Annotated in this window: 96 protein-coding genes and 3 pseudogenes (1 of these 99 only partly in view); 44 read left to right on the forward strand and 55 right to left on the reverse strand. The window is 62.3% G+C overall.

What is annotated here, in order from left to right; all coding sequences use genetic code 11:
* Nucleotides 1-51 precede the first annotated feature (51 nt).
* Together ppnN and ACF8R3_RS15045 are read right to left on the reverse strand one after the other, a co-directional pair.
* The gene (ppnN, locus tag ACF8R3_RS15040; protein ID WP_058638370.1) at nt 52-1,425 is read right to left on the reverse strand and encodes a nucleotide 5'-monophosphate nucleosidase PpnN; all 1,374 of its coding nucleotides are present in this window, start codon (nt 1,423-1,425) and stop codon (nt 52-54) included.
* A gap of 132 nt (nt 1,426-1,557) precedes the next feature.
* Nucleotides 1,558-2,619, reverse strand: a complete 1,062-nt coding sequence (locus ACF8R3_RS15045; protein WP_145255874.1) for a YeiH family protein — start codon at nt 2,617-2,619, stop codon at nt 1,558-1,560.
* 110 nt (nt 2,620-2,729) lie between these two features.
* Between ACF8R3_RS15045 and ACF8R3_RS15050 the strand changes: the two genes are divergently transcribed.
* Nucleotides 2,730-3,653 (forward strand): LysR family transcriptional regulator, encoded by a 924-nt coding sequence (locus tag ACF8R3_RS15050; RefSeq protein ID WP_145255877.1) that lies wholly within the window; start codon nt 2,730-2,732, stop codon nt 3,651-3,653.
* 85 nt (nt 3,654-3,738) lie between these two features.
* Here ACF8R3_RS15050 and trbK read toward each other — a convergent pair whose 3' ends face one another.
* The 3 genes from trbK to ACF8R3_RS15065 all read right to left on the reverse strand — a co-directional run bounded on the left by trbK (nt 3,739) and on the right by ACF8R3_RS15065 (nt 5,930).
* Entirely contained in the window at nt 3,739-3,984 is a 246-nt protein-coding gene (gene trbK, locus ACF8R3_RS15055) for an entry exclusion lipoprotein TrbK (protein ID WP_078478507.1), read from the reverse strand.
* A gap of 96 nt (nt 3,985-4,080) precedes the next feature.
* Nucleotides 4,081-5,283, reverse strand: coding sequence for a nicotinate phosphoribosyltransferase (gene pncB / locus ACF8R3_RS15060; protein WP_058605906.1), 1,203 nt, complete (start codon nt 5,281-5,283; stop codon nt 4,081-4,083).
* Nucleotides 5,280-5,930: an isochorismatase family protein gene (locus tag ACF8R3_RS15065; RefSeq protein WP_196185444.1), complete on the reverse strand. Its 651-nt coding sequence runs from the start codon at nt 5,928-5,930 to the stop codon at nt 5,280-5,282. The genes pncB and ACF8R3_RS15065 overlap by 4 nt, the downstream gene beginning before the upstream one ends.
* Before the next feature lie 137 nt (nt 5,931-6,067).
* Here ACF8R3_RS15065 and ACF8R3_RS15070 point away from each other — a divergent pair, with 137 nt between their 5' ends.
* Nucleotides 6,068-6,772 carry an NUDIX domain-containing protein gene (locus ACF8R3_RS15070; RefSeq protein ID WP_182140403.1) on the forward strand — a complete coding sequence of 235 codons (705 nt, stop codon included), beginning with the start codon at nt 6,068-6,070 and terminating at the stop codon, nt 6,770-6,772.
* A 134-nt stretch (nt 6,773-6,906) separates the two neighbouring features.
* Complete coding sequence (locus tag ACF8R3_RS15075; protein WP_196121664.1) at nt 6,907-9,090, forward strand: response regulator; 2,184 nt, start codon at nt 6,907-6,909, stop codon at nt 9,088-9,090.
* A gap of 10 nt (nt 9,091-9,100) precedes the next feature.
* On the opposite strand, the gene ACF8R3_RS15080 is transcribed toward ACF8R3_RS15075, so the two are convergent.
* From ACF8R3_RS15080 to ACF8R3_RS15125, 10 genes are all read right to left on the reverse strand, one after another.
* Entirely contained in the window at nt 9,101-10,918 is a 1,818-nt protein-coding gene (locus tag ACF8R3_RS15080) for an ATP-binding protein (RefSeq protein WP_392515823.1), read from the reverse strand.
* An 83-nt stretch (nt 10,919-11,001) separates the two neighbouring features.
* Nucleotides 11,002-11,565, reverse strand: coding sequence for an NUDIX hydrolase (locus ACF8R3_RS15085; RefSeq protein ID WP_058638363.1), 564 nt, complete (start codon nt 11,563-11,565; stop codon nt 11,002-11,004).
* A gap of 2 nt (nt 11,566-11,567) precedes the next feature.
* On the reverse strand, nt 11,568-12,320 hold the full coding sequence (locus tag ACF8R3_RS15090; protein ID WP_058605900.1) for a GntR family transcriptional regulator: 753 nt from the start codon (nt 12,318-12,320) through the stop codon (nt 11,568-11,570).
* A gap of 91 nt (nt 12,321-12,411) precedes the next feature.
* Nucleotides 12,412-12,801, reverse strand: coding sequence for a carboxymuconolactone decarboxylase family protein (locus ACF8R3_RS15095; RefSeq protein ID WP_058638362.1), 390 nt, complete (start codon nt 12,799-12,801; stop codon nt 12,412-12,414).
* 73 nt (nt 12,802-12,874) lie between these two features.
* Complete coding sequence (locus tag ACF8R3_RS15100; RefSeq protein WP_058605899.1) at nt 12,875-13,360, reverse strand: flavin reductase family protein; 486 nt, start codon at nt 13,358-13,360, stop codon at nt 12,875-12,877.
* Nucleotides 13,361-13,372: 12 nt separating this feature from the next.
* On the reverse strand, nt 13,373-14,854 hold the full coding sequence (locus ACF8R3_RS15105; protein WP_392515824.1) for an aldehyde dehydrogenase: 1,482 nt from the start codon (nt 14,852-14,854) through the stop codon (nt 13,373-13,375).
* Entirely contained in the window at nt 14,851-15,684 is an 834-nt protein-coding gene (locus ACF8R3_RS15110; protein ID WP_196141775.1) for an alpha/beta fold hydrolase, read from the reverse strand. Before ACF8R3_RS15110 ends, ACF8R3_RS15105 begins: the two co-directional genes overlap by 4 nt.
* 67 nt (nt 15,685-15,751) lie before the next feature.
* The gene (locus ACF8R3_RS15115; RefSeq protein WP_058605896.1) at nt 15,752-16,348 is read right to left on the reverse strand and encodes an amino acid synthesis family protein; all 597 of its coding nucleotides are present in this window, start codon (nt 16,346-16,348) and stop codon (nt 15,752-15,754) included.
* A 250-nt stretch (nt 16,349-16,598) separates the two neighbouring features.
* Complete coding sequence (locus tag ACF8R3_RS15120) at nt 16,599-17,639, reverse strand: LLM class flavin-dependent oxidoreductase (protein WP_058605895.1); 1,041 nt, start codon at nt 17,637-17,639, stop codon at nt 16,599-16,601.
* Nucleotides 17,640-17,739: 100 nt separating this feature from the next.
* On the reverse strand, nt 17,740-18,225 hold the full coding sequence (locus ACF8R3_RS15125) for a flavin reductase family protein (RefSeq protein ID WP_023535123.1): 486 nt from the start codon (nt 18,223-18,225) through the stop codon (nt 17,740-17,742).
* A 317-nt stretch (nt 18,226-18,542) separates the two neighbouring features.
* Here ACF8R3_RS15125 and ACF8R3_RS15130 point away from each other — a divergent pair, with 317 nt between their 5' ends.
* A complete protein-coding gene (locus ACF8R3_RS15130) occupies nt 18,543-19,949 on the forward strand; it encodes a purine-cytosine permease family protein (protein ID WP_392515825.1) in 1,407 nt (468 codons plus the stop codon).
* A 48-nt stretch (nt 19,950-19,997) separates the two neighbouring features.
* On the opposite strand, the gene ACF8R3_RS15135 is transcribed toward ACF8R3_RS15130, so the two are convergent.
* Both ACF8R3_RS15135 and ACF8R3_RS15140 read right to left on the reverse strand, forming a co-directional pair.
* On the reverse strand, nt 19,998-21,623 hold the full coding sequence (locus ACF8R3_RS15135; protein ID WP_392515826.1) for a methyl-accepting chemotaxis protein: 1,626 nt from the start codon (nt 21,621-21,623) through the stop codon (nt 19,998-20,000).
* A gap of 214 nt (nt 21,624-21,837) precedes the next feature.
* Entirely contained in the window at nt 21,838-22,749 is a 912-nt protein-coding gene (locus tag ACF8R3_RS15140; protein WP_058638357.1) for an AraC family transcriptional regulator, read from the reverse strand.
* 102 nt (nt 22,750-22,851) lie between these two features.
* Between ACF8R3_RS15140 and ACF8R3_RS15145 the strand changes: the two genes are divergently transcribed.
* The 5 genes from ACF8R3_RS15145 (at nt 22,852) to ACF8R3_RS15165 (ending at nt 27,344) form a co-directional block, all read left to right on the forward strand.
* A complete protein-coding gene (locus ACF8R3_RS15145; RefSeq protein WP_023535132.1) occupies nt 22,852-23,415 on the forward strand; it encodes a carboxymuconolactone decarboxylase family protein in 564 nt (187 codons plus the stop codon).
* A gap of 99 nt (nt 23,416-23,514) precedes the next feature.
* Nucleotides 23,515-24,579 (forward strand): acyl-CoA dehydrogenase family protein, encoded by a 1,065-nt coding sequence (locus ACF8R3_RS15150; protein ID WP_058638356.1) that lies wholly within the window; start codon nt 23,515-23,517, stop codon nt 24,577-24,579.
* Nucleotides 24,576-25,397 carry an ABC transporter ATP-binding protein gene (locus ACF8R3_RS15155; protein WP_058605890.1) on the forward strand — a complete coding sequence of 274 codons (822 nt, stop codon included), beginning with the start codon at nt 24,576-24,578 and terminating at the stop codon, nt 25,395-25,397. Before ACF8R3_RS15150 ends, ACF8R3_RS15155 begins: the two co-directional genes overlap by 4 nt.
* Nucleotides 25,384-26,589 carry an ABC transporter substrate-binding protein gene (locus tag ACF8R3_RS15160; protein ID WP_392515827.1) on the forward strand — a complete coding sequence of 402 codons (1,206 nt, stop codon included), beginning with the start codon at nt 25,384-25,386 and terminating at the stop codon, nt 26,587-26,589. The genes ACF8R3_RS15155 and ACF8R3_RS15160 overlap by 14 nt, the downstream gene beginning before the upstream one ends.
* Nucleotides 26,589-27,344, forward strand: coding sequence for an ABC transporter permease (locus tag ACF8R3_RS15165; protein WP_058638355.1), 756 nt, complete (start codon nt 26,589-26,591; stop codon nt 27,342-27,344). Before ACF8R3_RS15160 ends, ACF8R3_RS15165 begins: the two co-directional genes overlap by 1 nt.
* A 44-nt stretch (nt 27,345-27,388) precedes the next feature.
* On the opposite strand, the gene ACF8R3_RS15170 is transcribed toward ACF8R3_RS15165, so the two are convergent.
* Together ACF8R3_RS15170 and argC are read right to left on the reverse strand one after the other, a co-directional pair.
* Complete coding sequence (locus tag ACF8R3_RS15170) at nt 27,389-28,075, reverse strand: GNAT family N-acetyltransferase (RefSeq protein WP_058638354.1); 687 nt, start codon at nt 28,073-28,075, stop codon at nt 27,389-27,391.
* A gap of 61 nt (nt 28,076-28,136) precedes the next feature.
* Nucleotides 28,137-29,096 carry an N-acetyl-gamma-glutamyl-phosphate reductase gene (argC, locus tag ACF8R3_RS15175; protein ID WP_392515828.1) on the reverse strand — a complete coding sequence of 320 codons (960 nt, stop codon included), beginning with the start codon at nt 29,094-29,096 and terminating at the stop codon, nt 28,137-28,139.
* Nucleotides 29,097-29,229: 133 nt separating this feature from the next.
* Here argC and ACF8R3_RS15180 point away from each other — a divergent pair, with 133 nt between their 5' ends.
* The gene (locus ACF8R3_RS15180) at nt 29,230-30,111 is read left to right on the forward strand and encodes a LysR family transcriptional regulator (protein WP_392515829.1); all 882 of its coding nucleotides are present in this window, start codon (nt 29,230-29,232) and stop codon (nt 30,109-30,111) included.
* A gap of 179 nt (nt 30,112-30,290) precedes the next feature.
* On the opposite strand, the gene ACF8R3_RS15185 is transcribed toward ACF8R3_RS15180, so the two are convergent.
* The 3 genes from ACF8R3_RS15185 to ACF8R3_RS15195 form a co-directional block, all read right to left on the reverse strand.
* Entirely contained in the window at nt 30,291-30,941 is a 651-nt protein-coding gene (locus ACF8R3_RS15185; protein WP_196127555.1) for a TIGR04211 family SH3 domain-containing protein, read from the reverse strand.
* A 175-nt stretch (nt 30,942-31,116) separates the two neighbouring features.
* Complete coding sequence (locus ACF8R3_RS15190; RefSeq protein WP_196125825.1) at nt 31,117-31,374, reverse strand: hypothetical protein; 258 nt, start codon at nt 31,372-31,374, stop codon at nt 31,117-31,119.
* Nucleotides 31,375-31,492: 118 nt separating this feature from the next.
* Nucleotides 31,493-33,238, reverse strand: a complete 1,746-nt coding sequence (locus ACF8R3_RS15195; protein WP_392515830.1) for a BCCT family transporter — start codon at nt 33,236-33,238, stop codon at nt 31,493-31,495.
* A gap of 311 nt (nt 33,239-33,549) precedes the next feature.
* Here ACF8R3_RS15195 and ACF8R3_RS15200 point away from each other — a divergent pair, with 311 nt between their 5' ends.
* Together ACF8R3_RS15200 and ACF8R3_RS15205 are read left to right on the forward strand one after the other, a co-directional pair.
* Nucleotides 33,550-33,867 carry a hypothetical protein gene (locus ACF8R3_RS15200; protein WP_058605375.1) on the forward strand — a complete coding sequence of 106 codons (318 nt, stop codon included), beginning with the start codon at nt 33,550-33,552 and terminating at the stop codon, nt 33,865-33,867.
* 68 nt (nt 33,868-33,935) lie between these two features.
* Entirely contained in the window at nt 33,936-34,712 is a 777-nt protein-coding gene (locus ACF8R3_RS15205; RefSeq protein ID WP_197844042.1) for an ABC transporter substrate-binding protein, read from the forward strand.
* Between the two features lie 31 nt (nt 34,713-34,743).
* Here the strand turns inward: ACF8R3_RS15205 and ACF8R3_RS15210 are convergent, their stop codons facing one another.
* From ACF8R3_RS15210 to ACF8R3_RS15220, 3 genes are read right to left on the reverse strand one after another with little or no spacing between them, the layout of a single operon-like run.
* Complete coding sequence (locus ACF8R3_RS15210) at nt 34,744-36,090, reverse strand: cytochrome c (RefSeq protein WP_078478521.1); 1,347 nt, start codon at nt 36,088-36,090, stop codon at nt 34,744-34,746.
* A 17-nt stretch (nt 36,091-36,107) separates the two neighbouring features.
* Complete coding sequence (locus tag ACF8R3_RS15215) at nt 36,108-38,348, reverse strand: molybdopterin cofactor-binding domain-containing protein (protein ID WP_392515831.1); 2,241 nt, start codon at nt 38,346-38,348, stop codon at nt 36,108-36,110.
* Nucleotides 38,348-38,803 carry a (2Fe-2S)-binding protein gene (locus ACF8R3_RS15220; protein WP_058638345.1) on the reverse strand — a complete coding sequence of 152 codons (456 nt, stop codon included), beginning with the start codon at nt 38,801-38,803 and terminating at the stop codon, nt 38,348-38,350. Before ACF8R3_RS15220 ends, ACF8R3_RS15215 begins: the two co-directional genes overlap by 1 nt.
* Before the next feature lie 261 nt (nt 38,804-39,064).
* Here ACF8R3_RS15220 and ACF8R3_RS15225 point away from each other — a divergent pair, with 261 nt between their 5' ends.
* The 4 genes from ACF8R3_RS15225 (at nt 39,065) to ACF8R3_RS15240 (ending at nt 43,883) form a co-directional block, all read left to right on the forward strand.
* Nucleotides 39,065-41,251, forward strand: coding sequence for an OsmC domain/YcaO domain-containing protein (locus ACF8R3_RS15225; protein WP_058638344.1), 2,187 nt, complete (start codon nt 39,065-39,067; stop codon nt 41,249-41,251).
* A gap of 194 nt (nt 41,252-41,445) precedes the next feature.
* Nucleotides 41,446-41,874 (forward strand): DUF2231 domain-containing protein, encoded by a 429-nt coding sequence (locus ACF8R3_RS15230; RefSeq protein ID WP_058638343.1) that lies wholly within the window; start codon nt 41,446-41,448, stop codon nt 41,872-41,874.
* Nucleotides 41,871-43,160 (forward strand): PQQ-dependent sugar dehydrogenase, encoded by a 1,290-nt coding sequence (locus ACF8R3_RS15235; protein WP_392515832.1) that lies wholly within the window; start codon nt 41,871-41,873, stop codon nt 43,158-43,160. Before ACF8R3_RS15230 ends, ACF8R3_RS15235 begins: the two co-directional genes overlap by 4 nt.
* 189 nt (nt 43,161-43,349) lie before the next feature.
* Nucleotides 43,350-43,883, forward strand: a complete 534-nt coding sequence (locus tag ACF8R3_RS15240) for a DMT family transporter (protein WP_145255928.1) — start codon at nt 43,350-43,352, stop codon at nt 43,881-43,883.
* On the opposite strand, the gene ACF8R3_RS15245 is transcribed toward ACF8R3_RS15240, so the two are convergent.
* Complete coding sequence (locus ACF8R3_RS15245; protein ID WP_392515833.1) at nt 43,868-44,776, reverse strand: LysR family transcriptional regulator; 909 nt, start codon at nt 44,774-44,776, stop codon at nt 43,868-43,870. The two genes, ACF8R3_RS15240 and ACF8R3_RS15245, sit on opposite strands and share 16 nt — an antisense overlap.
* 136 nt (nt 44,777-44,912) lie before the next feature.
* Between ACF8R3_RS15245 and ACF8R3_RS15250 the strand changes: the two genes are divergently transcribed.
* Nucleotides 44,913-46,127, forward strand: coding sequence for a YeeE/YedE family protein (locus ACF8R3_RS15250; RefSeq protein ID WP_392515834.1), 1,215 nt, complete (start codon nt 44,913-44,915; stop codon nt 46,125-46,127).
* A gap of 135 nt (nt 46,128-46,262) precedes the next feature.
* On the opposite strand, the gene ACF8R3_RS15255 is transcribed toward ACF8R3_RS15250, so the two are convergent.
* Both ACF8R3_RS15255 and ACF8R3_RS15260 read right to left on the reverse strand, forming a co-directional pair.
* Nucleotides 46,263-46,592 carry a hypothetical protein gene (locus ACF8R3_RS15255; protein WP_058638339.1) on the reverse strand — a complete coding sequence of 110 codons (330 nt, stop codon included), beginning with the start codon at nt 46,590-46,592 and terminating at the stop codon, nt 46,263-46,265.
* Nucleotides 46,593-46,666: 74 nt separating this feature from the next.
* Nucleotides 46,667-47,317: a DUF998 domain-containing protein gene (locus ACF8R3_RS15260; protein WP_197844045.1), complete on the reverse strand. Its 651-nt coding sequence runs from the start codon at nt 47,315-47,317 to the stop codon at nt 46,667-46,669.
* Between the two features lie 140 nt (nt 47,318-47,457).
* Here ACF8R3_RS15260 and ACF8R3_RS15265 point away from each other — a divergent pair, with 140 nt between their 5' ends.
* Nucleotides 47,458-48,207 carry a FadR/GntR family transcriptional regulator gene (locus tag ACF8R3_RS15265; RefSeq protein WP_058638384.1) on the forward strand — a complete coding sequence of 250 codons (750 nt, stop codon included), beginning with the start codon at nt 47,458-47,460 and terminating at the stop codon, nt 48,205-48,207.
* A gap of 45 nt (nt 48,208-48,252) precedes the next feature.
* On the opposite strand, the gene ACF8R3_RS15270 is transcribed toward ACF8R3_RS15265, so the two are convergent.
* The 5 genes from ACF8R3_RS15270 to ACF8R3_RS15290 form a co-directional block, all read right to left on the reverse strand.
* Nucleotides 48,253-49,845, reverse strand: a complete 1,593-nt coding sequence (locus tag ACF8R3_RS15270) for an aldehyde dehydrogenase (NADP(+)) (protein WP_392515835.1) — start codon at nt 49,843-49,845, stop codon at nt 48,253-48,255.
* Nucleotides 49,846-49,869: 24 nt separating this feature from the next.
* Nucleotides 49,870-51,423, reverse strand: a complete 1,554-nt coding sequence (gene garD, locus ACF8R3_RS15275; protein WP_182140446.1) for a galactarate dehydratase — start codon at nt 51,421-51,423, stop codon at nt 49,870-49,872.
* Between the two features lie 76 nt (nt 51,424-51,499).
* Nucleotides 51,500-52,864 carry an MFS transporter gene (locus tag ACF8R3_RS15280; protein ID WP_058638335.1) on the reverse strand — a complete coding sequence of 455 codons (1,365 nt, stop codon included), beginning with the start codon at nt 52,862-52,864 and terminating at the stop codon, nt 51,500-51,502.
* Between the two features lie 102 nt (nt 52,865-52,966).
* Nucleotides 52,967-53,878 (reverse strand): 5-dehydro-4-deoxyglucarate dehydratase, encoded by a 912-nt coding sequence (kdgD, locus tag ACF8R3_RS15285; protein ID WP_078478530.1) that lies wholly within the window; start codon nt 53,876-53,878, stop codon nt 52,967-52,969.
* A 287-nt stretch (nt 53,879-54,165) separates the two neighbouring features.
* Entirely contained in the window at nt 54,166-54,975 is an 810-nt protein-coding gene (locus ACF8R3_RS15290) for a gamma-glutamyl-gamma-aminobutyrate hydrolase family protein (protein WP_058605392.1), read from the reverse strand.
* A 428-nt stretch (nt 54,976-55,403) separates the two neighbouring features.
* Here ACF8R3_RS15290 and ACF8R3_RS15295 point away from each other — a divergent pair, with 428 nt between their 5' ends.
* The 9 genes and pseudogenes from ACF8R3_RS15295 to ACF8R3_RS15335 all read left to right on the forward strand — a co-directional run bounded on the left by ACF8R3_RS15295 (nt 55,404) and on the right by ACF8R3_RS15335 (nt 71,442).
* Nucleotides 55,404-56,429 (forward strand): Ldh family oxidoreductase, encoded by a 1,026-nt coding sequence (locus tag ACF8R3_RS15295; RefSeq protein ID WP_392515836.1) that lies wholly within the window; start codon nt 55,404-55,406, stop codon nt 56,427-56,429.
* Between the two features lie 148 nt (nt 56,430-56,577).
* Nucleotides 56,578-57,774 (forward strand): amino acid aminotransferase, encoded by a 1,197-nt coding sequence (locus ACF8R3_RS15300; protein WP_078478532.1) that lies wholly within the window; start codon nt 56,578-56,580, stop codon nt 57,772-57,774.
* Nucleotides 57,775-58,087: 313 nt separating this feature from the next.
* The gene (locus ACF8R3_RS15305) at nt 58,088-59,368 is read left to right on the forward strand and encodes a serine/threonine transporter (RefSeq protein ID WP_078478533.1); all 1,281 of its coding nucleotides are present in this window, start codon (nt 58,088-58,090) and stop codon (nt 59,366-59,368) included.
* A gap of 150 nt (nt 59,369-59,518) precedes the next feature.
* Nucleotides 59,519-60,019 (forward strand): thiol peroxidase, encoded by a 501-nt coding sequence (gene tpx / locus ACF8R3_RS15310; protein WP_058638331.1) that lies wholly within the window; start codon nt 59,519-59,521, stop codon nt 60,017-60,019.
* Nucleotides 60,020-60,237: 218 nt separating this feature from the next.
* The gene (locus tag ACF8R3_RS15315; RefSeq protein WP_392515837.1) at nt 60,238-61,512 is read left to right on the forward strand and encodes an MdtA/MuxA family multidrug efflux RND transporter periplasmic adaptor subunit; all 1,275 of its coding nucleotides are present in this window, start codon (nt 60,238-60,240) and stop codon (nt 61,510-61,512) included.
* Entirely contained in the window at nt 61,509-64,604 is a 3,096-nt protein-coding gene (locus tag ACF8R3_RS15320) for an MdtB/MuxB family multidrug efflux RND transporter permease subunit (protein WP_392515838.1), read from the forward strand. Before ACF8R3_RS15315 ends, ACF8R3_RS15320 begins: the two co-directional genes overlap by 4 nt.
* A 31-nt stretch (nt 64,605-64,635) precedes the next feature.
* On the forward strand, nt 64,636-67,743 hold the full coding sequence (locus ACF8R3_RS15325) for an efflux RND transporter permease subunit (RefSeq protein WP_392515839.1): 3,108 nt from the start codon (nt 64,636-64,638) through the stop codon (nt 67,741-67,743).
* The gene (locus ACF8R3_RS15330) at nt 67,740-69,227 is read left to right on the forward strand and encodes an efflux transporter outer membrane subunit (RefSeq protein ID WP_392515840.1); all 1,488 of its coding nucleotides are present in this window, start codon (nt 67,740-67,742) and stop codon (nt 69,225-69,227) included. Before ACF8R3_RS15325 ends, ACF8R3_RS15330 begins: the two co-directional genes overlap by 4 nt.
* Nucleotides 69,228-69,371: 144 nt before the next feature.
* Nucleotides 69,372-71,442 (forward strand): annotated as a pseudogene (locus ACF8R3_RS15335) (putative bifunctional diguanylate cyclase/phosphodiesterase).
* Here ACF8R3_RS15335 and ACF8R3_RS15340 read toward each other — a convergent pair.
* Together ACF8R3_RS15340 and ACF8R3_RS15345 are read right to left on the reverse strand one after the other, a co-directional pair.
* On the reverse strand, nt 71,439-71,699 hold the full coding sequence (locus ACF8R3_RS15340) for a DUF1652 domain-containing protein (protein WP_058605402.1): 261 nt from the start codon (nt 71,697-71,699) through the stop codon (nt 71,439-71,441). The pseudogene ACF8R3_RS15335 and the gene ACF8R3_RS15340 overlap by 4 nt on opposite strands.
* A gap of 307 nt (nt 71,700-72,006) precedes the next feature.
* Nucleotides 72,007-72,654, reverse strand: a complete 648-nt coding sequence (locus tag ACF8R3_RS15345) for a DUF1345 domain-containing protein (RefSeq protein ID WP_196185468.1) — start codon at nt 72,652-72,654, stop codon at nt 72,007-72,009.
* 230 nt (nt 72,655-72,884) lie between these two features.
* Here ACF8R3_RS15345 and pgm point away from each other — a divergent pair, with 230 nt between their 5' ends.
* From pgm to ACF8R3_RS15365, 4 genes are all read left to right on the forward strand, one after another.
* Nucleotides 72,885-74,522, forward strand: a complete 1,638-nt coding sequence (gene pgm, locus ACF8R3_RS15350; RefSeq protein ID WP_392515841.1) for a phosphoglucomutase (alpha-D-glucose-1,6-bisphosphate-dependent) — start codon at nt 72,885-72,887, stop codon at nt 74,520-74,522.
* A 78-nt stretch (nt 74,523-74,600) separates the two neighbouring features.
* Nucleotides 74,601-75,113: a sigma-70 family RNA polymerase sigma factor gene (locus ACF8R3_RS15355; RefSeq protein ID WP_058605405.1), complete on the forward strand. Its 513-nt coding sequence runs from the start codon at nt 74,601-74,603 to the stop codon at nt 75,111-75,113.
* The gene (locus ACF8R3_RS15360) at nt 75,110-76,066 is read left to right on the forward strand and encodes a FecR domain-containing protein (protein ID WP_392515842.1); all 957 of its coding nucleotides are present in this window, start codon (nt 75,110-75,112) and stop codon (nt 76,064-76,066) included. Before ACF8R3_RS15355 ends, ACF8R3_RS15360 begins: the two co-directional genes overlap by 4 nt.
* A gap of 117 nt (nt 76,067-76,183) precedes the next feature.
* Complete coding sequence (locus ACF8R3_RS15365) at nt 76,184-78,589, forward strand: TonB-dependent siderophore receptor (RefSeq protein ID WP_392515843.1); 2,406 nt, start codon at nt 76,184-76,186, stop codon at nt 78,587-78,589.
* Between the two features lie 64 nt (nt 78,590-78,653).
* Here ACF8R3_RS15365 and ACF8R3_RS15370 read toward each other — a convergent pair whose 3' ends face one another.
* From ACF8R3_RS15370 to ACF8R3_RS15395, 6 genes and pseudogenes are all read right to left on the reverse strand, one after another.
* Nucleotides 78,654-79,505 carry a CAP domain-containing protein gene (locus tag ACF8R3_RS15370; RefSeq protein WP_196185472.1) on the reverse strand — a complete coding sequence of 284 codons (852 nt, stop codon included), beginning with the start codon at nt 79,503-79,505 and terminating at the stop codon, nt 78,654-78,656.
* Between the two features lie 248 nt (nt 79,506-79,753).
* Nucleotides 79,754-80,671, reverse strand: coding sequence for an AEC family transporter (locus ACF8R3_RS15375; RefSeq protein ID WP_058638321.1), 918 nt, complete (start codon nt 80,669-80,671; stop codon nt 79,754-79,756).
* A 90-nt stretch (nt 80,672-80,761) separates the two neighbouring features.
* Nucleotides 80,762-81,610 (reverse strand): proline/glycine betaine ABC transporter permease, encoded by an 849-nt coding sequence (locus ACF8R3_RS15380; protein ID WP_058638320.1) that lies wholly within the window; start codon nt 81,608-81,610, stop codon nt 80,762-80,764.
* Nucleotides 81,607-82,623, reverse strand: coding sequence for an ABC transporter substrate-binding protein (locus tag ACF8R3_RS15385; protein WP_196185474.1), 1,017 nt, complete (start codon nt 82,621-82,623; stop codon nt 81,607-81,609). The genes ACF8R3_RS15380 and ACF8R3_RS15385 overlap by 4 nt, the downstream gene beginning before the upstream one ends.
* A gap of 69 nt (nt 82,624-82,692) precedes the next feature.
* The gene (locus tag ACF8R3_RS15390; protein ID WP_371259672.1) at nt 82,693-83,448 is read right to left on the reverse strand and encodes a methyl-accepting chemotaxis protein; all 756 of its coding nucleotides are present in this window, start codon (nt 83,446-83,448) and stop codon (nt 82,693-82,695) included.
* A 102-nt stretch (nt 83,449-83,550) separates the two neighbouring features.
* A pseudogene (locus ACF8R3_RS15395) lies at nt 83,551-84,837 on the reverse strand (HAMP domain-containing protein); the annotation flags it as partial.
* A 216-nt stretch (nt 84,838-85,053) separates the two neighbouring features.
* Between ACF8R3_RS15395 and ACF8R3_RS15400 the strand changes: the two are divergent.
* Nucleotides 85,054-86,373: a Na+/H+ antiporter family protein gene (locus ACF8R3_RS15400; protein ID WP_058638317.1), complete on the forward strand. Its 1,320-nt coding sequence runs from the start codon at nt 85,054-85,056 to the stop codon at nt 86,371-86,373.
* Between the two features lie 10 nt (nt 86,374-86,383).
* Here the strand turns inward: ACF8R3_RS15400 and ACF8R3_RS15405 are convergent, their stop codons facing one another.
* Nucleotides 86,384-87,382, reverse strand: coding sequence for a FecR family protein (locus ACF8R3_RS15405; RefSeq protein WP_058638316.1), 999 nt, complete (start codon nt 87,380-87,382; stop codon nt 86,384-86,386).
* Between the two features lie 238 nt (nt 87,383-87,620).
* Between ACF8R3_RS15405 and ACF8R3_RS15410 the strand changes: the two genes are divergently transcribed.
* From ACF8R3_RS15410 to ACF8R3_RS15425, 4 genes are all read left to right on the forward strand, one after another.
* A complete protein-coding gene (locus ACF8R3_RS15410; RefSeq protein WP_058638315.1) occupies nt 87,621-88,094 on the forward strand; it encodes a MarR family winged helix-turn-helix transcriptional regulator in 474 nt (157 codons plus the stop codon).
* Nucleotides 88,095-88,124: 30 nt separating this feature from the next.
* Nucleotides 88,125-89,318: an efflux RND transporter periplasmic adaptor subunit gene (locus tag ACF8R3_RS15415; RefSeq protein WP_392515844.1), complete on the forward strand. Its 1,194-nt coding sequence runs from the start codon at nt 88,125-88,127 to the stop codon at nt 89,316-89,318.
* A complete protein-coding gene (locus ACF8R3_RS15420) occupies nt 89,315-90,847 on the forward strand; it encodes a DHA2 family efflux MFS transporter permease subunit (RefSeq protein WP_058638313.1) in 1,533 nt (510 codons plus the stop codon). Before ACF8R3_RS15415 ends, ACF8R3_RS15420 begins: the two co-directional genes overlap by 4 nt.
* A gap of 678 nt (nt 90,848-91,525) precedes the next feature.
* A complete protein-coding gene (locus ACF8R3_RS15425; RefSeq protein WP_058638312.1) occupies nt 91,526-92,272 on the forward strand; it encodes an SDR family oxidoreductase in 747 nt (248 codons plus the stop codon).
* 16 nt (nt 92,273-92,288) lie between these two features.
* On the opposite strand, the gene ACF8R3_RS15430 is transcribed toward ACF8R3_RS15425, so the two are convergent.
* The 4 genes from ACF8R3_RS15430 to ACF8R3_RS15445 form a co-directional block, all read right to left on the reverse strand.
* The gene (locus tag ACF8R3_RS15430) at nt 92,289-93,932 is read right to left on the reverse strand and encodes an ATP-binding protein (RefSeq protein WP_392515869.1); all 1,644 of its coding nucleotides are present in this window, start codon (nt 93,930-93,932) and stop codon (nt 92,289-92,291) included.
* 484 nt (nt 93,933-94,416) lie between these two features.
* Entirely contained in the window at nt 94,417-95,826 is a 1,410-nt protein-coding gene (gene mapR / locus ACF8R3_RS15435; protein WP_058605418.1) for a GntR family transcriptional regulator MpaR, read from the reverse strand.
* Nucleotides 95,827-95,875: 49 nt separating this feature from the next.
* On the reverse strand, nt 95,876-97,279 hold the full coding sequence (gene ccoG, locus ACF8R3_RS15440; protein WP_392515845.1) for a cytochrome c oxidase accessory protein CcoG: 1,404 nt from the start codon (nt 97,277-97,279) through the stop codon (nt 95,876-95,878).
* A gap of 120 nt (nt 97,280-97,399) precedes the next feature.
* Nucleotides 97,400-97,639 (reverse strand): DUF3203 family protein, encoded by a 240-nt coding sequence (locus ACF8R3_RS15445; protein ID WP_392515846.1) that lies wholly within the window; start codon nt 97,637-97,639, stop codon nt 97,400-97,402.
* A 277-nt stretch (nt 97,640-97,916) separates the two neighbouring features.
* Between ACF8R3_RS15445 and ACF8R3_RS15450 the strand changes: the two genes are divergently transcribed.
* Nucleotides 97,917-98,423: an MgtC/SapB family protein gene (locus ACF8R3_RS15450; protein ID WP_058638309.1), complete on the forward strand. Its 507-nt coding sequence runs from the start codon at nt 97,917-97,919 to the stop codon at nt 98,421-98,423.
* Nucleotides 98,424-98,957: 534 nt separating this feature from the next.
* On the opposite strand, the gene ACF8R3_RS15455 is transcribed toward ACF8R3_RS15450, so the two are convergent.
* Nucleotides 98,958-99,857: a hydroxymethylglutaryl-CoA lyase gene (locus tag ACF8R3_RS15455; protein ID WP_058638308.1), complete on the reverse strand. Its 900-nt coding sequence runs from the start codon at nt 99,855-99,857 to the stop codon at nt 98,958-98,960.
* Nucleotides 99,858-99,876: 19 nt separating this feature from the next.
* Complete coding sequence (locus tag ACF8R3_RS15460; RefSeq protein WP_028687491.1) at nt 99,877-100,275, reverse strand: MerR family DNA-binding transcriptional regulator; 399 nt, start codon at nt 100,273-100,275, stop codon at nt 99,877-99,879.
* 225 nt (nt 100,276-100,500) lie between these two features.
* Between ACF8R3_RS15460 and ggt the strand changes: the two genes are divergently transcribed.
* The 3 genes from ggt (at nt 100,501) to sodC (ending at nt 103,857) form a co-directional block, all read left to right on the forward strand.
* Entirely contained in the window at nt 100,501-102,291 is a 1,791-nt protein-coding gene (gene ggt / locus ACF8R3_RS15465; protein ID WP_326383719.1) for a gamma-glutamyltransferase, read from the forward strand.
* Nucleotides 102,292-102,360: 69 nt separating this feature from the next.
* Nucleotides 102,361-103,242 carry a LysR substrate-binding domain-containing protein gene (locus ACF8R3_RS15470; RefSeq protein WP_058638306.1) on the forward strand — a complete coding sequence of 294 codons (882 nt, stop codon included), beginning with the start codon at nt 102,361-102,363 and terminating at the stop codon, nt 103,240-103,242.
* A 99-nt stretch (nt 103,243-103,341) separates the two neighbouring features.
* Nucleotides 103,342-103,857 (forward strand): superoxide dismutase family protein, encoded by a 516-nt coding sequence (sodC, locus tag ACF8R3_RS15475; RefSeq protein ID WP_078478550.1) that lies wholly within the window; start codon nt 103,342-103,344, stop codon nt 103,855-103,857.
* Nucleotides 103,858-103,916: 59 nt separating this feature from the next.
* Here the strand turns inward: sodC and ACF8R3_RS15480 are convergent, their stop codons facing one another.
* The 3 genes and pseudogenes from ACF8R3_RS15480 to ACF8R3_RS15490 all read right to left on the reverse strand — a co-directional run bounded on the left by ACF8R3_RS15480 (nt 103,917) and on the right by ACF8R3_RS15490 (nt 107,244).
* Complete coding sequence (locus ACF8R3_RS15480; RefSeq protein ID WP_058605425.1) at nt 103,917-104,753, reverse strand: bifunctional allantoicase/(S)-ureidoglycine aminohydrolase; 837 nt, start codon at nt 104,751-104,753, stop codon at nt 103,917-103,919.
* Between the two features lie 106 nt (nt 104,754-104,859).
* Nucleotides 104,860-106,251 carry an LLM class flavin-dependent oxidoreductase gene (locus ACF8R3_RS15485; RefSeq protein ID WP_058638305.1) on the reverse strand — a complete coding sequence of 464 codons (1,392 nt, stop codon included), beginning with the start codon at nt 106,249-106,251 and terminating at the stop codon, nt 104,860-104,862.
* Nucleotides 106,252-106,263: 12 nt separating this feature from the next.
* A pseudogene (locus ACF8R3_RS15490) lies at nt 106,264-107,244 on the reverse strand (aliphatic sulfonate ABC transporter substrate-binding protein).
* Between the two features lie 195 nt (nt 107,245-107,439).
* On the opposite strand from ACF8R3_RS15490, the gene ACF8R3_RS15495 reads away from it, so the two are divergent.
* On the forward strand, nt 107,440-108,324 hold the full coding sequence (locus ACF8R3_RS15495) for a hypothetical protein (protein ID WP_392515847.1): 885 nt from the start codon (nt 107,440-107,442) through the stop codon (nt 108,322-108,324).
* 22 nt (nt 108,325-108,346) lie between these two features.
* Here ACF8R3_RS15495 and ACF8R3_RS15500 read toward each other — a convergent pair whose 3' ends face one another.
* Nucleotides 108,347-109,354 (reverse strand): GlxA family transcriptional regulator, encoded by a 1,008-nt coding sequence (locus tag ACF8R3_RS15500; RefSeq protein ID WP_196185482.1) that lies wholly within the window; start codon nt 109,352-109,354, stop codon nt 108,347-108,349.
* Between the two features lie 220 nt (nt 109,355-109,574).
* Between ACF8R3_RS15500 and ACF8R3_RS15505 the strand changes: the two genes are divergently transcribed.
* The 3 genes from ACF8R3_RS15505 (at nt 109,575) to ACF8R3_RS15515 (ending at nt 111,342) form a co-directional block, all read left to right on the forward strand.
* Entirely contained in the window at nt 109,575-109,787 is a 213-nt protein-coding gene (locus ACF8R3_RS15505; RefSeq protein ID WP_023535666.1) for a PLDc N-terminal domain-containing protein, read from the forward strand.
* Between the two features lie 144 nt (nt 109,788-109,931).
* The gene (locus ACF8R3_RS15510) at nt 109,932-110,360 is read left to right on the forward strand and encodes a RidA family protein (RefSeq protein ID WP_392515848.1); all 429 of its coding nucleotides are present in this window, start codon (nt 109,932-109,934) and stop codon (nt 110,358-110,360) included.
* A gap of 88 nt (nt 110,361-110,448) precedes the next feature.
* Nucleotides 110,449-111,342 (forward strand): DMT family transporter, encoded by an 894-nt coding sequence (locus tag ACF8R3_RS15515; protein WP_058638300.1) that lies wholly within the window; start codon nt 110,449-110,451, stop codon nt 111,340-111,342.
* A gap of 41 nt (nt 111,343-111,383) precedes the next feature.
* On the opposite strand, the gene ACF8R3_RS15520 is transcribed toward ACF8R3_RS15515, so the two are convergent.
* The 3 genes from ACF8R3_RS15520 to ACF8R3_RS15530 all read right to left on the reverse strand — a co-directional run.
* Nucleotides 111,384-112,103, reverse strand: a complete 720-nt coding sequence (locus tag ACF8R3_RS15520; RefSeq protein ID WP_392515849.1) for a TorF family putative porin — start codon at nt 112,101-112,103, stop codon at nt 111,384-111,386.
* Nucleotides 112,104-112,266: 163 nt separating this feature from the next.
* On the reverse strand, nt 112,267-113,307 hold the full coding sequence (locus ACF8R3_RS15525) for a branched-chain amino acid aminotransferase (RefSeq protein WP_256674249.1): 1,041 nt from the start codon (nt 113,305-113,307) through the stop codon (nt 112,267-112,269).
* Between the two features lie 74 nt (nt 113,308-113,381).
* Nucleotides 113,382-114,855: the 3' portion of an ATP-binding cassette domain-containing protein gene (locus tag ACF8R3_RS15530; RefSeq protein WP_392515850.1), read on the reverse strand. 125 nt of this gene lie beyond the right edge of the window; the window shows 1,474 of its 1,599 coding nt (coding positions 126-1,599); the start codon falls outside the window, past its right edge; the stop codon is at nt 113,382-113,384.

A 114,855-nucleotide genomic window follows, 5' to 3' on the forward strand; every position in this document is an offset into this window, starting at 1 on the left:
GGGGCCGCTGCGCCATCCATTGCAGCGACCCTTTTATCCGTCAAGCGTGAATCAAGTCACAACCTGATAGCAAGGCACATAAGCCGCCCCACCCGGCAACTTCATCCGATGCTGGTCAACGAATGCCTGCAGCAAACGCCCCAGCGGATCCAATACAGCGCTGTCACCGCGAATCTGGTAGGGCCCGTGCTCTTCAATCAGGCGAATGCCCTTGTCCTTAACGTTACCCGCCACAATCCCGGAAAACGCTCGGCGCAAATTGGCCGCCAGTTCGTGAGGTGGCAACTCGCGGCGCAGATCCAGGTCAGCCATGGCCTGGTGAGTGGGGTCGAAGGGTCGCTGGAAGCTCTCTTCGATCCGCAGCAACCAGTTGAAATGGAACGCATCGTTGCGCTCGCGACGGAACTGTTTGACCTGCTTGAGCCCTTCGACCATGTGGCGCGCCACTTCAGCCGGGTCGTCAATGATGATCTCGTACAACCGATGCGCTGCCTCGCCGAGCGTTGCGCCGACGAAGGCATGCAATTGCTGCAGGTAGGGCTCTGCACTGCGTGGGCCCGTCAGCACGACCGGGAAGGGTACATCCTGGTTATCCGGATGCATCAGGATACCCAGCAGGTACAGGAATTCTTCTGCCGTGCCTGCACCGCCCGGGAAGATAATGATGCCGTGACCGACCCGCACGAACGCCTCCAGGCGCTTCTCGATATCTGGCAGGATCACCAGTTCGTTGACGATCGGGTTGGGCGCCTCGGCGGCAATGATGCCCGGTTCCGTCAGGCCCAGGTAGCGACTGCCCTGCATGCGCTGTTTGGCATGGGCAATGGTGGCACCTTTCATCGGGCCTTTCATGACGCCAGGGCCGCAACCGGTGCACACGTCCAGCTTACGCAGGCCCAGCTCATGGCCCACCTTCTTGGTGTACTGGTATTCCTCGGTGCTGATCGAGTGACCGCCCCAGCACACCACCATCTTCGGCTCGACGCCAGGACGCAGGGTGCGGGCGTTGCGCAGCAAGTGGAACACGTAATCGGTGATGCCCTGGGAGCTTTCCAGATCGATGCGCTGGCTGGCCAGCTCGCTTTCGGTATACACGATATCGCGCAAGGCGCTGAAGAGCATCTCCCGGGTGCTGGCGATCATTTCACCATCGACGAAGGCATCTGCCGGGGCGTTCAGCAGCTCCAGGCGAACGCCTCGGTCCTGCTGATGGATGCGCACTTCGAAATCCTGGTAGGCCTCGAGGATGGTCTTGGCATTGTCGACATGGGCGCCGGTGTTGAGGATGGCCAGGGCGCACTGGCGGAACAGGGTGTAAAGAGTGCCGGAGCCGGCTTCGCTCAGTTGCTGTACTTCACGTTGGGACAGCGTTTCTAGGCTGCCTTTGGGGCTGACGGATGCATTGATGACATGGCGTTGGGGCATCTAAGTCTTTCCTGTGCGGGTAAAACATCCTTCTTTGACCACACCATACCGAGAAATGGAAGCGGCAACGAGAGGCATGCAAAAAAAGCCCGGCACTTCATGGCGGCCTCAGCGGCGCGCGTTGCGAAACAATCACCCCAGCAGCCGCTGCACGGCCAGGGTAATGGCCAAGCCGCCCCCAAACAGCCACACGTTGAGGATTGCCCCCGTTGCCAGCACGCGAGGCCCGGCGTGGCGTATCTGTTCGAAGCGGGTTTCCATGCCCAATGCCGTCATGGCCATGGTCAACGCAAAGGTGTCCAGGCCGTTGACGGCTTCGCGCAGGCTCAAAGGTAGAACCTCCAGCGAATTGACCGCTACCAGTGCCAGAAACCCGAACGCAAACCACGGCACCGTGAGCCGACCCTTGCCTGACGCCAAGCCGGATTTTGGGGTTCGGCTGATCCACAAGCCAACCAGTAACAAGACAGGCACCAGCAGCATCACACGCGTCATTTTCACGATGGTTGCCACATGGCTGGCATCAGGGCCAAGGGTACTGGCAGCGCCGACTACTTGAGCCACTTCATGGAGGGTGCCGCCCAGCCAAAGCCCAGCGGTCTGGGCATCCAGGTGCAGCCAGCCAGCCCGAATCAGAAAGGGATAGAAAAACATCGACGCCGTGCCGAACAGCACCACGCTGCCTACGGCCACTGCACTTTTATGCGGCGCGCTGCGCAGTGCCGATTCAAAGGCCAAAACGGCCGCAGCCCCGCAGATGGCGCTGCCCGCAGCTGTAAGCAGAGCAGTCTCGCGGTCAAGCCCGAGCAGTTTCATGCCACACCACAGTCCTATCGCCAATGTGCTGCTGATCACCAGCAGCGAGATCACCAGGCCAGGCCAGCCAACGTGTGCAATTTCCTGCAAGCTGATCCGCAGGCCGAACAAGGCGACGGCAACCCGGAGCAGGGCCCGGGCGCAGAAGTGTATGCCCTGTGCATAGCAGGCCGGCAGGCGATCTTTCAGCACATTGCCAACGAACGCGCCGGCCACGATGCCGAGGATCAACGGGCTGAGGCCAAGCTGGACGAAAAGGGGTAGGGCAGCCGCTTGGCTGATGCCCAACGCAAGAACGGTAACCAAAAGCACACCCTTGAGCGTTGCGCAGCGGTGCGCGGCAGGTGCGTCAGATGGCGTATAAGGGGCAGGTGTCATGGAATTCTCCAGCAACTGGAATCAATGAGCACCACGGTATGTTGGTTATAAGCTTATGAAAAATCGTAATTAGGGATGAAAAATATCCACTTAGCTGATAGTTTTCCGGGATGACTCCAGAACAGCTTATAACTTTCGCCGTCGTGGCCGAGCACGGCAACATCAGCCATGCCGCAATGGCCCTGCATCTGTCTCAGCCAGCGGTGTCTGGCCAACTTAAACTCCTTCAGGAGGCGTTTGGCGAGCCTCTTTATCATCGGGCAGGGCGCGGGGTGCGCCTGACAGCAGCAGGTGAACAGCTACTGGCGCATGCGACCCGCCTGCGCGATACGTTCGATCAGGCGCGGTCACTTCGCGAAGCGATGCGCGGCCTTCAGCGCGGTACCTTGCGGATCGGTGCCAGCACTACGCCTGCAAGCTACGTGCTGCCGTACCTGATCGCCCAGTTCAAGGCACGCTACCCGGAGGTGGTGATCAGCACCATACAGGGCAACACTGCTGAAATCGTCACCGCCTTGGGTGACGTGGATTTGGCGTTGATCGAAGGGCCGCCGGGGCGAGACCTGCCCGTGGGCACTGGCGTGACCGAGTGGCTGGAGGACGAAATCGTCGCCATTGTCCCGGTTGCACACCCCTTGGCTTGCGCCGAACCTCGCGCCTTGAAGGAGGTGGCCGACTTCCCAATAGTGCTGCGTGAGCAGGGCTCGGGCGTGCGTCAGGTCGTCGAGCAAGCGTTTGCCAACAGTCAACTACAGATGCGGATTGGCCTGGAGATCGCCGGCGTGGAGGGGGTGAAGGAAGCAGTACGCGCCGGTATGGGCGTAGGTTTCGTGTCTGCCATGTCGATTCGTCACGAAGGGATGGTTTTACGCAAGGTCCAGGTGGGGCCGCGTTCACTGGTTCGCCGGTTTTCGATAGTCCTGCCCCACGCAGGCTCACCCTCTCGAGCGGCTGCCCGCTTTCACGAGCTTTGTGTGGCCTTTTCCGGGGCTTCGACCCACGTTTCACGCTCACCCACCACCGGCACTTCATGACACATGCGCCCGTCCCTGCAGACATCGCCGCAAGGCAGCCCGACTGCCACGCGGCACGTGTGCTGTCAGGGCCGCCGCTACCTCATCAGAAGTCGTCTTTCGGGCTCTTCTTGAAGGTCCAGTCGGTATGCTTGCGGGCTTGGAGGAAGCTGTTGCAATTGGCCGTAAAGGTATTGCGATTGGCCTCTTTGGACAAATCCGCCAGAATTTTCTTCTGCATCTGCGGGGTGCAGTTCTCAGCGGTCGGCTCGGGCACCGTTTCTTCACTGCAGCCTGCGAGCAAGGCTGCCAAGCCCATTGCCGTGACCAGCTTTGCCAATTTGATGTCCATATCGCGATCTTTCTCCTGGTGTGCTGAAAGGGCAGGTGATTGTTGAACCGGGCAGCATGATACGTACACGGGCCTAGCAATGCCACCTGCAGAAAGTCACGCGCCTACGTTGAATACGTGCTTCAAATAGGCCACGAAATTTTCATCCCGGCACTGCGTCTTGCCTGGGCTGTCCGAAATCTTGGCCACCGGTGCACCGTTGCAGGCCGTCATCTTGATCACCATGTTCATCGGCTCGACCCCCGGGATGTCGCAGGTCAGGCGCGTCCCGATGCCAAAACTCACGTTGATGCGCTCGTGCAGCGCGCGGTAAAGCCCAAGCGCCTTGGGCATGTCCAGGCCGTCTGAGAAGATCAGGGTCTTGGTCTTCGGGTCGATACCCAGCCGGTGGTAGTGCGCGATGGCTTTCTCCGCCCACGCCAGCGGGTCGCCCGAGTCGTGACGCAGGCCGTCGAAGAGCTTGGCGAAATAGAGGTCGAAGTCCCCAAGGAAGGCATCCATGGTGATGCAGTCGGTCAGCGCGATACCGAGCAGGCCGCGATACTCGCGCACCCAGCACTCCAAGGCTGCAGCCTGGCTGTCCACCAGGCGAGGACCCAGCTGCTGGTGGGCCATGAACCATTCGTGGGCCATGGTACCAATTGGCCGTAGCTCGTATTCCCGGGCCAGGTGCACGTTGCTGGTGCCGACGAAGCGGCCTGGGAAATCGCGCTTGAGGATGTGCACCACCTCTTCCTGCACCCGATAGGAGAAGCGTCGACGAGTGCCGAAATCCGCCAGCTGAAAGCCCGCCAATTCATCACTGCTGGCCTGGGCCTTGAGCCAGTCGAGGTTGCGGTACAACTGTTCGCGTACCTGCTCGATCACCACCTCCCGGTAGCGGTAACGGTTGCGGACTTCGCTGATGATCGCCAGCAACGGGATTTCGTACAGGATGACGTGCAACCAGGGGCCGCGTACGCGTATCGCAAGCTGGCCGGCGTCGTCCAGGCCAACATGCACGTAGCGCAAGTTGAAGCGGAACAGGCTAAGAAAGCGAATGAAGTCAGGCTTGATGAAGGGAATCTTCTCAAGGTAAGCAAGCTGATCCTGGGTGACGGTGACTTCGGCGAGTTGCTCGACCTGGTAGCGGATTTCTGCGAGATACGGGGCCAGGTTCTCACCGTTGCGGCAGCGAAATTCCCACTCCACCTCGGCATTGGGGTAGTTGTGCAGCACCGCCTGCATCATGGTGATCTTGTAGAAGTCGGTGTCCAGCAAGTTCTGAACGATACGGGGGCCAAATACGCTGTCACTCATGCTGCTTGCTCCTGGATCAGGGCCAGTTGATGGTCGAGGGCCGACTCGTCGCCGCATAGCTTCACACCGTCGGCAGCCAGGGCGCCGCAGGCCTCTATCGCACCGGCCTGGCTCAGGGCGCGGCAGGCCGGTAGGTACAGCAGCACCTCGAACCCGGCCTGGCGCAATTGTCGGGCAGTGGTGCGCACGCAGTAGTCCAGTGCGAGCCCGCCAACGATCACAGCACCCACCTGATGCACCTTGAGGTATTCGATGACGCCGGTGGAGCGGCGCTCGGCCAAGTCGTGGTAGCAGGCACCATAGGGATGCAGGTCGGGCTCCACGCCTTTCCACACGAAATAGTCGTACTCGATGGGGGCAGGCAGGCCTGGCAGCAGCTCGAAACCGGGAGTGCCAGGGACGCAATGGCTGACCCAAGTGAGGTCCGCGTTGGCCAGGGTCAGCGGCTGCAGCATCTGCGTGGCTTGGGCCACTACCCACGCGGCATTGGCGGGATGCGCATCCTTGCTGCCCAGTCGCAGGTCGGCCCGCTGTGCCATGACGTTGAGGTCTGGTGCGATTTCATGACCCTCGGGGACTGGGAGTTCCTGGGGCGCATGGCACGTGAAGCCTATTTGTGCGTCGACATCGAAGCTGGCGATTTTCATGGAGGTTCTCCTCGCTGGAATGGCTACATAATCCACCTGGTGTTGTATATGTGTCAAGCATCCATTATCTGGACGTTACGGCCGATTTACTTATTCGCTCTGGTGAACTATAAAAGGCTTCGGTCAAGGAGTTACGAGTGAGTACAGCTGAAGTCCTGGCAAGCGTCGACATCGTCGCGCTGCGCCTGCCGCCCGGCAGCGAGCACCTGCAGGTGCTTTTGCATCGCCGTGAGCGAGAACCGCATCAGGGCCAATGGGCACTGCCTGGGGTGATCATCAATGGGCGCACGCCTGATACCAGCCTCCAGAGCGCAGCCCATCGCGCCTTGAGCGAAAAAGCGCGCGTCCAGCCACACTATCTGGAGCAAGTCGGCACTGAAGGCAATGCCTTTCGGGATCCGCGGGGTTGGTCATTGAGCACCTGCTATTTGGCGCTGTTGCCCGCCCGCCAGGAAGTCGAGGATGAGCAACTAGCCTTTTTCGACCTCGCCGACGTGGCTGATAGCAGGGTGCTGCTGCCATTCGATCACAACTTGTTGGCGCGCCGAGCCTGTGAGCGGCTCGCGGCCAAGTCCGTCTACAGCAGTTTGCCGTTGTACCTGCTCGACACCCGGTTCACCGTGCTCGACGCGCTGGGGGCCATGCAGGCGTGCCTGGGCCAGCCTGTAAATGCAACGTCGCTGCGCAAGCGCCTGGAGCGTTTGCGCGTGCTCGGCTGGGTCAGGGACACAGGCGAAAAGAATCAGCCACCCATGGGGCGTCCGCAGCAACTGTACCAATACATGGCGCAAGGGCAGGGGCCATTCATGTTCGACCGTAGCCTGCTGCCGGAGGGCAGTTAAGCATCCCTCTGGCAGATTGACTGCGCGGGGCGGTCAGCGCTGACATTGAACGACTGATCAATCTCAGTGGAACGAACCGCGAATCAATGCCTCTTATCCAGAGATGGCTGGCCTGTGCCGCGGATTCCCCTGACATGAGATCGCTTCAAACCCCTCTAATCGACGACGCCTCCACACCGCTGAGCTTCCTGCTCAATGGCGGTGAGATTGGCCGTCTGCTCCAAACGATGAACTGGGAGAATTCGCCACTTGGGACGCCGCATGGCTGGTCCCCGCACCTTCAGGCCGCCATGGCCACATTGCTGCCAGCGCAGACCCAGGTCGTGTTGTTCTGGGGCCCGGATTATGTCGCGCTGTACAACGATGCCTATGCGCCCACTATTGGTCATAAGCACCCGCAAGCCCTCGGGCGCCCGGCGCGCGAGCACTGGGCCGAACTGTGGGACGACCTCGAACCGTTGCTGCGCGGTGTGCGTGAAACAGGACAGACGTTTTCGGCCAAGGACCGTCCCTTCTACATTGAGCGCCGAGGGCACGGTGAGACAGTGTATTTCGACGTGTCGTATTCCGCCGTGCGCGAGGCTGATGCAAGCGTCGGCGGGGTCTTGTGCCTGGTCACCGAGACCACGGACCGGGTGCGTTTCCACCAGCGCCAGGCTTTTCTCCTGGAATTGAGCCGTACGTTGCCTGGGCTGGGTGATGCCGCACGTATCGAGTCGTATGCGGTTCAGCGCCTGGCCCAGGAGTTGGGCGCAGCCAGGGTCTGCTTCGGTGAAGACAAAGGCGACGGTGTTGGTTTCAAAGTCAGCCATGATTGGTCCGATGGCGTGGCGTCCTTGACGGGCACCCATTCGTACATGACGTTCGGCGCCGACTTGTATGAGCAATTGAGCGATGGCAGGACCGTTCAGCACAGGTACGAACAGCCTGAGCCTTGTCTGGCGGGCATAAGCACCGCCTTGCATGCCCCTGTGCTACGGGGTGGGCGACTCGAAGCAGTGTTAGGCGTTCATTTCAGCGATGCGCGAGGGTGCTTCGAGGAGGACTGTCAGCTTGTGGAGGAAACCGCCAAGCAAGTGTGGGCTGCAATCCTCCATGCCCGTGCCGAGCAGGCGTTGCACTTGCTGAACCAGAGCCTCGAGGAGCGGGTTGCCACGGCGCTGGCCCAGCGCGAATCAGTCATGATGCAACTGCACGAAGCCCACAAGATGGAGATGATCGGGCAATTGACCGGCGGTATCGCCCACGACCTCAACAACATGCTCACGCCGATCATTGGGTCGTTCGAGCTGCTGCGCCGGCATCCACATGCCGAGCGCGCGCCCCGGCTGATCGACGGGGGCCTGCAGGCAGCAGAACGGGCGCGCAATCTGGTCGCTCGCCTGCTCAGCTTTGCACGCCGTCAGACACTCAAACCGCAACCGGTGTCCTTGGCAGCACTGGTCGAGGACATGCACGAGTTGATGGCGCGTTCGCTCGGACCCACCATTGCCGTGCATGTGAACATCGACCCGTCGTTGCCCTGCGTCGTGGTGGATCCTCACCAACTGGAACTGGCCCTGCTGAATCTGGCGGTCAATGCCCGGGATGCTATCGGCGGCGCCGGCCAGCTGCAAATCATTGCCGGTGATGACACCTACTGCCTGACACCCCCCGAGGACCTTGCGGGCAAACGTCTGGTATGGATTCAGGTCAGGGACAATGGCTGCGGTATGGACGATGAACAGCTCAGGCGGTGCATCGAACCCTTCTTTTCTACCAAGGAGGTGGGCAAGGGGACTGGCCTGGGCTTGCCTATGGTCCAGGGCTTGGCGGTTCAATCCGGCGGAGGGTTCGAGATCCAGTCCACGCCAGGGAAAGGCACCCAGGCGACATTATGGCTGCCGGCCAGCGATGCATTGCCCACCCATCGCGATGCCGAGGCTTGCGATGGACCTGTGGCCGAGCGTCCCAGCCGGGTGTTGTTGGTAGACGATGAAGAGATCGTGCGTCACGCAACGGCTTTGCAATTGCGCGACCTGGGCTATGAGGTGACCGAAGCGCCAAGTGCCGTGGCCGCTTTGCGCTTGGTGGAAAAGGGGTGGCTGCCTGATGTGTTGGTGACCGACCACGTCATGCCGGAGATGACCGGTGTACGCTTTGCCCAGCAAATGCGCCAGCATCACAGCGAGCTGCCGGTGCTGATCATCACGGGCTATGCCAATTTGACGCCGCGCCAGCTAAGCGGTTTCGAAGTGCTGCGCAAGCCTTATCGACGCGCCGAACTCGCCCAGAGCGTGGCGCGCCTGCTGGCCGGAACTACCCTTGACCGAGGCTGAAACGCAAGCTTTAGCCCGCTTGCACGCTGCACGTCCTATCCGTTTCGGACAAGGCCGTCGGAGCCTGTTGCGGCAGGTACAGGGTGAAGGTCGTGCCCTTGCCCTCGACACTGCTGACCTTGATATCCCCCCCGGACTGCTTGGCGAAACCGAATACCTGGGACAACCCCAGCCCAGTGCCTTGCCCAGCAGGTTTGGTGGTGAAAAAAGGGTCGAATATCCGCTCGAACAGCTCCGTGCTGATGCCAACTCCCGTGTCGGTGACGGAAATCGCGGCATACGCGCACGGATCGGGAACCTCATCGCGGCTGACCGGCAGGTGCTGGTGGGCTTGGAGGCGCACGCGCACGGTGCCCACACCGGCCATAGCATCGCGGGCATTGAGCATCAGGTTGATAACCGCCGTTTCCAGTTGGCTGATGTCGGCGCGCACGTGGCACGGCGAAGCAGGCAAGTCCAGCTCGACGTCAATGCTCGCACCTGCTGCGGTATCGAACAGGTCGGCCATGGCTGCCAGCCGAGCCGCTGCGTCGAACACCTGCGGATTCAAGGCCTGGCGCCGTGCGAAGGCCAACAGTTGGCCGGTCAACTTGGAGCCGCGCTCGACCGTCTTGACCATGGTGCGTAGATAGCGCATGCGCCGATCGTCGTCCAGGCCCGGACGCTGCAAGAAATGCAGCGAGGCATGGATGATGGTCAATATGTTGTTGAAATCGTGCGCCACACCCCCTGTAAGCTGGCCGATGGCCTCAAGCTTCTGGGCCTGACGCAGTTCCGCTTCGGTGTGCAGCAGTTGCGTGGTGCGGGTCTGCACACGTTGCTCCAGGCTGGAGTTGAGCGCCTCGAGCGCGAGCAAGGCGGCCTGCGTCTCGCCCGTGGATTGGGCATGCTGGATATGCGCCCAACTGCGTTCGGTCACGTCACCGAGCAAGACCCGCTCGTATTCGGTCCACGCGTGCGCTGACGCGCTGTTGACCGCCATCAAGGCGGTGAGCCTTGCGCCTTTTATCAGCGGCACGCAGCACGTGGCATTGATCCCAAGGGCTGCAAATACAGCCGCCTCGGACTCGGGAAGTGCCTGCCTGCAATCATCGAGCGCCAATGTCAGACCGCTGCGCAGTCGTTCGTTCACCTGCTTGCCAAAAGCTCCCAGGCGATGCTCTCCGATCAACGAGGGGCTCGCGTCGGTCACCGCTTCGCCACAGACCGTGAAGGTGTCATCGTCAGCTTGCATGACCGCATAGATACAGCTTGATAGCCCTAGGTGCTCAGCGAGCAGGCGCGTGGTCGTTGCCAGAATCGCCTCCGGGTCTACCGCTTGTGCCACTGCCCGGCCGAGGGTGTCCAGAAACGCCAGGCGTTGGTTACCCAGCACGGTGGCCGTGGTTTCGGTGACGGTATCGAGCATTCCAAGCACATTGCCATGCAAGTCACGAATTGGGCTGTAGCAGAACGTGAAGTAGGCACGCTCCGGCCCGTTGTTACGGTCGATGACCAAGGGGAAGTCCTGGATGTAGACCGCTTCGCCTTCGAGGGCCCTGTCGGCCATGCAGCGGATATCGTCCCATGCCTCCTGCCAGACCTCTGCAAACGGTACCCCCAGCGCCACCGGCTTGCGCCCTAGAATGGGGAGAAAGGCATCGTTGTGGAAGGTCAGCAGATCGGGCCCCCACAGCACAGCCTGTGGAAAATGCGAGCCCAGGCACAGCGCCAAGGTGGTCTTGAGGGTATCGGGCCAGTTTTCCAGCGGACCCAACGAGGTGCACGTCCAGTCATGCCCAAGAATGCGGTCGGCCATCACGCCGCCGCCTGCTAGCCACTTCGCCATCTGCTCTGCCGGTCATTGAAACAGGGTGCTCTAGGGTGCACCCTGAAGGCACGATTGGCGAGCGTTTTATGGCGCTTGGCCAGTCAGCGAATGAAGTGCACCTTGCCCACGTCATCGTTGCCGGTGTAAATCCCGTAGACACCGGCCTGACGCTCGAGAATGTAACGCTCGAGAATCTGCCGGATGGCGGGGTAGTAGATGTCGTCCCACGGGATCTGCTCTGGTTCGAAAAACCGATAGGCCAGGGTTTCCGGTCCATACTGGCCCGTTTCCTCGGTGACGAAGGCGCGGAAGATGATGTAGACCTCGCTGATCTTCGGCACGCTGAAAATGGAGTAGGGGCAGACGATCTCCGCCCGTACGCCGCTTTCCTCCCACACTTCGCGCAGCGCCGCCTGTTCGGTGGTCTCGCCGGCTTCCATGAAGCCTGCCGGCAGCGTCCAGGTGCCGGGGCGAGGGGGGATGGCGCGTTGGCACAACAGGTATTTGCCGTCGCGCTCAATGATGCAACCGGCAATGATCTTCGGATTGATGTAATGAATGTAGCCGCAGCTGGCGCAGTGCAGCCGTTCATGGGTGTCCCCCGCAGGTGTGCCCTGGGCCAGCGTCGTGGTGCAATGAGGGCAGTAGCGGGGAGCACTGGGCATGATCAGCGACCTATGCGAGGTTCCTTGAGGGCCAGGGGAGCGACGATCTCGCGAACCTTGGCGTTGTCGTCTTGTTTCTGGCGCAGATAGTCCAGTGCAACCTTGGCGGCTGCACGCACGTGATCGACCGAGGCCTGGTGAGCTACCAGGGGGTCGCCGCTTTTGATGGCCTCGACCATTTTTTCCATTTCCAGGTTGCTGGCACCACGGCGGTTGGCCTGGGATACCGATGTGGCACGCAGGTAGCTGATGCGCGCCTGCAACTGACGAAGCTGCTGCGCCGCGACCTGGTTGCCCGAACCCTCGAGCAGCACGTCATAGAACCCTTGCACCGACTCGAGCACCTGCTGCAGCTCACCTTCTTCCAACGCCTCACGGTTGACGTCCAGGGCTCGTTCCAGCGCGCGGATGTCCTTGGCCTTGGCATTGAGCGTGAACAGCTGCACGATCAGGCCTTCGAGTACGCAGCGCAACTCATAGATGTCGCGTGCATCTTCAAGGGTGATGATCGCAACACGCGGGCCTTTGGCGTCGGCGAACTCCACCAGGCCTTCGGACTCCAGGTGGCGCAGGGCTTCACGCACGGACGTGCGGCTGACGCCAAGGCGGTCGCACAGATCGCGCTCCACCAGGCGGTCGCCTGGGAGCAGGTGGAAGTTCATGATCGCGCCCCGCAGTTTGTCGAGCACGATTTCGCGCAGGGTGACGGGGTTGCGATTGACCTTGAAGCTGTCGTCCAGTGGCTGGCGTTTCATCGAGTGCGCTCTGAATGAGGCTGCCCGGCCACGACCGTAACGGGGCACCACGACCCTGGGTGCTCCTTGCGTGGGTACGAACAGCCCGGTGTTAACGGGTGGACTCCGCGTCGGCCTCGGCGAACGCTTCCCGGGCCAGGCGGAAACTGTCCACCGCCGCCGGGACGCCGCAATAAATGCCGACCTGGAGCAGAATCTCGCGTACTTGCTCGCGGCTCAGGCCGTTGCGCAAGGCGCCGCGGATGTGCAGCTTGAGCTCGTGCGGCCGGTTGAGTGCCGAAATCATGGCCAAGTTTATCATGCTGCGCTCTTTGAGCGACAAGCCTTCGCGGCCCCAGACATGGCCCCAGCAGTACTCGGTCACCAGCTCCTGCAGAGGCTGGGTGAATGCGTCGGCATTCTGGATCGACCGGTTAACATAGTCTTCGCCCAGGACCTGTGTGCGAATCTGCAGACCTTTTTCGTACTTTTCATTGCTCATGTACGCTACTCCGGAATAAAACAGGGGCGCTAAGGAGAGTTAGAGGCCAGCGCGCCCCTGAAAAAGTCGCGCCTCAGCCCAGTGGGGGCAGGGCGCCCAGCTTACCCTTGTGGTACACCATGGGCGTCATCGGGTCGGCGGGCAACACCAGGTTTTTAACGGCGCCCACAATGATTGCATGGTCGCCGCCGTCGTACTCTCGCCACAGCTCGCATTCGATGATCGCCGTGGCGTTGTCGAGCAGCGGGTTGCCCAAGGCGCTCAAGTGCCACTGTACGCCTTTGGCCTTGTCCTTGCCTTTGCCCGCGAAGGCGTAGGCTTCGGCCGTCTGGCCTGCCGACAGCAGGTGAATGGCGAACTGCTTGCTGTCGCGCAGGATCGGGTAGGTGTCGGAGGCGTAGTTGGGGCAGAACAGCACCAGCGCCGGGTCGATCGACAGCGCGCTGAAGGCACTGGCAGTGATGCCGACGATGCCACCCTCGGCGTCCAGGGTGGTGACGACCGTCACCCCGGACGGGAAGGAGCCCATCACGTCTTTGTAGATGCCAGGTTCGATCATCGGTGTTACCTCTTAGCGCATCACGAAGGGGTCGGGCATGGGGGCGGTGGACAGGTTGATCCACACGGTTTTCAGCTCGGTGTAGGCCAGCACGGAATCGATGCCGCTTTCGCGTCCGTAGCCGCTGTTCTTGAAGCCGCCGATGGGCGCCATGGCAGATACGGCGCGGTAGGTGTTGACCCAGATGATCCCCGAACGCACGTCGCGCGCCAGGCGGTGGGCTCGACCCAAATCGCGGGTCCAGATACCGGCGGCCAGGCCGAACTGTGAATCGTTGGCAATGGCCAGCGCCTCTTGCTCGGTCTTGAAGCGAATGACGGTCGCCACCGGTCCAAACACCTCTTCCTGCATGATGCTCATCGAGTTGCTGTCGCATTCGAACAGCGTTGGCTCGTAGAACCAGCCCTCGCCGTCGACCTGGGCCCGTTTACCGCCCAGGTGCAGCTTGGCGCCTTCGGCCTTGGCCGCGGCGACCAGTTGTTCGACCACGGCCAACTGCTGTGCAGTGGCCATCGGGCCCATCTCGCTGGCATCGTCCTGGGGGTTGCCAATGCGAATGCGCTGGGCACGCTCGATCAGGCGCTTGACGAACTCGTCGAAGATTTCATCCTGCACCAGCAGGCGCGACCCGGCCACGCAGCTTTGTCCGGACGCTGCATAGATCCCCGCCACGGCACCGTTGATGGCGCTGTCTAGGTCGGCGTCTGCAAAAATGATGTTCGGCGACTTGCCGCCGAGTTCCAGCGACAGCTTGGCGAAGTTCTCGGCGCTGCTGCGCACCACATGGCGAGCGGTGGCCGCACCGCCTGTGAAGGCGATCTTGCGCACCAGCGGGTGACGGGTAAGCGCCGCGCCGGTGCTCGGGCCGTAGCCTGTGACCACGTTGACAACGCCAGCCGGAAACCCTGCTTCCAACGCCAGGCGCGCCAGTTCCAGAATGGTCGCCGAGGCATGCTCGGAGGGCTTGAGCACGATGGTATTGCCAGCGGCCAGGGCCGGCGCCAGTTTGATCGCCGTCAGGTACAGCGGGCTGTTCCACGGGATGATCCCGGCGACCACACCGATAGGCTCGTGCACGGTGTAGGCGAACAGATCCGGCTTGTCCAAGGGCAGTGTGCCGCCTTCGAGCTTATCGGCCAGGCCTGCGGTGTAATGGAAGAACTCTGGCAGGTAACCCACCTGACCGCGGGTTTCGCGGATCAGCTTGCCGTTGTCACGGCTTTCCAGCTGGGCCAGGTGTTCCTTGTTCTCGGCGATCAGGTCCCCGAGACGGCGCAACAGCTTGCCACGGGCTGTAGCGGTTATGCCCCGCCAAGCCTGGCTTTCGAATGCCCGCTGGGCGGCTTGAACCGCCAGTTCCACGTCGGCTTCGCCTGCGTCCGGCAGCTGCGCCCAGGGCTGTGCGGTGGCCGGGTTCAGGCTGTCGAAGGTCTTGGCGCTCTGCGCATCGCACCATTGGCCGTCGATGCACATCTGAAAACGAACGAGGCTCATGCCACAATCCCCTTGGCTGATTCGGTCAGGCTGCGGGCTTTGGCGAGAAAATCCAGCAGCATCTTGTTCACTTCGCGCGGTGCCTCCACCGGCATCATATGCCGCTGCTCGGCCAGCACCACACTGTGCGCACCCGGGATACGGGCGGCGAGCTGGCGGGCCATGGCCGGGGTAGAGCCGGTATCGAGCTCTCCCGTGGCGATCAGCGTCGGCACCTGGATGCTGCCCAGATCACCTGCGCGGTACATGTCCTGGGTGGCAAACAACGAATAGGTGGTGTGATAACCCTGTGGGTCGTTGCTGGCCAGCACGTGACGGATGGCAGCCACCTGGGCGGGGTTCGCCGCCTTGTACTCGCGGCTGAACCAGCGGTCCAGTGCCGCCTCGACATTGGCGTCCGGGCCCAGCTCTGCTGCCTGAGCGGCACGGGCAATAACCCCGGCGCTCTGTTCGGGGCTGCGGTTGAAGACGCTGTTGAGCACCACCAGGGCAGCGATGCGCTGGGGGTAGTGCAGGGCGAAGGCACGTGCGACCAGGCCGCCCATGGAGAAACCGATGACGATGGCTTGGCTCAGTTGCAGGTGATCGAGTACCTCGGCCAACTGGGCGGCATAGCCTTCGAGGCCGACGTCGGCCGGGGGCAAGGCACTCTGGCCGTGGCCGAGCATGTCATAGGCGATGACGCGGTAGTCGTTGGCCAGGCCAACGATCTGACCGCCCCACATTTCCTTGTTCAGGCCCACGCCGTGAATGAGTACCACGGGTTGACCCTGACCGACGGACAGGTAACTGGTGCCGGCGGGGGTGCGTTCAGCGACGGGCTGAATCATGGAGGGCGCTCCTTTGAGGTCGGGCGTGGCGAATTGATCGCCACACCCAGGCCCGGCTTGATTGTTGTTATTGAGCGTTGGCCTTCTCGGCCGCCAGTTCTTCCAGGTCGATGTAGCGGTTGCCAATGCGTGGGTGCAGGCGGCCGCCATCGGCAGCGCCAAGGACCACCACGATTTCATCGGCGCGAGGTGCGTCCTCGATCTGCATTTCCAGGGTGATGTAGTGCGAACGCAGGCCTTCGTCGTCTTTTTGCATCATCGGAATCTGGATGGACGTGCCAGGGCCACCGCGCTTGTTGGTAAAGCTCAGGTAGCTTTTGGCCTGCACGGCTTCGCGGTAGTGGTTGCCGAAGCGCAGGGTATGGATGACGGCCGATGCGTGTTCGATTTCACCGTCAGCGCCCACCACTGCCGCCTTGCCGTAGGCCTCGATCTTGTCGGCACCACCGATGGCGGCGGTCAGTCGCTCGACCATCAGCGCGCCAAGTTCCGAGCAATGCGCGCGGATTTCGGGCTTGAGGTCGTCGACGAAGCCACGGCCAGCCCAAGGGTTCTTGATGACCACCGCCAGGCCCACCATGGTGACCGGCGTGTCAGTGGCTTTGCCACCTTCGATACGGGTCTCTTCGGAGTAGGTGACGATCTTGCGAATTTCAAAACTCATGGGGGGGCTCCTGTACGGTGTGATCAGATCTTGTTGTCTGATGGTATACCATAATATTTGTTCTGCAAGCATTGCGTGGCGTTTTCTCATCCCACCGAGACGAAAGGTGAGCTGATGTGCAGGTCTACATCGCATCTGTATCGAGCGCGCGGGGGCGGTACCTGTATTTGGGCTGAAAAAAACCCGCTCGCGCATGGCCAGACGACCCGCGCGAGCGGGCATGCCCCGCAAAGAATCAGGTAAAGGGAATTCAGGTGAATGCCGGGATCACTTCCTTGATGAACAGCTCCAGCGATTTTTTCTTCTCGGCGTGGGGCAAGCTGTTGTCACACCAGAAGCTGAATTCATCGACGCCCAGTTCCTGGTAGTACTTGATGCGCGCGATGATTTCTTCCGCAGTGCCGATCATGGTGTTCTTGCGGATGTTCTCCAGCTCGAATGCAGGCACTTCGGCGAACTTCGCTTCAGGGCTGGGCTCCAGGAAACCATTGACCGGCGTGGTCTTGTTGCCGAACCAGGCATCAAACGTGCGGTAGAAACGCGAGATGGCGCTGGCGCCCACCTTCCAGCCGTCCGGCTCTTGCGGGCTGTGTACGTGGGTGTGGCGCAATACCATCAATTGTGGGCGCGGCACGTCGGGGTTGTTGTCCAAGGCGGCCTGGAACTTGTTGCGAAGGTCCAGCACTTCCTCGTCGCCCTTCATCAGCGGCGTCACCATCACGTTGCAGCCATTGGCCACGGCGAAGTTATGCGAGTCAGGGTCACGGGCCGCGATCCACATGGGTGGAGTGGCATTGAACGGCTTGGGAACACTGGTGGAGGTCGGGAACTTGTACACCTCGCCTTCATGGGCGTAGTCACCCTCCCACAGCTTGCGTACCACAGGCACCATTTCGCGCAGCGCCTTGCCGCCATCGGTGGCTGGCATGCCATTGGCCATGCGATCGAATTCGAATTGATAGGCGCCACGGGCCAGACCCACCTCCATGCGCCCGTTGCTGATCACATCGAGCAAAGCGCATTCGCCGGCGACGCGGATCGGGTTCCAGAACGGGGCGATGATGGTGCCAGCGCCCAGGCGGATCTTCTCGGTACGCGCCGCCAGATAAGCCAGCAATGGCATGGGGCTTGGCGAAATGGTGTATTCCATGGCGTGATGTTCGCCGATCCACACGGTGCTGAAACCGCCGTCTTCGGCCATCAAGGTCAGTTCGGTGAGGTCTTCGAACAACTGGCGGTGGCTGACCTGTTCATCCCAACGTTCCATGTGCACGAACAACGAAAATTTCATGGGGCATTCCTCGGACTGGGTAGTGTCACCCGGCGTACAGCCGGGTATCGCAGCGGACAGCGCAATGCTTTGCGCCAAGTGCGTTCAGGGGGGGCAGAGGTCAGGCGAGTGCAGGCAGGCTGGCCATCTTCCCGCGGCAGTACACCATCGGCAGCGGCGCTTGCTCCGGCACGATCAGGTTGTGCACCTTGCCCACCATGATTGCGTGATCGCCCCCTTCGTATTCGCGCCACAGCTCGCATTCGATCACGGCGGTAGCACCGGCGAGAATGGGGTTGCCCAGCGCGCTCAACGACCACTCGATGCCGGCGGCCTTGTCCTTGCCCTTCTTGGCGAAGGCGTAGGCCTCGGCCTGCTGATTGCCGGATAACAGATGAATGGCGAAGCGTTTGTGCTTGATCAGCACCGGGTAGGAGTCGGACGTGTAGTTGGGGCAGAACAGCACCAGGGGAGGGTCCATCGACAGGGATGAGAAGGCGCTGGCGGTCAAGCCAACGACCGAGCCGTCGTCGTCCAGGGTGGTGATGACGGTAACGCCGGAGGGGAAGGAACCCAGGACGTTCTTGTAGACGGTTGCGTCGATCATCTGATGTACCTCTTTAAAGCTGCGGTGGGCCGCGGTTTTTATCGTTGATGTGTCTGATGGTATACCGTAATACCTTTTTTGCAAGCACATTTTTAGACTTGGCTAAAACCGCGATGAGTGGTCCAAACCCGCGTATTTAAAGGGTTACAAGCGCTCATGATCACTTTTCGTTAATGGCTGAATCGGATCAGCTGACATTTAGAAATGCGGATCAGTATTGTCAAAAATTTGGAATACCATAATATGGTCTTCAGCTGAGAGGCCGCCTAGATGCGGTTTCCTTACAACGATAAAAACGACCTTTCGAGCTAAAAACCATGTCCCAACCGTCGTCGCAACATCAGTTTGTCGAGAATCACACGGTCGATTACGTTCCACCTGCCGAGCGCCATGGGAAGGCGCGCGACCTGTTTACCCTCTGGTTCAGCACCAACATTGCGCCACTGCCCATCGTCACCGGCGCCATGGTGATCCAGGTGTTCCACCTGAACCTGTTGTGGGGGCTGATCGCCATCGTCATGGGGCACTTGCTGGGAGGCGTGGTGATTGCCCTGGCCTCTGCACAGGGGCCGCAGCTGGGCATCCCGCAGATGGTGCAGAGCCGGGGCCAGTTCGGACGCTACGGCGCGCTGCTGATCGTTTTCTTCACCGCGCTGATCTACGTGGGCTTCTTCATTTCCAACATCGTGCTGGCAGGCAAGACCATCCACGGCATCGCACCCACGGTCCCCATGCCCGGCGCGATCGTGATCGGCGCCTTGAGCGCCACCGCCATCGGCGTCGTGGGCTACCGTTTCATCCACATTCTGAACCGCATCGGCACTTGGGTCATGGGCTCGGCGTTGCTGGCGGGGTTCATCATGATGTTCACCCAAGTACTGCCGGGCGACTTCTTCAGCCGTGGTGCCTTCAACCTGTCCGGGTTCATCGCCACCGTGTCGCTGGGCACGATCTGGCAGATCAGCTTCTCGCCGTACACCTCCGACTATTCGCGCTACTTGCCGCGTGAGGTAGGGATCGCGCGTCCATTCTGGGCGACCTACTTCGGCGCCACCCTGGGCACTATCCTGTGCTTCAGCTTCGGGGCAGTGGCCGTGCTGTGCGTGCCCGAAGGCACCGATGCCATGGATGCCGTCAAACAGGCCACCGGCTGGCTCGGGCCAATCCTGATGGTGCTTTTCCTGCTCAACATCATCAGCCATAACGCCCTGAACCTGTACGGCGCCGTGCTTTCGATCGTGACAGCAATCCAGACGTTCTTCGCCCAGTGGACGCCGAGCATCAAGGTGCGTGTGGCGCTGGCCAGCGTCATCCTCGTGGCCTGCGCACTGGTGGCGCTCAATGCTTCGGCCGACTTCATCGGCCAGTTCATCGGGCTGATCCTGGCGCTTCTGCTGGTGCTGGTACCCTGGGCATCGATCAACCTGGTCGACTTCTACTTGATCAAGAAAGGCCAGTACGACATCGCCTCGATCTTCAGCGCCGATGGCGGCATCTATGGCCGTTTCAACCACCACGCGATCATTGCCTATGCCTGCGGCATCCTGGTGCAATTGCCATTCGCCAACACGGCGCTGTATGTCGGCCCATACTCGAACATCGTCGAAGGGGCCGATCTGTCGTGGCTGTTCGGTTTGTTGGTAACGGTGCCGCTGTACTACTGCCTGGCAACCCGTGGCAAGGCAGCGCAGAACGTGGGGCGGGTGGTCAGCGTCAGCAAGTGAGCCAGTGGCCTCACGTTGAGGGGCCGCTGGTCGGCCCCTCTCTGAGGATTACACCTTGAATTGCGCAACCATGGCATTGAGGTCTACCGCCAGGCGTGACAGATCCTGCGCTGCTGCGCTGGTCTGGTTGGCCCCGGCCGAGGTCTGCATTGACAGATCACGGATGTTGACCAGGTTGCGATCCACTTCTCGGGCCACCTGAGCCTGCTCCTCCGAGGCGCTTGCGATCACCAGGTTACGCTGGTTGATCGAGGCGATGGCTTCGGCGATGACCTCAAGCGCGCGCCCTGCACCTTGGGCCACCTCCAACGTACCGGCCGCCCGACCCTGACTGCTGGACATCGCCGTCACGGCGCGTTCGGTGCCGTTCTGGATGCCTGCGATCATCTGTTCGATTTCCGCAGTCGATTGTTGAGTGCGGTGGGCGAGGGCGCGCACCTCGTCGGCCACCACCGCGAACCCTCGGCCCGCTTCACCTGCCCGCGCCGCTTCGATGGCGGCGTTGAGTGCCAGGAGATTGGTCTGCCCTGCGATAGCGCCGATCACGTCCAGCACCCGGGTAATTTCATTGGCGCTGGTGGCCAGCTGCTGCACCTGCGCCGAAGTGCCGGTAACTTCGGCTACCAACTGCTCGATGGATTGCAATGCCTGGTTGACCTGGTCACGGCCGTCGCGGGTCGTGCGGTCTGCGTCTTTGGAAGCATCGGCCGTGCTCACGGCATTGCTGGCAACTTCTTCCACGGCGACGGTCATCTGGTTGACGGCCGTGGCAGCCTGGTCGATTTCGGCGCTTTGCTGGTGCAGACCACGGCTGGTGTCTTCGGTCACGGTGTGCAGCTCTTCGGACGCCGACGCCAGTTGGTCCGACGAGGCCGCAATGCGGGCAATGGTCTGGCGCAGGTTGGCTTGCATGCGGGCCAAGGCCTTCAGCAGCAAGGCGGGCTCGTCGCGGCCCTCAGCCTGGATGGGCTGGGTCAGGTCACCGGCCGCCACGCGCTCTGCGGCGGTAACGGCTTGGGCTAGCGGCACGATGATGCTGCGTGTGAGCAGGTAGGCGATCATCACCAGTGCCAGCAGGATCACAACCAGTGCCGTGATAATGGCCACCAATGCCTCATCGGCCACGTCGCTGCTCAGTTGGGATGCAGCTTCTGCGCCTTTGGCGTTGAAGGCGATGAGTGTGGACATGGCTTGCATCATCGTTTCGGCACGTGCCGTCAGCGGGCCGTTGATCAGCTGGCGAGCCCTGTCCATGCGCCCGGCCGAAAGCTCGGCCAGGACCGTTTCCTGGAGCTCATGGTAGTGCTGATAGGCGCTGCGAGCGGTTTCGAACAGCCCGCGGTCTTCGTTGGACACGATGGTGGCCACATAGGCCTCGAAGCCTTCATCCAATTCGCGTTCGATACTCTGGATCGTACTCAGGTAGCGGGTGCGCTCGCTGGCATTCTCTTCCAATGCACTGCGCAGGGTGAGGGCGCGAGTACGGCCCAGGTTGCTGTTGATTGCACTGAGCGACATGACGGTGGGCATCCAGGTCAGGCGGATTTCATCCGTGGACTCATCCATCTGCTGTGTTTCATACAGGGCGACCAGTCCCATGGTCAGGATCAGCATGCCCAACAAGGCAAACACGCAGGCTGCGCGAATGCCGATCTTCATGTTCCTGAAAAGCATCGAAAGCTCCTAGGGATGGTGTGCAGGGGGCGAGGCGCGTTGGCGCAAGCCCTTCGGGACGGCGCCAGGCTCTGGAGATGCTAAGGGGCGGGAGGGAGAGTGCGGTGGACTTGAATGCGCGGATGATGACATAAAGCCATTATTGTAGGACAGTCATGCAATGTAACGAGATGAGAGTGCAGATGCCCCTGCACTGGGTTCTTGAAGCGGCCTCTCACCGTCCACTTTGCTGACGCCGATACGCCCCCGGCTGTACGCCCACGGCCTTGGCGAAGGCACGCGTGAACGCCGCTACCGATTGATACCCCGCCTGAGCACCTACCTGTTCGACCGTATGGCCGGCGCGCAGCAACTGGCTGGCATGGCGCATGCGCAGTGCCAACAGCACTTGGCCGGGTGACTGCCCGGCCAGCTCGCTGAAACGCTTGAAGAACGCCGACCGCGACAAACCCGTGCACGCCGCCATGCGTTCCAGCGTCCAGATGGCCCCAGGCGCCTTGATCAACTGTTCGAGCAAGTCCGCAAACACTGGCTGGCGGGCAAGGGCGATCAGCCCACCCAGCGGCTGAGCGCCATGCACCTGTTGGCGCAGGGCATACAGGAACAACAGGTGCGTCAGTCGCTCCAGCAAGACTTGAGAGGGCCCGTTGGCGCGCCGGCATTCTTCCAGAATCAGATCGAACAAGGCGCGGGCAGCGCTACCTGCGGGGTCCTCGGCGCGCAGGATGATCAGATCGGACATTGCGTCGATGATCAGCGCCGAAAGGCCGCTGCTGAAATGGAAGAACCCACAGACCAGGCCCACCCCATCGCTCGCCTCGGCATCAAGGGGCTGCATGGGCTGGCGCGGTTGGGCGCAGGCCTGCGCGGCATCGGCTTCGCTGGCAAGCCGATAGCTCACATCACGCAGCAGGAACACGGCATCGCCGCGCTCCAGGCGCACCGGCTGCTCGAGGGTCTCTGCGTGCAGCCAGCAGCCACCTTGCACGACCAGGTGAAAACTGGCGTGGCCCATGCCGTGGGTGCTGGCGTGCCAGCCTCCACAGTAACGGCCGACATGAAACAGGCTGGCGTCTAGCTCGAGGCTTTCTAATAACCGCTCGACGAGATGGCTGGACGAAATCATCTAAGGCAAACACTCAGGAGCAAGTAAAAACGACTGATGAATATGGAGCGTACTTCTTATAACCAACAGACTGTACTGATACACGGCAAAGGAGAGTACCCCATGTCCTCGCGCATTACCCTACACGACCTGCAGACCGCACCAGAGGCGGCCAAGCCGTTCCTCGAAAACGCCCAGAAGAACTCGGGCTTCATCCCCAACCTGCTGCGTGTCCTGGCCAACGCCCCAGCCGCGCTGGAAACCTATGTCACCGTTTCGGCGTTGAACGGCAAGTCGGAGCTGACCTTGGCCGAGCGCGAAGTGGTGCAGTTGATCGCCGCCACCCAGCACGGTTGCGACTTCTGCGTGGCGGGCCATACGGCAGTGGCCCTGAACAAAGCCAAGCTGCCCCACGAAGTGGTCGACGCCCTGCGCGCGCGCGGCGAGCTTCCCGACGCGCGATACGAAACCCTGGCGGCGTTTGCCCGCGAAGTCATCGCCACCCGCGGCGATGTGAGCCCGGCGACTTACCAGGCTTTTCGCGACGCTGGCTTCACCGAGGGCAATGCGCTGGAAGTGATTCTGGGCGTCAGCCTCGCAACCCTGTGCAACTTTGCTAATGTGTTCGCCCAGACGCCGCTCAACGATGAGCTGGGTAAGTATCGCTGGCAACAGCCGTCTGCTTAGGACGCAGGCAACCCGCCGCACTGCGGTCGGTACTGGAACGGTCATTGGCCGTGAACGGGTCGCCAGGCGCCCGCGGCGTTTCAAAAGGAGCAAGAAAACATGCAAGAGTGCGCATTTCGACAGTGGCTGGATGCCAATGCCGAAGCCATCGACCGTGGCCAGTGCGAGCCGCAACAGGTGCTGTCCCAGATAGCGCAGTCGCAATTGCTGCGCGTTGGCATCGACCCTGCCCTGGGCGGTTCAGGTGGCCAGATCACCGACGCGGTGGAGGCCATCGCAACCATTGCCAGCCGTTCACTGGCCACGGCCTTCGTGTGCTGGGGGCAGCGGGCCTTCATCGAATACCTGCTGCAGAGCCCCAATACCGGGCTGCGCGAACGGCTGCTGCCTGCGCTGTTGAGCGGTGAGCTGGCCGGCGCCACGGGCTTGTCCAACGCCATGAAGTTTCTTTCGGGTATCGAGACGCTACAGGTGCGCGGTCGGCCCCAGGAGGATGGCTGGGATTTGGAAGGGCGGTTGCACTGGGTGACCAACCTGCGCAAGAGCGGCTTCGTTGTAGCCGCTGCCATCGAGGATGACGCCGGTGGCGCCCCCTTCGTGCTGGCCATTCCGTCCGATGCACAAGGTCTTGAGCGCTCTGACGACCTGCAACTGATGGGCTTGCAGTCGAGTAACACCGCTGCGCTGGCCTTCCACCAGGTGCAATTGTCGCGTGACTGGTTGCTGCACGACAACGCCCGCCAATTCCTGCCCCGTGTCCGGCCGGCTTTCCTGGGGCTGCAGTGCGGCATGGCCATCGGCCTGGCGCGCAGGGCGCTGGAAGAAGTCCAGGGTCACCTGCACGGGCGCGCTTCGTTCCTGGATGAAGCCAGGCAGGTACTCAGTGCTCGCCTGGAGAACACCGTGAGTGAGCTCAAGCAAGGGCTGCTCGATGAGCGCTTCAGGGAGCAGCCGGCAGCGCTGTTCAAATTGCGCATCACCCTGGCCGAGTGCGCCGCCGATGCCGTGCAGCTTGAGCTACAGGCCAGCGGCGGCAAAGCTTACCTGTGCGAATATGGCGAAGGCTTCGCGCGGCGCTGGCGTGAGTCAGCCTTCGTGCCCATCGTCACGCCCAGCCTGGTGCAACTGCGCGCTGAACTTCATCGCCAGGCAGCATCGGCATGACCCACGTTGTGCTACAAGCCAAGGACATCAGCCTGGGCTACCCCCGTGCCGAGGGCTGGCAGCAGGTACTGGCCCGGTTCGACCTGCAACTGGCCCCAGGCGAGGTGGTGAGCATCCTGGGCCCCAGCGGTGTCGGCAAGTCCAGCCTGCTGCGCGTGCTTGCGGGCCTTCAGCAACCCCAAGGCGGGCACGTAATGTTGCACGGCCAGCCGCTGCAGGGCCCGCATCCGCGCCTGGCGGTGGCCTTTCAGGACCCAAGCCTGCTGCCTTGGCTGAGCCTGGAGAAGAATGTCGCCTTCGGCCTGGACTTCGCCCGCCAGCCAACGCTTGCCGCAGACGAGCGTCGGGCACGCGTCGACCATGCCATTGCTGCCGTAGGCCTGGACCATGCACGCAACCAGTATCCGGCCCAGCTCTCCGGCGGCATGGCCCAGCGCACGGCATTGGCCCGTTGCCTGGCGCGCCAGCCAGAAGTGCTGCTGCTCGACGAGCCGTTCGGCGCGCTGGACGAGGTGACCCGCGCCGACATGCAGCAACTGCTGCTGCAATTGATCGCCACGCACAACACCGCGGCGGTCCTGATTACACATGACATCGACGAAGCCCTGCTGTTGTCCGACCGCGTATTGCTACTGGGCGACCACCCAGCGCACACGCTCGGGCAATGGCTCGTCGACCTGCCGCAACCCCGGACGCAGCAGGTCGAGGCATTGGGCGCCTTGCGCATCGAGATTCTCAAAACCCTTCGGCGGGCAAGCCGCACAGTCGAACCCCAACCCACCCCCTTGCCCTCGGAGGCTGTCCATGTGCATGGATGACTGCTGCGCCGCTTCTTCGCGTCGCGATTTTCTCAAGATGAGCGCACTGCTGACCGCAGCGGGCGCATTGCCGCTGCTGTCCAGCTTGCAGGCACGCGCCGCCGCCGAACCCGATGCGCCTGTGCGCATCGGTTATCTGCCCATCACCGATGCCACCCCGTTGCTGGTGGCGCACAACAATGGCCTGTTCGAGGCCGAAGGCGTCAAGGCCGAACGGCCGGTCTTGCTGCGCAGTTGGGCACAGGTGATCGAAGCGTTCATTTCCGGGCAGGTCAACGTCATCCATCTGTTGTCCCCGATGACGGTATGGGCGCGTTACGCAAGCAAGGTGCCGGCCAAAGTGGTGGCCTGGAACCATGTGGGCGGCTCGGGGCTGACGGTGGCGCCAGATATTACCGACATGAAACAGCTCGGTGGCAAGACCGTGGCCATTCCGTTCTGGTATTCGATTCATAACGTTGTGCTGCAACAGATGCTCGCGGACAGTGGCCTGACCGCCGTGTCCAAACCCGCCACAGCAGCGCTTGCCGCCAACGAAGTGAACCTGCTGGTGCTGCCTCCCTCGGACATGCCCCCGGCCCTGGCCAGCAAGCGCATCGCCGGCTACATCGTCGCCGAACCGTTCAACGCCTTGGCCGAAAACCTCAAGGTCGGGCGCGTGCAGCGCTTCACCGGGGACGTCTGGCGCAACCACGCCTGCTGCGTGGTGTTCATGCATGAACACGACCTGAACAACCGGCCGAACTGGTCGCAGAAGGTGGTCAACGCCATCGTCAAGGCCCAGCAATGGACCCGCGAGCACCGGGCCGAGGCGGCTGCTTTGCTGTCCAAGGCAGGCCCTAACAAGTACACCCCACACGACCCCGCGGTGTTGACCAGAGTGCTGGCACCTGCTGCCAGCGACCGTGCCGACTACATCGCCACCGGTGCCATACAACACCAGCAGTGGGATGAGAAACGCATCGACTTCCAGCCTTATCCGTACCCCAGCTACACCCAGGAGCTCGTCACACGGCTCAAGCGCACCTTGATCGAAGGCAACAACGCGTTTCTCGCCGACCTGGACCCGGCACACGTGGCCGGTGACCTGGTAGACGACCGTTTTGTGCGCAATGCCATCGCCAGCGTCGGGGGGCCTTCGGTCTTCGGTATTGCCGACACCTTCGAGCGCAGCGAGGAGTTCGCGGTCTGATGCGCAAGCATGTGGTGCATGCCAGCCTGGGGCTGGCCGGGTTGCTGGGGTTGCTGCTGGTCTGGTGGGCAGGGGTGGCAGCCTTCGGCCAGCCCGATGGCCTGTCGGCACGCTTCTCGCCCTCGGCCACCTTTACCAGCCTGATCGAGCTGCTTGGGCAAGGCGAGGTGTACGGACATATCTGGGTCAGCCTCAAACGCATCCTGATCGGTTTGCTGCTGGCGCTGCTGATCGGTGTGCCCCTTGGGCTGCTGGTGGGCAGCTACCGGCACCTGGAGGCGGCGACTACCCCTGCGTTCCAGTTCCTGCGCATGATCTCGCCGCTGTCGTGGATGCCGGTCGTGGTGATGCTGATGGGGGTGGGCGATCAGCCCATCTACTTCCTGCTGGCGTTCGCTGCGCTGTGGCCGATCCTGCTCAATACCGCTGCCGGGGTGCGGCAACTGGACCCGCGCTGGCTGCAGCTCAGCCGAAGCCTGAGCGCCACCCGTTGGGAAACCCTGTGCAAGGTGATTGTCCCCGGCGTGATCGGGCACGTGCTCACAGGGGTACGGCTGGCCATCGGCATTTTGTGGATCGTGCTGGTGCCCTGCGAGATGCTCGGGGTGAGCGCAGGCTTGGGATACTTCATTCTCGATACACGCGACCGCCTGGCCTATTCCGAGCTGATGGCCATGGTGCTGCTGATCGGGGTGCTGGGCTTTGCCCTGGATGCGCTGGCCCGCGGCCTGCATCGACGTTGGGTGCATGCCTGAGTGCGGACGACCTGCGCCTTGTCACGGGCGCAGGAGCAGGGGAATCAATGTACCGTCAGGCGTTGCTGCACGCAGGCCTGGGCCTGAAGGGCTAGCTCATCCAGACGCTCGTCCCGACGCTGTTCGGCCTCAATCATGGCGTCTTCGCCGTGCTGGTTCAGCAGATAGGTGTGGATTTGCATGACTTCGGTCGTCTGGTAGATAGGCGCGATGTCCAAGCGCCCGATCAGGGCATCACCGCCTTGCCCGGTACTGCTCATCAGTACCTGTGGGCCGTTGGCCGAGACCGCTTGCATGCCCATGACTTCGAACCACGGCACCTGGTGGGCAAAGGCATTCAGTTCAATGTAGCGGTACTGAGCCTGCAGGTCGGCCAGCAAGGCGCGCGCGATCCCCTGGCGGCGGTGCGTGGGCGCTACAGCGAGAAATGCCAGGGCACAGGCCTGGTCGTCGTTGTCGGCTGGCAATGCCAGAGCAAAGCCCAGTAACTGGTCCGGGGCATCGGCATCGAGTGCCAGAGTCAGGGCAACGCGCAGCCCGCGGGTACCATCGAGTGCTTGCAGATACTGGTGCACCTCCATGCCTACACCGTACTGGTACAAGGGGTACAACGGGTTATCAGGCGTAATGGCGACACTGCTCAGCTCACCCACTTCGTGGATGACCAGTTCACGGATCTGGTTCTGGAACGACTCGGGTGGCACGCTGGACAGGCGGCTCAGGATGTACATCGGCAAACAGGCTCCGGCGAATGGAATACAGCCCGCAACATGAGTGCGCGGGCTGTACAGTCTACCCGTTTTTGCCGTTATCGCCGTGGGCGCGCATGGCGTCGATCATCAAGTCCAGGTTCTGCACGGCAGCCCCGGCAGCCCCTTTGCCCAGGTTATCGAAGACGGCGGTCAACAGCACTTGGCCTTGCGAGGGGTTGGCGTACAGGGCCAGGCGCAGATCATCGGTCCCGTTGAGCGCCTGCGGGTCGAGGCGCTCGGCTGTGCCCTGGGTTTGCAGCGGCATCACCTTCACGTGGCGGGCGCCTTGGTAGTGCTGCTCCAGACACGCCTGCAACTGCTGCGCGCTGACCTGGCCGGGCAGCAAGCGCAGGTGCAGGGCGATGCTGAGGACGATGCCCTGGCGATAGGCGCCGTAGGCGGGCATGAACATAGGGCGGGCCGATAGACCGGCATGGGCCTGGATCTCGGGCACATGCTTGTGCGCCAGGTCCAGCCCGTACATGAGCCAGGCCGAGGCGGCGCTACCGTCCTGCTGCTCGTGCCGCTGCACCGCTGCGCGCCCGCCGCCGGAATACCCCGAGATGGCATGGATGGCCAGCGGGTAGTCGGCAGGTACCAAGCCTGCCGCGATCAGGGGGCCGAGCAATGCGATCGCGCCCGTCGGGTAGCAGCCAGGGTTACTGACCCGGGTACTTTGGCCGATATGCGCAGCCTGGTCCCGATTCAATTCGGCGAAACCGTAAGTCCAACCTGGCGCGGTGCGGTGGGCGGAGCTGGCATCGATCACCCGTACACCGGGGTTGTGGATCGCGCTCACCGCTTCGCGTGCAGCGTCATCGGGCAGGCAAAGTATGGCGATGTCGGCACGGTTGATGGCCTCGCTGCGGTACCTGAGGTCCTTGCGCTGCGCGTCGGCAAGTGTCAGCAGGCGCAGGTCCGTGCGAGCGTGCAGGCGGGCATGGATTTGCAGCCCGGTGGTGCCTTGATCGCCATCGATGAAAACAAGAGGTAGATGCATGTTCACGTGTCCAGGCGGGTAGGTCGGACACCAGAGTCGCTCAAGCTGGGCATAAAGAAAATTTACATTTCATGACGGGCACGTTCAGTTATTCTGAATCTTCCGACGTTTACCTCAAGGAAGCCGTAGCCCTGTGCGTGAAATCAGCCTTGACCGCCTGCGTACGCTGGTGGTGATCAGCCAGCTTGGGTCTTTTGCGGCGGCAGCCCGTCAGCTCAATCTGGCACCCCCCACCATTAGCCTGCATGTGGCCGAGCTGGAGTCGCGGGTGGGCGCCACGCTGCTGACCCGCACACGCGGCCAGGTTCGACCGACAGTCATCGGCGAAACCCTGCTGGTGCGCGCCAGACGCCTGCTTGCCGATGCCGAAATGGCTCTGGATGAGGTGCGCAATCAAGTGCAAGGCCTGACAGGCCGCGTGCGGCTGGGCGCATCGACCGGGGCCATCGCGCACCTGCTGCCCGAGGCGCTTAAGCACCTTCGCAGTGAACACCCTGGCATCGACGTGCAGGTGCAAGTGCTCACTTCACAAGCGTCCCTGGTGCAGCTGCGTGAAGGGCTGCTGGACATTGGCCTGGTGGCGCTACCACAAGTGGCGGGCAAGGGCCTGGCGGTCACCGCTTGGCGCCGAGACCCCATCCTGGCCTATATGCCGGCTGACTGGCAGCCGCCGGCAGCTGTCACCCCCCAGTGGCTGGCCGAGCGGCCTTTGATTCTCAATGACAGCAGCACGCAGTTGTCGCGGGTCTGCACCGAATGGTTCGCAGCGGCCGGGCTGCACCCACAGCCGCGCATCGAGTTGAACTACAACGACGCGGTCAAGCGCCTGGTTGGCGCCGGGTACGGTGCTACGTTGCTGCCGCAGGAAGGTGAAGCGGTGGAGGCGGACCCGCGTCTGGTCTGTCGACCCTTGCGGCCTGGGTTGTGGCGGCAGTTGGGGATCGCCTGCCGGGACGCCAGGCAGGAGAGGGCTACTACCTTTGTGCTCCAGGCACTAGAGCGGCTTGGTCAGTAGTATGGGAAGGCGCAGTAGCGGTGAATGCTGGGGATGACGGGTTGAGCATCTACCGGAGCAGGGCTGCGCAGCAGCCCCGGATCTATAGCTCGCCCCGGCCAGGCCGACGAGCCGGCAAGTCCGTTTCGAAACTTAAGAATCTGCCGGTCTGTGCAAGACAGGCAATCCTCAACACAGTCCTAGAACCAGCGATCGTTCTTTTTCCGCCCACGGGTCAAGGCCGGCAGGATGAGACCCACCAACAAACCGGCCCCTGCGATGCTGCCGCCATACACCATGTAGCGCATCATCACCTGCTTGTTCTCGTCACCCAGGCGCGCTTGAGCGTCGCGAAGGTTCGATTGGCTCTGGTCCAGCTGCTCGTTCAAGTCCTTGTTGCGCGCCTGGAGTTCATCGACCAGTTGCTTGCGCGAATCCAGGGTTTCCTGCATACCCTGCACCCGGTTTTTCCAGCTGTCATCGATGGTCTTCAATTGCCCTGTCAGCTCGGCCACCTGAGCATCGAGCTGAGGCAGGCGCTCATTCTGACCGGGCACTGATTGCAGGTCACTGGAAAGGATCCACACCACATCACCGTTTTGTCCACGAACCTGACTGTAGTTGCCCTGTGTACCGATTAGCGTCAGTGGCTGCCCGGACTTTAGCGTACCGACGATACGGTGGCCGTCAGTCGGGCCACTGCGTACGTAGGTGCTGAGGCTGTCACTGACCCAGCGTGCATCGCTGGCTGGCGCCTCGGCGTGCGCGGGCGTGACAAGCGCCAGCGCGCTGGTAAGCAGACCGCCGCGCAGGGCAGTGAGGGCAAAGGCAGTTGGGCGGGAGTCGGGCATTTTGGGGTCTTCGCTGAAACTGGACAAATGTAGGCCGGTGGATGGGCCGCGAACCGGTCGGGGAGTGAACCGTCAGCGAAAGACCGTTTTTTTGTAAGCTGGTTCACCGATAGCATCGCGAAAAGTCTTCAACATGTTGCGCAATTGGATGAGCTGCGCAGCAGTGGGCATCAGATCAATCTGGATGATCGTCAGGCACGCCGATCGTCAATTCATCAGGCAGGGGCAGTAAGGGCGAGGCCTGCAGGGCCCACCAGGCATTTTTTCTGTAGACCGGCTCGAATTGGTAAACCTGCCCGCGGCAGGGCGGCGTACCTGGGTCGAGCAGGTGTCGCCCCTGAAGAAGAAAGCCGACGCCGTTGGCTCCCAGAATGCAGCCAAACGCCTGGTCGGTATCGAACCAGGCGACTCTACCTTGCAGGAGGTCATTCATGCGCGCTGCGCTCATTCGGCTGGGAGACGCTGACGATATTGCGTCGGTCGCTGGCAATACGAAACTGGCACTTTTACCAGTTTCGCGGGTAGGTATCAGAGCGACCGATCTGCTGACCTCACGATTCGGTCAGCTCCTTGGTTGCAACCGCTTTCACCGAGGCTTTCTTCTCCTGAACGACGATGTAGAACTCTTCGCCATGCTTGACTGCGCCATACAACACGGCCTTTTCGATCAGCTCGGTTCCGCGAAGATGGCGCAGCATCATGGGGTCCTTGCGCAGGTCGCGATAAAGCGCCAGGCACAGCAGCACCATGACCAGTACGAAGGGCAGGGCCACTACGATGGTCAGGTTCTGCAGCCCGGTCAGGGCTTTGTCTGGCGCGCTGGGGTCACCGATGGCCAGCATGATGGCTGCGACCGTGCCGGTGAGCGCTCCCCAGAAAATCACCGTGCGCCGCGAAGGGGAAGTGGTGCCATGTTCGGACAGCGTCCCCATGACCAGTGACGCCGCGTCGGCACCGGAGACGAAGAAGATACCGACCAGGATCATCACCAGGACCGACGTGGCAGAGGCCAACGGGTAACTGGCGAGCAATTGGTACAGCGCATGGTTGCTGTTGACCGCACCATCCGCCAGTACGAAGGCGCCTTCGCGCAAGGCATCGATGGCCGCCCCGCCGAAGATGGTGAACCACACCAGGCTGACCAGGCTCGGCACCAGCAACACCCCGGTGACGAACTGGCGAATGGTGCGCCCCCGGCTGATACGGGCGATGAACATGCCAACGAAAGGCGTCCAGGAAATCCACCACGCCCAATAGAACACCGTCCAGCCGGCCAGCCAGGCGTTCATGGGTTCGCCGCCGCTTGCATTGGTCCGCGCCATCATTTCCGGCAGCATCTTGATGTAGATGCCGATCGATGTCGGCAGCAGGTTCAGCATCAGCAAGGTAGGCCCGACCAGGAACACGAACACGGCGAGCATCAGTGCGAGCACCATGTTGGTATTGGACAGCCACTGGATACCCTTGCCGATGCCCGATACGGCCGAGGTGACGAAGGCAATGGTCAGCACGGTGATCAGTGCGATGTAGAACAGCTTGCCGGGGTGCTCGATCCAGCCTTTGTATTCGAGGCCGCCTGCAATTTGCAGCGCACCAAGCCCCAACGAGGCGGCCGAGCCGAACAGCGTGGCAAAGATTGCCATCATGTCGATCAGACGGCCGAGCGGGCCATTGGCATGCTTGCCGATCAAGGGCCTGAAGGCTGCGGATATCAGTTGGGAGCGGCCGCGCCTGAAGGTGCCGTAAGCGATGGCGAGCCCGACGATGGCATACATCGCCCAAGGGTGCAGCGTCCAGTGAAACAGGGTGGTGGCCATGGCCACCTGCATCGCTTCGCTCGACTGTCCAGTGGTCGAGCCCGGCGGCGGGGAAACGTAGTGCGACAACGGCTCGGCCACGCCGAAGAACATCAGGCCGATCCCCATGCCGGCACTGAACATCATCGCCACCCACGACACCGTTCGAAACTCAGGTAGTTCTCCATCCCGGCCCAGCGGTACGCGACCATATCGACTGGCAGCCAGCCACAGCACGAACACGACGAACACAGTGGAGGTCAGTACGAAGAACCAGCCGAAGTTGAGAATGACCCACGACTGCGCACTGGACGCGCTACTGGCCAAATTGACTTGGTTGAGGAAACCCCACAGCACGAACGCGATGGCCAACAGGCTGGTCAAGCCGAATACGACCCAGTCGAGCTTGCCCTCCAGGCGCCGGTCCTGTCGGGCTTCGTCGGTTTTGGAGGGGTCGGTAACGCCAAGATCGGGTGTCTCTGCGGAGTGTTCCTTTACCATGAAGTGGGAGCCCTGTGTGGCGTGCCTGCTGAAACAGGCTTGTTGTTGTAGAGGCGAGCGCGTGGTGGCGTTCTCGGCAGGGTGGTTTGCCGGGCGATTATCCTGCGCGTCAAATCCCGCTGCCTGTCCCGGTTGCGCCGTGGGGCTTCCATTGCGCGACCTGCTGGTCACTTTTAGTTCTTGGGCGGATGACCCTTTCTGTGCCGTGTTCTGTTAACCTGATCGACATCACCCGGGCCTGCTTGTCCGAGTAGCGTGGACACGCTGCTGCTCGTGGCCTGCGCCGCATCAGGAAACGGAGATTCGTCAACATGGCCACTGATCGTGTGAGCCTGATTCATTTCGATAAATTGAGCATGAGCCCCGCTGCGGCCGATCGCTTCCAGCAGGCCCTCGACGCCCTGGAAACGCTGAAACTGCAGGATCGTTATGTCTACCTCATCGCGCCTTATCTGGGTGATATCGCCGACGCCTCCGATGCTGAACAATTGGCCACTGCCGTCGAGCAAGGCCTGCGCGTGGTCGACGAGCTGCTGAGCGGCAAGTCGGTCACCAAGGCCAAGGCCGACGAGGTGCGCGAGGTTTTCCAGCGGGCAGGGGCGCGCGCGCGGCTGGAACTGACCGCCTGAAGCAGCTTATTGTCTAGGGCCCAGCACAGGGATCGAGGTATCACAGCGTCGTCTGCCGGAGGTCTCGCATGATCAAGGGTTGGGTTGGCCTGTTGTGCCTTGGGCTACTGCCACTGCTGGCAATGGCTGCCGAGCCGTGTAAACGGCTAACCGCCACTGGAAACCCGGAATATCCCCCCTACCTTTGGCATGACCCCCTGGACCCGCACCATCTGATTGGGGCCAATGCGGATCTGGTCACGCGCCTGGCCAACAGCCTTGGCCTGGAAATCGACGTCCTCTATGTAGGCCCTTGGTCCAGGGCCCAGGAAGAGGTTCGTACCGGCAGGGTCGACCTGATGGCCGGCTACTTCATCACCGACGCCCGCCAGCAGCAAATGGACTTCATCCTGCCGGCGTTTCTCTACACGCCGAGCGTGATCTGGGCCCGTCAGGGGCATGGCTTCGTCTACGGGCAATGGTCGGACCTGCAGGGGCTCAAGGGTGGAACGCTGGTCAATAACAGTCACGGCCAGCCGTTCGATGCTTACGCCAAGCAGCACCTGACGCTCGAAGCGGTGCCCAGCGCCAGGCAAGCTTTCGAAAAGCTGATGCACGGGCGCAGTGACTATGTGATCTATGAGCAGTACCCAGGCCTAGCCCTGGCGCGCACCTTGGGCATCGACCAGCAGGTGCTGGTGCTGCAGCCGCCTGTCTCCAGCGAAGGCCTGTACCTGGCCCTGTCCAAGGCTTCGCCGTGCAATCAGCCGGCGCTGCGCGAAGCCCTGAGCCGGGCGATGCAGCAGCTCAACGCGCAGGAGGTACCGCAGCAGCTGCTCAAACTCAACCTGGAGCGCAGCCGCTAAGGCCTTCCGGTGCTCGAATGCGCGGCATGGGTCAGCGCATCTGCAGGATGATCGGACTAGGGCTGGCAGGATCGGTATCTTTGCGCAGCTTGGCCACTGCCGCGGCTTCGACGGCGTTGCCGTGGTTACCCCAGGCACTTCGGATATAGCTCAGCACCTCTGCTGTTTCCTGATCGCTCAGTTGTGCACGCATGGCGGGCATGCGGTAGGCATCGGGCCTGCCATCGGCCACGGCCCGCTGCGACCCGTTCAGGGTGATGTTGATGGCTGAAGCAGCCTCCTTTGCAAGCAACGAAGTGGCGCCGGCCAAGGGCGGCATCCACTCACCCTGGCCCTTGCCGTCCATGCCGTGGCAGGTAGCACAGCGCGCCATGTACGTGCGTACGCCTGGGCGCTCCAGCTGGGCGAGCGTCGGCTCAGGCTGGTACTGCCAGGGTTTGCCATCTCGGGATGGATCGCCGGGCAGTGCCTTGAGGTAGTGGGCGATGGCCTGTAGATCGCCATCGGTCATGAACTGCGTGGAGTTGTTGAATGCCTCGGTCATCGAGCCGAAGACCACGGCATGTCGATTGCGACCGGTCTTGAGAAACTGCACCACCTCAGCTTCGTTCCAGCGGCCAAGGCCGGTGTTAGGGTCATTGCGCAAACTGGGCGCGTACCAGCCGTCGAGCAAGGCGCCTGCGAGATACGGGGCGCCTGACTCGTCGAAGGCTTTTTCATTGAAAGCCAGGCCTCGGGGGGTATGGCAGCTGCCGCAGTGCCCAGGCCCCTGCACGATGTAGGCGCCGCGATTCCACAGTGCATTCTGGTCGTCCTTCGCCACGTAAGGGCTCGCAGGTGCGAACGCGCCGTTCCACAGGGCGATGGGCCAGCGTAGGTTCAATGGCCAAGGTATGTCGCCAGGCGTGTTCGGCTGTCGTGCAGGCTGAACACTGCGCATGAAGAAGGCGTAAAGCGCACGTATGTCGTCGTCGCTGAGCTTGGCGTAGGAGGGGTACGGCATGGCGGGATAGAGGCGGCGCCCGCCAGGCGCCACACCGTGGCGCACGGCCCGGTCGAAGTCGGCCAGCGAGTAGGCGCCGATGCCTGTCTCCGGGTCGGGTGTGATGTTGGTGGCGTGGATCGTGCCAAGCGGGGTAGCCATCTCGAGCCCCCCGGCCATCGGCGGTTCGCCAGGCAGGCTGTGGCAGGCGACGCAATCGCCCAGCCTTGCGACGTATTCCCCGCGACTGATCAATGCCGGGTCGTCGGTGGCGCGTGCCTGCTCATCAGAGAACGGCGAGGCAGGTTCACGGGTGACGTACCAACCGGCCAGGCCGGCGGCGACCGCGCAGGGCAGCAACAGCCAGCCAAGGGTTCTAGCAGTACGAGGGTGCATGGCGGCGTCCTTGTCGGTCAGCTGAAGGTATGACGGCTCATGGGCAGGCTGCGAACCCGTTGTCCGGTCAGTTGGGCCACGGCATTGGCCACCGCCGGTGCTACCGCGGGCAACGGTGGCTCGCCGATACCGCCCATCTTCGCGCCACTCTCAACGATGCGTACATGTACCCGAGCCATGCGCGCAGGCGGCAGGATCGGGTACAGGTCATAGTTGCGCGCACGCGGCATGCCATCGACGTACACCGCTTCCTCGACCAGCGTCTGCGACAACCCCAAGGCCACCGCGCCATTGACCTGGTGCTCGATGATGGCCGGATTGACGATGCTACCCGGATCGATCGCCTGCCAGATGTCGTGGACCTTCACTTGGCCGTCTTCGATGGAGACCTCGGCGATCACGGCCGCTTCGGACCCGAAAGGGGACGCCATCGCCAAGCCTCGGGCCCGCCGCGTGCCATCCTCGGCAGTGAAAGGCCCTCGTTTCCAGCCCCCTGAAAGCTCGACGACCGCTTGCAACAACTGGGTCAGGCGCGGGTTGTCTCGCAGCAGGTGCCGACGCAGGGCCAGAGGGTCCTGGCCTCCTTTGTCCGCCAGCTCGTCCAGGAAAGACTCATAGAAGAAGTCATTGAGCGAGTTGCCCACCGACCGCCAATAACCGAGCATGGCCGGGCCTTTGACGTACACCTGTGCGATGCGCTTGTTGGCTATGGCATAGGCCTTGCCCGATAGCCCTTCCAGTGCCGTGGGGTCGACCTTGTCACCTTGCTTGCCGGCCAGGGCTTCGGTGGGGCCTTCCGTGGCGCTGACCGCCTCCAGGACTACCGGCAAGCCTTCGGCATCGAGCCCGGCGCGGAACTTGACCGCGGCGACAGGGCGTAGCACATCGCGAAGGAACTCTTCCTCGCGGCTCCAGATCAGCTTGACGGGCTGGCCTACCGCCTTGGCCAGGGCGATGGCCTGCGGGTAAGGGTTGGCGGACTCATACAGGAAGTGTCGACCGAAGAAGCCGCCAAGCAGCGGCGAGTGCAGCGTAATCTGGTCGGGTGACAGCCCGGTACGCTTGGCGATGTCATCGCGGAACATGTCGGGCGCCTGGTTGGGCAGCCAGACCTCCAGTGTGCCGTCGGGGTTGAAGCGGGCCAGGGCAGAAGGGGGCTCGAGCTGGGCATGGTTCAGGTACTGGTTGTGGTAGCTGGCCTCGACAGTGGTCACGGCGTTGTCCAGCGCGCTTGCCACGTCTCCGGCCGTTTCTTCATCACGGGTTGGACCCGTGGCACTGGCCAGGTGCTGGAGCCAGCCGTCGCTGGAAAAATCCGCCGGCATGGCCCGCACGGTGGAATCTGCGGCTGGCTCCAGCCACTGTACTTGCAGTGCCTCGACCGCACGCTTGGCGTGCCACCAACGCGGTGCAACCACCGCTACAGCACCGGGCAGGCGATGCACCGAGTGCACGCCCTTCATGGCAGCCACCTGTGCCTCATTGCGCACCTGGCCCACCGTCATGCCCAGGCGAGGGGCATGCTGCACGGCGGCATGAAGCATATTAGGCACGCTGAGGTCGATGCAGTACATGGCCTTGCCGGTGGACTTGTCGTATGCATCCAGGCGCCGAACTGGCTTGCCAATCCAGCGAAAGTGGGCAGGATCACGAAGCTTGACGGTGGCGGGGTCGGGGACCGGCAGGTCCATGGCGCGTTCGGCCAGTTCGCCGTACCCAAGCGTGCGCCCTGACGTGGTATGTACTACGGTACCCGGCGTCGTGGTGAGCTCGCCCACCGCGACACCCAGTTGCTGCGCAGCGGCCTGCAGCAACATCGCCCGCGCCAGTGCGCCCAGGCGGCGCATGGTGGGGTAGCTCATGCGTACGGACATGCTGCCGCCGGTGATGCGCATGCCGTTTTCCATCACCACATAGGCTTGGCCAGGTGGGGCGCTGTCCACGATGAAGTGAGCAGGATCCACATCCAGCTCCTCGCCAACAATCTGCGCCATGGCGGTGAACGGTCCTTGGCCGCCTTCCATGAACGGACTGAGCAGACGGACCGTGCCATCCGGTCGGATTTCCAGGAACGCCGGTACCTGGGTGCCTCGCTGCACATCGGCAGCAGCTTGCACACGCGCAACGCCCGTCGGCAGGCCGAAGCCCAGGACCAATGCGCCTGCAGCCGTGCCGACGAGGAAGCGGCGACGCGAGAGATTGACGGTTTCGCCAACTTGCAATCTATGCAGTTCAGCAGCGGGATCAGGCGTGCTCATCAGGCTTTGGCTCCCTGCGCCAGGTCATGCATGGCTGCATGAATAGCGTTGTAGGTGCCGCAGCGGCACAGGTTGATCATGGCTGCATCGATCTGCTCGGCGCTGGGTGCCGGGGTATGCTTGAGCAGCGCGGTCGCTGCCATTACCTGACCGGATTGGCAGTACCCGCATTGCGCGACCTGGTGTTCCACCCAAGCCGCTACCACCCGCTTGCCCACAGGGTCCGCCTCGATCGCCTCAATGGTCGACACGTGTCGGCCAACCACGCCGGACACCGGGGTCACGCAGGCGCGCACCACAACGCCGTCCACCAGCACCGAGCAAGCCCCGCACTGGGCCAGGCCGCAGCCATACTTGGTACCGGTCATGCCCAGATCGTCGCGGATCACCCACAAAAGGGGCGTGTCGGCGTCTGCATCGACCTGGTGGGTCGTGCCGTTGATGAGTAGTTCCATGGTTCACCTGCCAGTCATCGGTTAGCGCTGTTCTTGTCATGATCGTGGGGTGCGTCGCCCCGTGTAGAAACGCTAGCACAGCGCTGAACCGGTGCCTGCGCCAGGCTGTGCAGATACAGAGGATCAGGCAAGGATTTCCCCGGAATGCGCAAGCGCGAGGCCGCCATTGACGCGCATGCCGGTCGGGGAGGATTTCCGCTGTGAAAAACCGGATAATGCCGACCATTGTGTTTTGCACGCTTAAAATCACGGTAAACCCGCATGGAAATCAAGGTCAATTTTCTCGACAATCTCCGTCTCGAAGCCAAGTTCGATGACTTCACGGTGATCGCCGATCAACCGATCCGCTACAAGGGCGATGGCTCGGCCCCTGGGCCATTCGACTATTTCCTGGCGTCCTCGGCGCTGTGCGCGGCTTACTTCGTCAAGCTCTACTGCCAGACACGCGGCATTCCCACCGAAAACATACGCCTGTCGCAGAACAACATCGTCGACCCCGAGAACCGCTACAACCAGGTGTTCAAGATCCAGGTGGAGCTGCCGGAAGACATCACCGACAAGGACCGCCAGGGCATCTTGCGTTCGATCGAGCGCTGCACGGTCAAGAAGGTGGTGCAGACCGGTCCGCAATTCGTGATCGAGGTGGTCGACAACCTCGATGCCGATGCCCAGGGTTTGCTCATGCCGGTGGCCGAAACCAGCACCCGTATCCCTGGCAAGGACCTGCCACTGGAACAGACGATTGCCAACATGTCCGGCATCCTGGCCGACCTCGGCATGAAGATCGAAATTGCTTCGTGGCGCAATATCGTGCCCAACGTCTGGTCGTTGCATGTGCGCGATGCGCAGTCGCCCATGTGCTTCACCAATGGCAAGGGCGCTACCAAAGAAGCGGCGCTGGCGTCTGCCCTGGGCGAATTCATCGAGCGGCTGAACTGCAATTTCTTCTACAACGATCAGTTCTGGGGAGAGGAGCTGGCCAATGCGGCGTTCGTGCACTACCCGGACGAACAGTGGTTCAAGCCCGGCCCTCGGGATGCCCTGCCTGACGAAATCCTCGACGCGCATTGCCTGGCCATCTATAACCCCGATGGCGAACTGCGCGGCTCGCACCTGTACGACACCAACTCGGGCAACACCGCCCGGGGCATCTGTTCGCTGCCGTTCGTGCGCCAATCAGACCAGCAGGTGGTGTACTTCCCGTCGAACCTGATCGAGAACCTGTTCCTGAGCAACGGCATGAGCGCGGGCAACACGCTGGCCGAAGCGCAGGTGCAGTGCTTGTCCGAAATCTTCGAGCGTGCGGTCAAGCGTGAAATCCTCGAAGGCGAGCTGTGCCTGCCGGACGTTCCCGCCGAGGTGCTGGCCCGCTATCCGTCCATCGTCGCGGGTATCCAGGGGCTGGAGGAGCAGGGCTTCCCAGTACTGGTCAAGGACGCCTCGCTGGGTGGCGAATTCCCGGTGATGTGCGTCACCCTGATGAACCCGCGCACCGGTGGTGTGTTCGCTTCGTTCGGTGCGCACCCAAGCCTTGAGGTGGCCTTGGAGCGCAGCTTGACCGAACTGCTGCAGGGCCGCAGCTTCGAAGGTTTGAACGACCTGCCACAGCCCACCTTCGAAAGCCACGCCCTGACCGAGCCGAACAATTTCGTCGAGCATTTCATCGACTCCAGCGGTGTTGTGTCGTGGCGCTTCTTCAGCGCCAAGGCTGACTTCGAGTTCGTCGATTGGGATTTCACTGCCCAGGGCGAAGGTGCCAATGCGCAGGAGGCAGCCACCTTGTTCGGCATCCTCGAAGACCTTGGCAAAGAGGTCTACATGGCCGTGTACGACAACCTCGGTGCAATCGCCTGCCGAATCCTGGTACCAGGCTATTCGGAAATCTACCCGGTCGAGGACCTGATCTGGGACAACACTAACCGGGCGCTTTCCTTCCGCGCCGACATCCTCAACCTGCACCGCCTGGACAATCGCTCGCTCAAGCTGCTGCTCAAACGCCTGGACAATTGCGATGTCGATGACTACACCACCATCACCACGCTGATTGGCGTTGAATTCGACGACAACACGGTATGGGGGCAACTGACCATCCTTGAGCTCAAGCTGCTCATCTGCCTAGCCGTGCAGCGCTTCGAGGAGGCCAAAGAGCTGGTCGAGGCGTTTCTTCAGTTCAACGACAACACCGTGGAACGGGGGCTGTTCTACCAGGCGCTTAATGTGGCATTGGAAGTGCAATTGGACGATGAACTGGACATGGCCGACTACGAAGTCAATTTCCGCCGCATGTTCGGCAACCCGCGCATGGATGCGGTGCTGGGCTCGATCGAGGGAAGCGTGCGCTTCCACGGCCTGACCCCGACCAGCATGAAGCTCGAAGGGCTGGATCGCCACCTGCGTCTGATCGACAGCTACAAGAAGCTGCACGCCGCTCGGGCGCGACTGGCCTGACGTCTGGCAGGCATGCGGGCCTGGATAGGCCGCGTATGCCACGAAGGGCAGCGGTTCGGGGTTTTTTGCAGGATATTTCAGCTATGTATGGCTGAACTATCGGCTCGTCAAGGTGCTCATTTGCTAGGCGCACCCTGCGTATCCCCGCGGGCCGTCTCTCGTCGGCCCCGGTCACTGAACGAAAAGGAGGCACCGTGACCGTTTCCGACCCTACCCTGTACCGCTGCAGACCCGGCCCGCTGCATGCATTATTGTTGGCGGGCACCGTGCCACTGTTCCTGGGGGCAATGATTAGTGACATTGCCTACTACAACAGCTACCAGATCCAATGGAGCAACTTTGCCGCCTGGCTGATCGCAGGCGGGTTGGTGTTCTGCGGGCTGGCCCTGCTGTTCGCCCTGGCCAACCTGATCAGCGCTCGACACAAGACCGGGCGGCCAACCCTTTACTTCTTGCTCTTGCTGGTGACGTGGGTGCTGGGGTTGGTCAACGCCTTCGAGCATGCCAAGGACGCCTGGGCTGTGATGCCGTCCGGGCTGGTACTGTCGGTGATCGTGACCGTGCTCGCTGTGGTGACGGCATGGCTTGGCTTGAGCAACCTGCGTTCGGGAGGTGAAGCATGAGAGCGCTGCACGCTGTGAGCTTGTTGTCCCTTTCGCTGTTGCTGGCGGCTTGCGGCGGTGAGGGTGACCCCACCCAGGCCCGTGGGCCTGACCCGAAGCTGCCCGAGCCCCAGCGCGGTCTGCTGCCCAGCATGAAGATCGCCGAGCCGGTGGCCTGGGGGCAGCAAAAGCCGACCGTGCCCGACGGTTTCAGCATCACGGCCATCGCGACCGACTTGAAGATCCCGCGTCAGAGCCTGGTGCTTCCCAATGGCGACATCCTGGTGGCCGAAGGGCGTGGCGGCAGCGCTGCCAAACTCAAGCCCAAGGATGTGATCGCCAGCCAGATCAAGGCCAAGGGCAATACTCAGGTCAAGGGCGGCAACCGCCTGACCCTGTTGCGCGATGCCGATGGTGATGGCAAGTATGAGCTGCAGACCGTTTTTGCCGACAACCTGAATGCGCCCTATGGCCTGGCATTTGCTGATGGCAAGTTGTACGTGGCCAACCAGGACGCACTGGTGCGCTTCGACTACCGCGACGGCCAGACTAAGGCCGACGGCCCACCGGTCAAGCTCACCGACCTGCCGGCCGAGGTCAACCACCACTGGACCAAAGCCCTGACCATCAGCCCGGACGGCCGCTTCCTCTATGTCGGCATCGGTTCGAACAGCAACATCACCGAGCGCGGCCTTGAGGTCGAGATCGACCGTGCGATGGTATGGGAAGTCGATGCCCAGACGGGCGCACATCGGCCCTACGCCACCGGGCTGCGCAACCCCACTGCACTGGCTATCCAGCCGGGTACCGGGCAGCTCTGGACAGTGGTCAACGAGCGCGACGAACTGGGCCCAGACCTGGTCCCCGACTACCTGACGTCCGTGCGTGAGGGCGGCTTTTACGGCTGGCCCTACAGTTACTGGGGGCAGAACGTCGACGACCGGGTGCGGCCGCAGAATCCTGACAAAGTAGCTGCGGCGATCAAGCCCGACTACAGCCTGGGGTCGCATGTCGCGGCGCTGGGTGTCGACTTCTCAACGGCCGCCATGGGCCAAGGCTTTGCCGAGGGGGTGTTCGTGGGCGAGCACGGCAGCTGGAACAGGCCGAACCCGGTTGGCTACAAGGTCATCTTCGTGCCGTTCAGCAACGGCAAGCCGGCAGGCGAACCCATCGATTTCGCCACCGGCTTTCGAGGTGAGGATGGCAAGACGCGTGGGCGTCCAGTGGGTGTGACAGTCGATCCGCGTGGGGCATTGATCATTGCGGACGATCTGGCCAACACCGTATGGCGGGTGACGCGCAACTGATGCGATCGGCTGCAGGGGCGGGACTGTCCGTCCCTGTGGCTTACTCTCTAGGATCATGGCTATTACGCCTTGGCATAGCCACGCAGATTCGCTATTCGCCACACGAATAGTTTCCATCTCAGCTTTCGATTTCCATGCGAGGCGTCAATAGCCTCATGCTGAACCCCGTCCTGTTTAGCGAGAACGGTCATGTTCAGTAAATCCCTGATGATAGTGCTGTTACCCATTGTTTTGGCATTGATTGCAGGCGCGGTTCTGCCGTTTCAAGCGGCGGGCAATGCCGCTGCGGGCAGGGCCCTTGGCCACTGGCTGTGGGGCGCCTTCGCATCGCTTGCCGTCAGCGCCGTGGTTGTCATTGCAGCGCTGCTGGTGTTGCGGGTACCTGCGCCTGACATCGGCAAGGCCATGCAAGGCCCATGGTGGCTCTGGATCGGCGGTGTGCTGGGCGCCCTGTATGTGGCAGGGGCGGCGGCGCTGACGCCCAAGCTTGGCGCGGCAGGCTTTCTGGTGCTGGTGGTGGCAGGGCAGATCGTTACGGCGGTGGTTGCTGATCATTTTGCCATCATGAACCTGCCTGGCAGGCCCTTGGGGCTGGCGCGAATTTTCGGGCTTGTGATGATCCTGGCCGGCGTGTGGTTGGTGCAGGGTCAGTGGGCCACCAGTACCCCCAGCAAAAGCGAGCCCGCGGTGGAGCGCTCAAGCCACGATCATACCTCTGGCTGACAGCATGTCAGCACCGTTTCGCGCAGCCAGCGATGCCCTGCATCACCCTGCTTGCGGCTGTGCCAGGCTTGCCGGTAATCGATGCTGTCCAAAGGCAGCGGGGGGACGAACTCGCACAGCCCCCCATGGGCAGGCAGCGGGGCGAGGGCCCGTCGCGCTACGGTCAGAATCAGGTCGGTATCTTTCACTACTTCTACGGCTGCGCTCCAGTGCGGCAGCGCCAGGGCAATGTGCCGGCGCTGACCTTGGGAGGCCAGTGCACGGTCAATCTCATCGAAGGCGTCGGGGCGCGTAGCCACCAGCACATGGGGGCGCGCCAACCACTGGCTCAAACTCAATTTGCCCGTGGCCGGCAGCGTCTGATGGTCAGCCACGCTTACGAAGCGATCTGCAAACAGTGACTGGGCGGTGATGCCTTGAGGTAATTCCGGAAAGACCCCCAGCGCCAGGTCCAGTTCTCCATCGAGCAATTGAGCCACCATTGCCTCGCGACTGGCCTGGCTGACCGCCAGGTCGATGCCCGGGGCAACGCGCCGCACATGGCGCAGCAGAGGTGGCAGGATGATCCGTGCTGCATAGTCCGACAGCGAGAGACGGAAGCGTCGCCGGGCCTGCGTAGCATCGAATTGGGGCGTGCTCAGCAGCCCCTCCAGATTGGCCAATGCGTCCTCCAGCGGTTGGGCCAACGCCTGAGCCCGCGCGGTGAGCGTCATCGTGCCACCCTGACGTACCAGCAGAGGATCATCGAAATGCTCGCGCAACTGCGCCAGCGCATGGCTGACGGCCGGCTGGCTGCGGTGCAGGCGAATGGCAGCGCGTGTTACATGCCGCTCGGTAAGCAGGGCGTGCAGGGCCAGCAGCAGGTTCAGGTCGATTCGGCGCAATTGATCCATGGTTCGTGGGTCTGATCCGTAAGGGGGCAGGGGCCAAGCCTAACAAATGCGCGCCTGCACCGCTGGCGGCACTACACGACCTCACCGGTGGTTGCCGTTATACTGCGCACCTGTTCGATTTTTTCCGAGTATTTCGATGGGTCTTTCCGCTACCGTTTCACCTGAACCGCGCCGTCTGGGCGCACCCCTTGTCGCGTTGGGTCTACTGATAGCTGGCGCTTGGTTCCTGGATGTCAATGCAGGCTTCAGGCAGGTCCTGCTTCTGCTGCTGGGGGCTGCGCTGGGCCTGACGTTGTATCACGCGGCCTTCGGCTTCACCTCTGCCTGGCGCGTGTTCATCAATGAGCGGCGCGGCGCCGGCTTGCGTGCGCAGATGGTCATGCTGGCGCTGGCTGTACTGCTGTTCTTCCCGGCGCTTGCGGCCGGTAACCTGTTCGGCACCCCCGTGACGGGCCTTGTGGCACCGGCCGGGGTGTCCGTCGTGTTCGGGGCTTTCATCTTCGGCATCGGCATGCAACTGGGGGGCGGCTGCGCGTCGGGCACCTTGTTCACCGTTGGCGGCGGCAATGCCCGCATGCTGGTAACCCTGCTGTTCTTCATCATCGGTTCCGTGACCGCCACGCACCACGCCGACTGGTGGTTTGCCTTGCCATCCTTGCCTGCGACCTCCATCGTGCAGGCATGGGGCCTGGTACCTGCCTTGCTGGTGAGCCTGGGCGTGTTCGGCCTGATCGCCTGGGTCACTGTGCACCTGGAAAAGCGCCGCCATGGCAGGCTTGAACAGCCCGAGCAGCATGACCGGGCAGGTCTGCAACGCTTTGTGCGAGGCCCCTGGCCGTTGCTCTGGGGCGCCGTCGCGTTGGCCGTGCTCAACTATGCCACCCTGGCCTTGGCTGGACGGCCCTGGGGCATCACCTCAGCCTTTGCCTTATGGGGCGCCAAGGTGCTGGACAGCCTGGGTGTTCAGGTGAGCAGCTGGGTGTTCTGGCAGGCGCCGGCAAATGCCAAAGCCTTGGCTTCGCCGGTCTGGCAGGATGTGACCACCGTCATGGACCTGGGCATCGTGCTGGGGGCATTGCTTGCAGCAGGCCTTGCCGGGCGTTTTGCGCCAAGCCTGAAGATCCCGCTGCCGTCATTGATCGCCGCCGTCATCGGCGGCCTGTTGCTGGGCTACGGTTCGCGCCTGGCCTACGGCTGCAATATCGGCGCTTATTTCAGCGGCATCGCTTCAGGGAGCGTGCACGGCTGGCTATGGCTGATCGCCGCCTACCTGGGCAACGTGATCGGGGTGCGGCTGCGCCCTGCGTTCTTTGCAGGGGAGCGTCGCGCGACGACCTTGACCGGCTGTTAAGGCGAAGGGCTGGCCCGTTGATACCCGACTGGGCCATTCAACGCAAGGTTCGAAATGGCTGAACCAAGCATGGCGGGAAGGGTAGTTGCTAATATTTTTTATCAACTATGTTTAGTAACTAATTGATATGTATAGCTATCTGCGTGCCAGCGCATGTTGCACACATTGCTCCTGATAGGTTTTGCTGATGGCAGCAGGTGATAGCCTCGAGCGACTGTTATAGGTCTGCTCGGTAATGCCGAAGGCGGTCATGCGCATCCACGGCTTGGCGAACTTGCGTGCCTGCAGCTTCTTGCGTGCGGTATACAGCGTGACCCCAGACAGCTTGGCCTGCTGAGCCTGGGCTGCAATCTGCGCGCCCCACTTGCAGGCTTGGCGATCGTTCTGAGTCAAAGGTCGGGCGCTGGCGCCGATACCTGCCGTAGCCAGCAGGCAGCCCGTCGTGATTGCTAGAATTACTCGCATGTTCCTGTCCTAAGCTCCTGAAGGAGAAGGAAGTTTGCCTCCTCCTTCCAAAGCCGGGGGCCAGCAGTTTGCCTTCAGGCCAGCGCAGCTTTGGCGCCTGTGCTGGCATGTTCGCGCAGGCTGTACCAGGCAATAGCCGCTACCCACAGCACGCCCACCCCATAATTGAGGCGCTGGTAAAGCCCGAACAATTCGCCGCTCTGCATGGCCTGGCCCATGAACCCGACTGTGACAAGTGCCCCAAGGGTACAGGCCAGGGAGAAGACCGCCAGGGCGCGCGAGTGCGCGATGCGGGCGCCAAGCCAGATCCACAGGGCACTGGCGAGGGTCAAGGACAAGAACATCAACAGCCCGGACAGGTTGTGCAACTGCTGCGACGTGGAAGGCTGTTCAGGCGCGCAGCCTTGGTCGCAGGCGAACCATCCCGTGCCCAAGCTGCCAACGGCGTGCAGCAACAACAGCGCTGCACTGACCATGGCCAGCCGGGAGCCGCGCCAGCGCCGGGCAATGCCCCATGCGAACAAGGCGAACAGTAGCGCTAACGGGAAATTGTTCACCAGCGGGGAAAGATGATGGGTTGGGGCACCGACGGCGCCAAGCTGGCTCATGGCCAATTGCAGATGATCGTAGCCGGGGTAGGCCATGGCGGTCAGCGTAACGCCCAGAGCTAGCCACAATGGAATGAGCAAGCCACAGCTGAGCAGTGATCGATCGAGCAATTTCATGCAGGCATCCTTCCGTGGAAAGCCCGGACCTTAACAAACGGTCTGGTGATAGCGCCAGCACCGATAGCGTTGCAGCCGTATGTGATCGTACAACTGCCTGCGCTATCATGGCGGCTGTCTTTCAAGGTGAAGCCCAGGGCATGTCAGATCTACAACCACCGCCACGGGCCAGGCGCAAGCCGCGCAGCCTGGCCCAGGAACTGGTCACAGTGCTGACCGAACGCATCCGCAGTGGTCAACTCAAGCGCGGTGACAAGCTGCCGACCGAATCGCAGATCATGGCTGAGGAAGGGGTCAGCCGCACGGTCGTGCGTGAGGCGATCTCGCGCTTGCAAGCCGCCGGGCAGGTGGAGACCCGTCACGGTATCGGTACCTTCGTGCTGGACGCTCCGCCGGTCGGGGGGCTGCGCATCGACCCGGCCACGGTGGTGACGCTGCGCGAAGTACTTGCGGTACTGGAGCTGCGCATCGCCCTCGAAATCGAATCGGCCAGCCTGGCGGCTCAGCGACGCAGCGATGAAGAGCTGGCCGGGATGCGTGCAGCCCTCGATGAGCTAAATGAACAAGCAGCCCATGCTACCGACGCAGTGTCCGCGGACTTTCAATTCCACCTGCGCATCGCCCAGGCCAGCGGTAATCACTATTTCGCCGACATCATCAACCACCTGGGCACCAGCATCATCCCTCGAACCCGCCTCAACTCTGCTCGCCTGGCCCACGACGACCAGCCCCACTACATGAGCCGGTTGATGCATGAGCACGAAGCGATCTATGAGGCGATTGCTCGCCAGGACAGTGAAGGGGCGAAGATGGCCATGCGCATGCACCTGAGCAACAGTCGGGAGCGGCTGCGCCAAGCCCATGAGCGGGCGCAGGTGAGCGGGGCGTGACCTAACCGCCCCAGCCTCCGGGTGTCCCTCATCCCGGCTAACGACTCAAGATCTACCTTGGAGCGCTTCTTCACTCCACTGGCCATTGACCAACCGGCGCAACCCCAGCGGATTGCTGTCGCGCAGCGGCTCGGGTAGCAGCGCCTGGGGGTAGTTCTGGTAGCACACCGGCCGCAGGAATCGGTCGATGGCCAACGTGCCGACAGACGTGCCCCGAGCGTCCGAGGTGGCGGGGTACGGGCCGCCGTGGACCATGGCATCGCATACCTCCACACCTGTTGGATAGCCGTTGACCAGGATGCGGCCGACCTTTTCCTCAAGCAGCGGTACCAACCAGGCGAACGCAGCAAAGTCTTCCGGCTCGCCGATCAGCGTCGCGGTCAGTTGGCCTCTCAGGCCCTGCAGGGCGCTGCGCAGTTGTTCCTCGTCGCGCGCTTGCACCGCTACTGTCGTCGGACCGAAGACTTCTTCCTGCAAAAGCGGGTCGGACGCCACTAGCAGGCGGGCCTCGGCTTTGAACAGTTGTGCACGTGCCTGGGGGCCTGTCTGCGGCTGGCCGGCCAGGTGCACGATGCCGTCATGGGCGTGAAGGTGATCCAGCCCACTGACATAGCTTCGCAGGCCACCTGCATTGAGCATGGTCTGGCCGGCCTGTTGGTCCAGATGGGTGCCCAAGTCTTCGAGGAGTTGGCTGAAAGCGGGGGATTGCAGGCCTATCACCAACCCCGGGTTGGTGCAGAACTGCCCAGCCCCCATGCAAACGGAGCCTGCCAGTTCACGCGCAATGGCTTCGCCGCGCTTGGCCAGCGCCCCGGGCAGGACAATCACCGGGTTGATGCTCGACATTTCGGCAAACACCGGGATCGGCTGGGGGCGCTCGGCGGCCATGCGGCACAGGGCATCGCCACCTTTGAGCGAGCCGGTGAAGCCCACTGCCTGGATGGCCGGATGCTTGACCAATGGCTCACCCACGCCTGCCCCGAACACCATGTTGAACACACCTTTGGGCATGCCGGTACGGGCGACCGCGCGTTCGATGGCACAACCGACCAGGTCGGCGGTGGCCATATGGCCGCTGTGCGCCTTGAATACCACCGGGCAACCGGCAGCCAGTGCAGCAGCGGTGTCACCACCGGCGGTAGAGAAGGCCAGGGGGAAGTTGCTCGCGCCGAACACCGCTACAGGACCAACGCCGATGCGCATCTGCCGCAGGTCCACCCGCGGCAGCGGCTTACGGTCTGGTTGGGCCAGGTCGATGCGCGCACCCAGATAGTCGCCTCGGCGCAGCACCTGAGCAAACAGGCGCATCTGACCACTGGTCCTGCCGCGCTCACCCTGGATCCGAGCTGTCGGTAAGGCGGTTTCACGGCACACGATCGCCACGAAGGCATCGTCGAGCGCATCGAGCTCCGCGGCAATGGCGTCCAGAAACTCGGCGCGGCGTGCCGGTGGCAATTGGCGAAACCCTGCGAAGGCGGCCTGTGCGGCCTCGGCCGCCTCGGCCACCTCGCCCTCGGTGGCTTGTGCGAAGCTATAGGGCAGGGGCTCGCCAGTGGTGGCATCCAGGCTTTGCAGGCGCTGCGTGCCGGCTGCGCTGCGCTGGCTGGCGATGAAGTTGTGGCCAAGAATCTCTGGCATCTGGAACTCCTCAAGGACAAGGGATCAGGTAATGGGTGCGGGATTGAACAGGGTGATGTCGTTATGCAGGCGGTGTTGCTCGGCCCAGGTGTGTTTGCGCCCGCTGGCCACGTCCAGGTAGAAGTGGAATAGCTCCCAGCCCAGCTCCTCGATGGTGCTGCGGCCCGTGGCGATGCGCCCGGCGTCGATGTCGATGAGGTCCGGCCAGCGCTGCGCCAGCTCGGTGCGGGTGCACACCTTCACTACCGGCGCCATCGCCAGGCCATAGGGCGTACCGCGGCCGGTAGTGAACACATGCAGGTTCATCCCGGCGGCCAGCTGCAGGGTGCCGCAGACGAAGTCGCTGGCAGGGGTGGCACAGAAGATAAGCCCCTTGCCGCTCACCCGTTCCCCCGGCCCGAGCACACCTTGAATGGCGCCGCTGCCTGACTTGACGATCGACCCCAGTGCTTTTTCGACAATGTTCGACAAGCCGCCTTTCTTGTTGCCTGGCGTGGTATTGGCGCTGCGATCGGCAGCGCCCTGGTGCAGGTAGCGGTCGTACCAGTCCATTTCGCGTACCAGCGCATCGGCCACCTGCCGGTCCTGGGCGCGGGAGGTAAGCATGTAGATGGCGTCGCGCACCTCGGTCACTTCTGAGAACAGCACCGTTGCACCGGCCCGCACGAGCAGGTCTGCCGCGTAGCCAAGTGCCGGGTTGGCGGTGATGCCCGAGAAGGCATCGCTGCCGCCGCACTGCATGCCCAGGATCAACTCACTGGCCGGCACGGTCTCGCGCCTGCGCTTGTCGAGTTTCTTCAGGCGGGTTTCGGCCAGGGCCATGATCTGCTCGATCATCTCAGTGAAGCCCAGGCTTGCGTCCTGCAGGCGATACAGCCAGGGCTCGCTGAGGTCGACCGAGGGGTCGTCGTCGTGCATCACCTGGCTGGCCTGCAGTTTTTCACAACCCAGGCTGATGACCAGCGCTTCGCCACCCAGGTTGGGGTTGCGCGCCAGGTTGCGCACGGTGCGGATGGGGATATAGGCATCGCGGGCATTGATGGCCACGCCGCAGCCGTAGCTGTGGGTGAGGGCGACCACATCGTCCACATTCCTATAGCGCGGCAGCAGCTCGTGGCGGATGCGCTTGACGGCATGCTCCAGCACCCCAGTGACGCATTGCACGGTGGTGGTGATACCCAGGATATTACGAGTGCCAACCGTGCCGTCGGCATTGCGATAGCCTTCGAAGGTATGGCCCTGCAGCGGCGGTTGTGGCTGGGGAACTGCATCGCAGCATGGCAGATTGTCCAGCTCAGGCGGGGCGGGCATGGCCAGCTGCCCCTCCTGCACCCAACTGCCCTGGCGCAGGTCCTCAAGGGCATAACCGATCACCTGGCCATAGCGTCGAACCGCTTGGCCCTTGGGGATAGGCACGGTGGCCACCTTGTGGCTCTGCGGCACGTCTTCTACCAGGGTCAGCCCGTCGACGAACCGGGCCCCTTCGCCCAGGCCGCCGTCATTGACCACCACCACGACATTGTCGTCCTCGTGCAGGCGGATGTAGCGCGGCGATTCGGAATGTTCGATCAGCTGCATGTTCGGGCCCTATTGTTCAGGTTCTCAGGCTTTTGTACGTGCGTGCGCACGGGCTAGTCCGTGCGCACGTGCTCAATCAGTGACGCGGGCTGGCAAGCTGGGCATCCGGCACTGACGCCGGCTTGGACTCAGGCGACTCTTCGCGCAGCTCGATTCGCTTGATGGGGCCGACGATCACCAGGTAGCTCAGTACTGCCACCAGCGCGTTGGCGCCCACATAGACCAGCGCCCACTTGAACGAGCCGGTGGCGCTGATGATGTAGCCAATCACGATAGGCGTTGTGATCGAGGCGATGTTGCCGAAGGTATTGAACAGCCCGCCGGACAGGCCGGCGATCTGCTTGGGGGAGGTGTCGGCCACCACTGCCCAGCCCAACGCACCTATGCCTTTGCCGAAGAAAGCGAGGGTCATGAAGCCCACCACCATCCATTCGGCATCGACGTAGTTGCAGAACACCATGGTGGTGGACAACATCAGGCCGCACACGATGGGCAGTTTGCGCGAGAAGGTCAGCGAATGGCCGCGGCGCAGCAGCCAGTCCGAGATCACGCCGCCCAGTACCCCACCGATGAAGCCACAGATGGCTGGCAGCGAAGCGATGAACCCTGCTTTGAGGATGGTCATGCCCCGTTCCTGAACCAGGTACACCGGGAACCAGGTCAGGAAGAAGTAGGTGATGGCGTTGATGCAGTACTGGCCAAGGTACACACCCAGGAGCATGCGGCTGGTCAGCAATTGCTTGATGTAGCCCCACTTGGGCCCGTCGTTGCCGCGCTTGTGGTCCATGTCCACCAAGCCGCCGTTCTGCTCGATGTGTTCAAGCTCGGCGGGGCTGATACGCGGGTGCTGGCGGGGGTTGTAGATGGTCTTGAGCCATATGATCGAGAAAAGGATGCCCAGCACGCCCATGACCACGAACACATGCTCCCAGCCGAAGCTGAACACGATCCAGCCCATCAGCGGTGCGAACAGGGCAGTGGCAAAATACTGCGCCGAGTTGAAGATCGCCGAGGCCGTGCCGCGCTCCTGGGTCGGAAACCAGGCGGCGACGATGCGGGCGTTGCCGGGGAACGACGGCGCTTCGGCAAAACCGACCAGAAAACGCAGGGTAAACAGAGTGACCACTGCCCAGGCCACCGGCAGGCCGCCGACGAAGCCTTGCAGCAAGGTGAACAGTGACCAGGTGAAGATGCTGAATGCATAGACGTTTTTTGAGCCGAAGCGATCGAGCAACCATCCGCCGGGGATCTGTCCGGCCACATAGGCCCAGCCGAAGGCCGAGAATATGTAGCCCAGGGTGACGGCGTCGATGCCCAGGTCTTTTTGCAGGCTCGACCCTGCAATGGCGATGGTTGCGCGGTCGGCGTAGTTGATCGTGGTCACCACGAACAGCATGAACAGGATCAGGTAGCGCACATGCGTTTTCTTCGTCGCTTGCATGCTGGTAGTACTCCCACTAGTTATTGTTGTGCGGGGTCTTCGATTTATGCCGGAGTAAGACGAGCCCACTCCGGACGCGGCGCTGGCAGGCGCCGCGAGGGTTTACTGCGGCCCCATCTTGTCCATCAGGGCCGCAAGCATTTCGTACTCATCGGGGCTCAGGTCGGTCAGTGGGGCACGAACCGGGCCTGCATCATGGCCGGCAATGCGGGCACCCGCCTTGACGATGCTGACGGCGTAACCGGCCTTGCGGTTACGAATGTCCAGGTAGGGCAGGAAGAAGTCGTCGATCAGCTTGGCCACGGTGGCATGATCGTCCCGGGCAATGGCGTGGTAGAAGTCCATGGCGGTCTTGGGGATGAAGTTGAATACCGCCGATGAATACACCGGCACGCCCAGTGCTTTGTACGCCGCAGCGTAAACCTCGGCAGTCGGTAGCCCGCCCAGGTAGCTGAAACGCTCACCCAGCCGGCGGCGGATCGACACCATCAGTTCAATGTCACCCAGGCCGTCCTTGTAGCCGATCAGGTTCGGGCACCGCTCGGCCAATTGTTCGAGCAAGGTGGCGTTGAGGCGACAGACGTTGCGGTTATAGACCACCACCCCGATGTTGACCGACTGGCACACGGCCTCTACATGGGCGGCGACGCCATCCTGGCTGGCCTCGGTGAGGTAGTGCGGCAGCAACAGCAACCCCTTGGCCCCCAGGCGCTCGGCTTGCTGCGCATACTCGATGGCCTGGCGGGTTGCACCACCAACGCCCGCCAGGATAGGTACCGACGTGGCGCAGGTGTCCACCGCTGTCTTGATGACCTGGCTGTATTCGCTGGCAGCCAGGGAGAAGAATTCGCCCGTACCCCCGGCGGCGAACAGCGCACTCGCGCCGTATGGGGCCAACCATTCCAGGCGTTTGATGTAGCCGGCCTGATTGAAATCGCCCTGCGCATCGAAGTCGGTGACAGGAAACGACAGCAAGCCGTGGGAGAGGATGGATTTCAGTTCTTGTGGGTTCATTGTTATAGGCATCCAGACGCTGGGGTGGGAGTGATGCGGTGTGCGTGAGGTAAGTTATCGTACAACCTCTTTCAAGGCCAGTCCCCTAGGGAGGTTTTTTTGGTCGGGTTGATTTAAGGGTGGCGTCGATGACTGGCCATGGCGGGGTGATAGCGTGCGGCAGGGGCCGTGGACAGCGGGTTCTGCTGTCAGGTCATCGTATCTCTAGGGTTGGGCAGTTGCATCCACTAACGACTGGGGCGGCATTGCGCCGCCCCATGCTTTACTGCTCGGATGCGTTCGAGTGATCAGGCAGCCTGTTGAGGCTTGCCCTGTACCTTGCGCACGTGCGCTCTACACGCATCGCCAAACGCCTGGAAGATCTTGATCGAATCAGGATTCTTGGCAGCTTGCCACTCTGGGTGCCATTGCACGGCAAAGAGGAAGGGCGAAAGGCTCGGGGCATGAATGGCCTCGACGAGCCCGTCTTCGGCGTGGGCAATAGCTTCGATGCCCTTGCCCAGGTTGCGCAGCCCTTGGCCGTGCAGGGAGTTGACGCGAATCTCATCCGTGCCAAGGGTGTCGCGCAGCCAGCTACCGGGCTTGATCTTCACGCTGTGGGCCTGCGCGTACTGCACCTCGACAGGGTCTTCGGGGTTTTCGCGGTGATCATTGAAGCCAGGCTCGGCGTAGACCTTCTGGTAGATGTCCCCGCCCAGCGCCACATTGATTTCCTGCATGCCCCGGCACACGCCGAAGATGGGCAGGCCGCGCTTGATTGCGGCCTTGACCAGCGGAATGTCGAACAGGTCGCGGTTCTTGTCCTGGCCCTTGCCCGGGGTCTCGTTCTCCTGGCCATACAGCGCTGGGTCGATGTTGCTGCCCGCACCCGTCAAGTACACGCCGTCGGCCATGTCCAGGTAGGTCTCCAGTGCCTCGGTGCCACAGCAGGTGGGCACCAGGACCGGGACGCAATCGGCGAAGTCGACCAGCGGGGTGATGTATTTGTGGGTCATGACTTGGTAGTCATGGCCTTTGCGCTCTTGGGTACCCATGGTCATCAGAACGATGGGTTTGCGCAGGGAAGGTTGCTTGTTGCCAATGTTGCTGTTGGACATATGTCACCTTGGGACAGGTTGAACCTGTCGTTGTTGTGCAGGTGCAAGGCGCGCGGCGCTGGTGCAACCTGGGGCCCCGAGCACTGCCGACTCGTCGGCGTCGACGATGTCGGTCGGGACTTGGTGTTAGATTGCCAGAGCCGTTTGATATGTCAAACGGCTGCAGCCGGTCTCTAAGCCCGGATTGCGGGGTCGACCGGGCTATAAGTCAGCGCCGGCGTGGGTTTGGCTGGGGCGAGGGTCAATAATACTTAACGACGCAGTCGACTCATTGCAGCGGCGCAATGATCCACGGGTTTCATGTGCTAGCCGTTGAGGTTGTGAGGTTGATCTGACCGGATCGCGTGGCCCTGCCAGCATGCGTGGGTTAGTCTGCTGAGCTGTTGCGGTGCAGCTCAACCCTCCATGATCAGAAGAAGGATAGTTTGATGGCCATTCCCACCCACGAGCCCGTCGTGCATGTTCCCTTTGCTGAGCTCAAAGCCTTGCTTGAGTCGATCTTCGAACGTCATGGCTGCACACCGGCAGTGGCTCGGGTTCTGGCCGCCAACTGTGCCAGCGCCGAGCGTGATGGCGCCCATAGCCATGGCGTGTTCCGCATGCCCGGCTACGTCTCGACCTTGGCCAGCGGTTGGGTGGACGGCAAGGCTACGCCCGAGATCAGTGATCTGGCGGCCGGCTACATTAGCGTCGATGCGCGGGGTGGTTTTGCGCAGCCTGCACTGGCGGCTGCCCGGGACTTGTTGGTAGCCAAGGTGCGTGCTGCTGGGATCGCAGTGCTGGCCATCCACAATTCCCACCATTTCGCCGCATTGTGGCCGGACGTGGAGCCGTTCGCCGAACAGGGCCTGGTTGCCCTGAGCGTGGTCAACAGCATGACCTGCGTCGTACCTCACGGTGCACGCAAGCCGGTATTCGGGACCAACCCGATCGCCTTCGCTGCGCCCTGCGAAGGGCATCCGCCCATCGTATTCGACATGGCGACCAGCGCGATGGCCCATGGCGATGTGCAGCTGGCAGCCCGCGCCGGGGAGGCAGTGGCCCTGGGGGTAGGCGTGGACGGGCAGGGCCAGGTGACTCAGGACCCGGCCAAGATCCTGGACGGCGGTGCCCTGCTTCCGTTCGGCGGGCACAAGGGCTCAGCCCTGTCGATGATGGTAGAGCTGCTGGCAGCTGCACTCACCGGCGGGCATTTTTCGTGGGAGTTCGACTGGTCCGGCCATCCCGGGGCCAAGACGCCGTGGACGGGGCAGTTGCTGATCGTCATCGACCCGCAGGTTGCACAAGGTCAACGGTTCGCCCAGCGCAGTCGCCTGCTGCTGGAGCAAATGGAGGCGGCCGGTGTCAGCCGCATGCCAGGTGCGCGGCGGCACTTGGAGCGTGAGCGGGCGCAGCGCGAAGGGGTGGCGATCACCGCCAGTGCCCTGCAGGCGTTGCGCGATCTGCTCACCTGATCGCGGCCGGGCAGGGTAGGCGGACCCGCGCCCGATCATGCAGTGTTGCATATCCCCCTTGCACGATAGTTGGTGCCCATTCCCAGCCAGTACGGGTATGCTCTTGGCTGCCTTTTTGACTCGCCCTGATCCCAAGGAGCTGCACGCTGTGTTCAAACATGTCGAAGCCTACGCCGGCGACCCGATCCTCTCTTTGATGGAAACCTTCAAGGCCGATCCGCGCGCCGACAAAGTCAACCTGAGCATCGGCCTGTACTACGACGAAGCCGGAGTAGTGCCGCAGCTCGCTGCAGTGGATGCAGTGGAAAAGCGCATCGCAGGTCAGGATCACGATGCTTCGCTGTACCTGCCGATGGAAGGCCTTGCCAGCTACCGCCAGGCCATTCAGGCCCTGCTGTTTGGTGCCGACCATCCGGCGGTTGCTGGCGGTCGCGTGGCGACGGTGCAGACCGTCGGTGGTTCCGGGGCCCTGAAGGTCGGTGCCGACTTCCTCAAGCGTTATTTCCCGCAGGCGCAAGTCTGGGTCAGCAACCCTACCTGGGACAACCATCGCGCCATCTTCGAGGGTGCAGGTTTCACCGTTAACACCTACCCGTACTTCGACCAGGCCACCCGTGGCGTGGACTTCGAGGGCATGCTTGCCACGTTGCACACTTTGCCTGCCAACAGTGTGGTGCTGCTGCACCCCTGCTGCCACAACCCGACGGGTGCCGACCTGGATCAGGGCCAGTGGCAGCAAGTGGTAGAGGTGGTCAAGGCCCGCCAGTTGATCGCCTTCCTGGACATCGCCTACCAAGGGTTTGCCCAGGGTCTGGTCGAAGACGTGTTCGCCATCCGCGAGATGGCCAGCGCAGGCGTGCCATGCCTGGTCAGCAACTCGTTCTCCAAGATCTTCTCCCTATATGGGGAGCGTGTGGGCGGCCTGTCGGTGGTTTGCGACGATGCAGCCACGGCGCAGAGCGTGCTCGGCCAGCTGAAGGCCACCGTGCGCCGCAATTATTCCAGCCCGCCCAACTTCGGCGCCCAACTGGTCGCAGGCGTGCTCAACGATCCCGCCCTCAATGCCCAGTGGGCTGCGGAAGTAGAGGTGATGCGTACCCGCATCCTGGACATGCGCCAGGCGTTGGTCGATGCGCTGGGTGTGCTGCTGCCGGGGCGTGATTTCCAGTTCCTGCTGCGTCAGCGGGGCATGTTCAGTTACACCGGCTTTAGCGTGGAGCAGGTGCGCCGTTTGCGCGATGAGTTTGGCGTTTACCTGATCGACAGTGGCCGCGTGTGCATGTCAGGCCTGCGGCCGGCGAACCTGCAGCGGGTTGCCGAGGCCTTCGCGGCTGTACATCAGTAAGCACCCCAGGCTTGACGTTTTGCAGCAACCCTCGCCGAGGCCGCCCTGTGGCTTCGGCGATTGCCTTTCCATTTCCGCATTCCGTGCTCACGGACGCCTGTGCCAGCCAGGGCCTTCTCCACGCGGAGCGTGCTGGGCCGCCCGGCTGCACCTACCGCTTGTACAGACAAGTGCAACCGCCCCTCCGAAAAAGGCTTCGCAAGTGCAACCTTTCCGTGCACAATCGCGCCCCTCTTTTTCCGGTTGAGTAGGGCGCAGCCAACGCTTCGTCATTCTCAGCCTGTTGCAGTCTTGCGAGTGGAGCGTCACCCGGATGAATGAGCAGGCCTCAAGCGTAGAACAGCGTTACGAACAAACGACCGCCGCCAGCCTCGGCAAATGGGCCCGGCAGGACACCACCTGGATGCTCGGCCTATTTGGCACCGCCATTGGCGCAGGTACGCTTTTCCTGCCGATCAATGCCGGCCTTGGCGGGTTCTGGCCGTTGCTGGTGCTGGCGGTGCTGGCCTTCCCGATGACGTACTACGCCCACCGCGGGCTGACCCGGTTCGTGCTTTCGGGGCGCGAAGGGGCAGACATCACCGACGTGGTAGAACAACACTTCGGCATCAAGGCTGGCGCCTTGATCACAGTCCTGTACTTCTTTGCCATCTTCCCCATCCTGCTCATTTACAGTGTGGCCCTGACCAATACCGTCAGCAGCTTCATGGAGCACCAGCTGCACATCGCACCTCCACCCCGTGCGCTGCTGTCATTCGTGCTGATCCTGGGCCTGCTCGCGATCGTACGCTGCGGCGAACAGGCCACCGTCAAGGTCATGAGCCTGTTGGTCTATCCGTTCATCGTGGCCCTGGCGCTGCTGGGCCTGTACCTGATTCCGCACTGGACCGGTGGTATTCTTGACAGCGCCCACACGGTGCCCAGCGGTTCGGCCTTCCTGCATACGGTATGGCTGGCCATCCCGGTGATGGTGTTCTCGTTTAACCATTCCCCTATCATCTCGGCCTTCGCGGTCGACCAGAAACGCCGCTATGGCGATCATGCAGACGCGCGCAGCGGCCAGATCCTGGCACGTGCGCACCTGCTAATGGTGGCCATGGTGCTGTTTTTCGTCTTCAGCTGCGTGCTGACCCTCGATAGCGCGCAACTGGCCGAAGCCAAGGCGCAGAACCTGTCGATCCTGTCGTACCTGGCCAACCATTTCAGCAACCCGACCATCGCCTTTGCCGCGCCCTTGATCGCCTTCGTCGCTATCGCCAAGTCATTCCTGGGCCATTACATCGGCGCCAGCGAAGGCCTCAAGGGCATCATCGGCAAGACTGGCGCGCGCCCGGGTGCCAAGGCCCTGGACCGCGTGGTGGCGGCGCTGATGCTGGTGGTGTGCTGGATCGTTGCCACGCTCAACCCCAGCATCCTGGGCATGATCGAGTCCCTCGGCGGCCCGATCATCGCAGTATTGCTGTTCCTGATGCCCATGTATGCCATTCGCCGCGTGCCTGCCATGCGCAAGTACAGCGGGGCGCTGTCGAACGTGTTCGTCACCGTGATCGGCCTGGTCGCCCTGACTTCGGTCGTCTACGGCCTCTTGGCCTAAGCCTGCAGCAGGCCCGCCCCGGTGCCCGGCAAGTGCGCCAGGGCGGGCCGTTGCCACACCGGCAACAAATTCACCTTGCCCCATAGGCACATGCTGGCCGTCATGGTTAACTCGTGATCCTTTTCCCAACCCAAGATCGAGGATTTCGTCATGGCTCAAGTGACTCTCAAAGGCAACCCCGTCCAGGTCAATGGCTCGCTGCCACAGGTTGGCGCCCAGGCGCCGGCGTTTTCCCTGGTAGGCGAGGGGCTGGCCGACAAGTCGCTCAAGGACTTCGCCGGCAAGCGCAAGGTGCTGAACATCTTCCCAAGTGTCGATACGCCTACCTGCGCCACGTCCGTGCGCAAGTTCAATGCCCAGGCCAATGACCTGGCCAACACTGTCGTACTGTGCGTTTCCGCCGACCTGCCATTTGCCCAGGCTCGCTTCTGCGGCGCCGAAGGCCTGGAAAACGTCAAGAACCTGTCCACCATGCGTGGCCGTGAGTTCCTTGAGCAGTATGGTGTGGCCATCGCCGACGGCCCCTTGGCTGGGCTGGCTGCCCGCGCCGTCGTGGTACTGGACGAGCACGACAAGGTGCTGCACAGCGAGCTGGTAGCTGAAATCGCCGACGAGCCCGACTACGAGGCAGCCCTTGCCGCATTGAAGTGACGGCGCCGGGCAGGGATCGAACCTTCCGCCTGCCCATCGCTCCAAGCTATACCCTGTAACGGCCCGGAACGCTTTTCCGGGCCGTTTTCGTTTAAAGTTCAGGGTCTTGGCAACGTCAGGCAAAGGTAAACCTCTGGTAAAGGCGCTTTGCTTGGCCGTCGACAGTGCTTATCGTTCACCCTCCTGAATCGTCAATCCGAACAAGGTTCGTTCAACCCATGCAAGCGCCAAAATCCCGTTCTCCCCGTCGCTGGCTCGTCACGCTGCTGATCGTGTTGCTGGTCGCAGTGCTGGCCTGGTGGCTATGGCCTGCCACGCCAGCCACCGACCAGGCTGCTGGAGGGCCGGGCGGCAAAAGCGGGCGGCCCGGTTTCGGCGGGTCTACTGACCCGGTCCCGGTGAGGGTGGAACCTGCACGGGTGGGCGATTTCCCGCTTTACTACAAGGCGCTTGGCACGGTGACCGCGACCAATACCGTGAATGTGCGCAGCCGTGTAGGCGGTGAGCTGGTCAAGATTCACTTCAAGGAAGGGCAGCAGGTAAAGGCCGGTGACTTGCTTGCCGAAATCGACCCGCGTGCCTACCGCATCGCCCTGCAACAGGCCGAGGGCACCCTGGCCCAGAACCAGGCGCAACTGAAGAATGCCCAGGTCGACGTCGCTCGCTACAAAGGGCTGTATGCCGAGGACAGTATCGCCAAGCAAACCCTGGACACCGCTCAGGCACAGGTGGCCCAGTTCCAGGGGCTGGTCAAGACCAACCAGGCACAGGTCAACGATGCGCGCCTGAACCTTGAATTCACCCAGATTCGCGCGCCGATCAGCGGCCGTGTCGGCCTGCGCCAGCTCGACCTGGGCAACCTGGTGGCCGCCAACGACACCACAGCGCTGGTGGTGATCACCCAGACCGAGCCGATCAACGTGGCGTTCACGCTGCCGGAAACCGAACTGGGTACCGTTCTTGAACGCTATCGCACCGGCGCCAGCCTGCCTGTGGAGGCGTGGGATCGGAGCGACAGCAAGCTGCAGGCCACCGGCGTGCTGGGCAGCATCGACAACCAGATCGACACTGCCACTGGCACCCTCAAGTTCAAGGGCCGTTTCGAGAACAAGGACCTGGCCCTGTTCCCCAACCAGTTCGTCAACGTGCGCCTGCTTGCCGATACGCTCAAGCAGGTGGTGCTGGCGCCAGCCGCCGCCATTCAGTTCGGTAACGACGGGACGTTCGCCTATGTGATCAACGGCGAAAATACCGTCAACGTGCGCAAGCTGAAGGTCGGCCCCAGCGACGGTGAAAAAAGCGTGATCCTCGACGGCCTGGCGGCCGGTGATCGCCTGGTGCTCGAAGGCACCGACCGCCTGCGTGAAGGCACCAAGGTGGAAGTGGTCGATGACAGCGCCCAGGTGCCGACCACGCCAGGCCAGCATTTGCAGGGCCAGGAAAGCAATGCGCCGGGCCAGGCCGATAGCACCGCAGGCAAGGCGGGCGCATGAACCTCTCGCGCCTGTTCATCCTGCGGCCAGTCGCAACGACCTTGACCATGCTGGCCTTGGTGCTGGCCGGTTTGATCGCCTACCGCATGCTGCCTGTCGCCGCGCTGCCGCAGGTCGATTACCCCACGATTCGCGTCATGACCCTGTACCCCGGGGCAAGCCCCCAGGTGATGACCAGTGCCGTCACCGCGCCACTTGAACGTCAGTTCGGCCAGATGCCCGGCCTTGAGCAGATGGCCTCGACCAGTTCAGGGGGCGCGTCGGTCCTGACCCTGCGCTTCAACCTGGACATGAACATGGACGTGGCCGAGCAGCAAGTGCAGGCCGCGATCAACGCCGCCAGCAACCTGCTGCCCAGCGACCTTCCGGCCCCCCCGGTCTATAACAAGGTCAACCCGGCCGATACGCCAGTGCTGACGCTGGCCATCTCCAGCAAGACCATGCCGCTGCCCAAGCTCAACGATCTGGTCGACACCCGCGTGGCCCAGAAGCTGGCCCAGACCAGCGGGGTGGGCATGGTCAGCATCGCAGGGGGCCAGCGCCAGGCTGTGCGCATCAAGGTCAATGTGGATGCACTGGCGGCCAACGGGCTCAACCTGGAGGATGTCCGCACACTGATCGGGGCCTCCAACGTCAACCAGCCCAAGGGCAATTTCGATGGCCCTACACGCGTCTCGATGCTCGACGCTAATGACCAACTGCGCTCGCCCGAGGAATACGCCAACCTCATCCTGGCCTACAACAACGGCGCCCCGCTGCGTTTGAAGGATGTGGCGCAGATCGTCGACGGCGCGGAAAACGAACGGCTGGCGGCCTGGGCCAACCAGAATCACGCCGTGCTTCTGAACATTCAGCGTCAGCCAGGTGCCAACGTCATCGAGGTGGTGGACCGCATCAAGGACATGCTGCCCTCGATCACCGACAACCTGCCCGCCGGCCTGGACGTGTCCGTGCTCACCGACCGTACCCAGACCATCCGCGCCGCCGTGCGCGACGTTCAGCATGAACTGCTGATCGCCATCGCCCTGGTGGTAATGGTCACCTTCCTGTTCCTGCGGCGGGTCAGCGCTACGATCATTCCTTCGATCGCCGTGCCGCTGTCATTGGTCGGCACCTTCGCCGTCATGTACCTGGCAGGGTTTTCCATCAACAACCTCACCCTGATGGCGCTGACCATCGCCACCGGTTTTGTGGTGGACGATGCGATCGTGATGCTGGAGAACATTTCACGGCACATCGAGGAAGGCGAAACGCCGCTGCAGGCGGCGCTCAAAGGCGCCAGGCAGATTGGCTTTACCTTGATCTCGCTGACCTTCTCGCTGATCGCCGTGCTGATCCCGCTGTTGTTCATGGCCGATGTGGTAGGGCGCCTGTTCCGGGAGTTCGCCATCACCCTGGCAGTGGCCATCCTGATTTCCCTGGTGGTCTCGCTGACCCTGACGCCGATGATGTGCGCGCGCCTGCTCAAGCGCGAACCCACCCCAGATGAGCAAGGCCGTTTCTACCGGGCCAGCGGTGCCTGGATCGACTGGTTGATCAAGCACTACGCCAGCGCCCTGCAATGGGTACTCAAGCGCCAGCCCCTGACCCTGCTGGTGGCGGTGGCAAGCCTGGCGTTGACGGTGCTGCTGTACATGGTGGTGCCCAAGGGATTCTTCCCGGTCCAGGACACGGGCGTCATTCAGGGCATCTCCGAAGCACCCCAATCCACCTCGTTCGCGGCCATGAGCGACCGGCAGCAGGCCCTGAGCCGCGTCATCCTGCAGGACCCTGCCGTGCAGAGCCTCTCGTCCTACATTGGCGTGGACGGCGACAACGCCACCCTCAACAGCGGCCGTATGCTCATCAACCTCAAGCCTCATGGGGAGCGCGATGTCACTGCAAGCGATGTCATCAAGCGCTTGCAACCCCAGCTCGACAAGCTGGTGGGCATCCGCCTGTTCATGCAGCCGGTGCAGGATTTGAGTATTGAGGACCGGGTCAGCCGCACGCAGTACCAGTTCACATTGTCATCGCCCGATGCCGAACTGCTGGGGCAGTGGAGTGGCAAACTGGTCCAGGCCCTGAACCTGCGCCCCGAGCTTGCCGATGTGGCCAGTGACCTGCAGGCCAATGGGCTGCAGGTGTACCTGGTGATCGACCGGGACATGGCCAGCCGGCTGGGCGTCAGCGTGTCGCAGATCACCAACGCGCTCTACGATGCCTTCGGCCAGAGGCAGATTTCGACTATCTACACCCAGGCCAGCCAATACCGGGTGGTGCTGCAGTCGCGAGACGCGGCCGTGATCGGTCCCCAGGCACTGGAGTCGATCCACGTCAAGGCCAGTGATGGCGGGCAGGTGCGTCTGTCGGCGCTGGCGCGCATCGAGCAGCGCCAGGCGCAGCTGGCCATTTCTCACATCGGTCAGTTCCCGGCGGTCACCTTGTCATTCAACCTGGGGCAGGGCGCCTCGCTGGGCAAAGCCGTGCAGGTGATCGAGCAGGTTCAGCAGGACATCGGCATGCCGTTGGGCATCCAGACCCGGTTCCAGGGCGCGGCGCAGGCGTTCCAGGCATCACTGTCGAGCACCTTGCTGCTGATTCTCGCGGCGGTGGTGACCATGTACATCGTGCTGGGTGTGCTCTATGAGAGCTACATCCACCCGGTGACCATCCTCTCGACGCTGCCTTCGGCTGCCGTGGGCGCCTTGCTGGCGCTGCTGATCAGTGGCAACGACCTGGGCATGATCGCCATTATCGGCATCATCCTGCTGATCGGTATCGTCAAGAAAAACGCCATCATGATGATTGACTTCGCGCTCGAAGCCGAACGTCACCAGGGCATGAGCCCGCGCGATGCCATCTACCAGGCCGCGCTGCTGCGGTTCCGGCCAATCCTCATGACCACGCTGGCGGCCTTGTTCGGAGCCGTGCCGTTGATGTTGGCCACCGGGTCCGGCGCCGAACTGCGCCAACCCCTTGGCCTGGTGATGGTGGGTGGGCTGCTCGTGAGCCAGGTGCTGACGCTATTCACCACGCCGGTCATCTACCTGTACTTCGACCGGCTGGGGCGTCGTTTCGGCAAGCGCAACCTGGCGCAGGAACCGGTATGAATACGCGCAGCGCTTCAGTAGGGGCGGCCCGATGAACCTGTCTGCGCCATTCATCCGCAGGCCCGTGGCAACCATGCTGTTGAGCCTGGCGATCATGCTGCTGGGCGCGGTCAGCTTCGGTCTGCTGCCGGTCTCGCCGCTGCCGCAGATGGATTTCCCGGTGATCGTGGTGTCGGCCAACCTGCCGGGTGCAAGCCCCGAAGTCATGGCCTCGACCGTGGCAACGCCGCTTGAGCGCAAGCTGGGCAGCATTGCCGGGGTTACCACATTGACCAGCAGCTCCAACCAGGGCTCCACGCGGGTCATCATTGGTTTTGAGCTTGGGCGCGACATCGACGGGGCTGCGCGCGAGGTGCAGGCCGCAATCAATGCCACCCGCAACCTGCTGCCCAGCGGCATGCGCAGCATGCCGACCTACAAGAAGATCAACCCGTCCCAGGCGCCGGTCATGGTTTTGTCGCTGACCTCCAGCGTGCTGCAGAAAGGGCAGCTGTACGATTTGGCCGATACCATCCTGTCCCAAAGCCTGGCCCAGGTGCCGGGCGTGGGCGAGGTGCAGATCGGTGGCAGTTCGCTGCCGGCCGTGCGCATTTCGGTCGAGCCACAGTTGCTGAACCAGTACGGCCTGGCGCTGGACGAGGTGCGTACCGCGGTGGCCAATGCCAACCAGCGCCGGCCCATGGGTTTTGTCGAGGATGCCGAGCGCAACTGGCAGGTGCGGGCCAACGACCAGTTGGAAAGCGCCAAGGATTACGGGCCGCTCGTGATTCGCCAGGAGAACGGCACGGTTCTTCGGCTATCGGATGTGGCAACCATCACCGATGGGGTCGAAAACCGCTACAACAGTGGCTTTTTCAATGACCAGAGCGCGGTATTGCTGGTCGTGAACCGGCAGGCAGGTGCCAACATCATTGCCACTGTGGAGCAGATCAAGTCGCAGTTGCCTGCCCTGCAATCGCTACTTCCGGCGAGCGTCGAGCTGAACGTGGCCATGGACCGTTCGCCGGTGATCAAGGCCACACTCAAGGAGGCGGAGCATACCTTGCTGATCGCCGTGGTGCTGGTAATCCTGGTGGTCTACCTGTTCCTCGGCAGCCTGCGTGCTTCACTGATTCCCAGCCTGGCGGTGCCGGTGTCGCTGGTTGGCACCTTCGCGGTCATGTACCTGTGCGGCTTCTCGCTCAACAACTTGTCGCTGATGGCGCTGATCCTGGCGACCGGCCTTGTGGTGGACGATGCCATTGTCGTGCTGGAGAACATCTCCCGGCATATCGAGGACGGGCAGCCACCGATGAAAGCGGCCTTCCTGGGCGCCAAGGAAGTCGGCTTCACCCTCCTGTCGATGAACGTGTCACTGGTGGCCGTGTTCGTGTCGATCCTGTTCATGGGCGGCATTGTGCGCAGCTTGTTCCAGGAATTTTCCATCACCCTGGCGGCCGCCATCATGGTTTCGCTGCTGGTGTCGCTAACCCTCACCCCCATGCTGTGCGCCCGTTGGCTGACCGCGCACCAGGCCGAGCAGACTCGCCTGCAACGGTGGAGCGATGTTGTGCACCGGCGCATGGTTGCCGGCTATGACCGCAGCCTGGGCTGGGCGCTGCGGCATCGGCGCCTGACCCTGATCAGCCTGCTGGTGACCATTGCGGTCAACGTGGCGCTGTATGTCGTGGTGCCCAAGACACTGATGCCCCAGCAGGATACCGGCCAGCTCATGGGTTTCATCCGCGGTGATGACGGCCTGTCGTTCAGCGTCATGCAGCCCAAGATGGAAACCTACCGGCGCGCCTTGCTGGCAGACCCTGCCGTACAGAGTGTTGCAGGCTTCATCGGCGGCAACAGCGGTACCAACAACGCCATGGTGCTGGTCAGGCTCAAGCCCATCGGCGAACGCAAACTCGATGCCCAGAAGGTGATTGAACGCCTGCGCAAGGAGATGCCCAAGGTGCCTGGCGGGCGGCTGTTCCTGATGGCCGATCAGGACTTGCAACTGGGCGGTGGCGGGCGCGATCAATCGTCCTCGCAGTACCTGTATACCTTGCAGAGTGGCGACCTGGCAGCCTTGCGCCAGTGGTTCCCCAAGGTCGTCGCGGCCATGCGCGCCTTGCCCGAGCTGACCGCCATCGACGCGCGCGACGGGGCGGGCACCCAGCAGGTGACGCTGGTGGTTGACCGCGACCAGGCCAAGCGCCTGGGCATCGACATGCAGATGGTCACCACCGTGCTGAACAATGCCTACAGCCAGCGGCAGATCTCCACCATCTATGACAGCCTCAACCAATATCAGGTAGTGCTGGAGATCAACCCGAAATACGCCTGGGACCCCAGTACCCTGGAGCAGGTGCAGGTGATTACCGCCGAGGGCGCGCGGGTGCCGCTGTCGACCATCGCGCACTATGAGAACAGCCTGGCCAACGACCGGGTCAGCCACGAAGACCAGTTCGCCTCCGAGGATATCGCCTTCGACGTCGCCGAAGGCTACAGCACCGACCAGGCGCTGGCGGCAGTCGAGCGTGCCGTGGCCAAGCTCGGCCTTCCGGAAGGGGTGATCGCCAAGCTTGGCGGCACCGCCGATGCCTTCACCAAGACCGCACAGGGGCAGCCCTTCATGATTCTAGGCGCACTGGTGCTTGTGTACCTGGTACTCGGGATTCTGTACGAGAGCTACATCCACCCCCTGACCATCTTGTCCACGCTGCCCTCGGCCGGCGTCGGTGCCTTGTTGGCGCTGTATGTGACCGGTGGCGAATTCAGCCTGATCTCCCTGCTGGGGCTGTTCCTGTTGATCGGGGTGGTAAAGAAAAATGCCATCTTAATGATCGACCTGGCCCTGCAACTTGAACGTCACCAGGGGCTGTCGCCTGAGGAATCCATTCGCCGCGCATGCCTGCTGCGCCTGCGCCCAATCCTGATGACGACGCTGGCGGCCATTCTCGGCGCCTTGCCTCTGCTGCTGAGCCAGGCAGAAGGGGCGGAGATGCGTCAGCCGCTGGGGCTGACCATCATCGGCGGCCTGGTCTTCAGCCAGGTCCTGACCCTCTACACGACGCCTGTGGTCTATCTGTATCTGGACCGCTTGCGTCACCGCTACAACCGTTGGCGCGGTGTGCGCACCGACGCGGCCTTGGAAAACCCGCTATGACTTTTGCCCAGACTCCGCTTCATCGTGCCCTGCAAGTGCTCAGCCGTGTTCGCGGCTCGCGTTTGCTGGGGGCAGCCTTGGGGGCCGCCTTGCTCAGCGCCTGTACATTGGCCCCGGACTATCACCGTCCGGAAATGACCGGCACGGCGCAATTCAAGCATGCCGAAGGCTGGACGCAGGCAACGCCTTCTGACGCCATCGCCCGTGGTGCCTGGTGGGAGATCTATGGCGACGCGCAACTCAATGCACTGGTCGATGAGCTCAATCGCAACAACCAGAGTGTGGCGCAAGCCGAGGCGCAGTATCGCCAGGCCCAGGCGCTGGTGCGCAGCAGCCGCGCCGGACTGTTTCCAAGTCTCGACCTGAGCGTGGCCAAGAACCGCTCGGCCCAGGGCACTGGCAGTTCCAGCTCAAGCCTGTCCAATAACAGCAGCGGCATTCGGGACACTTACAACGCCCAGTTGGGAGTCAGCTGGGAAATCGACTTGTGGGGTAAGTTGCGCGAGACGCTCAATGCCAACCAGGCCAGTGCTCAGGCCAGCCTGGCCGACCTTGCCGCCATGCGCTTGAGCCAGCAGTCGGAGCTGGTGCAGAACTACCTGCAACTGCGCGTCATCGATGAGCAGAAGCGCCTGCTGCAAGCCACGGTGGCCGCCTACGAGCGCTCGCTGCGGATGAATCAGAACCAATACCGCGCAGGTATCGCCGGCCCCGACGCGGTAGCCCAGGCGCGCACCCAGCTCAAGAGCACCGAGGCTGACCTGATCGACCTGATCTGGCAGCGCGCCCAGTTCGAGAACGCTATTGCCGTGCTGCTGGGCAAGACGCCTGCGCAATTTGCCCTGGCCGACAGCCAGGCGATTCCTGCATTGCCGCAAATTCCGGTGGCGCTGCCATCGCAACTGCTCGAGCGGCGGCCCGACATCGCCGCTGCCGAGCGCAATGTGATGGCTGCCAACGCCAATATCGGCGTATCGCGCGCGGCCTATTTTCCGGATCTTAGCCTGAGCCTTAACGGCGGTTACTCGAGCAGCAGCTTCAACAACTGGATCGAGTTGCCCAACCGTTACTGGTCGGTCGGACCACAGCTTGCGCTCACCCTGTTCGATGCAGGCAGGCGCAGCGCCGAGGTGGACCGTACCGTAGCCGTATATGATCAGACGGTCGCCCAGTACCGCCAGACCGTGCTGGATGGTTTCAAGGAGGTGGAGAACCTGCTGGTGCAACTGAAGGTGTACGGGGACGAAGCCGTGGTGCGCCAGGAGGCCCTGGAGGCCGCCCGCGAGTCGCTGCGGCTTACGGAAAATCAATACAAGGCCGGCTTGATCGGTTATCTGGATGTGGTCAATGTTCAGGCCACCGCGCTGAGCAACGAGCGCAGTGTGCTCAACCTGTTGCAGGGACGCTTGGTCGCCAGTGTTCAATTGGTGGCAGCGCTGGGCGGTGGCTGGGATGCACAAGGAGCGTTCGCCGACCAGGATTGATGCGTAACCTTGGCCCATGTCGACGTACAGACCTGCCGTCGACATGGCCATTTGCTATGCCGAAACACCGTGCGTTTTACCCAAGCTTGAGTACAATGGTCGGCCTTTCGTGCCTACCTCTGCCGGCTCCTGGTACTCCGCAAAATGCTGACCGCTAGCTACTCCTCTTCGCTGGTGTTGATTTCCTTGTGCGTGGCCATCCTGGCGTCCTACACGGCTCTGGACCTTGCCGGACGCATTGCCACCGCCAGGGGGTATGCCGCCTCCCTGTGGATGATCGGCGGGGCGCTGGCCATGGGAACCGGAATCTGGTCCATGCATTTTGTCGGCATGCTCGCCTTGCAACTGCCAATCGAGCTGGGCTATGACCTGACGTTGACCGCATGCTCGCTGCTGATTGCGGTGCTGTCCTCGGGCTTCGCCCTCTGGCTGGTCAGCCAGCCCAGCTTGCCCGCCCTGCAGCTTGCCCTCGGCGCGCTCATCATGGGAGCCGGTATCGCCAGCATGCATTACACCGGCATGGCAGCGCTGCGCATGACACCCGGCATCGACTACGACCCGAGCCTGTTTCTGGCTTCGCTGCTGATCGCGGTGGGCGCTTCGGCGGCGGCGTTGTGGATCGCGTTCCGGCTGCGCAGACAGACCCCCTACGTGCGTCAAATCCGTGGGCTGGCAGCGGTGCTCATGGGGATCGCCATCGTCGGCATGCACTACACCGGTATGGCGGCCGCTGGGTTTCCCAAGGGCAGTTTCTGCGGTGCGCTGCCCGATGGCCTTGAGGGGGATGGCCTGGTATCGCTTGTCCTGATCACGACCTTTGCGGTGCTGCTGGTGGCTTTGCTGACCTCCGTGCTGGACGCGCGCCTCGAGGCCCGCACGGCGGCGCTGGCCAGGTCGCTGACCCTGGCCAACCAGGAGCTGACTCAGCTGGCATTGCACGACACGCTTACAGGCCTGCCCAATCGCAGCCTGCTGGCTGACCGCATCGAACTGGCCATCGCCAAGGTAGCCGAGCAGGGCGGTTGCTTTGCGCTGATGTTCATTGATCTGGACGGGTTCAAGCCGGTCAACGATGCCTTTGGCCATCATGCCGGAGACCTGCTGCTCAAAGCTGTGGCGACGCGATTGCGCGGGCACCTGCACAGCCAGGACACACTGGCGCGCATCGGCGGGGATGAGTTTGTGCTGCTGGTCGAGTTGCAGGACCCGAGCGATGCCATGAACGTTGCCATCAAGCAGGTGAACCTGGTCTCACGGCCTTTCAAGGTGGCTGAGCATGACCTGCAGCTTTCGGCCAGCCTGGGTATCGTCCTGTACCCCGGCAACGGTGAGGATCAGCACGAGCTGCTGCGCAACGCCGACGCCGCCATGTATCACGCCAAGCGAATAGGCAAGAATGGCTACAGCTTTTTCGACGCCTCGATGAACAGCAATGCCCGGCAGCAACTGCAGTTGGTGCAGGACTTGCGCCTGGCAGTAGCGGCGGGTCAATTTCGTCTGCATTACCAACCCAAGTTCGACGCCAAACAGGGTCAACCGATCGGCGCCGAGGCGCTGCTGCGTTGGGAGCATCCGCAGCACGGGCTCTTGGCCCCTGACCGTTTCATCAGCCTTGCGGAAAAGACCGGCCTGATCATTTCCATCGGTGACTGGGTACTGGACGAGGCATGTCGCCAGATGCGCCTGTGGCTGGATGAAGGTATCGAGGGTTGGCGGATCGCGGTCAACCTGTCGGCCATCCAGTTTTGCCACGCGGGGTTGCTTGATAGCGTGGCGCGCTCTGGAACGCCATGCACTGCCCGCCAACTGCCTGACATTGGAGATCACCGAAACCACGGCGATGTCGGACGTGGAGGTGAGCCTGACCGTACTCCAGCAGCTCTCGGACATGGGCGTGGATCTGTCGATTGACGACTTTGGTACAGGCTATTCCAGCCTGATGTACCTCAAGCGCTTGCCGGCCAACGAGCTGAAAATCGACCGAGGGTTTGTACGCGAGCTGGAGGATGAGGGCGAGGATGCGGCCATCGTGTCGGCCATCGTAGCGTTGGGCCGCGCACTGGGATTGCGAATCGTCGCAGAAGGGGTCGAGACTTCAAGTCAGCAAGCCTTCCTGACGCGGCTGGGCTGCGATGCGCTTCAGGGCTACCTGCTCGGCCGACCCGTGCCGGCCGAGCAGTTGCTGGGGTCGAGCCCTGGCCCGGCCATGGGTTAACTGGCGTTGCGCAGCAGGGGCGGGGGCTGGAAGGCTTCGAGTTCGGCTTCGACCGCTTCGATGATGCGCTCGACATCACTGGCAGCCATGATGGCCGTGCAGGGGATGCCTGCTATGGCCAGCAAGGTTTCGCCCGTGCTTCTGTCGAACAGCCGCGCCACCATGCTGCGCGGCGCATCCATGTTGGCTTCGAAGCCCAGAGGATGGAAGTGCCAGCGCATGACCTGGCAGGCGTTGGGGAAGGTCATCTTGTTCATCCGAGCCTCCTTGTACGTGACTGAAAGCTGGTGAAAGGCGGCCGCGTACTGTGGCTGCCGGGAAAGTAACCATAGCACCTGGTTGACGTTACTCTCTCTCGCAAATGTGACAAATGTTGCAGGGCATGATCTGCATCACAGCGCAGAGGATTTTCAGAAGCAGGTCAAGGCGCATCTTCTCATTTTTGCCCCTCTGGCGAGCGCACCGAGCGCCCTGATCCAGGCCCGGCGTGGGTGCGCGCGACGGGCTCTTGGAACCTCTAGGTCCGAGTACGGCTTGAATTCGTGAAATCCGACCGGCGGATGGTCACCCAAGCAATCCAGCCGCGATATTGATGGTGAAACCGAGGATGGCGGTGTTGAACACGAACCCCACGAGCGAGTGGGCCAGTACCACCCGCCGCATCGCTCTACCGGCTACGCCTACGTCGGATGTCTGGACGGCCACGCTGATGGTGAACGACACGTAGTGAAAGTCCCAGTAGTCCGGCTGGGTTTCTCCATCGGCGAAGCGTAAAGGCGGCGCCGTGGCGGTCTCTGCATAGAACAGCCGCGCATAGTGCAGGCTGAAGATGCAGCCGATCAGCAGCCAGGAACCTGCGACGGTGAACCCGGTGTACAAGTAGTGAGTCGTCAATGCGCTGCCATGCAGCCCGCGGCTGGATACCAGTTGCAGCGTCACGGCGACCAGGCTGGCGATTGCCGCGATGCAGACGGTAAGCAGCACCAGGCCTGCGTTTTCGTCTTCGCTGTGGGCCACCCTGCGAACCTTTGCAGGGCTTGCGGTGCTGCTGAGGCAGAGTACCAGCATCAGGTACAGCCAAACGCCAATGTTCCAACCCGCCAACAGGCGTTGCACAGGGTCAGTGACAGGGACCAGCCAGGCGCCCAGCAACCCTACGCCTGTGGCCAAGCTCAATCTAGGATGGGTGCGCGTTAGACGATAGAAAGCCATGGTGCCTCACAGCAGGGGGTGTGCTCGACAAGGTTTCTGACCGCTTGGCGTGTGCCAAGATCCGCATGGACAGGGCCTCGATACGCTCCCTGGGCAGCGCTGGCGGTAGGCGTCGAATTGCCCTTGAGCGATACCCACGGTTTCTTTCGTGCACTGCATCGCGCGCACTTGCAACTCTCAGTACACTGCACGCTCTAATCCCCACATTTCGCTGAACTCGAGGTTAATGCATGACGCTCAGTCCTTTGGCAGGCAAGCCGGCTCCAGCCAGCGTGCTGGTCGATATTCCCCGCCTACTCACGGCCTACTACACCGGCCGGCCGGATGCTGGCGTGGCGAGCCAGCGTGTCGCCTTCGGCACATCGGGGCACCGGGGTACTTCGCTCGAGTTGAGCTTCAACGAACACCATGTGCTGGCCATCACCCAGGCCATCTGCCTGTACCGCCAGGAAAAGGGCATCGATGGCCCGCTGTTCGTCGGTGCTGATACCCATGCGCTGTCGGCGCCTGCCGCGGCGAGTGCATTGGAAGTGCTGGCTGCCAACGGTGTACAGGTGATGTTGTCCAAGGACGACGAATACACCCCGACGCCGGCGGTGTCCCACGCCATCCTCTGCTACAACCGTGGGCGCCAGGACGGCCTGGCCGACGGCGTGGTGATCACGCCCTCGCACAACCCGCCGCAAAGTGGTGGCTTCAAGTACAACCCGCCCAACGGCGGCCCGGCCGACAGCGACGTCACCAAGTGGATCGAAGCCAAGGCCAACGAATTGCTGGCAGCCGGGCTGGCGGGGGTCAAGCGCATCGACCACGCCCAGGCCCTGCAGGCCCCTACCACCCATCGTCACGACTACATCAGCCACTATGTGGCAGACCTGGAAAACGTCATCGACTTCGAGGTCATCCGTGCAGCCAAGCTGCGCTTGGGCGTGGACCCGCTGGGTGGGGCAGGGGTGCGCTACTGGTCGGCCATTGCCCAGCACTATCAACTGGACCTGGAAGTGGTGAACACCGAGGTCGACCCGACGTTCCGCTTCATGAGCGTCGACTGGGATGGCCAGATTCGCATGGACCCTTCGTCACCCTACGCCATGCAGGGCTTGATCGGCCTGCGCGAGCGCTTCGACGTGGCCTTTGCCTGCGACCCGGACCATGATCGCCATGGCATCGTCACGCCCGACGGCTTGCTGCAACCTAACAATTACCTGGCCGTTGCCATCGACTACCTGTACCGCAACCGTCCACAGTGGCGCACTGACGCGGCCGTCGGCAAGACGGTCGTGTCCAGCGGCCTGATCGATCGGGTGACCAAACAGTTGGGCCGCGAGCTGTACGAAGTACCCGTGGGCTTCAAGTTCTTCGCCCAAGGCCTGTTCGACGGCTCGCTGGGCTTTGGTGGCGAAGAAAGTGCGGGCGCCTCGTTCCTGCGCCGCGACGGCTCGGTATGGGCAACCGACAAGGATGGCCTCATCCCGGCCTTGCTGGCTGCGGAGATGACCGCCCGGACGGGACGCAACCCGAGCCAGGCGTACGCCGAGCTGACCCAGGCGCTGGGCAAGCCGTTCGCCACCCGCGTCGAGGCCAAGGCCGATGCCCGCCAGAAAGGGTTGTTGAGCAAGCTTGCGGCTGAGCAGGTGACCTCTACCGAGCTTGCTGGAGAGCCGATCCTGCAGATCCTGAGCCACGCGCCGGGTAATGGGCAGGCGATCGGTGGTCTTAAGGTCATCACCGCCAATGGCTGGTTCGCGGCCCGCCCGTCTGGCACCGAGGACATCTACAAGATCTACGCGGAAAGTTTTGTCGACGAAGCCCACTTGCAACGATTGGTTCAGGAAGCCCAGGTGCTGGTAGATGCGGCCATTGCGTAAGCCGTGATAAAGGGCTTGGCCCTGCGATGAGATGTAAATTAGAATTAATCCTATTTACATCATCGCAGGGACTTGTCCATGTTCGAAGCCGCGCCGCCGCCCACGCAAAGCTTCCCTGACCTTTACCGGGAGCACCGCGGCTGGCTCGAAGGCTGGCTACGACGGCGCATGGGCAATGCCTGGGATGCGGCCGACCTAAGTCAGGATACCTTCCTTCGCGTGATGGCCAGCGCCCAGCCGTTGACCGACATCCGCGAGCCACGCGCCTACCTGCTGACGGTCGGCAAGCGACTTCTAAGCAACCTTCACCAACGCCGCAGCCTCGAGAAAGCCTACCTTGAGGCCCTGGTGCACCTGCCTGAACAGCACGCGCCTTCGCCCGAACAGCGCTGGTTGTTGCTTGAAACGCTGCAAGCGCTCGATCAATTGCTGGACGGTTTGAAGCCGGTCGTGCGCAAGGCTTTTCTGCTAAGCCAGCTCGAAGGGCTGAGCTACGCCGAAATCGCCAGCCGGCTTGGTGTTTGTGAGCGTTCGGTCAAGCGCTACATGGCGCAGGCCTACGAGCACTGCCTGTTGGCCGAACTTCAGTGAGCCCACCTGTGAACCAACGGGAGGCGTTGCGCGAGGCCGCCCAGTGGCTGGCGCTCATCGATTCAGGCGATACCCGCGAGGCGGACTTGACCGGGCTTGAGCAGTGGCGGGGGCAAAGCGCTGTGCATGAGGCTGCCTGGCAGCAGGCGCTGCGCTTGCGTGAGCGCTTTACCGGGTTGCCTGCCAGTTTGGCCATGGCCACCCTTGACCGTCCCGATCACGGCCGACGTGCCGCGCTTGTTCAAATGCTCGGTTTGGCAGCGCTGGTGCCTACGGCTTGGTGGTTGAGCCGCGAATTGCCCCTTGAGGCCTGGGCTGCTGATCTGCGTACGGGTGTGGGTGAACGGCGGCTCATAACGCTGGGGGATGGCACTAAGGTGCAGTTGAACACCGACAGCGCTGTCGACGTGGACGCTGCCAATCATAGACTGTGGTTGCGACGCGGCGAAGTTTCAGTCGACACGCCTGGCCTTCAACCCCTGACCATCCAGGTGCCTTCAGGTCAGGTGACAGTGGGTGGTGCAACCCTTGGCCCGGGGCAGGTGTGCATCCGCCTGGTCGAACCAGGGTGTCAGGTTGCAGTTGTCCAGGGCCGGGCAGACGTTCAGCCGCTGAAGGGTGATCGCCTGCGCCTCACCGCCGGCCAGCAAGCTGCCGTTCTGGCGTCAGGTCTGCGAAATGTCGGTCCTCTTCACGCTTGGCGACTGGGGTGGCGAGATGGCGTGTTGCGCCTGGACGATCAACGTCTAGGCGACCTGCTGGTGGAGTTGAGCCGCTATCGCCCAGGCGTGCTGCGCTGGGATCCGGCGTTGGACAGGCTCAGGGTGACCGGCACCTTCCGCCTGGATGACACCGACCGGGTATTGGCGCTGCTCGCCGCGAGCCTGCCGGTGCAGGTGGTGGCCCGTACCCGCTATTGGATCACGCTGGTGCCGCGAGCAACGACTGCCTGAGGCTCGAACCCGAGCGCTGCGTTGCGGCGCATTGCACGTGATATCAACGCGATGCTGTCCCCTTTTTCGTGCTCGCCTGTCATTACCCGTAGAACACCATAAAGGGGAGCCTCATCGATGCCTGCAGTAAAGTCCATTCACCTGCGCCCATGGGTGCGCGCAGCTCGCCCATTGTTCGCCATGAGCCTGCTACTGGGCACCCCCGCCTGGGCCGACGAGCCAGCCCGGCGCACGTACCAAGTGCCAGCGGCGAGCCTGGGGGCGGCCTTGACCCGCTTCGCCGATCAAGCAGGGGTCAGCTTGTCGCTGGACCCGGCGCTGGTCAAGGGCCTGCGTAGTGAAGGGCTGGCCGGCCAGTACAGCGTCGATGAAGGCTTCAGGCAATTACTACGCGGCAGCGGTCTGCAATGGGTACCTGTGGGCCACGATGCCTTTACGCTCGTGCCGTCGCCGCAGCAAGGGGGCGCGCTGGAAATAGCCCCTACCAGCATCGTCGGCGGCCCACCGACGACCGACGAGGCGCTCCCTTATGCAGGCGGTCAGGTCGCTCGCCAGGGCGCACAAGGCTTGCTGGGTGCGCGCGATTTCATGCAAACGCCGTTCAGCATCACCAGCTACACCAGCGATCTGGTGAAGAACCAACAGGCGCGCACCCTGAGCGAACTGGTCGCCAGTGACCCTTCGGTTCGTGCCACCAACCCGGCCGGTGGGCGTTTCGAGCAGTTCACCATTCGCGGTTTCAGCTTGTATAACAGTGATGTGTCCTACAACGGCCTCTATGGCTTGCTGCCTACCTACTCGATCGATATGGAGATGGCCGAACGGGTCGACATCATCAAGGGCCCTAGCCAACTGATCAACGGCATCGCACCACGGGGCAGCGTCGGCGGCGGCATCAACATCCAACCCAAACGCGCCGGTGACACGCCGATCACCGAGTTCACCGGCAGCTACGCCTCGGCGGGCCAGGTAGGCGGGGCCGTTGACGTAGGGCGAAGGTTCGGCGACCAGCAGCAGTTCGGCATGCGTCTGAATGCGGTGAAACAGTCCGGCGATACCGAGTGGGACCACCAGCAAGTGGACCGCGAAATGGCCGTGCTGGGGCTGGATTTTCGCGGCGAGCGCCTGCGGCTTTCGGCCGACCTCGGGCATACCGAGCGTGATACTGATGCCCCCCAGGAACGTGTGCTGGTTGGGCCCCGCGCCCAGGTACCGCGTGCTGGCGGTGTGCACCGCAACTACGCCCAGGCGTGGAGCAAGGCGCGCACCAACGATACCTTCGGGGCAGTGCACGCCGAATATGATCTCAGCGATTCTGTGCTGGCCTATGGCGCAGTGGGTGCCAGGGAGAGCCGGCACGATTTCCTGCGCCATAACGTTTCTCTGATTAACAATGCTGGCGACTTCACCATCCAGCCCCGCGATTTCAGCAGGGATGAATCGGTGCGCACCGCCTTGGCAGGCTTGAGAACCTGGTTACACACTGGGACGGTCAGCCACGAGGTCAACCTGGCTGCAACGTATTACTACATGGACTTCACCAATGGGGGGGCTCGTTACGCTTCCTCACCCGGCAACCTCTACCATCCTACGGCTACGCCGACGCCAGGTACCCCAACGCGGCTCGATTCGAAGGATTACACCGAGAACCGGTTCTCCGGGTTGGCGTTGTCCGACACCCTCGGCTTTTTCGATGACCGATTGCTGTTGACCCTAGGGCTGCGCTGGCAGCGGGTGCAGGTGGACGATTGGAGTGATGGGGTCAAAGGCGATACGGCGTATGACGAGAAGAAGGTCTCGCCCTCCGGTGGCGTGCTGTACAAGGTCACGGACGAGCTGTCGGTGTATGCCAACTACATGGAGGGCTTGAGCCAAGGCAAGATCGCACCGTCCACGTCGATCAACGAGGATCAGATATTCCCACCTTTCACCAGCCGCCAGGTGGAAGTGGGTGCCAAGTATGACCTGGGCAAAGTGGCGTTTACGGCCAGCGCCTTCAGAATCCGTCAGCCTGCCTATGAAACCAACCCCGGCTCCCGGGTCTTCGGCCCCAATGGCAAGCGCGACAACCGCGGTGTGGAGCTGAACGTGTTCGGTGAACCCACCACAGGGGTGCGTGTGCTGGGCGGGGTGATGTACATCGACAGCGAACTGACCGATACCGTCGCAGGTGCCTACGATGGCAACCGTGCGCCTGCAACGCCCGCGTACAACGTCAACCTGGGTGCCGAATGGGATGTGCCGGGGGTGCAGGGGCTGACCCTGACGGCACGTGGCACGCACTCGAGTTCCCAGTACCTGGACCAGAACAACAGCAAGAAAATCGACGGCTGGGAGCGCTATGACGTGGGGGCACGGTATGCGTTCAAGCTGGACGACACGCAGGTGACCCTACGCGCCAGCGTCGAAAACGTACTCGATGATCGTTACTGGAGCTCAGCAGGCGCACCGGATGACGCCGAGCCGGGGCTGACCTTGTCGACACCACGCACCTACCTGCTGTCCGCCACGCTGGGTTTCTGATCCGGCCTGCAAGAAGCCCGGGGCCAAGACTGCGGGTGTTGGCTGTCGCTGGTGAAAGCTGGCGCTACTGCGGCGAGCCGAACAGGGCCGTCCAGTAGATGCCGGCATCGCTCTTCGGGTCTACGGCATAGGCTGCGCCGAGCTCCCGGAAGTCGGCGCTCATCAGGATTGCGCAGTGGCCTGGGCTGTCCAGCCAGCCTTGAACCACCTTGTGCGGCGTGTCGCGCCCGGCGGCGATGTTCTCGCCAATCTGCTGGTACAGATAACCGGCAAGCTCAGCCCGGTCGCCTGGGGTGCGGCCCTCTTTGTCGATGTGATCGAAGAAATTCTGGTTGGCCATGGCCCGTGTGTGGCTGGCCGCCACCCCGGCCAGCATCGTGTTCCAGCCAAGTGCAGGGGCGGCGGCGTAGGGCTGGCCGCCGCACTGGCGGGGTTGCTGACGCGCGGCGTTGATTTCCTGGAGCATCTTCTGCCCTTCCGCTTGCCAGTCGCCCAAGCGGCCAGAGAGCAGGGGGCGAGCCAGCACAACGCGCCAGTCCCGCCCTTCCTGGCTGACGCCGATGTCGACGAACTGAGGGTCGAGCACCACCTGGCAGAAGCTTTCTTCGATGGCGTGCATGGCTGCGCGTGCATCACGGGGACCAGAGAGGCTGATCGCCTGCACATTGACCATCGGGTAACCGGCGCGGGTCATGGCCTGCTGAAGGTCACGGGTGCCTTCGGGAGACAGCGCCAGGCGAGTGTCGCTGTTAAGCGGCGGTAGTTCCAGCGAAGCCTGCTCGCCGCAGGGCTGCGCCTGGCTGCGGTATGCGTTGATCGACGCGATCAGCTGTGCTTCTTCGCCCGTGACAGCCAGCGCCTGGGACGAAACGATCAGCCCAAGCGTGAAGGCAGCGACAGATGACAGGACGCGCATATGGTTCTCCCTGAGGCTGGCAGCGGCGAGTAGGCGCTGCCTATCCTACACAAGCCCGATGGTTTTGACCCGAGCTGTGCAACGCATTGAAAACGCCTGCAATCATTGTCGGTCGTAAGGGAGAGTAGACCGCAGCCCGGGCAAAAAGTGCGGTAATGTCCAGGCCAAACGTTGGTAGTGAGCGCGTGGCGGGCCTGGGCCCGACTTGCACCCAGCATGACGTGGGCCATGCTGGGTTTGCGCGGGGGTTAGCCCAGTAACAATGAAAGGACCAAAGGAAGCGTGGCCGCCGCCACCACCGTCTGTACCGCGATGATGGTTGCCATGAGGGGCGCGTTGCCGCCCATTTGCCTGGCCATGACGTAGGAAGACGATGCCGTTGGCAGCGCCTGGAAAATCACCGCCACTACAGCGGCCTGGCCATTGAGACCGAGCAGGCGGCACAAGCCCCATGTCGTCGCTGGCATTACCAGAAACTTGAACACAGAAGCCGCTATCAATGGCTGGGCCTGATCACCGATACGTGCACCACCCAGTGCCGCACCAACGCACAGCAACCCCAGCGGCAACGCGGCATGGCCCAGCGCGCCGAGGGTAGGTTCGATACCAGCTGGCAACCCAAGCCCCGTCACCCGCAACAGCATGCCCCCCGCACACCCTAGAATCAGCGGGTTGGCCAGGATTGCCCGCAGTACCGCCAGCGGCGAGCTGTGCCGGGCGCTGAAGCGCGCGAAGACCAGCACGCAGAGCAGATTGACCAGTGGCACGATGGCTGCATTGGCCACTGCTGCCAAGGCGATACCCGCACTGCCATAGATGCCCGCGGCCAGGGTCGCGCCGATGTAGTTGTTGAACCGGATGCCACCCTGAAACAGCGAGGTGAAGTCGGCGCCGTCGTGCTGGCGAACGCCTTGATAAAGCACCAGCAGCAATGCCCCGGACAGGGTCGAGAGCATCAGCACCGCGACCATGCCCAGCACCGGCACCCCGTCCAGGTTGGCAGTGGCCAGGCCATGGAGGAACAACGAGGGCAGCAGCACGTAGTAGCTCAGGCGCTCGGCACCTGGCCAGAAGCTCTGCGCGACGAAGCCACGCACCCGCAGCAGCGTGCCCAGGGCGATCAACAGGATGATCGGAAGCAGGGTGGTCAACAGCACATGCAGCATGGAGACAGATCCGTGGCCGGGTACGTTGCACAGACTACCGGCCGGACACCCGCTTGGCCATGCCCGTCCCACCGGCCTGGCTAACGCCTTTCAACGCCGTCCACGCCCATATGCCTGGCTGATCCGGTCGATGACCATGGCCAGTGCCACGATGGCCAGCCCTGCCTCGACGCCCTGGCCGACGTTCAGCGTCTGGATGCCTGCCAGTACATCTTCACCCAGCCCTCGCGCCCCAATCATCGACGCGACCACGACCATCGACAGGGCCATCATCACCGACTGATTGAGCCCGGCCATGATGCTGGGCAGCGCCAGGGGCAGGGCGATGCGCCTGAGTCGCTGAGCGCGGGTCGCGCCGAGGCCTTGGGCAGCCTTGAGCAACGATGGGTCTATCTGGCTCAACCCAAGCTCGGTGAGCCGCACCAAAGGGGGCAGGGCATAGATCAAGGTCGCGAAAACCGCAGGCACCTTGCCCAGGCCGAAGAGCATCAACACGGGAATCAGGTAGACGAAGGCGGGTAGGGTCTGCATCACGTCGAGCACCGGCATTACCAGGCGTCTTGCCAACGGCCGAGCTGCCAGCACGACGCCCAACGGTATGCCCACCAGCACGCACAGCCCGGTACTGACCAGCACCAGCGCCAGGGTTTGCAGCAGTTTGTCCCACAACCCCAGCATGCCGATGAGTGCCAGCAGCCCTACCAGAACACAACTTCGCAGCAGGCTTCGGCAAGCATGCCAGGCCAGCGCACCGACCACCGCCAGCAGTAGCCACCAGGGCATAAACCTCAATAGGTTTTCCAGGCCAACGAGCACGTGCAGCAACTGGTCGGAGACGCTGCGCAGGTGATCCCCATAGTGGAGTACCAACCAGTCGACCATGCGGTTGACCTGGTCGGCGAAGGAAAACTGCAAAGCCTGGGGAAAACCATTGCTCACAGACCGCCCTCGACCTTGGTGGCCACGTGCTCGGGAAGCCAAGCCTTCCACACTTGCGGGTGCTGGCGCATGAACGCCAAGGCGGCGTCACGGGGAGGGGTCCGTTTTTCGCTCATTTGCGCCAGTGCCTGGTTGAGCGGGTCGATAGGCAGGTCCACCCGCTCGAACACCTGGACCAAGTCCGGGTATTGCTCACGAAAGGCTTTGGACACGCCAACCGAAAGTTTGGCTGGCAGCGAACTGCTGCCTGTTGGAGCTGGGTTGGCAGGGTCGGTCAACGTCGCCCAGGCCTGGGCATCGAATGCAGGTTCCTGTAGCCGCACGAGCTTGTAGCGGCCCATGAGCGGCGTAGGGTTCCAGTAGTAGAAAAGCACGGGTTGGCCCCGGCGAATGGACGACCCGATCTCGGCATCCATCGCGGCCCCCGACCCTGTGCGGAAGTTCGTGTACAGTTCGTCGAGGCCATAGGCCTTGAGCTTCTGGCTGTTCACGGTTTCGGACGTCCAGCCACTGGGGCTGTTCAGGAAACGGCCTTTGTCGGGTGATTCGGGGTCGCGGAACACCGGGGCGTAGCGCTTTAGGTCCTCGACGCTGCGCAACTCAGGTGCCAAGGGCTTGAGGTTACGCGACGCGTCGCCTTCGATGACATACGCCGGTACCCACCAGCCTTCTTCGGCATGCTTGACCGTGTCGCCCAGTGCAAACACCTGGCCTGCCTGCTCGGCCTTGACCCAGGCAGGGCTGCGGCCCGCCCACTCTTCGGCGATTACCTGCAGGTCGTTACGGGCCAGGGCGACTTCCAGGCTGACCGTGCTCCCAGGCAATGTTTCGGTGGCGTAGCCGTAGCCACGCTCGACGATCACGCGCAGGAGTTCGGTGGTGAAGGCACCGCTTTCCCAGGTAAGGGCGCCAAAGCGAATGGGCGATTTCTGATCGGCAGCGCCAGCGCCGTCGGCAGTGGCCACACCCAGGGCGAACAGCACCCCGAACAGCAGCGATGAACCTCGTTTCATGCCTAACCTCGTCGTCTACAGCCCCTCGGGGATGGGGCAAGTGTAGACGACGCGGCGCAGGCGGCAGACTCAGACGCGGAACTGGTCCATCAATGCCTGCTGCTGGTTGGCCAAGGCATTGAGCGACTGACTGACCCTCGCCGATTCGTTGGCCTGGCCGGACAGCGACTCGGTGACATCGCGAATGGTCGCCACGTTGCTGTTGATTTCCTCGGCCACCGCGCTTTGTTCCTCGGCTGCCGAGGCGATCTGCAGGTTCATGTCGGTGATGACCGTCACCGCCTGGCCAATGCGCTGCAAGGCGGTCACGGCCTGGCCCACCTGCTGCACGCCGCTTTGGGCCTGACGATGGCTGTTGTCCATTGCGCCCACCACTTCGCGGGTACCGTCCTGCAATGCCTCGATGACCTGGCGGGTTTCTTCGACCGACTCCTGGGTGCGCTGGGCCAGGTTGCGGACTTCGTCGGCAACCACCGCAAAGCCGCGCCCGGCCTCACCGGCTCGGGCTGCTTCGATGGCGGCGTTGAGCGCCAGCAAGTTGGTCTGCTCGGCAATCGAGCGGATGACTTCCAATACGGAGCCAATTTTCTCGCTGTTCTGCGACAGGCCCTGGACCTCGGCCATGGCCGTGCTCATGTCAGCGGCCAGTGAGTCGATGCTGTGGGTGGTGCGATCGATCACCGCCAACCCTTCGCGGGTGGCCTGGTCGGCGTCGCGGGCCGCCTGCGCGGCTTGCGCAGCGCTTCGGGCGACGTCCTGGGCGGTCGCGCTCATCTCATGGGAGGCGGTGGCTACCTGGTCCACCTGGCGGTATTGCTGTTCCATGCCGGCGCTGGTCTGGGTAGCGATGGCCGATGACTGATCGGCCGTTGAGCGGGCGGCCTGTACCGACTGCTTTACCTCGGCGATGGTGGGCTGGAGTTTGTCCAGGAAACGGTTGAACCAGCCCGCCAGTTCGCCCAGTTCATCCTGCTTGTCGTAGGTCAAACGGCGGGTCAGGTCACCTTCACCACTGGCGATGTCCTTGAGCATGGCCGCCACGCCCAGGATCGGGCGGGTAACGCCACGGGCCATCAGCCACACCATCAGCAGGCCGAAGATGGCTGCTGCCAGGCCAAGGCCCAGTTCGAGGAGGGTACCGCTGGTGTTGAGGGCGTCCAGCTCCTGTTTCAGTGCCTCGGCAGGCCCGGTCAGGGCGTTTTCAGGGACGTCCAGCAACACGCCCCATGGCTTGGCGTCCGGAATCGGACGGAAGGCCGCGAGCACTTTCAGGCGCTGGCGATCATTGATGATGGTCATTTTGCCGTCGGCCATCTTGGCCACCAGCTCTGCACCCTTGGTCGTGTCGATCTGGTCGAAGCGCTGGGAGAGCTTGCTGGCATCTAGACTGTAACCTGCCAGCAAGCCCACCGGGCTCAGAATGCCCACGGTGGTGCGGCCTTCATAAAGGCTGCGGCTGGCCTGTTCGCTCAGTGCCTGCAAGCTGTTGAGGTTGATGTCCACCGACAGCGTGGCGATCGCCTTGCCGTCCACCACCAGCGGGAAGACGATGCTGGTCATCAGCACCTGCTGGCCATCGATGGCATAGAAGTAGGGTTCGACCACGCAGACCTTGCCCGACGTGCGCGGGCATACCCACCAGGTATTGGCAGGTTGGCCGCTAGGCCCGATGGAAGTGTCGGCCATGTCGCGCTCGGGCAGAGCCATCGAGGTCAGCTGGCCCACGTGCGGTTGCGACCAGTACAGGGCGAAGCGGCCGGTTTCGTTGCTGCCAAGCTGTGCCTGGCCGGCGAACAGGCTGTCCTTGCTGTCCAGCGCATTGGGCTCGAACACCAGGGACAGGCCCAGCAGATCGGGGTTGGCCTGAAGCGCGGCACGCACCTGCCGGGTCATGTCCTCGCGCAGGTCGAACGCATCGAGAAAGCGCTTTTCGGCCTGTTCGCGCAGGAACAGTACCTGCCTGGCAAAGCCCGCGCCGTACTGATAGGCATCCATGAATTGGCGGCGGATGTTCAGGGCCTGTACCTCGCCCTGGGATTCGATGCGCGACTGGGCCGATTCGGTCAGCATCTGCATGCTGCTGGCCTTGACCAGGTCCGAGCTGTGGTCCATCCGGTACAGGGACAACCCGATGAGCAGGGTGACGATGCCGGCCAGGCACAGGCCGGCCAGCAATGTGATTTTCCATTGGATGGAAAGGTGTCGCAGAGGCATGGGGCAGATCCCTTTTTTTGACAAGTAAGGGTTAGGGCACGGGCGAGGCGATTTCCAGCCCCAGGTGGGTATCGGCGCCTACAGACTTTTCTTTATTCAAACATTCAATTTAATCCGCCCGGTTGCGGGCAAATCGCCGCTGCGTGGCAGTTTTGACATCTGCCGTGCACTGCGTCAGAGTGCGCGCTTTTTTGTCCCCAGTGAGGTAAGCCCCCCATGAATGCAGTGATTGCCGCGGTTGGCATCATGCTGATACTGAGCCTGTCCCGCGTACATGTGGTCATTGCCCTGATCGTCGGTGCCCTGGCAGGTGGGCTGGTCGGCGGTCTGGGCGTGCAAGGCACGCTTGAGGCCTTCAATGGCGGGCTCGGCGGGGGTGCTACCGTGGCGCTGTCCTACGCGTTGCTGGGTGCCTTTGCCGTGGCCATCGCCAAATCCGGCCTGGCACATGCCTTGGCCGACCGGGCTTTGGCCATGATCGACCGGCAAGGCCACGACCAGGGTGGCAGGGTGAAATGGTTGATGATCGGCTTGATGCTGGTGGTGGCCGTCTCGTCTCAGAATATTTTGCCCATTCACATCGCCTTCATTCCATTGCTGGTACCGCCGCTGCTCTATGTGCTAACCCGCCTGCGCATCGACCGGCGCCTGATCGCTTGCGTCATTACATTCGGCTTGATCACGCCCTACATTTTCCTGCCAGTGGGTTTCGGCAATATCTTCCTCAATCAGATTCTGCTGGCCAACGTAGCGCGTGCAGGGGTCGATATCACGGGGGTCAACGTCACCCACGCCATGGCCATTCCCGCCGTTGGCATGTTGGTAGGCCTGCTGTTGGCCGTGTTTGTCAGCTACCGGAAAAAACGCGACTACGATCTGGCGCGCATCGAGCAGGTCGAACAGGTGAGCGTGCGCTACAACCCGATGACACTGTTGGTGGCCGGCATTGCGATCGTTGCCGCGTTCGTCGTCCAGCTGCTGGTGGACTCGATGATCATCGGCGCAATGGTCGGCTTTCTGATCTTCTCGCTGTCGGGCATCGTTAAGTGGCGCGACACCGATGACCTGTTCACCGAAGGCATGAAGATGATGGCCATGATTGGTTTCATCATGATCACCGCCTCTGGCTTTGCAGACGTCATGAAAGCCACTGGTGATGTGCAAAGCCTGGTCGAAACGTCGGCGCATTGGATCAACCACAGCAAAGGGGTAGGGGCCTTGCTGATGCTGTTGGTGGGCCTGCTGGTCACCATGGGCATCGGCTCGTCGTTTTCCACCGTACCGATTCTGGCCGCGATTTTCGTACCGCTGTGCGTCCAGCTCGGCTTCGACCCTTTGGCGACCGTGTGTATCGTGGGTACGGCAGGCGCGTTGGGTGACGCAGGCTCGCCAGCCTCGGATTCCACCCTGGGCCCAACTTCCGGGCTCAATGTGGACGGGCAGCACCATCACATTTGGGACACGGTGGTGCCGACATTCATTCACTACAATCTGCCGCTGCTGGCCTTCGGGTGGCTGGCCGCGATGACGCTCTAGCAGCAGGCGCTCACCGCTTGGCGGGCGGCGGCGAGATACGGTTGAGCACCGTGCTGCCGTCGTTGCTGCGGGTCAGGTAGATCGGCAGCACCTTGGGCAGGTTGTTGACCAGCTGGCCTACCTCCCGGGTGTTGTAGATGCCGCTGATACGAATCTGACCGGTACCGGAATCGGCAAGCCTGAGCGGCTTGTCGAGGTAGCGGTTTATGGCCGGCAGTGCTTGTTCAAGGGTCAAGTTGTCGAGCACCAGTTTGCCGCTGCGCCAGGCCAGCGCGTCGGCAAAGTTGCTGTTTTCCAGCAGTTGAGGCTCGAAATCGCCCTTGCGGTAGATGGCCTGCATGCCAGGGCCAAGCCGATAGCCCGTCTTGCCCTCGCTGGAGACCAGCACCGATCCCTCGACCAGGGTCACTTTAACCGTGTCCTGGTATTTCCAGACATTGAAGCGGGTACCCGTCACGCGGGTCTGGCCATTGCCGGCGCGCACCACGAAGGGGTGGGTGCTGTCGTGGTGCACCGTGAAGAATGCCTCGCCATGCTTGAGTGTGACACGGCGCTGGTGCTTGAAGTTGAGGTAAGTCAGATCGGTGTTCAGGTTGAGCTGCACCGTGCTGCCGTCGCTCAACTGCACGGTCTGCATGTGGTCCGTGGTCTCGAAATGCTGGTAGCGGTTGGGAACCCAGCCTTGCTCCCAGCCGATCCATCCCACCAACGGGAGTGCCGCCAATGCGATGACGGCTGCGTAAGCCTGGGCGCGCCATCTGCGACCGCTGCGCCTGACCGGGCCAGCGTGCCCGATCGCTTGAGCGGGCCGCGGCAGCAGGTCAGCCGTGTGCCAGATAGCCAGCATGGCTTGGTATTCCTCGGCATGACGCGGATCGGCTGCCAGCCACCGGCCAAACGCCTCACGCTCTGCAGTTGTGCAATCGCCTTCATGCAGGCGCATGCACCAGTGCGCAGCGGCATCGGCCATGCTGTCATCGATGTCGATAGTAGGGCGGTCTTGATTCATCGCGGCTCCGGGTTTTGCGCATTCTAACGTTCCACCGATGCGTCGAGGAACACGCCAAGCCGCTAATCCCTTTCATTTCCCGGTCTTTTCCGGCGAAAGCCTTCAGATTTTTCGCTTTTGAGAACGCTTCGCGCCATGACGCGAGGCCCTCGTGACGCGTACATAGCAAGCTAATTAAGTCTTTGACATTCACTGCCTAGGCAGTAATATTTGCACACACTTGTTCGAGCAATCATTCATGCCCCATTTCTCGCCTGACAATTTCGAGACGTGCGCCATCGGCATGTTGCTGGGCCGTGCGGCGCTTCTGAAGGACCGGATTCTCGACTGGCATCTGGAGTCCGAGGGCGTCACGGCTGCGCAGTTCAAGGTGTTGATCATCGTGACGCAGTACCAGGTCGATACACCCGCTGAGGTCTGCCGCTACCTGGGTCTGGACAGCGGATCGATGACGCGCATGCTCGATCGCCTGGAGCACAAGGATCTGCTTGTACGCACCCGATGCCCCACGGACCGCCGCGTGGTGCGCCTGGCGTTGACCGCCGATGGCCAGCGGCTGGCCGACCGTTTGCCCGAGATCGGCGCTGCCGCCATGAACGAGCTGTGTGGCGCACTGGCAGCCGATGAGCTCCAAGACCTGGAGCGTCTGCTGGCCAAGGTACTGCTTGGCGCTGGCGATCCGCTGACGATCCGTCGTTTCGGTGATCGTTGAACCCCGTTTCCTTTATTCCAAGGTATTGTCATGGACACTTCCTCAGACACCCCTGCACCTACCGAGGCACCTGCCTCCTCGCGCAAGCGCAAGCTCTGGCTGATTGGCCTGCTGGTGCTGCTGATCCTCGGCGGGTTGGGCACCTGGGCCTGGTACAGCCTGGTTGGGCGTTGGTACGAGAGCACCGATGACGCCTACGTCAACGGCAACGTGGTCGAAATCACGCCATTGGTGACCGGGACGGTCACCAGCATTGGCGCCGACGATGGCGACCTGGTACATGCCGGCCAGGTCTTGCTGCAGTTCGACCCGGCCGACAGCCAGGTGGCCCTGCAATCGGCTCAAGCCAACCTTGCGCGTACCGTAAGGCAGGTGCGTGGTCTGTACAGCAACGTCGATTCGCTCAAGGCACAGTTGCAGACGCGCCAAGCCGAACTGCGCAAGGCTCAGCAGGACTTCAACCGGCGCAAGGTGCTGGCCGAAAGCGGCGCCATCGCTGGCGAAGAGCTTTCCCATGCGCGCGATGACCTGAGTGTTGCCCAGGCGGCTGTCAACAGTGCCCGCCAGCAACTGAGTACCAGTGCTGCTTTGGTCGACGATACCGTGGTGGCTTCGCACCCGGAAGTCATGGCCGCGGTGGCCGACCTGCGGCAGGCCTACCTGGCCCATGCGCGCACCACGCTGGTCGCGCCGGTGACCGGCTACGTCGCCAAGCGCAGCGTGCAGCTCGGGCAGCGCCTGCAACCCGGTACTGCCACCATGGCAGTGATCCCGCTCGACCAGGTATGGATCGACGCCAACTTCAAGGAAACCCAGTTGCGCCAGATGCGCATCGGCCAACCGGTGGAGATCACTGCCGACCTGTATGGCAGCGACGTCACCTACAGCGGCACGGTGGACAGCCTGGGTGCCGGCACCGGTAGCGCCTTCGCCTTGCTGCCTGCGCAGAACGCGACCGGCAACTGGATCAAGATCGTGCAGCGGGTGCCGGTGCGGATTCACCTGAACCCCGACCAGTTGAAGGACCATCCCTTGCGAATCGGCCTGTCCACGGTTGTGGATGTGGACCTGCACGACCAGAGTGGCCCGGCCCTGGCCCAGCAACCGCCGCAACAGGCGAGCTACACCACCGACGTCTACGATCGCCAGTTGGTCGAGGCGGACAAGCTGATCGAGCAACTGATCCGTGACAACAGCGCGTCTGGCAAGACGGCTCAGCGATGAGCAATAACGCCACTGCCCAGTTCACCCCGCCAAGCCTGCTGCTGACCACCATCGGCTTGTCGCTTGCCACGTTCATGCAGGTGCTGGACACCACCATTGCCAACGTGGCCTTGCCGACCATCTCGGGCAACTTGGGGGTCAGTTACGAGCAAGGGACATGGGTCATCACCTCGTTCGCCGTGAGCAATGCCATCGCCTTGCCGCTGACGGGCTGGTTGAGCCGGCGCTTTGGCGAAGTGAAGTTGTTCCTGTGGGCGACCTTGCTGTTCGTGCTGGCATCGTTCTTGTGTGGGATCGCCCAATCGATGCCGGAGCTTGTAGGCTTTCGGGTGTTGCAAGGGGTGGTAGCCGGTCCGTTGTATCCCATGACCCAGACCCTGCTGATTGCGGTCTACCCCCCTGCCAAGCGGGGTATGGCGCTTGCGCTACTGGCCATGGTAACGGTTGTGGCGCCTATTGCCGGGCCCATCCTGGGTGGGTGGATCACGGACAGTTACAGCTGGCCATGGATCTTCTTCATCAACGTGCCTATCGGCCTGTTCGCCGCTGCGGTGGTGCGCCAGCAGATGCGCGATCGTCCAGTGGTCACCAGCCGGCAGCCGATGGACTACATAGGGCTGCTGACCTTGATTGTTGGGGTAGGGGCGTTGCAGGTGGTGCTGGACAAAGGCAATGACCTGGACTGGTTCGAGTCCTCGTTCATCATCATCGGCACGCTGATCTCCGTCGTGTTTTTGGCCGTGTTCGTCATCTGGGAACTCACCGACCGGCACCCGGTGGTAAACCTGCGGTTGTTCGCCCACCGCAATTTCCGCGTGGGGACCATCGTCCTGGTGGGTGGCTATGCAGGGTTCTTCGGCATCAACTTGATCCTGCCGCAGTGGTTGCAGACACAGATGGGCTACACCGCCACCTGGGCGGGCCTGGCGGTGGCGCCTATCGGGATATTGCCGGTAATCATGTCACCATTCGTGGGCAAGTACGCGCATCGCTTCGATTTGCGGATTCTGGCAGGGCTAGCGTTCCTGGCCATCGGCAGCAGCTGCTACATGCGGGCGGGGTTCACCAGCCAGGTGGATTTCCAGCATGTGGCATTGGTGCAGTTGTTCATGGGGATTGGGGTTGCGCTGTTCTTCATGCCCACACTGAGCATCCTGTTGTCGGACCTGCCGCCCCAGCAGATAGCCGACGGATCAGGCTTGGCAACGTTCCTGCGCACATTGGGTGGGAGCTTCGCGGCTTCGTTGACGACGTGGATCTGGATTCGACGGGCTGACCAGCACCATGCCTACTTGAGTGAGCACATCAGTCAGTACGAGCCGGCGACGCGGCACACGCTTGAGCAGATGGGTGGGGCGAACCTGCACAACTATGCGCAGCTGGAGCAGGTGCTCAACGGGCAGGCTTACATGATGTCGACGGTGGACTACTTCATGTTGATGACGTGGGTGTTCGCAGGGTTGATTTTGTTGGTCTGGTTCGCGAAGCCGCCGTTTACGGCCAAGGCGGGGCCGGGGGGCGGGCATTGAGTTTGATTTGGGGTACGCGACCGGTGCCTTTGCTAAGTACTGGGGCTTGTGTAGCGGTCTTGCCGGGGCGCCGGACCGACCGCGATGGGCTGCGCAGCAGCCCCAAGTGAGTTTGATGGGGAACCGTGAATTTCGAGTCCTCGCTGCTGAACATCGCCGCATCAGCGCGGTAACCTTGGAAAGACGTTTGTGCATGCACGTCCCGATCAGGGGCAGATCTTCCTACCCCCACCCCTGGCTTGGCCATCGCGTCGAAGAGGCCCATGTGGCCATCCTCACGGTTGTCACTGGCATCCCTCATCTCATTACGTTGCGTTCGGGTTCGTTCCATGGCAATGGCTCTGTGTCGCCGCTCATCCGTGCAGTGGCGAATGGGTAATCAGGACAGTGTTCCATTTGCCATCTTCTATATTCTCAATTGCTGATGTCATCGCGCAGGGGGGGCCAAATTTTCGTAGGAAGTTTCGTTGTGAAACGCGCTCTCTATGGGTATTCTCGGACTTCGGTGCAGTATTTACCGACAACAAATCACTATCTTAGATAGGGTTTAGTCGATTAATTCACAAACTCACGCCTAACTGAAAGTTTGCTTGTTCAGCCCATCTTGGCGCGCTTAACTGGCAACCGCCTTTCATTTCCTCTATCGTCAAATCACCACCTCAACATCTCCGGCACCTCATGAACCCCGTCATCCTCATCACCGGTGCCAGCCGCGGCATAGGCGCTGCCACCGCCCTGCTCGCCGCCCGGCATGGCTACCATCTGTGCATCAACTACCGCAGCAACGATGAAGCTGCCGATGCCATCCTTAGCCAGGTCCGTACCTTGGGCGCAAAGGCTATCGCCGTGCGCGCCGACGTCAGCAGCGAAGCCGACATCATCGCGATGTTCCAACGTGTAGATGAAGATCTGGGGCCGATCTCGGCCCTGGTGAACAATGCCGCCACCATCGCTCCCCAAACCCGCCTCGAACATATGACCGAGGCGCGATTGCTCAGCATGATGAAGACCAACATCGTCGGCCCCATGCTCTGCGCCAAGCACGCTGTATTGCGCATGGCCGCACGTCACGGGGGGAATGGCGGGGGCATCGTCAACGTCTCATCCCTGGCCGCCCGCCTCGGGTCACCGAACGAGTACATTGATTACGCCGCCTCCAAAGGCGCGCTCGACACGTTCACGGTGGGCCTGGCCAAAGAGCTGGCTGCTGAAGGGGTAAGGGTCAACGGGGTCAGGCCCGGCTACATCCACACCGGCTTTCATGCGCTGTCGGGAGATCCGGATCGCGTCAGCAAACTCGAGCCTGGGTTGCCCATGGGCCGAGGCGGGCGGCCTGAGGAGGTGGCCGAGGCGATCCTCTGGCTGCTGTCTGACAAAGCTTCCTATTCGACAGGTACATTCATCGACCTGAGTGGCGGAAGATGACCAGCTGCTCGCATCATCAACTGCGCCTGTTCGAGTCGGCGGCGGCGCTCGCCAGCAGCAGGCCCACCTGTTCGACCAGCGCGGCCAATGCGAAGGGCTTGCACATCACCGCACCTCTGCGCGACATGGCGATGCCCTGTTGATCAGCGTAGCCAGTGATGTAGAGCAGGGCTGCCGAGTCGGGCAGGGCGGTTTCCAGCTGCTTGCCACTGACTCTCCCTGGCAAACCGATGTCGGTAATCAACAGCGATGGCTGCAGGCCGGCCCTTAACGCTTTCAAGGCCTGCGAGCCCTCGGTGAAGACGCGCACCTCCATCCCTTGATCAATGAGCAGTTCCTCTATCACCAGCCGCAATGTGTCTTCGTCCTCCACCAGCATGACCAGATGCTTGCCCTGCTGGGGAGGGCAGAAGGGCGTTGATACCTTGTCAATGCTCGCAGCGACCTGGCCTGTGTCCTTGGGTAGATAGAGGTCTACGCAGGTTCCTTGCCCCGGCGAGCTGGTGATCTTTACCTGCCCCTCGGATTGACGGATGAAGCCGTAGACCATGGGGAGCCCCAGTCCCGATCCCTGGCCGAGCGGCTTGGTGGTGAAAAACGGTTCCATGGCACGTTCTGCCACATCGCTGCTCATTGCTACGCCATTGTCACTGACAGAAATCCTGACGTAATCGCCGACAGGCAAATGCAGTCGTTCGGCCAGTGAAGGGTATACCCGCACGTCACTGTTGCGAATGATCAGCGTGCCGCCTACCGGCATGGCGTCGCGTGCATTGATGCACAGGTTGAGCAATGCGTTTTCCAGCTGGGAAGGGTCAATCTGGACAAGCCAGTGCCCAGACTTGGTGAGGTCCTGGAACTCGATGCTGGCGTGCAACGAGCTTTTGATGAGATCGTGCATGCTGGTCACCAACTCATGGACGTCGACGGTCTGCGGGCTCAGTTTCTGTTGCCGAGCGAACGCCAGCAGTCGTTGCACCAGTGTGGCCGCTCGCTTCGTATCCTGCCTGGCCAACCCCATGAGCCTGGCAGCATCCGGATAGCGACCTTCGGTTTGTCGCTGAGCGGCAACCTCCAGCGCCCCCATTATGCTGCCGAGCAAATTGTTGAAGTCATGGGAGATACCGCCGGTCAGCTGTCCGATAGCCTCCATTTTCTGGGACTGCCTTAGGGTTTCTTCCACTTGCTCAAGGCGCTGTTGTTCAGCGACGCGCTCAGTGATGTCGTAGGCGAACATGAAACCACCCTGCACGACCTGCTCGGCATCGAGCAGCGGGTTGTAGCGCACCTCGTAGTGGCGGACATTTCCTTCCAGGCCAACGGCAACGGTGTCCACGAAAGATTCACCCGTCATGATCCTTGGCCACAGCCCGTTCAGTTGCTTGACGATGTCCGGCTGGTCGGCGATGAAGTCGGGGATGTACTCACCGACCTTGGGCACCAGGCCGCGCCAGCGTTTGAGGGTTTCCTGCGCGGTGCGGTTGATCGCCAGCAGCCTGAAGTTGCAATCGGCCGCGAATACGTTGGCAACGCTGTGATCGACCAGATTGCCCAGCAGCTTGCGACTGGCAAGCTCTCTGTCCACTTGCTGCGCCAGTTCCTGGTTGAGCGCCTGCAACTGATGGATGCCAGCGTTTTCGTCGGGCCTGCCGGTGAACAGAATCAGCAATATCCGCTCGCAGGCGGGCTCGAGGCGGCTAACTTTCAAGGTCAGCGACCGGTTCGAGACTGCCAGCCGCTGCTCGAAGTGCAGGGGCACACCCGTACGCGCCACCTCGGCGAAATGTGGGAGCCATTGGTCCACTTCGTCGGGGATGGTCTGCCTTGCGGTCAAACCTACCTCTTTAAAATGGAGGGTGTGGCGGGCACAAGCCGCGTTGTACATCAGGTAGCGATAGTCATTGAGTTGGCCGTGCTCATCCTCGAGCACTTGCAGGACGCACAGGCCTTCATCGATTTGCTCGACGACGGCGTCATAGGCAGCAGCTTTCAGGCGCAGCTGCTCGTGCTCGGCCTCGAGCTCAAGCAGCCTGGCCTGTAGCGCTGCGCGGTCATCCAGAGGCGTTTGTGATGTCATGCGGGCGATTCGGCTTGGAAATTTCGACAACTATAGCCGTGCGCGCATGAAGGGTTGAACGCAGACCTCAGAAAGAGCGAATTATCCGCCCCAGGGTGGCCATTGCCTGCTCGGCTGCTTCGTTCCAAGGGCTGCCATAGTTGAGCCGGATGCAGTTGCCGAAGCGTCGGGTGGGCGAGAAGATCGGCCCCGGGGCAATGCTGATGCCTTGCGCCAGGGCCATGTGGAACAGCTTCAGCGCATCCATCTGTTGCGGTAACTCCAGCCAGAGGAAGTACCCCCCTGACGGTTGACTGACCCGTGTCTGTGCCGGGAAGTGACGCCCGATCGCCGCCAGCATATTGGCTTGCTGGCCTTCGAGTGCATAACGCAACTTGCGCAGGTGGCGATCGTAGCCACCGTGCTGGAGGTAGTCGGCGATGGCAGCCTGGGCGGGCATCGAGGCGCAGAGCGAGGTCATGAGCTTCAACCGCTCGACCTTCTGCGCAAACCGCCCTGCGGCGACCCAGCCGATGCGGTAGCCCGGGGCGAGGCTCTTGGCGAAGGAGCCGCAGTGCATGACCAGGCCCTGGGTATCGAATGCCTTCGCAGGCTTGGGTGCCTGCTGGGCGTAGTAGAGCTCGGCGTAGACATCGTCTTCAATAAGGGGCACTTGGTGGCGTGTCACCAGCTCGACCAACGCCTGCTTCTTGGCCTCCGGCATGCTGGCGCCGACCGGGTTCTGGAACGTGGTCATGCACCACACCGCCTTGACCGGGTGCTTTTGCAGCGTTTGGGCCAGCACCTCCAGGTCCATGCCCTCGCGGGGATGCACGGGAATTTCCACGGCTTTGAGTTTGAGCCGCTCCAGTATCTGCAGGCAAGCATAGAACGCGGGCGCTTCGATTGCGACCAGGTCACCTGGCTGGGTGACAGCCTGAAGACAAAGGTTCAGGGCCTCAAGTGCGCCGTTGGTGATCAGCAGCTCTTCCATCGGCAGCATCAGCCCGCCGACCATGTAGCGCAGGGCAATCTGCCGACGCAGTTGCGGGTTGCCGGGCGACAGGTCGGTGACCGCCACACGAGGGTCCATGGCACGGCTGGCGCTGGCCAGTGACCGGGACAGGCGCTGCAGAGGGAATAGCGAGGGACTGGGGAAGGCCGAACCGAAGGGTACCGTGTTGGGGTCCTTGATCGAATCAAGGATGGAAAAAACCAGGGCACTGACGTCCACATCAGTGGACTCGCTGATCGGGTGCAGCGCTTGGGGCTCGCTGAATTGACGAGTGGCGTGGGCATTGACGAAGTAGCCTGAGCGCGGCCGGGCGCGAATCAGTCCACGCCGTTCCAGCAGGTAATACGCCTGGAAAACCGTGGAGGGGCTGACCCCATGGGTCTGGCTGGCGTACCGCACGGAGGGCACGCGTTCACCAGGGCCCAGTACGCCGGAGCGGATGAGTTCGGCGATGTCGTCGGCGAAGCGTTCGTAACGTTTCATTGTGGCCTTCTGTCGAAGCCTGGCAGGCAAGGGAAGAGGAGTGTAGGCGTCATCGGTTCATGGGCGCCACGAAGCGGCTGTGCGCCACGCTGCGCACCGACGCGTCGTCGCGTTCGCTGATTTCGAATGCAAGCGGCACCGAGCTGCTTTCGGGTCGGTCGGCCAGCATCGCCACCGACACCGGAATTTCGCTCATTTCGCCGGCCGATACGGTAAGCGCCGTCTGCCCCTGGAGGGTAAAGCCCTCGGCATCGAGCAACCGCAGCGCGTAGTGTTGAGTGTGCTCGGTCTTGTTGATCACCTTGAGCAGGTAGATGTTCTCGATCTGACCCAGTGCATTTTCGCGGAACAGACCACGGTCCTTGATCACATCCAGCGATACCATCGGCCGCAGGTACAACGCCACGCACAATGCACCGATCATCACCAGCAGTGCTGCGGCGTAACCGAGCAGGCGTGGTCGTAGCCAATGCGTAGTACCCCCTTGCAGGCTGTGTTCTGACTTGTACCCGATCAGCCCACGTCTGTAGCCCATCTTGTCCATCACACCGTCGCAGGCATCGATACAGGCGGCGCAGCCGATGCAGGCCATTTGCAAACCGTCGCGAATGTCGATGCCGGTAGGGCATACCTGAACGCACAACGTGCAGTCGATACAGTCACCCAGGCCCTGGGCGCGGGCGTCGCTGCCTTTCTTGCGCGCGCCACGTGCCTCGCCACGGCGCGGATCGTAAGCCACGGCCAGGGTGTCCTTGTCGAACATCACGCTCTGGAACCGGGCATAGGGGCACATGTGCAGGCAGACCGCTTCGCGCAGCAAGCCGGCATTGAAGTAGGTAGCGGCTGTGAAGAACAACACCCAGAACAGCGCAACGCCGCCCAGTTGAAGTGTGAGCAGTTCGGATGCCAGCGGACGAATGGGTGTGAAGTAACCAACGAAGGTCACGCCGGTGACCAGGCCTATGGCCAGCCACAGCGAATGCTTGGTGAGGCGTCTGGCGGCCTTGTCGAGACTCCAGGGCGCTGCGGCCAGCTTGATGCGTTGGTTGCGGTCGCCTTCGGTGATTTTTTCGCACCACATGAACAACCAGGTCCAGGTGCTTTGCGGGCAGCTGTAACCGCACCAGACCCGCCCGGCGTAGACTGTGATGGCGAACAAGCCGAACGCACAGATGATCAGCAGCGCCGAGAGCAGAATGAAGTCCTGTGGCCAGAAGGTCGCGCCAAAGATGTGGAACTTGCTGTTGCCCAGGTCCCACAGTACCGCCTGACGACCGTTCCAGTTCAGCCAGGCAGTGCCGAAGAACAGGGCAAACAGGGTCCCGGCGAAACCGATGCGCAGCGTGCGGTACACCCCGCTGAAACTGCGCGTGTGGATGGCGGCGTCGCCGACACGGCGGGAAGGGTTGGCAGGGACAGTGGCAATCACTGAATAAGGCGTTCTGTCGGTCATGGCTCCGTGCTCATCTAGCCTGGATCAGGCATGTGCACTATGGCCGTCAGTCTGCTATCAGCACAGGCTCAGCCTTGGCGATAAAAACCATATCAGTTGAGGTGCAGGCCGTGCAGCCCCTTATATGATCGAGCCTGGCGCGGTGTTCTTAAGATGCCTGCGGCTATCGACCGCACCGGCCACCGTGAGCGCATCGGCCTCGATTTCGGTGATCGGCGTGTGCATTGCACCCAGTACCGCGACTGACATGCGCAGTCGCTCGTCGGTCACGATTTCGATGTCACAAGCGGCGCCTTCGAGACGCTGCTGGTCGTTGATGAGCGTGCAGCGTTGGGTTTGAGCATTGATTTCGACTGGCATGACACGTCTCCTGATGTGAATTCGAACGGTTGACCGCAGGGTATTGAGCATCGTTGCACCCCCTTGGCTCAACGGCACTTTGCAGAGGCTCTTGGGGTCCATGAAGGTGAACAGGGAATGCAGGGCCCGGTGGTGTGGGCAGCTGTGCAGCCCATCGCCGGCAATCAGGATCGCACAAGGGCCGTGGTGGATGTGTTGGCACTTGGGGCAAGCATGGCCCCACGACCTAGGCACCGGACGTTTGCCAAGCACTCAGCCTTTGGAGAGAACGTACAGGATGGAAACTATCTGGCACGCCATCCAGATCGAATTCGCGGATGTGACCGATGCGCACGAGGTCACACGCATTCTAATTCGCTTGTTGATGGCATCGCTGCTCGGCGCGGTTTTGGGGTTCGAACGCGAACACCGGGGCAAATCCGCCGGGGTGCGCACGCACATGCTGGTGTCGCTCGGTGCTGCCCTGTTCGTGTTGGCGCCCAGCATGGCAGGCGCCGACGAACAGGCCCTTAGCCGCGTGATCCAGGGCATCGTCGCCGGCATCGGTTTTCTCGGAGCAGGCACCATCTTGAAAGGCAACGGACGGGACACCAGCCACGTGAAAGGGTTGACCACCGCCGCTGGCCTTTGGATGACCGCTGCCATAGGCACTGCCGCTGGGATGGGCCGGGAAGCCACTGCATTGATAAGTACGGTGCTCGCGCTGCTGGTATTGGGCACGATGCCGCTGCTGGTGGAGAAGGCCGAGGGCAAGCACGAGGAAAAACAGAAGGAGGAGGGGTAAGCACTAAGGGGAGCCGAAGCTCCCCCCAAAGCGTTGCTGCTTGCTCTTTTTATTCTTGGGGCTGGCCTGTTGTTGTTTTTGTCAGCCTGCCCTGGTGGTGCAAGGCCCCCATGCGGGGCCAAGAGCAAACGTATTTTTTTGAGCGCTGACCGACCTTCATCACGCATGATCCGAGTTGGCTGCTGCTACCTTGAGGTAGTTTTATTGTTCTGTGCCAATTCGCGGGGCTTGCCCCAGGAATGCGGGTCGACTCCAAAAAAATCTGCTTGCTACGCCTCTGCCGTGTTGTTCTTGTTCTGTCAGAGCCGTTCTCTATTATTTTTATTAAGTGACGCTTTGTTGTTCTTGTTATGCAAGAGATATAGCAGGTCCCGTGCCAGTTTTGAAAAACCCTTTTAAATCAATGGCATGAAGAAATTCATGAAAGCAGGGCGTCGGAAAAACCTCACTGGATGTTTCCGGGATACCCGTATCTGGCTTCGTCGCCAAGCGAGCGGTAACACTTCACCCACATTGTTGTGACACCTTGATGACCTAGCGCGCCTGTCGCGCACGTGCAACGCGCGATCCATTGGCCCTTCCCAGCACCGTGCTGATGCGCTGCCCAGCCTCGATCAAGCGCTCCAGGTCGATACCGGTCTCGATGCCCAACCCATCAAGCAGGTAAACGACATCTTCGGTCGCGACGTTACCGGTCGCGCCCTTGGCATAGGGGCAGCCACCCAAACCCGCCACCGAGCTGTCGAAGGTGCTGATGCCTTCAAGAAGGCTCGCATATACGTTGGCCAGGGCTTGGCCATAAGTATCGTGGAAGTGCCCCGCCAATTGCGCGCGGGGAACATGGGCCGCTATCACCTCGAACAAGCGTCGAACGTCACCAGCAGTACCGGTACCGATGGTATCGCCCAGCGACACTTCGTAGCAGCCCATCTGGTGCAGGGCACGCGCCACCGGCAGTACCTGCTCTGCACGGACCGGGCCCTCGTACGGGCAGCCGAGCACACAGGATACGTACCCACGCACCCGCACACCCTGGGCTCGCGCGGCCTCGATGATGGGTTCGAAACGACTCAGGCTTTGCGAGATGGAACAGTTGATATTGCGCTGCGAGAATGCCTCGGACGCGGCGGCGAATACCGCCACCTCCTTGACGCCCGCCGCCGCGGCATCTTCGAAGCCGCGCAGATTGGGCGCCAGCGCTGCGTAGGTGACGCCCGGACGCTGGTCGATACTGGCGAACACCTCGGCCGAACCGGCCATTTGCGGCACCCACTTGGGTGAAACGAAACTGCCCACTTCGATGTAGGCAAGGCCAGCCGCTGTGAGGTCGTCCACCAGCCGCACCTTGTCGGCGACACTGATGGGCTGGGCTTCGTTCTGCAGCCCGTCGCGAGGGCCAACTTCTACCAGACGAACTTTTTCAGGCAAGGACATGATGAGGTTCCTGTAACGGTCAACCGTGGTCTTTATTGGCAAGCGTGCACGCCAGGGCCTGTTCACAGCGCTCCTGGGCAGTGTCCAGCTCAAGCTGCATCTGGTGGATGTCGAGCATTTGCTGTTCCAGTTGGGCGCGCCGCTCGGCGATCTTGGCGAGCATGCTGTTCAGTTGCTTGAGGTTGCCGCCCGAAGGGTCGTACAGCTCGATCAACTCACGGCACTCTGCCAGCGAGAAGCCGATGCGCTTGCCACGCAGGATAAGTTTGAGGCTGACCTTGTCCCGCGCCGAATAGATGCGCTCAAGGCCGCGTCGCTCGGGGCGCAGCAGCCCTTGCTCTTCGTAAAAACGAATGGCGCGCGTGGTGATGTCCAGCTCACGGGACAGGTCGGAAATACTGTAGGTCTGGGTACTCATACCAGGGCTCTGGGCAGGATATGCCGCCATCCTGAAGCGTGCTTTACGTATACGTCAAGGTGGGCGACTGGAATCGAACCGCGCCACAACCGCGTAACCATTGGTGGTCCCGTGCGTCGCAGTCGCGTTATCCTCGCCCAGCCTGAACGCTCAACAAAAGCGTCAGTGCACTTTTCGATTCGACAGCCTCGCATCTGTGCTAGGCCCAACGCAGGAAGCGGCTGCATGAACCCTCTCTTTCTATCCGTCAGCGCGCTGTGCCTGAGCCTGTCCTGTAACCTGGCCCAGGCCAGGCAAGCGCTGCCCGTAGCACCCGAACTTGGCTCCGGTTATCGCGCAGGCTTGCAGCCGGTGGCGGCCAAACGGCACATGGCCGCGGCCGCCAACCCGCTGGCCAGCCAGGCCGGACAACGCATCCTGCGTGCCGGGGGCAGCGCGCTGGATGCGGCGATTGCGATGCAACTGGTGCTGACACTCGTCGAGCCTCAGTCGAGTGGAATCGGCGGCGGCGCATTCATCCTCCACTGGGACGGGAAAAGGACCCAGGCATTCGATGGCCGGGAAACGGCGCCGTCGCAGGTGACCGAACGCCTGTTCCTCGACGACAAGGGGGCACCCATGCCATTTAGGTCAGCACAGATTGGCGGACGAGCCGTGGGGGTGCCGGGTGTATTGCGGGCCCTGGAATTGGCGCACAAGCAGCACGGCGTGCTGCCCTGGCAAGCGTTGTTTCAACCCGCCATCGAACTGGCCCGCACCGGGTTCCCAGTCTCTGCAAGGCTGCATGCGCTGCTGAAAGCCGACCCCTTCGTGGCTCGCTCGCCCAGTATGGCTGGCTATTTCCTGGACACGACGGGGCGCCCGCTTGCAGTAGGCACACAGCTGCGTAATCCCGAACTTGCCGACACGCTTGAGCAGATCGCGCAACACGGCGCGCAGGCGTTTTACAACGGCGAGGTTGCGCAAGCCATGGTGGCGGCCGTCCAAAACCACACCAACCCAGGTTATCTGTCCGCCGATGACCTGAAGCAGTACCGGGCCAGCGAGCGTGAACCTGTCTGCGGACCCTACAAAGCTTGGCAGATTTGTGGCATGCCCCCTCCTTCATCCGGGGGCGTGGCGGTACTGCAGACCTTGGGAATACTGGAGGCATTGCAACGCAGGTCGGCCAGGGACGATCTGGCGCACCTGGCACCCGTCCCCTCGGCCACTGCTGCCACCCTGGAGGCGCCAGCACGCGCCGTGCACCTGGTCGCCGAGGCCGAGCGACTGGCTTATGCCGATCGCGCCCAGTACCTGGCCGACAGTGACTATGTACCCGTTCCGCTCAAGGGCCTGCTCGACCCGGGCTACCTGGCACAGCGTGCCAGTCAGGTGGGTGAGCGCAGCATGAACAAGGCCATCCCTGGCCATCCGAGCGGTGCGCTGTTGACCCTTGCGCCTGACCGATCGCCACCGCGGATAGCCACCTCCCACCTAAGCGCCATTGATGATCGCGGCAATGCCGTGGCCATGACCACCTCGGTGGAGGGCGCATTCGGCTCGCACCTGATGGTCAAAGGGTTCTTGCTCAATAACCAGCTGACCGATTTTTCGTTCGTGCCCCAGGAGCAGGGCAGGCCAGTGGCCAATCGCGTTCAACCGGGCAAGCGGCCCCTGTCAGCCATGGCGCCTACGCTGGTGTTCTCCCGGGACCATGGGGAATTGGTAGCCAGCCTTGGCTCACCCGGCGGCTCGCAGATCATCGGTTACGTCAACAAGGCGCTCATCGCGTTGCTGGACTGGCGGCTGGACCCCCAGCAAGCCGCCGGGCTGCCCAATTTTGGCAGCCGCAACGGTGCAACCGAGGTGGAATCAGGGCTGACCAGCGCTGCACTGATTCGCAAGCTCAAGGCGTGGGGCCACACCGTGACGCCGATGGATATGACCAGCGGCCTGCAAGTCATTCAGCGGGACGGGACAGGCTGGTTGGGCGGGGCGGACCCACGCCGTGAAGGTGTAGCACTGGGAGATTGAAGCCAGCGTTGCGAGCTACCCAGGTGCGTGCTAGAAAACGGTCCTCCCATTCATTTGTCGAATACTTGCATGTCTCATAACGTGAAATCGAATAGGGCCTTGTTCGACCTGGACCTTCTGCGTGCCATCGTCGTGGTGGCCGACTGCGGCAGTTTCACCACGGCTGCCGCGCGCTTGCATTCGACCCAGTCCACCATCAGCCAGAAAGTCCGGCGCCTGGAAGACATGGTAGGGCACCGTCTACTGGTACGTGGCAACCGCGACGTGCTCCCGACCGACGCCGGGCAGACGCTGCTCGGGTACGCCCGGCATATGCTGGCCCTGAATGATCAGATGCTCGAAGCCTTGGCCGGTGCCATGGTCGGCTTCACGGTGCGCCTGGGTGTACCCGAGGACTTTGTGGGTGGATCGACCACCCATGCCCTGTCGGCCTTTAGTCGGCTCAATCCGCAGGTAAAGCTGGAGGTCACCAGCGGGCTGTGCCGGGACCTGAGCCAGGCCTACGACAATGGCGAGCTGGACCTGGTATTGCTCAAACAACGGCGCAACAGCCGCGAAGGGGTCGCCTGTTGGCCCGAGCGGCTGCAATGGATCGACAGCGCGCGCCTGCCTGCCTTTGAACTGGACCCGGTGCCATTGGTGACCTTTCCGCCGCGGGGCTTGTACCGCGAAGACATGATCACTGCCATCGAGCGCAGTGGCAGGCGCTGGCGCATCAGTTTCACCAGTTCGAGCTTGAGCGGCATCCAGGCCGCTGTCGCCGATGGCATGGGCATCAGCCTGCTACCGCCGCGCGCGGCCACTGCAGAGCATCGCGTACTGGGCGCCGAGCAGGGGCTGGGCGAAATCGACAGCTATGAGATCGTCATCGTGCACCGTCCAACCGCCGATCCGACGGTCAAGGCCCTGGCAGAGGTGCTCAAGCAACTGTTGGCCGGTGGCAGTCTTTAAGTGTTTCAGGCTGTGGCACAAGGGAATGACTGCGCGATGATGCAGTCCCATGCACAACGCGGGTATGACGTCCGCCTTCACCACGCCATGGAGAACCTTATGAAAGCAGTTGTAATCGCTGCGCTGCTGGCCACTACCGGCCTGGCCCAAGCCGCCCAGACCGTCGAGCTCAAGCTGGCAGGCCCCGATGGCCCAGGCAAGTCGATCGGCACCATCAGCATCGAGCAGAACAAGTACGGAACGCTGCTTACCCCGGACCTCAAGGACCTGCCGCCCGGTGTGCACGGCTTCCACCTGCACCAGAATCCGTCCTGCGCTCCTGCGCAGGATGCGGGCAAAGCCGTGCCAGCAGGCGGGGCGGGGGGGCACTGGGACCCGCAATCGACCAACGCGCATAAAGGCCCTTACGATGACAGCGGCCACCGCGGCGACCTGCCGGCGCTGTATGTAGGTGCCGATGGCAAGGCGACGTATCCGGTACTGGCACCGCGCCTGAAGGCTGAAGACTTCAAAGGCCACGCACTGATGGTGCACGCAGGCGGCGATAACCACAGCGATCACCCCGAGAAGTTGGGTGGCGGTGGCGCTCGCATGGCGTGTGGGGTGGTTGAGTAACAGCGATTTGGCGCACCCTGGCGGGTGCGCCTTGGAGACCGGCGAGCAGTCTTCTGTGCTCAGCGCTTGGGGTTGAGCGTCAAGTGCACGTGACGGTTCACGTCCTTGTACAGCAGGTAACTGAAGTTGCCAGGGCCGCCGGCATAGCAGGCCTGTGGGCAGAAGGCCCTCAGCCACATGAAATCACCGGCCTCGACCTCGACCCAGTCCTGATTCAGGCGGTAGACCGCCTTGCCTTCCAGCACATAGAGCCCGTGTTCCATGACATGGGTTTCAGCAAACGGTATGACCCCACCTGGCTGGAACGTGACGATATTGACGTGCATGTCATGGCGCATGTCAGCCATGTCGACGAAGCGGGTGGTTTTCCAGCGGCCTTCGGTGCCTGGCATTTCGATCACGGTAGCGTTGTCGCGGTGGGTCACGAACGAAGACGGTACGTCCAGCCCTTCGACCTTCTGGTAGTGCTTGCGCAGCCAGTGGAAGGTGACATTGGCCTGGCTGTTGTTGCGCAGGCTCCATTCGGCGCCAGGCGCCAGAAACGCATAACCCCCTGGCACCAGTGTGTGGTGCTGGCCCTCGACGGTAATGTCCAGCTCGCCTTCGACGATAAACAGCACGGCTTCGGCGTTGGGGTCCAGTTCAGGCCGTTCGCTCCCGCCTTCGGGCGCCACCTCGACGATGTACTGGGAGAACGTTTCGGCGAACCCTGTCAGCGGCCGGGCGATGACCCACATGCGCATCTTGTCCCAGAAGGGCAAGTGACTGGTGACGATGTCACGCATCACGCCCTTGGGAATGACCGCGTAGGCTTCGGTGAACATGGCACGGTCGGTCAGCAGCTCGGTTTGAGCCGGGTGGCCGCCGTGGGGCGCGAAATAGGCGTGGTTCGACATGAATGCTCTCGACTTGTTGTTCTATCCCCATGCCGTGGGCCGCACCGGCCGGTGCGGTGCAGGGGACGTGGGCACAGGATAGGGTGGCGCGCCGAACATCTACAAATTAAATGTTGGAATACCCAGTATTTGGTTGCTGAATGCTCACGCGGCTGCCGACATGGTGCGCCGTTAGCCGGTTTCCTTTGCCGAACAACTTGTGGCGCAAGGTGCCATCGACGTACCCGCGGGGATAGCGGCCACGGCGCTGCAGTTCGGGAACCAGCAACTCCACGACATGGGCCAGGTCGTCAGGTTGGACGGCATACGTGAGGTTGAACCCATCGATACCGGTTTGATCGACCCACGCCTCCAACTGGTCGGCGACTTCACTTGGCGTACCGATCAGGACGGGGCCGCGTCCTCCTAGCCCGATGAATTGCGCCGCCTCGCGCACGGTCCATTGACGGCTAGGGTCCGCCGCCGTGAAGGCTGCCAAGGCTGCACGGCCCGCATCGTTTTCCACGTACTGGATTGGCGCGTCAGGGTCCAGGCCATCCAGGTCGATTCCGGTCCAACCTGACAGCAGTGTCAGGGCTGCTTCGATGTCGACGAAACTGCGGTATTGGTCAAAGCGTGCCTGAGCCTGCTCGTGAGTGGGCGCGACGATCAGCAACGCCTGGGCATAGATCAGCACCTCGTCACGTGCGCGTCCCGCCGCTTCGCTGGCCTGACGCACGCCATCGGCGTAGCGCCGCAGAACCGTGGGTGTCGGCCCGCTGATGAACACGCATTCGGCATGCTTGGCGGCGAACTGCTGACCGCGCGCCGACGCGCCTGCCTGAAACAGCACGGGGGTGCGTTGCGGCGAAGGCTGGCAGAGGTGCATGCCGGGTACCTGGAAATGCGCGCCGGCGTGGCCGATGGGGTGCACACGGGTTGGCTCGACGTAGCGGCCCGTTTCACGGTCCAGCACCAGGGCATCGTCGTCCCAGCTCTTTTCCCAGAGTTTGTAGAGCACCTGCAGATACTCCTCGGCCAAGTCATAGCGCAGGTCATGCCCCAGTTGTCGGTCGAGCCCAAGGTTACGCGCGGCACTGTCCAGGTAGCCGGTGACGATATTCCAGCCCACGCGCCCGTCACTGAGGTGGTCGAGTGTGGACATGCGCCGTGCAAAGGGATAGGGGTGCTCGTAAGTCAGCGAGAAGGTGACCCCGAAGCCCAGGTGCTCGGTCACAGCGGCCATGGCGGGGACCAACAGCATCGGATCGTTCACCGGCACCTGGACGCCGCCGCGCAAGGCCGGGTGCGGGCTGCCTTGATAGACGTCATAGATGCCCATGACATCGGCAATGAACAGTGCGTCGAACAAACCGCGTTCGAGTAGCCTGGCCAGGTCGGTCCAGTAAGCCAGGCGGTTGAAATCGGTGCTGGTGTTGCGCGGGTGGCGCCACAAGCCAGGCGATTGGTGGCTGGCAGCGTTCATGCTGAAGGCGTTGAAGCGTATAGGGCGGGGCATGTTGAGTTGGCCTCAGGGCAGCACGGAAGCAGGGTAAACCGCTTCGGCTACGTTCAGTTTGCGGGGGATCAGGCCAAGCCCTTGGAAGGTGTCGGCCAGCTTCTATTGTTCGGCAACGATCTCTGGGGTCACTGGCACAGCGTTGTAGTTGCGTCGTTGACTTGCTACTTCCAGAACATCGGCGTTGATGCCAAGCTGCGGCGCCAGCAAGGCGGCGACGTCGCCGGGTTTGTCATTGGCCCACTGGCTGGCTTTGGCCAGTTCGCTGAAGAATATTCTGAGCAACGCCTTATGGCTGTCCGCGAAGCGGGCGGTGGACAGGTAGAAGGTGCGGTTGTTGGTCAAGCCGGTCCCGTCACGCAGGTTTTTCAGCCCTGGCTGCCGCTCGGCTGCAGCCAGGAATGGGTCCCACAGTGTGGCGGCCTGAACGCTGCCTGACTGCAGCGCGGCTATCGCGTCGGCTGCGTTATTGACGTAGGCCGGGGTGATGTCCTGGTAACTCAGGCCTGCCTGTTGCAAGGCGACGGCCAGCAAGTACTGGGCATTCCATCCCCGGCCAGTGGCCACGCGCTTGCCCTTCAGATCCTGCACATCGTTCAGAGGGTCCTGCTGGCGCACCACCAGGCCGATCCCACGCGGATAAGGCTGTTCAGCGGCCAGGTAGACCACGGGTTTGCCGGCCGCCTGGGCGAACACCGAAGGTGCATCGGCCGCGTGTCCCACGTCGATGGCACCGGTACTCAGTGCCTCGAGCAACTGTGGGCCGGCGGCAAACTCATGCCAGCTGACCCTCACCCCTTGCGGGGCAAGGGCTTTTTCCAGTGCGCCGCTGCCTTTGAGGATGTTGAGGCTGTTGAATTTCTGGTATCCGATGCGCAGGGTGCTGTTTTCTTGCGCCTGCGCCGGTGCGGCTATCAGCAGGGCCCCGGCAAGCGAGGCCAGTAGTGCTCCCAGTGCTCGCCGGCGTAGTGATGAAAAGAGAGAGTGGGGCATGGCGCGATCCTTGATATGCGATGAGTGGGAGCACCAGAACATAAGCACCTGACCGCGCTGCTTCAATTTCTTTATTACTAATTATTAGACTTTTTAGTTATTTTTATATCCTTTTGTTTTGTAATCAGGTGTCTGCTTCCGACATTTTTTTCACATCCCCTTGCTAGCATTCCTTGCAGAATCAAGGAGTTCTCCATGCCCACCTCTCTGCGTAAACCCATCACCCGCATCGTGCTCACCGCTACCACCGGCCTTGTAATGGCAACGCTCGGATTTTTCGCCTGGCAAAGCTTCTACCCCGTGCAGGCCGCTTCGGGTTGGCAGGTGGAGGTCGCGCACCGCAACGTGGACAAGGCTGCGTCGCTGCTTCCCCAGGCCGACGGCAGTCTGCTGGTAAGCCAGGAGCTGGACGATGGTCGGGGCAGTATTCTCAAGATTGCACCCGACGGTGAGCGCGAAGTGCTCGTGGACCAGCTGTCCAAGCCCGACGGCATGGTGGCGGCCAGAGGTGGCTGGGTCTTCAGCCAGGAAGGTGGCCTGGCGCCGGTGAGTCTGGCTGTCGATGGCCAGGTCACACCGCTTTTCGACGGTATTGCGGTGCAGGGCCTTTGGAACGAGGGCAACCACCTTTATGCCATCGAAGACCGCAAGGGTGATGGCCGCTTGCTGCGCTATGACTGGCGCAGCGGCCAGGTGGACGTGCTGCGTTCGGGCCTGACCGAAGCTGAAGGGTTGACCCGATGCGGGGATGGCCGGCTGCTGTACACCGAGAAAGCCGACGGGCAGATACGGGCGTTGTCCAAGGATGGCAAGGACCCTGTGGTGTTCAATAGCCTCAGGAACCCCACATTCCTGTTTTGTGACCAGCGTGGTCTTTGGATCAGTGAAGACAACACGCACCGGGCACGGCTGCTGCGCATAAAGCCCGATGGGACTCGCCAGACCGTGCTGTCGTTTCTCAAGGCGCCGCAGTCCATCGTGGCCGATGGCAGCGGCGGTTATTGGCTTGCAGAAGGCGGGCGGGATCGCGTGCTGCACTTGACCCCTCCTTCGAAGCAGCCCGCTGCTGCGTCAGACTGACGCCACAAAAGCGCGAGCAGGTTCAATCCCCCAAGCGCTGCTCGCGCGATGGGGGATAACCGAAATAGGCGGCGTAGCATTTACTGAAGTGCGACACCGAGACGAAGCCGCACGCCAGCGCCACCTCCATCACCGAGAGATCGGAGTACTGCAGCAGGCGGCGACTTTTGGTGATGCGAAGTTCCATGTAGTAGCGCCGTGGAGAGGTGCCCAGCTGCGCCTGGAACAGGCGGTCTATCTGGCGGCGAGAGCGGCCGCTGTAAGCCGCCAACTGGTCCAGGCTGAGGGTTTCCTCAAGGTTGTTTTCCATCAGCTCGACGATGGTGCGCAGGTGCAGACTCATCGACTTCTTGGCCCCGGGGCCCACTTGCCGATAGCGGGCGCCCGAGAAGGACAGTATCTCCTCGACGCCCTCTGCCAGACCGTCACCGTACAGCCGTCGTACCAACCCCAGCATCAATTCCATCGCCCCGTTCGGGCTGGCGGCGCTCAGTCGGTCCCGGTCGAGGGTGAAGCTTGCGGGCGTGATACGCGTCTGCGGGCTGCGCTCGGCGAGGCTGGCACGTTGTTCGGGGTGAACGCTGCAGCCGTAGTCATCCAGCGCTCCGGCGCGGCCAAGAAACCATGCGCCATTCCACAGGCCGCCCAAGGCCATGCCGTGAGATGCGCAGTCCTGAAGCAAGCGGTCGAGCTCAGGGTATTTGAGCGGCGTACGCAAACCGCCGCAGACCACGAGCAAGTCCAAGTGCTTGAGGGCGGTTGCCGAAAGCTCGTTCGTGATCAACTCTAGCCCCAGGTCACTGAGCACACGGTCACCGGCAAGCGACAAGGGCGTGAATTGGAAGCTGTCCGCGCGCAGAAGATTAGCCGTGACCAGCACGTCCATGGCCACGGTGAAGCTGGCCATGGAGAAGTGTTCGAGCAAAACGAAGTCGACCCGATAGGGCGCCTCTACGCTGGCACTGCTGGTCTTTAATCGCAGCATGTTGCTGGTGCTGCTCTTTTTGCTGAACTGACGGGGTGTGGACACGCTGGACTCCGCTTCCTGGCTTCGCACCAAAGTGTGGCCGGTGCCCCTACGAAAGACAATCGGCAGGGTGGCGGGCGCCAATGTGCAGGTCGTGTTCAGGCATGCGCTGGGCGTCGGCCTGGGGCAGGCGGGTTCGATAGACGCTGGCGCCGTTTAAATCGAACGGAACCCTGGGCGTCTTCGGTGAATCAATAGGGTAAGTGCCAATGGGAGGAAGCTCATGGAAATCGGAACGATTTGGTTCGTCGTGGCAATCATCTTGATTTTGCTGGAGATCTGGGCGATCTGGCACATCATGGGCAGCGATCGGCGCGCCGAGCGCAAGATGCTGTGGATTGTGTTCGTCGTGTGGGCACCGTTCCCTGGCCTGCCGATCTGGGCCTGGCGCGGGCCGCGTGCAGTCAAGGGCAAGGCAGTACTGGAAGAGAAGTGATTGCGCGCCAGGCGCCGGGGGCGTCTGGCAGCCTCGCGGGTGTAGCCGCATAAATCATGTCCAAGGGCCGCTTCCGGCCCTTGACCTCAGGTTTGCTTGAGGTTGGATACTCGGCGCTCATTCCATGAACCGAGCGTCCAAACCATGCACACCACCGCTTTTGAACTGAGCAACCCTCAATCTCTGTATGACCCCAGTGGCAACGGATACTCCCATGTGGCCGACGTGCGCTCAGGGAGCAGGCTGCTTTTCATCGCGGGTCAGGGTGGGGAGCAGGCCAGTGGGGCTCTATCCCCTGTTTTCGCCGATCAGGCGCGCCAGGCCCTTGCCAACCTGGAGCTGGCCTTGTCCAACAAAGGGGCGGGCCTTGAGCATGTCTGCAAGCTCACCCTACTGATCGTCGACCATAGCCAGGCGCGGCTCCAGCAATGGGTGGAAGCTGTGGACCACGCGTGGGGCCAGGCCCTCAAGCCTACCTGTACGCTCATACCGGTCCCACGCCTGGCCCTGGACGGGATGCTCATCGAGGTGGATGCCGTGGCGGCGCTGCCTGTCTCCTCCCAAGGTAGGTAGCGCCATCGACTGGCTGTGTAGTAAATCTCTGCTCAGGTTTGCGCCTTCCTGCGCGATAAGCACAGCGGTTCTCAGAGGTGACCACACCATGAGCACGACCTCATCTCCGATCGAACGGCCGTTGCTGAGCGCCTGGTTCTGGCCGGCCATGTTCAGCTTGATGGCCTTCGCTGCCAACTCGGTTTTTTGCCGGCTGGCGCTCAAGGATGGCGCCGTCGACGCTATCAGCTTCACCGCGCTGCGCCTGGGCAGCGGCGCCTTGTGCCTGTGGTGGCTGGTACGGCTGCGCAGTCCCTGCTCAGGCGCTGCCGGCAGTTGGCGAGGTGGCTTGGCGTTATTTTGCTACGCCTTTCTGTTCTCCGTCGCCTACCTTGATTTGAATGCAGGGGTAGGGGCATTGCTCTTGTTTGGCGCTGTGCAGCTGACCATGTTCGGCATGGCGTTGCTGCGTGGGGAACGGATCAGCCTGCGCACGTTGTCAGGCATGCTGATGGCTTTTTCAGGCCTGATCGTGTTGCTGCTGCCTGGCAGCCACGCACCTACACTGACGAGCGCCTTGCTGATGGTAGTCGCGGGTATAGCGTGGGGGATCTACACCTTGCTGGGGCAGGGATCACCTCGGCCGCTGGCCGACACGGCGGGCAACTTCATTCGCAGCGTGCCCTTCCTAGCCGTGTGTGCGCCGCTGATGGTTCTCGGTGCCGAGCTGCGGTTCTCGATGGCCGGCGTGTTCTTTGCAGTGTGCTCTGGGGTTTTGGCATCGGCGGCAGGTTACGCCGTCTGGTACAGCGTGGTGCGGCGCATCAGCGCGCAACAAGCCGCCACGTTGCAACTGAGCGTGCCGGTGATCGCCGCGTTGGGTGGAATGCTCGTGATCGGCGAGGCATTGTCGCTACGTGCCATGGCTGCCTGCGCGATTGTCCTGGGCGGGGTGGCCATCGCTGTCACTGCCCCCCGTCCACGGGCGCCGACACAGGCTTGAGGTGGCAGTGGCCGGCAAAGGCTGAGCGTGAGCAGGCTTGCCTAGAAGAAACTGCGCTGGGCCTTGAGGGTTACCACGCTCTCGCAATAGGTGTTGATCCCCGAATAAGCATCGCAGCCGCCACCGGTCAGGTTCGAGTCGCTGTAGATCAGGTTCAGGTCCAGGCCTAACCAGGGGCGCGACAGCTGCATGGACCAGTCGGAGAAACCGTTGACCTGGCTGCCGTCGCCGATCGTGAATGGGGTGCCGAGCCGATGATGGGCCAGCTTGACCGTCAGGTCGGCGTTGAGCAGGGGGACCTGCCCGAAATCGGCATACAGGGTGCCGATCCGGTTGCTTGGGTTGTCTCGCAAGGCCCCGCCGAATCGGCTGCCCATTATGGAAATACCCCCATACAGCGCATGGCTCTCTGCACCTGCGATGTTGGGTTGGCTGTAGTGGATCACACCGATCTCGTAACCCAAAGTACTGTCGAAGTGATGCTTGTAGCCGACGTAGTTGTCGACCCGCAGGGTGGACCCTGGCGCTACGCCCATGCTGGGCGTGTATTGCCCCACGTACCAACCACTGGTGTGACTCAAATCCAGGCCGCCGTGAAAGGCGCCGGTAGCGGCTGGGGAAATAAGCCCCTGGGCCATGCTGCGAGTAGGCGTCGTACTGAGGGTGAAGTCAAAGTCGCCCACTTCACGTTTGATCTGCTGGGCCAGGAGCGTGGGGCTCAACAGCAGGGTCGCGCTCAGCACTAGAAGGGGCCTGGTCATGGTCGGCTTCCTGAAGGGCTTGCAGTAGAGCCTTGAAGGATACCGGGCCTGGCGCGCGGAGGAAACCTTGTTGCCTGCTCGGGCACGCAATGGCCTGTTTCGACGTGCAAAAAAAGGCGCGCCCCCTGAGGAGCGCGCCTTCGAGATCATGCAGTGTGAGTGATCAGGCCACTTTGACGATCCAGCCTGCCGGAGCCTCGATGTCGCCGCTCTGAATGCCGGTCAATTCGTTGTAGAGCTTCTGGGTAACGGGGCCGACCTTCTCCAGGTCATGGAAAACATGCAGCTTGCCGTTGTACTCGATGCCGCCGATGGGAGTGATCACCGCCGCAGTGCCGCAGGCACCTGCCTCGACGAAGCGATCCAGCTGGCTGATTTCCACATCCCCTTCGATAACGGTCAGGCCCAGGCGAGACTGCGCCAGCTCCATCAGGGACAGGCGGGTAATACCCGGCAGCACCGAAGCCGACTTGGGCGTTACGAACTCGTTATTGGCCGTGATGCCGAAGAAGTTGGCCGAACCTACTTCCTCGATCTTGGAATGGGTCAACGGGTCCAGATAGATGGCATCGGCGAAGTTGGCCTTTTTCGCCTCATAGCCTGGTTGCAGGCTGGCGGCATAGTTACCACCCACCTTGGCAGCGCCGGTCCCTTGCGGAGCCGCGCGGTCGAAGCTGGAGATCTGGAAGTTGTGAGGCTTCATGCCGCCTTTGAAGTACGAGCCTACCGGGATGGCGAAGACGGAAAAGATGAACTCCGGCGCAGTGCGCACGCCAATGTTGTCACCCGTGCCGATGACGAATGGGCGCAGGTACAGGGCGCCTTTGCCGTGTGGCGGCACGAAGCGCTCGTTGGCCTTGACGACCTGCTTGCAGGCTTCGATGAACACGTCGGTGGGCACGTGGGGCATGAGCAGGCGCGCACAGCTGCGTTGCATGCGGGCGGCATTCTGGTCAGGGCGGAACAGGTTGATTGAGCCATCCTTGCAACGGTAGGCCTTCAGGCCTTCGAAGCACTGCTGGCCGTAATGCAGGGCCGTGGAGCCTTCGCTGATATGCAGCACGTTGTCTTCGGTCAGGGTGCCTTCATCCCACGCGCCATCGCGCCAGACAGACAGATAGCGTTTATCGGTCTTGATGTAGTCGAAGCCGAGCTTGTCCCAGTTAATGCTTTCGTTGCTCATGACACCCTCGTTGTCTTGCAAGTGCCCACGTTCGGGCTGCTGTTATATGCGCACACGCCACCTTAATACATCTTCGCCGGATCGGAAATGTCCTATCACCACTTGATGCTCGGCCCTTCAAGGCGTAAGGCGCAGTCGAGCCTCAGCGCATCGAGCAGCACCTGGTCATGGGAAGCAATCATCAGCGCACCGGTGAACCGCTCCAGCATCTTTTGCAGGGCCTTGAGCGATGGCAGGTCGAGGTGGTTGCCAGGTTCGTCCAGTAGCAGCAGCTCCACCGGGCGCCTGCGGTACAGGATCCCCGCCAGGGCCGCCTTCATGCGCTCGCCTCCACTGAGTAGGCTGCTGGGCAGCGCGACACGTGCAGCGTCCAGGCCCAGCTGAGCCAGCAGCATGCGTACATGGCTCTGATCCAGTGCCAGGTTGGCCTGTTGTACGTGTTCCAGCGCGCTTATGTCGGCCGACAACACGCTGCAGTGCTGGTCGAGCAGCGCCGTTTGGTCTGTGACCTTGAGGTGGCCTGCAGGCGCTGGCAACTGGCCGGCGATCATTTTCAGCAGTGTGCTCTTGCCGCTGCCATTGACGCCCGTCAGGGCACAACGTTGGCCCTGGCGCAGGCTGAGGTCGATGGGTACTTGTGTGCCATGCGGCAGGCGCAAGGCTTGCAGCAGTACCACCTGCCGCTGGACATTGGGCTCAAGCGTTGGCGTGTGCACGGTAATTTCGCAGGCTCTTTCGACCGCTTGCGCAGCGTCCCGCACCCTGTCGATCAGCTGTTGCCCGGCCGCCCGATGGCGTCGGCGCTGCTTGCCAAGCGTCGCCTGGCCGCCTTGCTGCTGGTGATCGACCAGGATCTTGGCTTGGTTCACGCCCTTGGCCTTGCGCCCCGCCCGGGCCTGGGCTTTGTCCAGTGCCTGGCGTTGCTGTAGCTGGGCTCTGGCTTGCTGCTGCTGGGAGCGCTTGAGGTGTGCCAACTGCTGCACAGCTTGCGTGGTCTCGCAGCGCTTTCGTGCCTGATAGTGGCTGAAGTTGCCGCCATAGGCTTTCAGGCCCAGGCTTGACAGTTCGAGGATACAGTCCATGTGCTCGAGTAGAGAACGGTCATGGCTTATCACGAGCAAGCCGCGGTTCCAGGTTTGCATCATCGCCAGCCACTGCGTGCGGCCGTGGTCGTCCAGGTGGTTGGTAGGTTCATCGAGTATGAGAAAGTCGGCCTCGCTCAACCAGGCGCCAATCAGCGCCACGCCCATGGCCTGCCCGCCGCTCAGGGTATGGACAGGGCGTTGCAGGTCCAGGTGGCCCAGGCCATGGCGGTGCAGCTGGGCGCGCAGGCGCTCGGGCGCATCCCAGCGCTCGCCGACGGTGTCGAAGTCAGCGGCCTCCACGCTGCCGAGTGCGATCCGTTCGAGCGCTGCGATCAAGGGCCCCATCTGGGCCAGATCGGCCACGGTCTTGCTGGTGTCGATCACCTGTTGATCGACAAGATGGACACGGCCCAAGCGCTGGCACGTGCCGCTGCTGGGTGAACGCCGGCCAGCGAGCAGTTGGCCAAGCAGGCTCTTGCCCACG

It is taken from the genome of Pseudomonas sp. FYR_7 (assembly GCF_043106155.1).
In the GTDB taxonomy this organism is placed as follows: Bacteria; Pseudomonadota; Gammaproteobacteria; order Pseudomonadales; family Pseudomonadaceae; genus Aquipseudomonas; species Aquipseudomonas parafulva_B.

Coding starts and splice junctions, on each gene's coding strand:
- ACF8R3_RS15165 (WP_058638355.1), top strand. CDS start 26,589: ATGCGCAAGCATGTGGTGCATGCCAGCCTGGGGCTGGCCGGGTTGCTG.
- ACF8R3_RS15095 (WP_058638362.1), bottom strand. CDS start 12,801: ATGAGCAATGAAAAGTACGAAAAAGGTCTGCAGATTCGCACACAGGTC.
- ACF8R3_RS15420 (WP_058638313.1), top strand. CDS start 89,315: ATGAGCAATAACGCCACTGCCCAGTTCACCCCGCCAAGCCTGCTGCTG.
- ACF8R3_RS15125 (WP_023535123.1), bottom strand. CDS start 18,225: ATGATCGACGCAACCGTCTACAAGAACGTCCTGGGTTCCTTCCCCTCC.
- ACF8R3_RS15520 (WP_392515849.1), bottom strand. CDS start 112,103: ATGACCAGGCCCCTTCTAGTGCTGAGCGCGACCCTGCTGTTGAGCCCC.
- ACF8R3_RS15195 (WP_392515830.1), bottom strand. CDS start 33,238: ATGGTAAAGGAACACTCCGCAGAGACACCCGATCTTGGCGTTACCGAC.
- ccoG (WP_392515845.1), bottom strand. CDS start 97,279: ATGACCGACAGAACGCCTTATTCAGTGATTGCCACTGTCCCTGCCAAC.
- pgm (WP_392515841.1), top strand. CDS start 72,885: ATGACGCTCAGTCCTTTGGCAGGCAAGCCGGCTCCAGCCAGCGTGCTG.
- ACF8R3_RS15140 (WP_058638357.1), bottom strand. CDS start 22,749: ATGATTTCGTCCAGCCATCTCGTCGAGCGGTTATTAGAAAGCCTCGAG.
- ACF8R3_RS15170 (WP_058638354.1), bottom strand. CDS start 28,075: ATGTACATCCTGAGCCGCCTGTCCAGCGTGCCACCCGAGTCGTTCCAG.
- ACF8R3_RS15260 (WP_197844045.1), bottom strand. CDS start 47,317: ATGAAATTGCTCGATCGATCACTGCTCAGCTGTGGCTTGCTCATTCCA.
- ggt (WP_326383719.1), top strand. CDS start 100,501: ATGAACCCTCTCTTTCTATCCGTCAGCGCGCTGTGCCTGAGCCTGTCC.
- ACF8R3_RS15105 (WP_392515824.1), bottom strand. CDS start 14,854: ATGAGCCTCGTTCGTTTTCAGATGTGCATCGACGGCCAATGGTGCGAT.
- ACF8R3_RS15455 (WP_058638308.1), bottom strand. CDS start 99,857: ATGTCCTTGCCTGAAAAAGTTCGTCTGGTAGAAGTTGGCCCTCGCGAC.
- tpx (WP_058638331.1), top strand. CDS start 59,519: ATGGCTCAAGTGACTCTCAAAGGCAACCCCGTCCAGGTCAATGGCTCG.
- ACF8R3_RS15255 (WP_058638339.1), bottom strand. CDS start 46,592: ATGCGAGTAATTCTAGCAATCACGACGGGCTGCCTGCTGGCTACGGCA.
- ACF8R3_RS15210 (WP_078478521.1), bottom strand. CDS start 36,090: ATGCACCCTCGTACTGCTAGAACCCTTGGCTGGCTGTTGCTGCCCTGC.
- ACF8R3_RS15200 (WP_058605375.1), top strand. CDS start 33,550: ATGGCCACTGATCGTGTGAGCCTGATTCATTTCGATAAATTGAGCATG.
- ACF8R3_RS15340 (WP_058605402.1), bottom strand. CDS start 71,699: ATGAACAAGATGACCTTCCCCAACGCCTGCCAGGTCATGCGCTGGCAC.
- ACF8R3_RS15075 (WP_196121664.1), top strand. CDS start 6,907: ATGAGATCGCTTCAAACCCCTCTAATCGACGACGCCTCCACACCGCTG.
- ACF8R3_RS15445 (WP_392515846.1), bottom strand. CDS start 97,639: ATGCCAGTCGAAATCAATGCTCAAACCCAACGCTGCACGCTCATCAAC.
- ACF8R3_RS15155 (WP_058605890.1), top strand. CDS start 24,576: ATGACCCACGTTGTGCTACAAGCCAAGGACATCAGCCTGGGCTACCCC.
- ACF8R3_RS15145 (WP_023535132.1), top strand. CDS start 22,852: ATGTCCTCGCGCATTACCCTACACGACCTGCAGACCGCACCAGAGGCG.
- ACF8R3_RS15215 (WP_392515831.1), bottom strand. CDS start 38,348: ATGAGCACGCCTGATCCCGCTGCTGAACTGCATAGATTGCAAGTTGGC.
- mapR (WP_058605418.1), bottom strand. CDS start 95,826: ATGAAACGTTACGAACGCTTCGCCGACGACATCGCCGAACTCATCCGC.
- ACF8R3_RS15305 (WP_078478533.1), top strand. CDS start 58,088: ATGAATGAGCAGGCCTCAAGCGTAGAACAGCGTTACGAACAAACGACC.
- ACF8R3_RS15085 (WP_058638363.1), bottom strand. CDS start 11,565: ATGCCCAGTGCTCCCCGCTACTGCCCTCATTGCACCACGACGCTGGCC.
- ACF8R3_RS15460 (WP_028687491.1), bottom strand. CDS start 100,275: ATGAGTACCCAGACCTACAGTATTTCCGACCTGTCCCGTGAGCTGGAC.
- sodC (WP_078478550.1), top strand. CDS start 103,342: ATGAAAGCAGTTGTAATCGCTGCGCTGCTGGCCACTACCGGCCTGGCC.
- ACF8R3_RS15110 (WP_196141775.1), bottom strand. CDS start 15,684: ATGATTCAGCCCGTCGCTGAACGCACCCCCGCCGGCACCAGTTACCTG.
- ACF8R3_RS15115 (WP_058605896.1), bottom strand. CDS start 16,348: ATGAGTTTTGAAATTCGCAAGATCGTCACCTACTCCGAAGAGACCCGT.
- ACF8R3_RS15385 (WP_196185474.1), bottom strand. CDS start 82,623: ATGAAACGAGGTTCATCGCTGCTGTTCGGGGTGCTGTTCGCCCTGGGT.
- ACF8R3_RS15160 (WP_392515827.1), top strand. CDS start 25,384: ATGTGCATGGATGACTGCTGCGCCGCTTCTTCGCGTCGCGATTTTCTC.
- trbK (WP_078478507.1), bottom strand. CDS start 3,984: ATGGACATCAAATTGGCAAAGCTGGTCACGGCAATGGGCTTGGCAGCC.
- ACF8R3_RS15245 (WP_392515833.1), bottom strand. CDS start 44,776: ATGGATCAATTGCGCCGAATCGACCTGAACCTGCTGCTGGCCCTGCAC.
- ACF8R3_RS15090 (WP_058605900.1), bottom strand. CDS start 12,320: ATGAAACGCCAGCCACTGGACGACAGCTTCAAGGTCAATCGCAACCCC.
- ACF8R3_RS15325 (WP_392515839.1), top strand. CDS start 64,636: ATGAACCTGTCTGCGCCATTCATCCGCAGGCCCGTGGCAACCATGCTG.
- ACF8R3_RS15355 (WP_058605405.1), top strand. CDS start 74,601: ATGTTCGAAGCCGCGCCGCCGCCCACGCAAAGCTTCCCTGACCTTTAC.
- kdgD (WP_078478530.1), bottom strand. CDS start 53,878: ATGAACCCACAAGAACTGAAATCCATCCTCTCCCACGGCTTGCTGTCG.
- ACF8R3_RS15400 (WP_058638317.1), top strand. CDS start 85,054: ATGAATGCAGTGATTGCCGCGGTTGGCATCATGCTGATACTGAGCCTG.
- ACF8R3_RS15320 (WP_392515838.1), top strand. CDS start 61,509: ATGAACCTCTCGCGCCTGTTCATCCTGCGGCCAGTCGCAACGACCTTG.
- ACF8R3_RS15365 (WP_392515843.1), top strand. CDS start 76,184: ATGCCTGCAGTAAAGTCCATTCACCTGCGCCCATGGGTGCGCGCAGCT.
- ACF8R3_RS15330 (WP_392515840.1), top strand. CDS start 67,740: ATGACTTTTGCCCAGACTCCGCTTCATCGTGCCCTGCAAGTGCTCAGC.
- ACF8R3_RS15390 (WP_371259672.1), bottom strand. CDS start 83,448: ATGGAACAGCAATACCGCCAGGTGGACCAGGTAGCCACCGCCTCCCAT.
- ACF8R3_RS15505 (WP_023535666.1), top strand. CDS start 109,575: ATGGAAATCGGAACGATTTGGTTCGTCGTGGCAATCATCTTGATTTTG.
- ACF8R3_RS15045 (WP_145255874.1), bottom strand. CDS start 2,619: ATGACACCTGCCCCTTATACGCCATCTGACGCACCTGCCGCGCACCGC.
- ACF8R3_RS15295 (WP_392515836.1), top strand. CDS start 55,404: ATGGCCATTCCCACCCACGAGCCCGTCGTGCATGTTCCCTTTGCTGAG.
- ACF8R3_RS15485 (WP_058638305.1), bottom strand. CDS start 106,251: ATGCCCCGCCCTATACGCTTCAACGCCTTCAGCATGAACGCTGCCAGC.
- ACF8R3_RS15135 (WP_392515826.1), bottom strand. CDS start 21,623: ATGCTTTTCAGGAACATGAAGATCGGCATTCGCGCAGCCTGCGTGTTT.
- ACF8R3_RS15270 (WP_392515835.1), bottom strand. CDS start 49,845: ATGCCAGAGATTCTTGGCCACAACTTCATCGCCAGCCAGCGCAGCGCA.
- ACF8R3_RS15080 (WP_392515823.1), bottom strand. CDS start 10,918: ATGGCGAAGTGGCTAGCAGGCGGCGGCGTGATGGCCGACCGCATTCTT.
- ACF8R3_RS15130 (WP_392515825.1), top strand. CDS start 18,543: ATGTCCCAACCGTCGTCGCAACATCAGTTTGTCGAGAATCACACGGTC.
- ACF8R3_RS15100 (WP_058605899.1), bottom strand. CDS start 13,360: ATGATCGAACCTGGCATCTACAAAGACGTGATGGGCTCCTTCCCGTCC.
- ACF8R3_RS15515 (WP_058638300.1), top strand. CDS start 110,449: ATGAGCACGACCTCATCTCCGATCGAACGGCCGTTGCTGAGCGCCTGG.
- ACF8R3_RS15290 (WP_058605392.1), bottom strand. CDS start 54,975: ATGTCCAACAGCAACATTGGCAACAAGCAACCTTCCCTGCGCAAACCC.
- ACF8R3_RS15280 (WP_058638335.1), bottom strand. CDS start 52,864: ATGCAAGCGACGAAGAAAACGCATGTGCGCTACCTGATCCTGTTCATG.
- ACF8R3_RS15235 (WP_392515832.1), top strand. CDS start 41,871: ATGAGAGCGCTGCACGCTGTGAGCTTGTTGTCCCTTTCGCTGTTGCTG.
- ACF8R3_RS15470 (WP_058638306.1), top strand. CDS start 102,361: ATGTCTCATAACGTGAAATCGAATAGGGCCTTGTTCGACCTGGACCTT.
- ACF8R3_RS15510 (WP_392515848.1), top strand. CDS start 109,932: ATGCACACCACCGCTTTTGAACTGAGCAACCCTCAATCTCTGTATGAC.
- ACF8R3_RS15065 (WP_196185444.1), bottom strand. CDS start 5,930: ATGAAAATCGCCAGCTTCGATGTCGACGCACAAATAGGCTTCACGTGC.
- ACF8R3_RS15185 (WP_196127555.1), bottom strand. CDS start 30,941: ATGCCCGACTCCCGCCCAACTGCCTTTGCCCTCACTGCCCTGCGCGGC.
- ACF8R3_RS15495 (WP_392515847.1), top strand. CDS start 107,440: ATGCCCACCTCTCTGCGTAAACCCATCACCCGCATCGTGCTCACCGCT.
- ACF8R3_RS15370 (WP_196185472.1), bottom strand. CDS start 79,505: ATGCGCGTCCTGTCATCTGTCGCTGCCTTCACGCTTGGGCTGATCGTT.
- ACF8R3_RS15265 (WP_058638384.1), top strand. CDS start 47,458: ATGTCAGATCTACAACCACCGCCACGGGCCAGGCGCAAGCCGCGCAGC.
- garD (WP_182140446.1), bottom strand. CDS start 51,423: ATGCAGCTGATCGAACATTCCGAATCGCCGCGCTACATCCGCCTGCAC.
- ACF8R3_RS15220 (WP_058638345.1), bottom strand. CDS start 38,803: ATGGAACTACTCATCAACGGCACGACCCACCAGGTCGATGCAGACGCC.
- ACF8R3_RS15225 (WP_058638344.1), top strand. CDS start 39,065: ATGGAAATCAAGGTCAATTTTCTCGACAATCTCCGTCTCGAAGCCAAG.
- ACF8R3_RS15405 (WP_058638316.1), bottom strand. CDS start 87,382: ATGAATCAAGACCGCCCTACTATCGACATCGATGACAGCATGGCCGAT.
- ACF8R3_RS15205 (WP_197844042.1), top strand. CDS start 33,936: ATGATCAAGGGTTGGGTTGGCCTGTTGTGCCTTGGGCTACTGCCACTG.
- ppnN (WP_058638370.1), bottom strand. CDS start 1,425: ATGCCCCAACGCCATGTCATCAATGCATCCGTCAGCCCCAAAGGCAGC.
- ACF8R3_RS15315 (WP_392515837.1), top strand. CDS start 60,238: ATGCAAGCGCCAAAATCCCGTTCTCCCCGTCGCTGGCTCGTCACGCTG.
- ACF8R3_RS15425 (WP_058638312.1), top strand. CDS start 91,526: ATGAACCCCGTCATCCTCATCACCGGTGCCAGCCGCGGCATAGGCGCT.
- ACF8R3_RS15410 (WP_058638315.1), top strand. CDS start 87,621: ATGCCCCATTTCTCGCCTGACAATTTCGAGACGTGCGCCATCGGCATG.
- ACF8R3_RS15375 (WP_058638321.1), bottom strand. CDS start 80,671: ATGCTGCATGTGCTGTTGACCACCCTGCTTCCGATCATCCTGTTGATC.
- ACF8R3_RS15050 (WP_145255877.1), top strand. CDS start 2,730: ATGACTCCAGAACAGCTTATAACTTTCGCCGTCGTGGCCGAGCACGGC.
- ACF8R3_RS15415 (WP_392515844.1), top strand. CDS start 88,125: ATGGACACTTCCTCAGACACCCCTGCACCTACCGAGGCACCTGCCTCC.
- ACF8R3_RS15345 (WP_196185468.1), bottom strand. CDS start 72,654: ATGGCTTTCTATCGTCTAACGCGCACCCATCCTAGATTGAGCTTGGCC.
- ACF8R3_RS15250 (WP_392515834.1), top strand. CDS start 44,913: ATGGGTCTTTCCGCTACCGTTTCACCTGAACCGCGCCGTCTGGGCGCA.
- ACF8R3_RS15480 (WP_058605425.1), bottom strand. CDS start 104,753: ATGTCGAACCACGCCTATTTCGCGCCCCACGGCGGCCACCCGGCTCAA.
- ACF8R3_RS15150 (WP_058638356.1), top strand. CDS start 23,515: ATGCAAGAGTGCGCATTTCGACAGTGGCTGGATGCCAATGCCGAAGCC.
- argC (WP_392515828.1), bottom strand. CDS start 29,096: ATGCATCTACCTCTTGTTTTCATCGATGGCGATCAAGGCACCACCGGG.
- ACF8R3_RS15240 (WP_145255928.1), top strand. CDS start 43,350: ATGTTCAGTAAATCCCTGATGATAGTGCTGTTACCCATTGTTTTGGCA.
- pncB (WP_058605906.1), bottom strand. CDS start 5,283: ATGAGTGACAGCGTATTTGGCCCCCGTATCGTTCAGAACTTGCTGGAC.
- ACF8R3_RS15450 (WP_058638309.1), top strand. CDS start 97,917: ATGGAAACTATCTGGCACGCCATCCAGATCGAATTCGCGGATGTGACC.
- ACF8R3_RS15190 (WP_196125825.1), bottom strand. CDS start 31,374: ATGAATGACCTCCTGCAAGGTAGAGTCGCCTGGTTCGATACCGACCAG.
- ACF8R3_RS15120 (WP_058605895.1), bottom strand. CDS start 17,639: ATGAAATTTTCGTTGTTCGTGCACATGGAACGTTGGGATGAACAGGTC.